Genomic DNA, 115,343 nt, shown 5'->3' on the forward strand with positions numbered 1-115,343 from the left:
AATTTGACTTCCCACAGTGAGGAATATCACCACTAATAAGAATAGCAAACTTATCCCTATGGATAATATTCCAACACCAGAGTGAAACGCAAAAAAGCTATTCAAGAAGAGATTTATGACAAAATAGGACAGCCCTCCACCGAGTAAACTCGCTATCATCCACATGATCAAATAACGTCTCATGAGTCCGAATGATAATTGCTCCTGACTAGCACCAAAAACCTTCCTTAGACTAAAATCCTTTAATCTTGAAGACATATTTAAGGAAACTAGCCCATAAAGCCCCATAGCAGAAAGCAAAACAGCTAATACAGCCGCAAATAAAAGTATCTTTTGTACACCCTTGGTGTCCTTTTGCTCTAGATCAAAGACATCAGCCTGAAGTAGTCCTTCAAAAATTTCTCTAGGGAAACTTTCTCTCCAGTTCTTTTTTACCAGATCCATAGCAGATACAGCGGTCCCGGGACTCATCTTTAAAGTGAGATAATTAAAAGTACTATCCTCACTAGCGCGAATAATGGTGGGGACGATGGGACGCTGAAAATAGACCGAATGAAAATCCTCGACGATGCCAATTATTCGATATTCTGAAGAATCTATCGAGAATGAGGCGTCCACTGGCCACGTCAATCCTAAATCTTCCATAAACTCATTGTTAACCAGAATTGCCTCCGTTCGATCACTGATTTTCTCGGGATCAGGAAGTCTACCCAGCTTCAATTTCATATCCAACACTGAGGAATAATTTGCCTCTGCTTCCAAATAGTCCACCGTATATTTTTGATCTTGAAAGACCACCTCACGTTCCGCTGGAAAGCTCCCTACATAACCATGACTCCCACTTATCTCCTCTACACTCGCCATGGACAGTAACTTGTCTTTTAGCGTAAAATATTCCTCCCGGTTGGGGACATTTACGATGATTTTATCTGTCTTATCATACCCCCAGTCACGGTTTCCATTGATATGATTTGTTTGCACAAAGGCCACCCCTGCCACTATGCCAATGATAGCTAAGACAAACTGAAAAGTAAGTAGAAAACTAGTGAGCATACTTTTACTACCTATCTTCTGATTCCCTTTTAGAATGCTGATCGGCTCAAATGAAGAGATAAATAAGGCTGGATATAAACCTGACACCAAAGTAATAAAGACCACCAACCCGATCAAAAATGTCCAAATATATGGGTTGTGAAGCAGATCTAGACTTAAGCTTTTGTTGGCAATTTGATTGAATCCTGGAAGGAGAATAAAGAAAGCTAAGCAACAACCAAGCACCACCGCCAAAAGGCAAACCAATAAATTCTCACTGAGAAATTGAGCGATCAATTGACCTCTCTTTCCTCCGATTACTTTTCTCACACCTATTTCCTTTAGGCGCCTAGAGGCCATGAGAATGGAAATATTGATATAATTAAAGACTGCAAGAATTAGGATAAATAAACTGATAGCCCCCAGTAGGATCTGTGGTCCCAAACCCAAAAAATCACGGACACCACGCTCTATTTTTCCTATCTGATAAACCAAGTCAGTGTATGGAAGCAAGTCTAAGCTTAGGTAAGGCTTGTCTGGATTGATTTGATTTTGATTTTCCTTTAGGCTGTGCAGCCCCGCTTTCAGCTGGCTTGGATCTACACCCTTCTCCAGATGGACAAAAGTCCAAAGCTCAGCATTCCAAGCTTCCTGAAGTGGCAATTCATCACGAGAGGAACCAGTACTTTCAAAATTGACCAAAAGATCAAAGTTGAACATGCCCATGTCATTGAGCTTCTGCAGAACACCTCCGACTTTATATTGGACCTCTTTACCCTCGATCACTAAAGACAGCTCCTGACCGATGGGAGATACATCTCCAAAGAGCTTTTCTGCTAATTCATATGTCAAAATCACCTGATTGGGCTCTTGAAGAGCACCGGCATACCCGTGCTCCATACGGAAGCTAAACATCTCCATAAACCCGGGATCTACATAGATGACCCGCTGATAATAGCTATCCGTTTTGTGGATCAAAACGGGAAAGCCCTGACGAACTCGAGTATGTGATTTGATCTGTGAAAACTCCTGAGAAAGCAATTCTGCAATTGGCTCAGCGACGGTCCCATAAGTCACTTTCCCATCTTCCTCTTCCACAGTGTAGGTGAGTTGATAGATCTCATCTTTGTTGGGCTGTAGCATTCCTTTAAACCAAATCTGCTCAATGAATAAGTAGGCGACCAAACTACAAGCAACTGCAAGTGAAAGCCCAAAAACAGAAATAAAAGTAGTCAGCTTTTGCTTGAGGATATTTCTCCATCCGATTTTCAAATAACTCTTAATCATAGCTCCTGGATTTGAGGGGTATTCGTTGGTTTTAATTCGTTTGATATTACTCCATCTAAAAAAACTGAGCACATGAATCCAAAAGCGAAACCTAGCATAGGCTAAACCACGATCTTCCAGATTCAAGTAAAAAATCTCGTACGCATCTCCTTGGATCTGCTCCAGTTTGGTGGGAGCACAATAAAACTCCAAAAACCTATCTGCCCATTTAGGAGGGAAATGCTTGAATTTAGTATCCATATGTGAAGTCTAGGGCAAGTGGCGGTAGTTGGTCATAGAGCTTATTTCTAAGCTCCTTTATTTCGGTGATAGCAGACCTTCCTGTGCCAGATAACTTAAAAAGTCGCTTGCGCCTTCCTCCCCTTTCTTCTGTGGCACCACCCATTTGAGAAGTCAAAAACCCCTTATCTTCTAATCGATTCAAAACCGTGTGAATTGCGCTGATATTGACCTTGCGGCCAGTTTGCCGTTTTATTTCCTCCAAAACAGAAACCCCATAAGCCTCCTGATCCAAGATCCCTACCGTAAGCAAAATAAGCTCTTCCAACTCCCCTAAATGGTATCCTTTCATCTGAAATTGATTTATTCTACAAATATGAATGAAATATATATCTTTTATGTTTGTAGAACAAATACATACTGTAAATTTTGCTCACTGGGAAATCAAAATTTCTGATTTGTTCTTAAGCTCGCTTGTACAACCCAAGCGCTTTCTAAAAAAGATCTAATAGCACAGATAATTTTCAGCAGAGCATTGTTAGAACTAACCAGAAAGCTATAGGAATTACTCCCTGTTGTCTACTGCTTGCTTTAATATCAGGAAGGGTTCAGGTTGGATCTTCAAAGGTCCTTGAAAAGGTTCACTCAAAAGAATCATAAAGAAAATTACAGAAGAGATGAAACCACTGTATAAACCAAGAAAAAGTAAATTGAATTTATCAGGCTTATATATCCCAAAAATTATCATCATAACAAAAAGTCCTGCCAAAAGGATGTAGAAGACATAATTTCCCCGATTATTTGATTGGTAGACTCTCACTTGCATGTTATCCGAGAGTCCGTCCAGATCAGAGTATAGGTCTTGAACCAAGTATTTCTGTTTTTCTGTCGTAGGGGTCAAGTCATGAATTCCCTGATAAATCTTGCGAAATTCCCGCATCGTAGCTGTAGCAAAAGGATTACCGTCCGCTATAATGTAATCCTCATCCACCATCAAATTAACGTACGAGAGAATATTCTGATTTACTTGAGAAGCCTCTGGAGTATTATATTCCTCCAAATCCATATACATATCTACTATCCGAGAAGCCTCTCCAACGAGGGAATCCTTGATTTGGTAATAAATTATCCGATCATTTGCGAAGGTGAAAGACAGTATTAGAGCCAAAAGTCCAGCTGAATTCCTAAAAAGTACTCGTCCCGCACGTTCGTGTTCTTTCTTTAGATGGGCTGCCATGAGCCTGTGAGACCAGTAGTAAATCAATAAACTTGTACTCACTGCAATGGACACAAATAGCATCATCCCAAGGATGAGTGGCACTTCAAAGAAAAATTTGAATAATTCCATATGTCTTGTTCTAAATTAACCCCGTTGCCCTCTTTGTAAGAACTATATTCATTAGAGAGTACTAGCTTGAATTTTAATAAAAAAAGGTAACACTCCAAACTGGAACTTATCGAATGATTTCTTTTTTCTGTTTTCAACCAGTTGATAAATGATTATGGTCAACTGGTTTACAATTCTTATAAGGTGGACGATCTGATTTGCGCTTGTTTCTTTTATGGATTAACTTACCTCAAATATTTATAACTGAGGGAATTAGCGATTGTCCACTTTAAATATCATTTCATATGAAAAGAAATTTACTCGTTGTGATTGGCTTGGGGCTTTTAATTTCTTCATGCTTTTCCCAAAAAGACTACGTGACGGAATATGATTACAATTACCAAGGCACTTTTAAAAATTACAAAACATTCGCATTCGTCAGACCTGATGTGGAAGACACCTTATTAGTCACACCTATCATGACATCGACCATTGGTGCCAGACTCGGATCCCAAGGCTTCCGAGAGTTCACAAATAATCCAGACATGCTGGTGAGCTATAAGATTTTTTTGGATTCAATCAGATATCGGGGTTATGTACAGCCAGAGTTGGATTATTGGCTTCAGCGCACTGGATATACTTACAGAGATGAAAATGGGGATTTGAAGAAAGAGCAAGAAAAAGATGAAACTTACAATCAAGTAAAATACAGTCAAAACAACGGAATGCTTGTTATTTATGTGATTGACAATAAGGGTGGAAATACCATTTGGCAAGGATATACAGCCGCTGCATTTGATCCCGGATCTCCTGATTTTCAGGCTGACTTAACTCGAGCGGCTTATCGAGTCATGAATGAGTTTAAAATTGTCAATAAAACCCAAGACTAAAAAAGGGAAGCTAATTAGCTTCCCTTTTCTCATTTTAAGCCCATTGGATTGAGCGTTCCAAGCGCATGTCGCATAATCACCTCTTGGAAATACAGGGTATAAATTGCTTGAGCCAGATCTCCTTTGGCACGTACCAATTGCTGATTGGCAGTTGACAAATCGACGAAATTCGAAAGTCCAAGTCTAAATCGCTCCGCTACTGCTAGTTGAGCCTCCTCAGCTGCCAAGACTTGGACTCGAGTGTTTTTCTCTTTGCGTATAGCCGCTTGATAGTTTTGATTTGCCAGGCGCACATCTTGGTAAATACTTCTGTCCAAAGACTTTTTCTGGAGTTCTTGATTCATCAAAGCTACCTTGGCTCTGCTCACATCCACTCTGGTTCGAAAATTATTAAAAATTGGAATTTGAAGATTTAAACCCAAGTTATTCTGTGGGTAGATCGTCAACAACTGCTCTTGGATAGAGCGATCGTCTAGAGAAGTAAAGAAGGTGGTGTAGTTGTAAAAGGCAGAAAGTCTCGGATAATACATTGCCTTAATGGCCTTCAAATCCTTACGCGTTGAATTCATCAACATATCTTGCTGCTGTATATCAGCACGGTTCTCTAGAGCTATTTCATAAAGCTCATCCACAGGCATTCCTTCGAAAATCAATGCGTCTATTTCTGGGCTCACTTGAGTCAAACCTGGAATTACCCCAGGCTCCAACTGAAGATATTCTCCTAGGTCCCAAAGATCATTTTCATATTGGATCTCAGCATCTACCACAGTGGATTCAACTCGAGCCACCTCAGATTGCTGATTGTATTGGTCTGAAAGGGTTCTCAAGCCTGCATCCACAAAACCCGTAATCTGCTCAAGTAGTTGTTGTTGATTATTGAGGTTTTCTTGAGCTATGCGCAAAAGCTCTTGATCTAAGAGCACTTGCAGATACAAACGTGCTACATCAAAGACAACCTGTTGAGCTGCTCTCTCCAGACCCATTTCTCCCGCCTCAAATGCCAGCTTTGCAGATTGAGTGTCAAATATTCTTCTACCCGAGTTAAAGACAGGCATGTCCACATTCAATCCTGAAGAAATAATCTCGTTGGTCACATTTGTAACCACAATTTCTCCTTCGATCTGTTGAAATTGCTGTCCAGACTGTCTTGCAAAAGTAGTCCCAAGATTAACCGCCGGAAAGTGAGAGGCGAAGGCAGATTGCTTCTCCTTCTTCAATACTTCCATTTGGTTGGATTGAATTTGATAATCCAGATTGGCGCCAAGAGCTATTTCTACAGCCTCTGAGAAATCCATTCGCAAGGTATCCTGAGCCCAAACTTGGCTACTGAAAATTCCTAGAAAGAGGAGGGCAAGGCAAAATCTATCCATGAATAATTTTCTCATCTGTCGTTACTTTTCCATCTACAAGATTGATCAGGCGTGTCCCGTAATCCGCATTTTCTCTGGCATGAGTGGCTTGAATAATGGTGGTCCCTTCCTTATGAAGTTCTTGAAAAACCTCCATAATTTCTTTGGCTTGGCCGGAGTGCAAATTCCCTGTAGGCTCATCAGCGAGCAAAACCTTAGGCTTGCCGGCAATCGCCCGCGCAATTCCTACCAATTGTTGCTGACCTCCAGAAAGCTGGGCGGGAAAAAGATCCTTTTTTGCCACCATATTGAATCGATCAAGCAATTCAGCGATGATGCTTTTACGCTCCGAAGAGGGCACTTTTCTATATAAAAGCGGAGTTTCGATGTTTTCAAAAACTGTCAATTCATCGATCAAGTGGTACGCCTGAAAAATGTAGCCAAACTCACTTTTATGCAAAGCAGATCGCTCCCGCTCTCGCATAGCTCGAATGCTCCGATCTCCGAAAAGGTAGTCGCCTTGATAATCTTCATCAAGTAGACCCAAAATATTGAGTAAGGTGGATTTTCCGGCTCCACTAGGCCCCATCAAGGTGATGAATTCTCCTTCATTAATTTGGAGGTTAATCCCCTTGAGGATGAAAATTCGTTGAAATCTCGATTCGATAAATTTATCGATCTCTTTTAGTTCTATCATTCTTTAGTATTCTATTTATTCACTTTTGAGAGTTTTGGAAGGGTTTAACTGGAAGACTTTCCAGGCCCGGTATCCAATCGTCAGGATCGCCAAGAGTAGTACTACACCTATTGACATGGCAAAAGGCCAGATGGTGATTTCCGTTCGGTTGGAAAAATCTTGAAGCCAAGAGTTGCCAAACCAAAGCCCGAAGCCTACGGCTAATGCCGCGGATATGACCAGTAATTTGAAAAAATCCGCTGCCAATACTTGGATTACGCTGGTTTGGGTGGCACCCAATACTTTCCGGATACTGATCTCGCGCGTTCTTCGTAAGGCCACATACGAAACGAGCCCAAACAAACCCATGCAAGCGATGAATATCGCAATCCCGGAAAACAAAGCGAAGATTTGACTGATTCGCTGTTCGGAGGCATACATTTGACCGTAAGCCGCATCCACGAATTCATAATTGAAAGGTCTATTAGCCACAGTCTCCTTCCATACAGATTCTAAGGCAGCCAGATGCTCGGCAGGGTTTCCTGTTGGTAATTTAACGAGCAATACATTGGCATTATCAGGGTCATTATAGATCACCAAAGGTCCCACTTCGTGGTGCAGGGAATTAAAATAAAAGTCTTTAACCACACCTTTGATCACTCCCATTCCAAAACCCAAATTCACATTTTTACCTATGGCCTCTTCAGCCGTCCAACCCATTTTTTTAATAGCAAACTCATTGAATAAAACCGGATGTACTGCCTCACTTTTCCTAGCCTCTTGTCGGGTAGGATCAGCTTCGGTAAAATTTTCACCTGCCAACAATTCCAAATCGAGAGTTTTTACAATATCACGATCCACAGAGTATCCAGTGATCATAAATTCCTCGGTATTATCCCCACCGGGAAAAATACTATAACCAGCCTGAATAAAAATTGGACTATCAGCTGCTCTAGCGACAGATCGGGCGGCACCCTTACGGATCATTTCATCCTTGATAGTGGAAATTCCATCGCGCATGCTATAGTGATAGCTAAGGGAAATCAAGCGTTCCTGATCATAGCCCAGATTCACATCTTGCATGTAGTTCAATTGAGATTGGACAATAAATGTGGCGATCAAAAGTCCCATGGAAATAAAGAATTGGAATACTACGAGGGATTTTCTTACCCAAGCCCCTCCTCCTATTTTCACGGTATTGCCCAAAGCTTTGATAGGCTCCATCCCAGAAAGAATCAATGAGGGATAAATCCCAGCCAAGAGCCCTACAAGTAAGAGCAATACTGCAAGGCCCCCAATCGCTTCAGGAGAAAGCAAGGTCCCTCCACCTATTGGAAAACCGCTAAAGCTCGAAAACTGAGGAGCCAAAAGGTAAATGCATAGAATACTCAAAAGCATCGCCGCGAAAGTCAAAAGCAAGGACTCAGAGACAAACTGTCCAAAAAGCTGAAAACGACCAGCTCCCATCACTTTTCTAAGGCCTACTTCCTTATTCCTCTCAGTTGCCTCAGCCGTAGCCAGATTCACATAGTTGATTACCCCAATTGCGATTAATAGAATGGCGACAATCCCGAAAATATATAAGTACTTGATGTCCGTGACAGGTTTGATATTATTGAGAGACTCATCCCCCAGATGAATATCCGTCACTGGCTGGAGAAAAAAGGCAGTTTTAAAGCCATATTCTTCCATATCCGCACCTAAGTACTTATCCTTCATGACATCCAACTTGGATTTAAAAATGTCCAGATCAGCGCCTTCTTTAAGCTTGACATAGGTATAATAGTTACTCGGCGACCATTCTGGGTTTTTGCCATGGCGATGCGTGAGAAATGAGGCTATAAAATCAAAATCGATATGGCTATTGCTCGGAAAATCCTCCATCACGCCAGAAATCAAATAATCCTGCCCATCCACCTTGAGGGTCTTTCCCTCAGCACTCAAGACCGATCCAAAATACCTCTCGGCAGTAGATTTCGTAAGCACTAGTTGATTGGGCTGACTCAGTACAGTCTTTGGGTTACCAGTAAGCATCTCAAAATCAAAGACCTCATAAAACCGTGAATCGGCGAGGGCAAATTTTTTCTCCTCCTGAGAATCTCCCGCATTATCAATCACAACAGATTGAAAAATACTCAAGTCAAAGATGAGTGTAGCGGACTCTGCTTCGTCAAACTCTTCTAAAACTGTCGGTACCAAAGAAGATGGCGTACTACTGTACAATTCATTTTCCCCCATAGATGCGAAACTCTGGGTGAATCTGTAAATCCGGTCCGAATCAGTGTACATTCTGTCATAGCTCCACTCATGTTTTATGTAGAGTGAAATCAAAATAAAACTGACAAGTGCCACAGTCAATCCTAGTAAATTGATCGCTGTGTAAAGCTTTCTCTTTCTTAGATTTCGAAAAGATATTTTTAGATAGTTTTTCCACATAGCCTTAAATAGTCTGATTGGTTTTGCTCGTCAAGCGAGATAGTTGGTTTAGCTTTCAAAATGACACAGACCATTACCCCACTTTTATGCCATAAAAAAAGCCCCAGAATAAGCTTCTGAGGCTATTTTTTATAGATTGGACCGTAATTTAGACGAACATTTTTGTTCGCTAGCGAACGATTTACCAAATCAGAACTCGTTATTCAAGATCCGTTCACTTATCAACTTGGCTCTGGTTCCTGAATTTTAAAATCTCCGAACCAAAGTCTTATCTCTTGATTCTTGTCTATTGGTTCTTTGGTCTTGCTCCTAAAATTTTCTGTATTTCGAATCCAAATACTTATTCGCTTCCTTCTCATCAAACTTTGCCTTTTTACTATTCCAGTGAAGTGTTTGGCCAGGGAATCTCCCTGCAATCACCCCGAGCAAAATAGTCTCAGTCAAGCGAGCTGAGTAGGAAAAAGGAGCAGTGGTTTCGCCTTTGCCCAAGCAAGCGTCGACAAACTGATGATAATGCTTCTTGCTTTCAGAGGCGTAGTCTTTAACTGGCTTTCCAAGGTTATATTTCTCAATGTCCATTTCCACATACTGACCATCTACGATTTTACGCGGCAATTGCTGGAAATGTGGTAAAAGCAATCTTCCTTTTTCTCCCAAAAACATCGCTCCCTGATCCGGCAGCTGTTCTCCATTTGGAAGTTTTAAATCTTCGTGCTCTGGTGGCGCTCCTGGACCATCATACCACACCCACTTGAGAGTTTCTGCAGTATACTTGGTCTGAGGAAATTCATAGGTCACCGTATTATTCACCGGATATCCAAAACCGTTTGGCTCGCGGCATTCATTGACAATTGTCCGTGGTACGTCAAGCTCCAAGGCATTGTACGGAGTATCAAAAATATGTACGCCCATATCTCCCAATGTCCCGCATCCGTAATCGACCAGTTGGCGCCAGTTTCCAGGATGATAAACATCCTTTTTATAAGGTCGCTCTGCTGAAGTTCCTAGCCAAAGGTTCCAATCTAAAGTTTCGGGTACCGGATCGCTCCCCACAGGAGGAGGCCCATCATATCCCCAGTTTTTGGGAGACCATGCGCGAACAGTATGAACTTTGCCGATAATCCCATCTTGAATGAGCAGTGTGGCTAGCTTGTAATCATAAAAGGAATGAACCTGAATCCCCATTTGAGTAACCAGATTCTTCTTGGCTGCCAATTTATTCATCGCCCGAGCTTCTGTCACATGATGCGTCAAAGGCTTCTGACAGTAGACCGGCTTATCCATCTTCATCGCCATCATAGATGCTGGAGCATGTGTATGGTCTGGAGTGGAAACGATCACGGCATCCACGTCCCCTTCCATTTCCTTTAGCATCACACGATAGTCGGAATACGTTTTTGCATTAGGGAACATCTTCTGGGCTGCCGCCAGGTTATTGCTATCTACATCACAAAGCGCTGTTACATCCACTAACTCGTGAGAAGAAATAGCCTTCAGGTCTTCCATTCCCATATTTCCTACTCCAATGTGCGCGGTTCTCAGCCTTCCGTTTGCTCTAGCCTGCGCCAAAAGCGAAGGCGCTATGGACAAACCTAAAAGGCCTAGCCCTGATTTTTTGATAAATTCTCTTCTGTCATTTGACAAGTGCTGCTGCTTCATCTGTTTGAATTTTATGATTGTTATTTCAATTCCTTGATTTGGATATTTCTAAAATAGAGGACATCTCCATGCCCTAAAAAACCAATATGCCCGGAGCTGCGCTCTAGACCTGGGTGTTCTTTTTTGTCCAGAGTACCTTCTTTGCTCGCCTCGAGATAATCTCCCTGAAGAATGGTTGTTCCATTGAGAATCACTTGGATTTTCGGATGATTTACGATTACCGTTTGTTTATTCCACTCACCCACCGGTTTCAAAAAACCACGTCTCGCAGGAATCACGCCATAGACGGATCCATGGTATTGATAATCCTGAAGCTCAGCATATTTTTTTGCTCGATTGTCTAAAATCTGTATCTCCTTACCTACATAGGCTGCATCTCCTTCGAGTGGCGCATGTATTCCCAGTCCATTATTCGCGCCTGGTGTTAGTTTGAATTCAAAATTGAGAATGAAATTACCGTACTCCTTTTCAGTGTAAAGATTTCCTCCACCATCGCCATCAGGATTGATCACAATCATCCCATTTTCTGCCCGATAGGAGTCTTTATTCCCAATCCATCCATCAAGATTTTTACCATTAAAGAGTTTCGTAAAACCTGTTTCTTGCGCAACAAGGCTACTCCCAGTCATTAAAAAGCCTAAAAATAAAATAAGATTGAATACTCGAAACATGGTCACGCGGATTAAAATACAACTTAAAAGCAGAGCAGGCTCTTCTGCAAGTTAACTTTTCATCCGAATATTCCTCTTTTTAACTTATTTAAAAATATGTATTACACCAATGGGGCTTCATTGATTTTTTCGATAAAGAAAGGTATCAAATTATCCAAAGTCTACTTTCGACTTTGGACTATGGATTCGGCCCCTTTAATTATTCGCTTTTCAACACCTTCGCAGGGTTATTAGAAGAAGCAACATAAGAGTGAACCCCTACAATCAGCAAACAAATCGCAAGTACCCCAAATCCGGAAAGTAGATATATGATGTAGGGCATATCGATTCGATTGTGGAATCCACCCAGCCAGTCATTCAAGAAATAATAGGCGGGATAAATTGCTAGCAAAAAGGATACTCCCACAAGGATCACGTATTCCCTCGAAATCAAGATTAAGATCTGCTGGAAGCTCGCCCCTAGTACTTTTCGAATGCTGATTTCCTTGGTGCGTTGGGCTATGGTAAATGATGAAAGTCCAAACAAGCCCATACAGGAAATCAAAATTGCCAATCCACAGGCAAAACCCAAGACGTTTCTGATTTTGATGTCTTCACGATAAAACTTGTCAATTTCTGCATCCAAAAAAGCGAAGGAAACCTGCTCTTCCGGATAGATGCTGGCATATATTCGTTCTAAGTTTTCTTTGGCTATGGACAAATTTTGGTCGCTCTGAAGCTTGACCGAAATGGTCTGAAAATAGGTTGGCTCTGTTTTCATCAACATTGGCCGAATGTCTTCGCGCAAGGTTCTTGAATGAAAATCATCAATCACTCCAATGATCCTAAACTGCTGGTCGGCATGCCGGACCTCCTGACCGATGGCTTCATTCGGTGTTGCAATTTCAGTGGTATTCAAGAAAGAGCGGTTAACCAAAATCTCATCACTAGATTTGATTTTGTCCGTACCGGCCAGAAGCGGAATCCCATTCACTCCCACAAATGCAGAGTCAACATTCATAACCTGAACAAAAAATTCGAAATCGGCAGAATCTCTGGCAATGGCCGCATCTGAAGTCCACAAACTTGTAGACGAAACCAAACTCCCACTCAAACTTGCACCTTTAACTGAGGATTCTTGGCTCAAACGCGATTGAAGGAGCAGCATATCATTTGGATCTGACATAAAAGGAAGTGAAGTATGAAGCACTGCCTCTTTGTCAAAACCAAGCGGCTGACTACTTACAAATCTCAATTGAGCCTGAAGGACCACCACCAAGATGATAAAGGCAATGGAGGTCGCAAATTGGAGCACGGTTAAATTTTTCCGAAGGAAAGCTCCCAGAGAAAATTTGCCTGCTTTTTGAAGCTCACCTTTAAGTGCCTGTTGCGCCTGATAGCCAGAGAGGACAAGGGCCGGATAAATCCCTGTCATCAACGCCAGTAAGACTGGAAATGCCAAATAGAACCCAAGATTCAAAATAGAAGTGTATTCTATTCTAAAGTTGGTTGGAAAATACGGTGCAAATAAAATATGTAACCCTTCCACCAAAATCATCCCAATGGCCGAGCTCAAAACCACCAATAGGAGGGTTTCGCTTAGAAACTGAAAAATCAGCTCACTTCTGCTTCCACCAATAGTTTTTCGAATCCCTACTTCTTTGGATCGATTGATCGCTTGGGCAGTTTCAAGATTAATGAAATTCAGCGCAGCTAAAATCAAAATTATAAATCCGATAAAGATCAGCCCATTGAGAAAAACTTTAGAGACTTGATCATTGGAATAATTCTGAGAAAAGTGCATTTCGCTAAGGGGTTCGGCGAAAAAACTTGTGGCGTATTCAGTTTCTTTTTCAAAATACTTGGAAACAACTGGTTTAAGATCCTCGCCTAGACTGTCTTTGGTTTTTCCTTCACTCGCCTTTACAAAGAGCTGGGAACTCGAATTCACACTGCCCCATAAATGAATGCCAAACCACTCTTTTTGCTCCTCAGTAGCAATAGAAGCAAAGGAAATAAAGTCTTGAAAGATAAAATCAGTGTTTTGTTTATAATCTTCAATCACGCCAGTAATCTGAGCTGGAAAACTATCTGTATCGACAAAAATCAATTCTCTCCCAAGCACGTCCTGAGGCTGGGAACCTGGAAAATATTTATGGAGACTAGTCTCGGAAATAACCGCTGTATTTGGCAACTCAAGAGCGGAAGCAGAATTTCCGGCAAGCCATTTTCTGGGGAAAATCTCAAAAAAACCAGGATCTGCGAAGGTCACCAGATCGGATCGGCCAAATGATTTTTGATTCTCAGGATCGGCCACCAAAGTTTGATAAAGCGTGTAGAGCCTACCCTTAGCCTCGATCCCACTCAGGTCTGTGTCGATCACCTCTCCAAGCGGTCCTGGAGTGCCAGAATTGGGATAATTCCCTCCTTCTCCCCAATCTGTCAAGGTTGTAATTCTAAAGATGCGGTCAGCATCTGGATGGAAGGTGTCAAAGCTATTCGAATAGTTGACCACATTGTAAATCAAAAAACAAATGGCAATCCCTATGGACAAGCCAAGAACATGAATCACCGACCTCATCTTATTTCGAGATAAGTTTCTGAAAGCGATTTTTAGATAGTTGGTCAACATAGAATAGCTCAGTTAATGTGCAAAAAGGTTTTGTAGACTATTTAAGTCCGCCATTTGATCACTTATTCATCATTTTTTAATAATGCGGCAGGGTTGATCAATACCGCTCTTAGCGTTTGAAAAGCCGAGGCTGACAAGAAAATCAAGCAAACCATAAAAGCCGGAAGGAGGTAAAACCACCAACCCAGCGAAACACTGATTGGAAATTCCTGCAGCCATCCAGAAAAAACAAAATATGACAAGGGAATACCCAAGAGGAAACAGGCCGAAAGCCAAATTCCATATTCACCTGAAATCAACCCTAATAGTTCTGCGCCAGTTGCTCCAAGAATCTTGCGAATGCTTATTTCTTTATTTTTTTGAAGTACAAATTGAGAAGTTACACCAAAAATACCCATGATGGCAACGACGATGGCTACCAAGCTAGCCAAACCGAAAATCTTGACGAATTGCTTTTCGCTTTTGTATTGCTTGTCAAAATGCTCGTCTATAAAATAGTATTCAAATGGAGATTGAGGAAAGTTCGTACGAAATACATCACCTACCTCGGCAATAAGTTCATCCGTTCTATCTGTTGGCTCGGTATCTAAAATGTAATAATTCAAATCTCCGGGCGAATAGGATAAAATCATGGGCTCTACTTTACTATTTACTCCTTCTTGGTAGTAATTTTCTACCACCCCAGCTATTCGAGCCAAACCATTCCCAGTTTGTAGCTGCTTACCAATTGCGGCATCAGCATCTTCAAATCCCAAGGCTTCTAAGGCGCGCTGATTAATAATTGCTTCTTCACCCTCAGCTTTTGGATTAAAGATTTTTCCCGCTAAAAAATCTAGATTAAATAACTCAAAATATTCCGTGCTCACATGAAGCAAACTAAACATAGCACCGTTTCTTTCTTTCCCCTCTATATGAATGGCATCCGACCTCCAGTACACCTCATTGCCAGGAATTTCATTAGCAGCTGCAATACCTTTGACTTGAGCAAGACTGCCGATGGTTGATTTCATTTTTTCTTGGTAATTACCACTGCCCTCCACAAAAAGCATTGGAGACCTCACGACAATCTTATCAGCTAATTCAATACCGAGATGCTGAGATCTCATAAATCCGAGTTGCTTGTAAATGGTCAGGACTCCCGAAATGATGACCAAGCAAAAAACTAATTGTAAGACCAAAAATGGACGCATCAAACCATGGTTTAATCTGATTTTGAGATTCCCTTTCAGCGATTTAGCTGGCGCATAAGAACTGACCAAAAGTGCAGGATAAAATCCAGAGGCAAGTGTACCACCAACCCATAAAGCCAATAACCAAGGCCAATAGGAACTGATGGCAAAAGAATCTGCGGATAGTCCAAGGTCCAGCGACTTATTGATCAAGCCACCAAAAGAAAATACGATCAACCATCCCAGCACAATCGCCATTAGATTGATCATCAAAGACTCAAAAAGGAATTGGATAATCAGTTGAGACCTAGATCCACCAGACACTTTCCTTACTCCTATTTCTCGCAGTCTATTGATAGCCTTCGTATTGGCAATATTGATGCTATTGAGGTAAACCATGAGCAAAACAAAAACCCCAATCCATATAAAGTACTTCAGGTTTTGGCCATCCACACCTTGCGTGTATTCTCCTGCATAGTCGAGATTGGTGTGAATGTCAGTTACCGGCTGAAGATCCAACTCCCATTTCGTATTGGTTTTCTTCAGTTGTTCACCATAGTGTCGCTGGAGGCTTTGGTTTACCGCTGACGTGACTAGGTTCAAATCTGCACTTTCATTTACTTTGAGAAAAGTATATTGATTTAGCCAATCAAATGACTGATCTATTTCGTCTCCGATGAAATGATTGAGAGTGGCATATGAAACAAGGATTTCTGGTCGGAGATGTCTATTCTCTGGAATATTTTCAAAAACTCCAGCTACTTGAAAATCTACCGTTCCATCAAAATTTGTACTGTTGATTTTCAGGGTTTTTCCGATTGGATCCACCTCTTGAAAAATTTTCTGAGCCGTAGACTCAGAAAGATATGCGGTAAGGGGTTCATTGATTTCTTGAAGAGTACCCGCCTTGAGATTTAAATCATAGAAGTCAAAATAATTTGCATCGGTTAAGAAAATCTGAAGCTCCCGAATGTAATCCTCATCAAATCCAGCGATTACTTCTCCCATAATTACAAATCGAGAAAAAGACTCAATATCAGAGACGTCTTGAGCTAAATGCATTCCCATCGCAGGTGAAGTCCTTGCACTTTTGCCCATTTCATCTCCACCAACAGAAGATGTCAGGTTTAGACGGTAGATTTGCTCGGATTGCGACAAGTCGCCGTCAAAACTGAGAGTGAATTTTAGATAAATCCCAATGAGCAGCACAGCCACAATTCCAATAGTCAATCCACCAATATTGGCTAAGGAATTCACCTTATTTGCAAGGAGTTGTCTTGAAAATATTTTAAGATAATTCTGTAGCATAATCAGTTGGTTAATACAGGTTTTTTTATCCTTTTTCGACTTTTCTTTCTTTCTCCCAAAGTTTTTACGGTGATCATCGGGAGCTGGACTAGTTCATTCAACCCCTTCAGGTTTGGGTATTTTACCCCTTTGAGAATTCACACTCACGGTCTAAATCCTCCTCGGACCTGTTCATTGCTCATTTCATCCTTCACACTTCAGCCTTTAGAATTCAGCCTTCCAAACACTACTCATCTTTCAGCGTCTTCACCGGATTCATTTGAGTAGCTTTTAAAGCCTGACCAGAAACAATCAGCCCAGTAAATACCACTCCTCCAAGTGCCAATAGCAGAAAACTCAACCAAGATGGCCACTCTTTCACTGCAAACTGTTCGATCCAGTTTTGCATCAAATACCAGCTCAGCGGTAAGGCAACCAAAACTCCAACTAGCGTGATAATCAGGAATTCTCGATTAAACATCCATGAAATACTCCAGCTCGAGGCCCCGAGAACTTTTCGGATCCCTATCTCCTTGGTACGACCTGCAATAGACAGAGCCACCATGGCAAACAGACCCATAGAAGCTATTAGAATTGCGATTGATGCTGCGATAAATACCATTTTTCCGAGTCTTTCGTCAGCTTGATACTGAGCTTGGATGGTCTCATCCATAAATTCAAAATTGAAGGCCTCGCCTGGGAAAATTTTCCTCCACTCTTCTTCTAAAAGAGCCTTAAAGGATTCAAGATCTGCCCCGTTTGATCTCACCAACACCTTGGGATTGGTGCTGGAGCGAATACTAAGGTTACTAATTCCACTAAATACAGGCAATGGAGCTTTGGCAATCAAAACTGGTTCAATGGGTTGATACAAGGAAGCGTGGTGAAAATCTTTTACCAAACCCACAATTTCATGGGGATCAAAACGAGTTCCTGGAATCATCTCTGCTGTAGGATCATCCCAATTGAAGGAATTTGCAAAAGCCTCATTGACAATAAATGCGCTACTATCCGAGCCAGCATCTATACTCAATTTTCGGCCCTGGAGTAGTTCCAAGCCCATCGTTTCGAAATAATCCCCTGCAACGAAATTGACCAGGAAATTAAACTGGGTTCCATCCTCCTGAGGAAAAGCCACCTGCCAATAGGCATCATCCCCGTACGTGGCCACGGAAATGGCCGCAGAAGCCACTTCAGATCTACTGACTAGAGCCTGTCTATAGATATCTGCCTTTTTGAAACTTTCATGAAGTGAAGTCACAAAACTAGTGGAAGGAACATCTGGTACTTCCACAATGATGACCTCGTCTTTGATAAATCCTAAGTCATAGGATGTTATAGCGTTCATCTGATTGACCATAATTAAGGTACTGGCCACCAGTACAAAGGAGATGAAAAACTGAAAAGCCACTAATCCTTTTCGAAGGCCTTGCTTGCCAAAATGAATCGATAGATTTCCTTTCAAAACTTTTATCGGACGAAGTCCTGAAAGGAAAAATGCAGGGTATGCTCCAGCAATTCCAGTTATGATCACAACCAAACTGAAAAGAATCAGCAACTGAAGAGGACCATATACCAAATCAAGTTCTTTTTGGAAAAGGTCATTAAAAGTGGGAAGCAAAAGCTCAGCGAGAATCACCCCGATCACAGCTGCAATAATGGTAGTAAGGAATGCCTCCATCAAGAATTGAAGTATCAATTGCCCAAAGTTGGCGCCCATAGTTTTTCTCACTCCCACTTCTTTGGCTCTGCTAGTCGCCCTTCCAATAGCCATGGTGGTGAAATTGATGCAGGCAATTAACAAAACGAGCGATGCAATTCCTGCCAAAATCCAGAGCAAAGATTTATTGGTAGTTTCTAAGCCCCCATTGCCAGCGCTCTGAGAAAAATGCATTCCCTCGATAGGCTCAAGCGTGAAATAAAATTCTCCTTCTACAAAATCATCGCCTAGGGCCTTTTTCATTACCGAATTCATGGATTCATGAATAGAAGTAACTTGATCAGGACTCCTTAATTTCGCAATGTTTGCTCCCCAAACACTAAACCAAGAAGTCCTACCTTCCTCGTCAGAGAAAAAATCCATGTTTTCTACCGGCATTAGCATTTCAAATTGAAGTGTTGAATTTGCAGGTATATTCTTCAATAGCCCGGTGACCTGATAATCAATAAATTCATACGCCATTTTCATTCGGATGGATTTCCCAATGGGATTGGCATCGCCAAAATATTTTTCAGAAGTTTCTTCTGTAATAACTACCTGATACTTATCTCGAAGCTGAGTAGTTCGATCGCCTTGCAAAAGCTCAAAACCAAATATTTCTAAAAAATCAGGGTTAACCATCCGAAAGGACTGGCTCTGAGTACTTTCATCTGGAAGAATAGATTGAACTCCCCCACTGATGTATTGTGTAATCGCCTCAATTTGAGAGAATTCTTGACGAAATGTGGATTCTACAATCATGGGAGAACTAAAACTCTCCTGCATTTCCCCGTCAACCAGCTCATGACTCTTGATTCTAAAAATCCGATCGCTATCTGAATGGAAATTATCGAAGCTCAGCTCAAACTGGACAAAAAAGAAAATTAGAATACTTACCCCAAGTCCAAGGGAAAGCCCAATCAAATTGATTCCTGTATGAAGCTTGTGCTTCAAGAGGTTTCTAACTGCGATTTTGAAATAGTTTTTAATCATGATTTATGGGAAATATGAGTGGGTTTATATCAATGCTCCGCTTTAGCTAGGGAGCGGCTTAACTTCTTATCTTCTTAATCAATTATTCATTTTTGATGCTATCCACAGGATTTGCTTGAGCCGTTCTTAAAGACTGAATAGAGACCGTGCTGTAGGCTAAGAATAAGGAGACTGCCCCGGATACTACAAAAAACCAAATGGAAAGTGGAATACTGTATGCAAACTGAGCCAACCAATCCTTCATAAGCCAATACCCAATCGGCAAGGCTATAGCCAAGGAAATACCAACAAGAATCAAAAATTCAGAGGAAAGCTTATTTACAATCCCAACGATCGAAGCTCCAAGAACCCTCCGGATTCCGATTTCTTTTCTTCTTGCTTCTGAAGTAAAGATCGACAAACCCAAAATCCCTAAACATGAAATCAAGAGCGTGAGAAATGCGAAGCTACCTAATAAGGAACTGGTTCTTGCTTGCTGCTCATATTGCATGGATATGGCTTCATCGATAAAGTTGTAATCAAAGGGAAGTCCTGGAATCACTTTTTTCCAAGTGCCATGGAGTTCCTCCAGCATTTTAGCATCAAAACCTGAAGAGGCTTTTACAATGAGATGGCGTGCACCATTAAATGCTGCATTTTCTACTGGTAGATAGACTGTTGGAGATATGGCATAGCGAAGATCTCGCGTGTGGTAATTTTCTACCACACCGACGATATTTCCTTTGTAATTAGAAAATAATTGACCGTTTTCCTCTGTGAAGACCCTGAGCGGGGAGCTGATCGCCTCCTCAGCAGATTTATTTAAAAATGGTAAAGCTGCCTCATTTACGATCATCGCCACATTATCAAGTGCAGCAAATTGTTCCCGCATCATATAGCTGGTACCACCGTCTGCACTTTCTTCAGCAAATTCCCTTCCTGCCCTCATTTCTACTCCTAGCATCTCGAAATAATCAAAATCAACGTATTGTACATTGATTGGCTGACTGAGATCGTCAGGCATACCCGGATAATCTACCGATGGATTCCAACCAGAATCCACCCCAGGTCTGTCACTGCTGAGTTTCACATCTTCTACTCCGGGAACCTTAGCAAGTTCCTGTTTTAATGTTTCGCTATTACTCAAAGCTAGGTTACCCATTTTTACAGCAATAAGACCATCTGATTCAAATCCCATGGAGGCATTGCTCATGTAGGTATGTTGGAAGTAAGCCACAGAAGCACAAAACACGAGTAGTGTCGAAAGAACGAATTGAAAGACCACTAAAGACTGTCTCAAACCGGATTTACTTCTTCCCAAGGTAGATTCCTTTAAGATCATTTCAGGTCTCAAACCCGAGAGATAAAATGCTGGGAAAATACCAGAAACCAAGGAGCTTACCAGCCAAATACCTAGAATCAAGCCTTGCAATTGCCAGTCACCAAGGACATCGATTGGGATAATCAGACCTATACTTCGCTCAATAGCAGGACTGATCATTACCACCAGCATAAGTCCGAATAAAATAGAGATCCCATTCACGAGGATAGATTCCATCAGAAATTGTCCGATCAATTGTCCTCTTTTGGCCCCATTTACCTTTCGGATGCCAATTTCCTTCATCCGCTTGATAGCTCTCGCCGTGGCCAAATTCACATAATTGATGCAGGCTAGCACAAGGACAAAAATGCCGATGGAAAGAAAAATCCAAAGTGTCTTTTCCGACATGGAAGGGGTCCATTCACCTCTGAAGTCTGCGGTGGTATGAATATCGGATATGGGTTGTAAATAATGGATGTAGTTTTTGGCTTCTTCAGGATCTCGGTAATTCTCATTAACACTCGGAATGGCCGCGCTGATAGCAGCAGCACTCTGATTTTCGGCTACTTTTACATACGTGTAAGTTTGGGGCCACCAAAAGCTCCCGAAGTCGGCAGTGACTGGAAAATTTTCAGTGGTTTTAAAGGAGACCATACTGGAGACAAAATCAAAATCCATGTGCGTATTCATCGGAGGATTTTTCAAGACTCCTTTCACTTCAAAATCGAGATCTCCAGTAAGAGTCAAAACCTCTCCCACTGGATTCCTTTCACCAAAGTATTTTTGAGCAATTTTTTCGGTAATTACCATTTGGTAAGGATTTTCAAAAACACCTTCCCAAGAGCCTGAAATCAGTTCAAATCCAAAAAGACTTTCAAATCCCTGATCAGCGAAAATGAATTTATCCTCCCTAAAACTATCTTCTGGATAGAGGCCTTCGGGTGCTTTGGCATAAGTAGAAATTTTGATAATACTCACCACCTCATCCAGCTGGTTTTCAAATTCACTTCTCAGCATTCTTGCCGCTGCACCACCTACCCAGGCCCATTGTTGATCATTTCTCACATCTTGGACCACCCGATACAATTTGTCCTGATCGGGATGAAATGAATCATAGGATCTTTCAAACTTGACAAAAGCTAACAAAATCAGAAAACATGCTAGTCCGATTGACAAGCCAAAGACATTGATCAAAGAGAACGTTTTTTGTCTGACTAAGCTTCTCCACGCGATTTTTAGATAGTTTTTTAGCATCACTTGCTTGATTTTACTTTATGCTTTTTAGTTTCTTTTTATTTCTTGCTTACTCTGATCAATTAGAACTGGAAAGGTTAATTTCTCTAGAAGTTATTTCTATTTGATTCAAATTTTCTCTCAAGCATTACTCAATTTGCAGCCTTCTGAATTCAGCCTTCAGACCTTACTTTCTATTCACTTTTAAGCGTTTTAGCCGGATTCACCAAAGCTGCTTTGATCGCCTGAGAACTCACCGTCAGCAATGCGATCAGTAGAGTAAGTCCGCCTGTCCAGAGGAATACACTCCAATTCAAAGTAGTCCTGTAAGCGAAAGTATTGAGCCAATCACTCATAAAATACCAGGTAACAGGAATCCCGATCACGACTGAAATAATCACCAATCGAGTAAATTCTGAAGAAATCAAGGCTACCAAGCTGCTCACTGTGGCTCCCATGACTTTACGAACAGAAATTTCTTTTTTCCTTAGCTCTGCGATAAAGGTGGCCAAGCCAAACAATCCCATGCACGAGATGACCACAGCTATACCTGTGAAAATTGAGGTCAATAACGCCGTTCTCTCTTGTGCCTTAAATTTCTGGGCATGTTGCTCATCCACAAATTGGTACTCAAAAGGTGCATCTGGGTTAAATTTGCTGAAGATGGATTCCATTGAAGCGAGCGCATTCTTAAGGTTTTCACCTTCAGAAACTCGAATATGTATGAAATTCAAATCTCTCTCCGGACCTATGACCACGATGGGCTTTACTTCATCAAAAGGAGAATCCATAATAAAATCTTTTACCATGCCCACCACGGTAAATTCATATCCATCATCCTGAATAATCTGCCCGATAGGGTCATCAAAGCCCATGATCTGCGCTGTGGTCTCATTTATCAAAACCGATAAGCTATCACTTGCATAGGTATAAATATCTATATCCCGACCTGCAATCAGTTCTAATCCAGCAGTCTCTACGAGAGCCGCATCTGTGCCCATACGACTGATACTTGGTTTAAAATCTTCATCCTTACCTTGCCACTTCATTTCATTGGTATCACTGTATATTTCCGTAAGTGGGGAAAACGTATAGCTCACTGAGCTTACAGCAGGTAATGCAAGTAGTTCATTTCGTAGTGCTGCCTTATTATTTCTTATGCTTTGGGTGACCGGGTGAAAAATCAGATTATCCTTATTCAGTCCTAAATCGCGATTTTGAACGAAATTCATCTGATCCCGCACGATCCAGACACTGGAAATCAGGATAACTACAACGGCAAATTGAAATACCACAAGTACTTCCCTTGGCTTAACACCAAATCCACGACGGCTATCCATTTTGGTCTTCAAAGCAATAGCTGGACGATACGCACTCATCAAAAATGCTGGATAGCTTCCTGCCAAAACACCGATCACAAGTACATAAAGGATAGAAATCCCCCAGAAAAATGGTTGGGTGAATGGATTGGCGAGGTCTTGCCCTAAGAGATCTTTAAACCAAGGAAAGAGCAAGGAAACAAGCAAAATGGCGAATAGATATGCGGAAATTGCAATCAAGGTGGACTCGGCTAGAAACTGACCAATCAGCATTCCTTTGCCTGCTCCGGCTATTTTTCGAATCCCCACTTCCTTGGAGCGGCGATCGCTTTGCGCAGTGCTTAGATTGACGAAATTGATCCCAGCGATAAACAGGACCAAAATCGATACAATCCCAAACATCTGAATCAATTCGATCTTCCCTCCTACAGACTGGCCATTTTCAAACTTAGAATACAGATGTAGGTCCTCGAAAGGAAAAAGGAAATCCGAAATATCATCGTATTCAGAGTTTTTGGCTGTGAATCCTTTGAACTTCTCATTGAAATTTTCAAGAGATGAACCTTCTTTCAGCATAGCAAAGGTGCGCATGGAATTATTGCCCCAGAAATCCCCTAACCAGCCCATTTGATCAAGTTTTTTCATAGAAAAGAAAGCCGTAAAGGGAAAGCTGGTGTTTTCAGGTAAGTCCTTGATGATCGCTTTCACCTCGAGATCCATTTGCTTTTCTACAGTGACAGTTTTGCCCATCGCTGATTCATCACCAAAAAGTTTTCTCGCGACAGATTCGGTCAGTACAATGCTTTCTGGCTCCTCCAGCGCTTGCACTGGATCACCTTCAATAGCCTCAAAACTGAACATTTTGAAAAAGCCTGGATCAGTAAAGGTACTTTCTTCATAAAAACTACTCTCCCCCACAGTCAAAAGCTGAGGATCCCATTCTGTAATTCGGGCCACTTCCTCTACTTCTGGATATTGATCAATTAGTGTTGGGGCATAAGGAGCCGGGGTATAATCCCAAGTGAATATTTCCCCCTGCATTTCAGCATTTCTCCAAACTGCATAAACTCTATCCGAATTTTCATGAAAGCGATCCACAGATAATTCAAATTGAACCCAAATGAGGATCAAAATCGATGCTGCCATTCCTATCCCTAGTCCAGCAATATTGATAAATGCGTAGCCTTTGCTTCTATTGATATTTCTCCAGGCGATTTTCAGATAGTTCTTTAGCATGGGTTGGAAGGTTAGAGTGTCAAGAGGGAAATTTTATAGCTATTCGAATTAAAGGTTTAATTCTGATTTTCTTTCTTTCAATAATGCGGCGACATTCAGCACATCTCCATTCTTGATGGTCTCATCCACTACCAAGAGCACATATTTTTTTCCACCTGCTTTGAATAAAATTTCCTGTCCGATTTTCAAATCAACTCCGCTTTTTGAAAATGGAGAAAGATTAGGATTCATCACGGATGGGATGAGTAAGGGTATAGATTTGCCAGTAGTGTTTTCAAGTGTAAATGTTCTGACCTCAGAATTTTCTCCAATTTTGACCGGTCTTGAATTTGATTCTGCAGCATCGACTTTGATTTTGATTGGGGCGTCTGCCTGATTACTGAGAATCAGTATATTTTCTCCTTCTAACATGACGGATTCACTTGCCATCATCCCCAAGCCAAATCCACGTACAAAACCACCATCATCCTGTTTCAGCACCGTCACTCCAACAGGCTTGCCAGATTTATTTTTAAGATCCACCATGGCCATCTCGTACTGTGGATAGCTCAGTTCGACTTTGTCTTGAGCTGCAATCTCGATCGTCATTTTTTGAGAAGAAGAGCAAGAGGAAACAAAAATTACGAGGAGGCAATAGAATACATTTTTCATTTTCATGTTGGTTTTAGTGTTTTCAAATAAGGGGCTACTCAAAATGTATTCTTCATAATTTGTTGGGCGCCAAGTATAATTCCACTTCTGTGCCATGAAAAAGTGGCTCAAAACGAAAAAAATGAAGGTTTTAAAAAAGAATTAGAATTCGTCTCGAACAAAAACGTCCGCTTGCGGGCAAAGAAGATTAACTTGCCTGAGGTAAATCCTTGATAATATTATCAAGTAGGATTGGAATTTAGATACTGAGCCTACGCATCACGAGCTCATCTATTTTGGAGCAAAGCTGCTTCGGATGCCGTGTTCTCCAAGCGATATCATTGAGCTTTCCACCCATTACGAGATAGTGGTCCACCCCATATTTACTCATTTCGGAGAGCACATGATCACGTGCATTGATCACTGCGATCCAACCTTCTTCCAATTCCTCTTGCCACTCCGCATAGTAATCATCTGAGTCTAGGTCTGTATGAAAGTTGAGTACATTTTCACAGATCAAAATATACTTATTGATACCCTCAGCGATCATTAGTTCGATGATATTTCGCTTGAGCGTCATGATATCATTATGCAAGAGGTCATTCCACTCCCCAAACATCTCGATCACTGCAAAACCCTGATTATAATCAGCATACAAGACTTTTAAAAAAAGTGTCTCACTGCCGATATTATCCCATTGGGGATGGATCAAAAAATTGTAAATCTGATCGGTGAAGTACACCTCACTATTCTGATAGCCAGCAAATGGAGAGCGTGGATCTTCTGAGGCAATGTATAGATTTCGCCAATTATAGTAAGGTTCGATTTCTTGCATCCAGTCCTAACAGAAATGTTACTTCAAAGTTACAGGATATCATGAATTTTATGGCTACAATCCTCAAGGTTGAATTCCATATTTCCTTTGCTCTTTGACTGGATAGAGGTTTTTTCCTATAAAACCACCCTATTTTTTCAATCTACTCTGCCTTGATACTGTTTACAGGATTAGCTTGAGCTGCATTAAAGGCAATACTACCCACAACTCCAGCCGTGAAAATCAATACCAAGGCCCCAACCCCGAAGAATATCAGAGGATTGATAGCGATACGATATGCGAAATTGGCGAGCCATGTACTTACAGCCAAATAACCCAAAGGAACGGCTAGTACGAAGGCAATCAAAACAAGCAGCATGTACTCTCGAGTAGAACTTTTGACGATAGAAAAAACAGAAGCACCCAGCACCTTTCGAATTCCAATTTCCTTGGTTCGAGCCACTGTCAAGAAAATAGTTACTCCAATAATTCCTAATGCAGCCGCAAAAATGGCTATCACATTAAAGTAAAAGACTAAAGTGGCGGTCTGCTTATCCTGCTCATAAAGCTGCTGAACATTGTCCTTTAGAAATTGAAGTTCTAATGGAAAGGACTCCTCCAATTTGGCGTATTCCCGCTCAATAGCCTGTAGTACTGCTACTTCTGAATTGGTATTGTAGCTTATGATACTCTGACCTCCCATTCTCACAGATTCTGAAAGTGTCAGAAAATAAGGGGCCACTTTTTCATGTAAGGAAAATAGGTGAATGTCTTCAAAAATTCCGGCTATCGTGAAGGGAAAACCCACTTGTCCACTTTCTTCATCCACATACTCAGGCTCGGTTACGATTTCCTTCCCGATCAATTCTTCTATATTAACACCAAGGAAAGCGGCTAGCTTTTCAGCTGCAGTACGATTAATCAGGGTGGTTCTGGACTTGGGTACTTCGCTTAATGAACTTTCGATTTCGTATGCCTCGAAAGCTTCGAAATCAAGATAAATTTCATTTGAATCATCAAAAATGGTCTCACTCCCCTCAATTTTATAAGTCCCTTGGTTAAATGGTTCTAAACCAAAACTACTCCCATTACCAACTTGGATCACACCGGGAATTTGCCTTAAACTTTGCTGAAACACGTCCAATTTATCAGGTGAGGTTTCCACGTAAACTATCCCGTCTCTTCGAAACCCAAGGTCCTTATTTTCAACAAAATTCATTTGCTGGGTGATAAATACAGAAACCGAACTGATTCCGATCAGAATCACAAATTGGCTGATAACCAAATATTTCCGAACCGTAAATTGCTGAAATGACTTCTCCTGGATACTTGATTTGAAAAGGCTTATCGTACCCTGCATTCCTAGATAAATCGCCGGAGATAATCCTGCCAACAAACCAACCAAAACAGCCAGACTAACTAAAATGAGTAAAACAGATGGCTCTAAAAAAATATTACTCGCGACCTCCACTCCCATCAAGTCATTAAAGGGTGAGATTAGAAAAGCGATTAAGATTCCTGTCAATGGAAGGGCTATCAAGGCCAGAAGAACTCCTTCAAAAAGAAATTGGGCGGCAATAGAGGAGTTTTGAGCCCCCATTGCTTTACGAACTCCAATGGACTTCCCCTCCTTTGATTTGATCGCTAGGGTCAGATTGGCATAATTGAAAATACTGATTATTAGGATAAAAAAAGCAAAAAAGGAAATCAGCAAGATGTATGTTTTATTTCCAGGCTGTTTCAGTTCGTAAAGGATATTTGACTCCAGATGTATGCTTTCGATGGGTTGCAAAAAATGACCTTTATAAAGCGGATCAGCAGCTAGTTGGGGATTAAACCCTGCAAAAGCTTCATTTACACCCTGATTGAGTACGTCAAGAGATACTCCCTGTGCACTCTGCACATAGATTCTACTTCCCCAGTAATCGAGGCGGTTTTCACTTAATGCTAAATTGAAATCGAAATGCGAGTTTTTGGGGACATCCTTTATTACTGCAGCAAGCACATAATCCTCATTGGCGATTTTAATGGCAGAATTGATGATAGACTCATCGTATCGATAGTTTGTGCCAAAGAGGTTTTCTGCCAGGGAATGAGTCAAAATCAATTTTTTACTTCCTGTAGCAAAGGCTTCCAACTCTCCTAAAATTGGTCGCCAAGTAAACATTTTGATAAAAGCAGCGGGCGTATTTGTGGTTAAAATACCTTCGGCACCTATCTCTTTTTGATCCGAGGTGATAAACTCAGTATAGGGCGAGGTGATAAATTGAGTGACTTCAGTGACCCCAGTGGCGGACTTTAAGATTTCTGCTTGGTCTAGTTGTGTCTGGGCCTCTGTGCCATTCCAGTTTGGGAATCCTATTACACTGTAGTCTTGAGAACGGTAGCTCCGTGCTAGTCGGTAGATATTTTCGGAGTCAGCATGAAATTGATCGTAGCTTTTTTCGAAAGACAAATATGAAATACCCACATAGGCCACAAAAAGACCTGCCATCAAACTCAGCAGGTTTAAAAGGGTAAAAGTTTTGTTTCTGGCAAAGCCTCGAAACGCAATTTTAAGATTATTTAGCCACATGGGACAGGAAATTAGGTTCGTTTCTTTTTACGCGTAAGCACAGGCAAATCACATCTGCTTCATCAGCTCCTTACTAGTTTTATCCACAAAAGTGATCGGAACAAACTTATCAGTCGGTGCGCCAATGTAATACACAGTCCAGTTGGGATCATGATTGCTGAGCATCTCGCTGATACAATCCGCTCGGTGTCCGCCTGGGTTTTCACATTCATCCCAGTAGAAAAGTTCGACCTTGTACTTCAGCGATTGCACCTCATTATTTACAATCACTTGGATTTCAATATCTTGCTTTCCAGCGACATTCGGAATAGGTATAGCAATATGGCTCATGATTTTGGGGGTTTAAGTTTTATTTTCTCGGTTGTCGGTTGTGGTTTGTAGATTATCGATTGGTTATGGAGATTTCATACTTCATACTTTAGCCTTCACACTTTTCATTTCAGTCTTCTTTGTTATTCACTTTTCAGACTTTTCACTGGATTAATCAAAGCTGCTTTAACACTTCTGAAACTTATGGTCATCAAGGCAATCATAAGGGTAATAATACCAGCTACTACAAAAAACCACCATTCCAAATTGATCCGAAAGGCAAATTCCTGCAGCCAATTTTCCATTAAATAATACCCTAGAGGAAATGCAATCAGAAATGAAATAAAAACTAGCTTAATAAAGTCTTTAGCAAGAAGGGTAACAATCTGACTTAATGATGAGCCTAAGACTTTTCGAATTCCTATTTCCTTGACCCGCTGCTCTGCGGTAAAAGTTACCAAACCAAAGAGCCCCAAACATGCTACAAAAATCGTAAGCAGGGATAAAGCGGTTAAAAACTCTCCCATTTTTGCCTCTTCTCTATAGGTTTCATTATACAATTCGTCGAGAAATGCATAATTGAAAGGCTGTCCAGGGTTAAAACCCAACCAGTTTTTTCCCATTTCATTCAATAATCCTGGAATATCCGATGGACTCGCCTTGACAATCAAACTGTAATAGGGATCAAATTTCATCATCAGGGGTGAAATTGGATCTCGAAGGGATTTGGCATTGAAGTCTTTTAGAACCCCAATCACGGTAAGCGATTGTCTACCACCTTCCAAATCCGACATTTGCTGCACTATTTGCCCAATAGGGTCCTCGGCTATTCCAAGCTCTCGGGCTGCTGTTTGATTGATAATGATGTTTGCATTCTCATTTCCCATTTCAGAAGAAAAATTCCTTCCCAATACGATTTCCATACCCATCGTGGGGATATAAGCCGCATCCACTCCATATTGTGTAATCCTGATCGGAAGCTCAGGATTTACATCAGAATACAGGTTTTGGACATTGTTATCTGATGGTCCTGCTGGTACAAATGCTGATTTACTGACCATGAGTACCCGAGGATCAGCCTCAATTCTAGATTTGAAAACGTCCAGATTTTCCTCAAGTAATCCTGCATCTCGGAGGATAATCAGTTGGTCCCGATCATAACCTATTTCAGCGTCTTGAATGAAATACATTTGCTGGTTGACTACAATTGTTCCGATAATCAAGGTCACTGAAACCGCAAATTGAAATATTACTAAACCACTTCGCAGACCAGAGCTGCCAGTTTTGCCGAAACGCTTTTTCAAGGAATCAATAGGCTTGAATTCTGATAGGAAAAACGCGGGATAACCTCCCGCAAGAATCGTGATCACAAGTACGAAAAAGCCTAATAAAGCTATATTTTCCAGACTTATCAAAGAGAGTAAGGATAGCGACTTGCCAGTAAAATCATTGAAGAATTGTAGAAATAAGCCTGCAAATATGAACCCAAGGACCAGGGCAAGGAGGATTGAAATAAAGGATTCTGAAAGAAACTGAAAAATCAGCTGAAACTTCTCAGAGCCCATCACCTTTCTAATGCCTATTTCCTTGGCCCTTTTCGATGCTCCAGCAGTAGAAAGATTCATGAAATTGATACATGCGATCAATAACATGAAGATTGCGATCGCTGAGTAAATCATGATAGTTTTCACATCACCCCCAGCCTCAAATTGACCAGGCCCATCAAATTGAGTGTCTAGGTGGATGCCTGTCAATGGCATCAGCTTGAAACGGATAAAATTCCCTTTTGCAAAGAATTCTTCAAAACTCATCCCAAGACCTTGCTTCATCTGACCTGACATGTACTTCTCTACAATCGATGGCAATTTTTCTTGTACGGACGCCACCTCGGCTGCTTCATTCAGTAGCAAATAGGTGGTATAACTACCAGAGAGCCAATTCTGATTTTTTGAATCTGCATTCCCGAGCATAGACACGAAAAGGTCAAAATGAAAATGGGAATTTGAAGGGACTTCGTCGATAATGCCCGTCACGGTATAATCGCCCATTAAAGTCATATCCTCCAAATAAAGGTTTTTATTCATGGGGTCCACATCACCAAAAATAAGCTTGGCTTGTGCTGATGTCAGGACAATAGAAAAAGGCTTGGAAAGAGCGGTCTTTGCATCGCCTTGAATAAATGGAAGCGTGAATATTTCGAAAAAATTAGGATCAACGTAGGCCGTGGTACCGCTTCGAATCGTTTTGTCTCCCACCGTAATGCGGGTGTTTTTCCGTGGATTATTAACCCGAACCGATGATTGTACTTCAGGAATTTCGGAAACTAATGTTTCACCCACAGGAGCCATCACAGTGGATTCATTCAAAACGACATCGCCTATCTTTCCTTCAAGATTTACACGAACTATACGGTCTGCAAATTCATTATATCGATCATAGCTCAATTCGTTAAACACAAATAGCACAATCAATAAACAGGTGCCTACGCCGATAGCCAAACCTGTAATATTGATAAAAGAAAGAGCTTTATTCCTCAGCATATTTCTCCAAGCGATCTTCAAATAATTCTGTAGCATTCGTGTTTCAGTTACATTTTCTTCTTTCTGTCCGACATTGGAGACTTTTCATTCTTTTTACTTCAAACTTGTGACTTTTCTTCCTACTCGCTTTTCAAACTCTTCACTGGATTCATCAATGCTGCTTTGACTGATTGAAAACTGATGGTAAACAAGGCGATCACTATGGAGATCAAGCCTGCCACCAAGAAAATCCACCAATGAATCGGCACTTGGTAAGCAAAGCTCTCTAGCCATTGATTCATCGCATACCAGGACACCGGGGTAGAAACGAGAATAGCAATCAATATAAGTTTGATAAAGTCCTTTGAAAGCAAGCCTACGATGTTACCCACATTGGCTCCCAACACTTTTCGGATTCCAATTTCTTTCGTTCGCTGCTCAGCGGTGTAGGTCGCGAGTCCCAACAAACCAAGACAAGCAATCAATATCGCAAGAATAGAAAAGGTGGTAAATATTTGTCTAAATCGTAAATCCGATTGGTATTGCTGATTGAAGTCCTCATCCAAAAAGCTGTAGATAAATGGGCGATGGGGCACCAATTCCTTCCAAACATTTTCCATACTTGCCAAAGTTTCGGGAAGGTTTTCTTGGGCAATTTTCACACTCACGTAGCGACTCGCAAATGCCTCAAAAGGTAAAGTCAGAGGTTCAACTTCTCGGTGAAGCGAGATGTAATTAAAATCCTTCACTACTCCAATCACCTGACCTGCTCTTCCCCATTGATCAAATTTCTTTCCTATGATATCTTCTGGATTGGAATAACCATATTGTCTAGCTGCTGCCTCATTGATCACCAAAGCAGAGGTAGAATCAGACGGGAACTCTCTAGAATAGGCCCTTCCAGCTACAAGTTCCAGCCCAAAGTGATCTATAAAATCAAGCCCGACTTGAAAAATTGGTTGCGCCTGTCCTACCATTTCTCCATCTGACATTTCTAAAGTGGTATAAGCATTAGGAAAATGACTTCCAGGCACACTTCGTGAAAAAGCAACTGAGCTAATGGCAGGGTTGGCTTCCAGCTCACTTTTCAAGGCTTCTGAAACGAGTGTTACTCTATAATCATAATTAAAATCAAGGATCACCATTTGCTCCTTATCAAAGCCCATATCCTTTTCTAAAAGATGCCCCATTTGATTGTAAACGATGATCGTTCCCGCAATCAAGGCAATAGAAAGACTAAACTGAAAGATTACCAATCCCTTTCGGAGATTCACTCCACGGGCATTCGATTTATTAATTCCTTTAAGAATCATCACAGGCCTAAACCCAGACAAAACCAAGGCCGGATAAGAACCTGCAAGTATTCCAATCAAAATAATAATCCCAATAAATGCAGGAATTGTATTCCAATTGATCAATTGATTGATTTCAAAAACCTTACCTGTCAAATCATTCATCCATGGCAGTGCCAGCATAATTAGGAAACCTCCGACAATAGCGGAGATCATGACAATAATCAAAGACTCTCCAAGAAATTGAAAAATGAGACTTCCACGATCAGCTCCAATAGATTTTCGAATCCCCACTTCCTTGGCTCTTTCCATAGATCGGGCCGTGGAAAGATTCATAAAATTGATTATGGCAATCAATAGGATGAATAGGCCAATGATAGAAAAGACATAAATATTGGTTAAAGAACCTGTTTCGCCGGGCTGACGCTGAGCCTCGGACCTAAGGTACACGTCGCTTAAGGGCTCTAATTTGATGGTATAATTATAGTCAGAATCAGTCTCTGGGTTTCTCCTTTCTATAAAATCTGGAACTTTGGCTTGAAAGGCTTCTTGGTCAAATTGTTCATTCACAAGAAGATAGGTGTAGGTATCCACATAGCCCCAAGAATCAAAAACTTCAGCTCTGGTCTGACGGAAGGTATTGAGCGAAATCAAAAGGTTAAACTTGAAATGTGAATTCGAAGGGAGATCTTCCATCACCCCAGTGACGGTCAAATCTCCGTCTTCGGAACGACCGGCAACCGCACTGGCTTTAATAGCTTGGCCGAGGGCAGGTTCCTCTCCGAAGTACTTTAGTGCCGTAGACTTCGTCAAGACTACACTATAAGGCGCCGCCAAAGCTGTCTTAGGATCTCCTTCTAGCAACTTCCAACTGAATACATCAAAAGCGGTAGAATCCATAAAAAGAACTCCCTCCTCTTGCTGAAGATTATCACCTTCCCCCAATAATAGATCCCCCCTACCTGAAAACTGAACTACCTTTTCGATTTCTGGAAAGTCCAACTTTAAAGCTGGTCCAACTGGGGCATTACCCCACACCCAAAACGGACTCGGTTCAGCCCCTTCTGTCGCATTGTCATTAGGAACAGACCCATGAATCACTCGATAAATTCTATCTCCATTTTCGTGATAGGAATCATAGGAAAGTTCGTCTTGTACAAACATAAAAATCAGGACACAACAAGCCATCCCCACTCCTAGACCCAATATATTGATCAGGGAATATGCCTTATTCTTCAGGAGATTCCTGTAGGCGATTTTGAAATAGTTTTTAAGCATGATTACAATATTGTTTTCTTGGTCTGCCTTATTTATGTCGTGTGAATGGCTTTTGATTTTAATATCGAAGCTTGCGTTAAAAGAACATTTTTAAACTCAGCTTCCTCGCCCCAAACTTCCCAATCTTTCTCTATCTCGAAAAATCCAGCGTCAGTCTTCCTCCGGAGCTTTGCATGACTAAAGCATACCCTCCGCCATTGAGCTGACCGGAGACTTTGTCGTCATCGATAGTTCCACTGAAATTTTTCAATTCTGTATTTACTCTTCCTCCTCTGAGGTCTAGGTCTAGTTCGGCAGTAGCAGGTACGGTCACGCTCACGCTTCCACCGCTACTTTTAAATTCCAAATCGTCCGTGATTTCATTGAGATTTGCCCGAATCGATCCTCCACTAGTATAGGCTCCTATACTTCCGTAGATTTCGTCAAGGCTTACACTTCCACCAGAAGTATATACTTCTAATTCACCTCGCATTTCGGAAACTTTCACAGATCCTCCACTAGTTCGGACCTCTACCTCACCTTCAAAATTGCTCAGAGTAAAGGAACCCCCGGAGGACTTCGTGGTCACTTGTCCTTTCACATCTGTGATGGTGATACTTCCGCCACTTGTGGCGATTTGGTGATCTCCATCCACTCCAGTCAGTGAAATAGAGCCCCCGCTGGTTTGGAAGCTAGTTTCTATCTCTCTAGGCACCTCTACTTCAAAGGCTATACTCACTTTCTGATCGCCCCAATTCCATCCCCAAGAAGTGTTTTTTGCACTCAGTCGTACTTCATTTTGATTTCCCTCGATTTCAATTTTGAAGTCCTCTAAAAACTCTTCCACCTCTTTATTGGGTGCAGTAACGAGGTCGCCACGATATCTTGCGTACATGCGTACCACGATTTCGTTGTCATTTGTTCCAATGACCTTGACCGAAGCACCAGAGGTTTCGGCGATCAATTCAGGAATACCACTTACCGGAAATATCTCCGTACGGTAGGCGCGATCAGACTGGGCCAAAGCTTGAGGCGCAAAAAGAATGGCGGCAAAGGCAAAGGCACAAAGAGTGGTAATTTTTTGTAAAGCTTGCATAGTCAGTTTTTTATCTCATTGAGAATATTCCACTTTTATGCCATAAGAAATCGGCCTTCAAGAGTCACATAGGCCATTTCAAAATTCCATTAAAAAAACTCGCGGACATTTTTGTTCGCTTTCGGTCGAAAGCAAAAAATGAATTACTCAATCCTCCTTGATGGTACAAGGCCAGACTTGTCAGAACAAGGCAATATTCCTTCGAACAGTATTTTTAGCAGATGGATGAAAAATCCATACTTTATTAAAAGCCAATCATAGCCTATATTGAAACTACGTATTGAATCTCAGTCTTATCAAAAAATAGTCGACTGGATAATTATTTAATCATTTTCTTCGGCCTTCTTTTTTGCTTTTTCCTGCTTCTTGAAGTATCCTCTAAAAAGAAAATTCGCTCTCATCGCTTCCATATTTTCGTTTAACTTAAACGTACTGGATTCTAAGTTTAGAAGAGTTTGATTGACTTGCTCACGGAATGTGGAATCATTTAAAATCAAACCTGCTGTTCCTTGCCCATCTTGAATATTCTCAAGTAGTTGGTTCATGCTTCGCATCATTTCGGCTGCCTCACCGCTTGTTATTTGCAATTGAAGGAGAGTTTTTTCAAAATTTGAATTCATTACACTATCCGTAAATAAATTATTCACTATGCCTTCTCCCTTTTCAAAAGAAGCAATTATGTTTTTTCCAGACTCGGTAATTTCAGCGGCATTGCTACCAGCTTGCTTAAATTCTCGAATGGCAAGATTCAGATCCGCCACTAATCCAGGCTCGCTCAACAGGCTCCAAAGCGCATCACTCTCATTTAATTTATCCGTTATTTGAGAGAGGTTGATCAAAGATTTTTCTAAATAATTCCCAGTTGAATTAAGCGTTTCGAGCATTTGATCCGTATCAATCTGTGGTGCGGCATATAATATATCTCCGGAAACAAGTGTCGGGGATTCTTCCTCTACAAGATTGATATGGAGTATTTTATTTCCCATTAGTCCGTCTGTATTAATCGTCGTCTTTGAATTGTTTTTGATGAAGGACTGCATGGATTTATGAATCAATAGTTCCACATGAATAATGGAATCATTAAGCATTTCGATTTTACTAACTGTACCTACATCCATCCCTTTGAAGCGGACATTATTGCCAGGCAATAGGCCATTGACATTTTGCATTTCTGCAATTACCCGAATCGAGGAACCAAAAATGTTTTGGTTTTTACCGATAAGGTAGAGTGAGAAAACCAGAAAAATCATACTTGCGAGCACTAATGCCCCAAGCTTGGTGTTCGCTATTTTTCGTTCTTTTTTCATTTTATCTGAAGAATTCACTCACCTTAGGGTCAGTGCTTTTCATTAAATTTTCGTATGTATCCGTGACATAATTTCTCCCTTCTATCAAAGAAATTACCCGATTAGAAGTCATTCTAATGCAATTCATATCGTGGGAAATGATGATAGCAGCGGCTTTGTACTTTTCTTGAATTGAAATCATCAACTCACTGATTTCTCGAGCTGTAATCGGATCAAGACCAGTAGTTGGTTCGTCATACAAAATTACCTTAGGTTTCAAAATCAGTGTTCGTGCCAATGCAATTCGTTTTCTCATCCCTCCTGATAATTCTGATGGCATCATATTCACAGTATGAGCAAGTCCAACATCCTCCAATGCTTCCATTACCGCCTCCTCTGCCTCATTTTCACGCTGTTCCTCTGACCAATGTCGTCTCAACGGAAACTCCAGATTCTCTCTGATGGTCATCGAATCATAAAGTGCGTTACTCTGAAAAAGAAAGCCAACATCTTTTCTTAGAAAATCCATTTCATCCTGATCTAATAAGCTAATATCTTGACCTAAAACCGTGATTTTTCCAGAATCTACGTCCATCAGCTTAATGATGCACTTAATCAATACGGACTTTCCAGACCCCGATTTTCCAAGAATCACCAGATTCTCACCCTCGCCCAAAGCCAAAGTAAAGTCTTTGAGCACATGGTTTTCACCAAAGGATTTGTTGAGCTTTTCAACCTCTATCATAGTTTTACTTGGCTCCATACCTCAAGTTAGTCCTAGTAAATCCGTAACCTGAACCGCAATCAAATCCAATATAAAAACCAATAAAGAGGCGACAATTACCGCCGTGGTAGCTGATCGACCAACTCCTTCTGTACCTTTTTTAGAATTATATCCTTTATAACATCCAACTATTCCAATAGCAAACCCAAAGAAAAAAGTCTTAACCAACGCAGGAATGAAATCACCAAAACTGAGAGCATCAAATGCTTGAAACCAGTATAGAGACCAGCTCACACTTCCTTTAAGATTCACACCTAAATATCCTCCATACAGTGCAATTGCAATTGCCAAGGTTGAAAGTACAGGCACCATTAAAGTAGAGGCCATCACCCGTGTAACTACTAAATATTTGAAAGGATTAGTACCGGATACTTCCATAGCGTCAATTTGCTCCGTAACCCGCATGGATCCCAACTCGGCTCCTATACCTGACCCGATTTTTCCAGCACATATCAAAGCAGTAATTACAGGAGAAATTTCCCGAACAAGAGATACTGAAACCATGGAAGGAAGAAGGGACTCTGCCCCAAATTCCAGAAGTGTTGGGCGAGACTGAATGGTCAACACCAACCCCATAATAAATGCTGTGATACTAACTAGTGTAAAACTCTTATACCCTATCCAAAAACATTGATTAATGAATTCATCATATTCTTGTCGGGGCTTAGAAATTTCACGGAAGAACCTTCCGGTAAACCTAGCTATTTCGCCTACTTCGTTGAAAAATGGTTTGTCAAGAGCTTTCAATCGTATAGTCAATGAGAATCAACTATAAATTGAACATTAGATCAATAAAATTCGGAGAGCAAAGTCATTCAAACTATTGATATTAATCAGGTTTAATTCAAATGAATCCTTCCAGTTTTTAATTGAATAGCCTTAGAATGGAACAAAAAAATGTGATTCCATTATAAGAAGAAGGTTTACCAAGAATAGATATAATCTTTCACGTAAGCCGACAGCAAGCATTTTCAGCCTTCAGACTTTCTTCCTACTCGCTTTTAATACTTTTAACAGGATCAGCCCAGGCAGCTTTTAGCGATTGCGAAAAGACCGTCAATGCGGCAATCAGCCCGGCAATCATACCCGCTACCAAGAACGTGGTCCATGAGATACCTATGTGAAAGGCGAAGTCCTCCAGCCAAGAATTCATGCCGAAATAGGATATGGGAATAGCAATCAGAAACCCTATCGCTACCAACTTCAGAAAATCTTTACCTAGAAGTAATAAAATACTTGAAGTCTCCGCTCCCATCACTTTGCGAATACCGATTTCTCTAGTTCGCTGAGCTGTAGCAAATGTCACCAGACCCAACAATCCCAAAATTGAGATCAGTACGGCAAGCCCTGAAAAGAAGGTGAAAATAATCTTCACGCGTTCTTCTGCAGCGTATTGCTCATCAAATCCAGCATCTACAAAGCGTGGTTCGAATGGGAAATTCGGACGTAGGGTCGCCCACTCTTCTCTCAAATAAGCTAAAGTTTCTTCTCGCTGAGCGGCATCGATTTTAATACTCATAAGGTTATTTCCGTTTTGGCCTATTTCAAAAACAATAGGTACTATCGGCTGATGCAAACTTTCAAAATGAAAATCCTTCATCACCCCAGTAATAAATCCTCTTTTGCTTCCATAAAAGAAACGCTTGCCAATTGCCTCTTCTGGACTGGTCCAACCGATCTCACGAACCGCGCTTTCATTTAGAACAAAGGCCTCAGTAGAGTCACTAGCCCGAAGCACATCAAAATCGCGGCCTGCAGCCAATTGAATTCCATAAGTTTTAAGGAAATCATGACCTACATCGATATCGGCAATTCGTATTTCCAACTGGTTCATTTCTCCGTCGATTTCAGCGGAAGCTCCTTGATTATCCAGCAAGCGACCCGAAGGCGCTCGACTTGACACGGTCACAGCCTGAATCCCAGGATGACTCTCCAATCGATCCTTAACCATCAACAGGTTTCGTTCTATAGCCGGACTGGTAGGTAATAGGACGATATCTTCCTTTTCAAAACCCAGGTCCTTACTCTGCATAAAGTTGAGCTGATTGATCACGACCAATACCGCCACAATCAATACGACAGAAACAGCGAATTGACCCACTACCAAAACAGATCGGAAGCGCTCATGACTTTTCCCGGCTTTGAACACTCCCTTCAAAACTCTACCAGGCTGAAATCCAGATAAGAAAAGAGCTGGATAGCTACCGGATATCAATCCTACAAAGACAATCAAACCTAAAATACCTATCAAAAACTGCGGGTTTTCGATGAAATTGAGGCTCAGCTGCTTTTCTGTGAAGTCTGAAAAAGTAGGTAAAAAGAAATACACTAAGATCAGAGCCAAACCCATGGAAATCGTGGTCAGGATAAAGGATTCACCCATAAACTGACGCACCAAGTGACTCCGATCCGCTCCCATTACTTTGCGAAGCCCCACTTCCATCGATCTCAAGGATGATCGCGCGGTGGAGAGATTCATGAAATTCACACAGGCAATCAATAGAATGAAAAGAGCGACAGCCAGGTAGATATAGACATAAGCGATATCACCGTTTGCCTCGATTTCTGTGTCGAGATTAGAGTATAAATGGATATCTGTCAGGGGCCAAAGATAAAGTTTGGTGCCCTCCGACATGGGTGTGCCCGCCCGAGTTTCTCCCATGGCCTTGTCAATCAAGGTTGGCAGTTTATCTTCAAAGGCCAGACGATCCACTCCCTCATTCAATAAAAGGTAGGTTGAGAAATTATTACCTCCAAAATTACTCATCATAGCCTCAGGCCCTCCATAAAACATGACCACAGGCTGCATAGAGGCTAAGAATGTCGGATGAAAATGTGAATTGTCCGGAAAGTCTTCAAAGACTCCACCGACAAGTGAAGTAAACTCAGCCCCACCGAGTCCAAGTCTCAACTCCTGACCGACTGCTGGCTCATCGCCAAAATATTTTTTTGCCGTGCTTTGAGAAACTAGTACTCCATTGACTTGCTGCAAGGTTTTTTCCGCGTCTCCTTCAATTACATTGATAGAAAAGATGTCCAAAATCTCGGGATCCGCGAAGGTAAAATGATCTTCTATAAACTTGTTCTCCTCATGCATCACCAGAGGATCAGACTCGAGCATCCGACCCGCTGCCTGCACTTGGTCCGGATAATCGGCTTGGATCAAGGGTGCAAATGGAGGTGCAACATGACCTAAGTGTAAGCTAACCTCTCCATCTGGATTGAACCAAGCCCGAGAGACTCGTACGATTCGATCAGCATTGGCATGCCAGCGATCATAACTCAGCTCATGCTGGATAAAAAGAAAAATCAAAATACTGACTGCCATCCCTACAGCCAGTCCAAATACATTGATAAACACGTAAAGCGGGTTCTTCTTCGCGTTTCGCAGTATGATTTTGAAATAGTTTTTTAGCATTGGTTTGTCGGTTCTCAGTTGTCGGTTCTCAGTTGTCGGTTGGCTCGGCTTCGCCTGTTGTAGGTTGTCGGTTTGCAGTTGCACTAGTTGCAAAGCAACCGGCGCTATTTGGGGTACTGCAGCCAGCTGTTTTGGAACAGCGAAATGTAGATTCGTATTTCCTAAATCCGACTTCGTAAATCCCGAATCGCTTTACTTCTTAATTACCTTACTGGAGCCTGAGCTAGAGATTTGCTGATTTTTAGGATCTCCTTTGATGTAAACATTACCTGATCCTGATGACCCTACTGTTAGATTCTCAGTCACGCCTATGTATGTACTACCTGAGCCAGACTTGCCCACTTTTACAGATTCTACAGTCAATTCAAGTCCTTTAAAATCTCCGGAGCCAGACTGTCCAATATTTGCGCTTTTGGCACTACCTCCCTCAATGACCACAACTCCTGAGCCGCTCATTCCTACATTAAGCTTCCCAGTCTCAAGCCTTCTCATCTCGATATTTCCTGAACCTGAATTTCCGATACTGAAATTTCTAGACTCGATGTCGGACTCCACATAGATACTTCCCGAACCGCTTCCACCGATAGACTCTAGCTCTCGCACAGTGACAAACACTTCAATATTTACATTTCTGTAGTTCCCTCTTTCAAGTTTGATTTTCAATTTATCTCCATCCACTTCAGTGATAACCTTGTTCAAATCAAAGCCTTTTGACTCGAGACGAACTTCGTCTTTATTACCAATTTTTACATGCACATCCCAAGAGCCTCCTGATTCGATTTGGGTGAATGATCCCGGGGTTCTGATTTCTGTGTCTTGCGCTTGTGCTGTCATTCCTAAGAAGAATAGGAAAATGATAATTGCCGTTGTGATTTTCGTTTTCATAATGGTTTTGGTTTTAATATTTCTTAAGTATTCAGAGATAGTGCCAAAGGTCTAATTGGCCTCAACTGGCGAAAATGAACGTTTTGACAAAGTAGGCTGTCCGAAAGGATAGAATTTTGACCGTAAGCGGACAAATACCGACTTGCTATTGATATTCGGTCTCGGGAGACCTAGACCGAGGGGATTGGCTTTGAAATCGAGAGTTGGCTTATCTTACTCACTTTTTAGATGATCGACGGGATTAGAGGCGGCAGTCTTGAAGCTTTGATAACTCACCGTAAGCCATGCAATCAGAATTGAAAGCAAGCCTGCACCGACAATTAATAACCAACCTATGTTTGTTCGGAAGGCGAAATTTTGAAGCCAATAGGCGTCCATGATATAATAAGCCAGAGGACCCGCGATCAAAAAAGCAATCAAAACCAATACTGTGAAATCTTTGCTCAGCAAGACCACCAATTGCGACAAAGTCGCACCTAGGGCTTTTCGGATACTGATTTCCTTAGCGCGCTGTTCTGTGGTAAATGCTGCCAAACCAAATAATCCCAAACAGGCAATACTGATAGCCAATACCGTAAAGACCAGGATTATATTTCCCATATTCTTTTCAGAGCGATAGAGCGAATCAAAATTTGAGTCCACAAAAGAATACTCAAACGCAGCTCCATCTGCATATTTTGCCCAGAGTTCCTCAATCAAGTCTACGCGGTCAGAAATATCCCCCGGATTTAGTCGAATCGCCATTTCTTGATAATTATCCGGTGCTATCCCCATGATCAGTGGTTCTATTTTTAGCTTTAGATTATCGTAGTTAAAGTCTTTAATCACGCCAATTACCTCCATCTCTTCATTTTCTTCTCCATCAAAAAAACCGGAAATCTTTTGCGTACCATCCAACTCCGTCCAACCTATTTGCTTAAAGGCACTTTCGTTGATCACGAGGGCCGAACTGTCGGAGGGGAAGTCTTTGGAGAAAAATCGTCCCTTCACCATCTCATAGCCCATTGCTTCCAGATGGTCAAAGTCTACCCAATTCACGGTAAAAAGGTAATCCTGCTCAGTATCCACCGCTCGATAGACAGAGGACCAGTCAATATTTGGAGGCAAATTATTGGCAAAAGATGCGGCTCGAAAACCAGTATTGGCCAGAAGCTCTTGTTTGAACGCCTCTGCATTATTCCCCAATGATCGCGTATGTAGAAGGTTGATTACATTTTCTTTATCCAAGCCCAGATTCACTTCTTGCATGTAGGTAAGTTGCTTATACACCACTAGGCTACTGATGATCAAGCTAATGGAAACAAAAAACTGAAAGACAACCAAGCCATTTCTGAAGCCGGATCTTTTGGCTCCTTTTCTGACTTTCCCCTTCAAAACCTCTGAGGGTGAAAACGAGGTGAGATAGAAGGCAGGGTACGAACCAGCCAATAGCCCTACAAAAAACAAGAAGGCAAAAAATCCCAAAAGTAACCAAGGATCCAAAAATACGGTCCAGCTTAAACTTTTGCCCGAGAGGGCATTGAACGGCTGTAAAGCAACCAAAATAAGTACCAAGGCAACGATACCTGAAAGGAAACTATAAATCATTGACTCCGCTAAGAATTGACCGATTAAGGGAATTCTGCTTGCTCCGATTGTCTTCCTCACTCCGACCTCTTTGGCTCGATTGGCTGATTTGGCTGTGGCCAAATTCATAAAATTGATACAGGCGATCAGAATGATAAAAATTGAGATGGCTCCGAAAATGTATAAGTACTGAATATTACCCGGTGTGGTGGGTTCTTCGGCAAGCTCTGAGTACAAATGGATATCCTCTACAGGCATAAATCCATAGCCTACATGATTTCCCTGGGCTCTAAGTTCATCCATGGAAAAACCGAGATATTGTTCAATCTCAGGCCCAAAATACTTTTCGATAAATCCATCCAGGGAAGCTTGCACATTGCTCATATCCACCTCAGGATAGGTTCGGAAGTAGGTGTACAGATTATTGCTAGACCAATTCTCATTTTTCAAATACTCCCAACTGTCACCCGACACGATCATGTCATAGGTAAGATGGGAGTTGGAAGGCGGATTGCGGATGACTCCGGTAATTTCTGAGGCGGTTTTGCCGGAACCACGCATTAGCACCTTCCCTATTGGATTTTCATCTCCAAAGTATTTTCTGGCATTATTGGCTGTAATTACAATTTTATTCGGACCATCCAGTACTGTTGCCGGATCACCTTCGAGCAACTCAAAACCAAAAAAGTCGAAGAAATTACTTTCAGCAACCAAGACATCTCCTTCGGTAAAGGTGAGTTCTTCATATTGCATAGGAACAGATTGCCAGAGTCCTATCCGTATGCTACTTTCTACCTCTGGAACCTCTTCAGTAAGAGCTAGCCCAATCGGAGCTCCCGTCATCGCCATATTGAATTCGTTACCATTCAGCTTTCCAGTAAAATCCACGCGATACAGATGTTCACTTTGTGGATGAAACTTGTCATAGCTCAGTTCGTCTGCAACGAAAACAACGATCAATACACTGGCAGCCATACCTAGGCTAAGTCCAAGAATATTGATCGTTGAATGGATTTTATTATTGCGAAGATTTCGAAAAGCAATTTTGAGGTAGTTTCTAAGCATGGTGGCTGGGGTTGGTTTAGTCTTCTACTTGATTAGATGCAGATTTAAGAGAGTAGGTTGCAAGGGCTAGTCCAAAAAATAAAATGCCCTAAGCAGAAGGCTGAGGGCATTTCTTCAAATTCGATCTTTGAAATTCTGTACGATTGGACAAAAAATCGGACAGTATTGAGGTTAATTGGAATTACTCATCCCGCATAGCATCAATGGGGTTTGACCAAGCCGCTTTCAGGGCTTGCGTGCCGACGGTGAAAAAGGCAATAAGCAAGGTGACTATTCCTCCTAGCGCAAATGTCCAAACTGAAAGTCCTGCTTGATAGGGAAAGTCTGCCTGCCAAGTTTTCATAGCATACCATGCTAGTGGAAAAGCAATGACAACAGATACCAAAACCAAAAGGACAAAATCCTTGGTAATCAACTGAATGACTACCCTGCTACTCGCTCCCAAAACTTTGCGAATGCCAATTTCTTTGGTTCGCTGCTCAACAGCATAGGCTGCCAGTCCAAACAACCCTAAACAGGAAATCAAAATGGATAAAACCCCTGCAATGGTAAAAGTCTTACTGAGCTGCTGATCTTCAGCATACTGAGCGGCAAATTGATCATCCATAAAATAATACTCGAAAGGGTTACCGGGAAAACTTTCTTCAAAAGTAGCTTGTAGAGTCGCCAAATTGGACTCCAAATTAAAAGGGTCTACGATCAAAGAAAAATAAGCCTGACCTTCATTTGGTAGAAGAATCATTGGAAGTATTTCCTCTTTGAGCGATAGGTGATGATAATCTTCGACCACCCCAGCGATTTCATAAATATCCTCACCCCATTTGATATCTTGCCCCGCTGCTGCCTGCGGGCTATCAAAGCCTAAAGTTCTGGCTGCTGATTCATTTACCATGAGTTTTCTACTGCCATACCATCCTTGCATGGTTTCATTAGGACTAAAGCTTCGGCCCGCCTTAATTTCAATTTCATAGATCTCCAAGAATTTTTCATCTATGATCCCCATGGCATAGCTTTGATCCCGATCTTCCGGGCGAGAAACCATAGGTGTAATCCCGGCAGCAGAAAAGTTATAAGACCTACCTGGGAGGACATTGGAGGAGGCAAGTCCTTGTACGAAGGAATAGTTTGATAAGCGATCTTTAAATGAAACCAATTTTTCCTGACTATTCTCTCCAAGCTCATTGGGTCCGTAAATGACCAACAATTGGTCCAGGTTCATTCCTAGATCTCTATTCTGCATATAGGAAAGTTGATCCCGAATAATCAAGGTGGAAATGATGATACCAATGGAAATGACAAATTGAAAAACTACTAGGGATTTTTGTACGAGCTGACCACCAGTCGGCTTAAAGTCAACATGAGATTTTTTATCAAATTTGCTAGCGAGGACAATCACATAAAGTCCTGATAACAGCGAACAAAACCCTATCAGCGCGACCATCAAAAGCCAAAAAATCGGAAGATTCAGTGCTCCTAACCAAATAGATTTACCCAACACTGCAACTACAAGGGTCTCCAGCAAGTATACCCCCAAAAATGCCAGAGTAGTAGAAAGTACGAGCAATAAGAGCGTTTCGACCATAAACTGTTGCCCTACCTGCCAAGAATTAGCCCCAAGCACCTTACGCATTTTGATTTCCTTCAGGCGAGTAAGGATGCTAGCAGCGGAAAGGTTTAAGTAATTCACATAAGCGATAGCCAAGATCAGGATTGCCATGGCGGCGAAAACCAAAACTGTGGCACGACTGCCGAAGGTGGGAAGTGGGTCATCAATGGATCGACCCAAATGCCACTCATTTAAGGGTTGAAGATGAATGGTAAGATCATTTTGCCCTGGAAATCTCTTGAAGAAAGTAGTCATCTGATCTGCGAGACCAGCGGATGCCACCCCTGGATTGGTCAGCACGTATAGATTTGTAAATCCAGAGTCCATTCCATCGGGATCAGCCCAATTATTTCCATTTCTATTCGCCTCATTTTGAAGAAAATGGATGGACAGAAAAATGGTTGAATTCAGATCTGAACGGAGAGGTATTTCATCTAACACTCCGGTGATAGTAAATTCGTTTTTACCGAATTGATTACTCAACAAAAAGCTTTTCCCCAAGGCATCACTTTCACCAAAGAGTTTTTCCGCCATTTGACTCGAAATTACTGCGGTTTGAGGGGCTGAAAGGTCAGCGTTACCTCTTCTAATTGGGAAGGAAAAAGTTTGGAAAAAATCCCCCTCCACAAAACTGATTGCAGCTTCTTTGAATGCAATATTTAGCTCTGGAATGGAAACAAGTCCATTCCCTATGTATCCTGCTGCTCGGCTGACATGATCGAGGTCAGCAAATTGATCTTCAAGGATATTGGCAAAGCCAGGTGGTAGAAAAACCTCCGCTTCCCCATTTCCTTCAATCACTGCAACTCTATAAATTCTATCCTTCTTGTCATGAAAATCATTGAAAGTCCACTCGGTAGCTACATAGGCAAAAAGCACCAAAAAAGTAAGTAGACCTAGGGTTAATCCCAACAGGTTCACCGCTGTGAAAACTCTTCTTTTCACTAAACTTCGAAGGGCAATTTTCAGATAGTTAAATAGCATGATACATGGTTCAAATTGGTTATTTGCTCCTGAGTTTTCAGCTGTGCCACTGAAAAGGACTTTAAAAGCGCTAAAAGCCAAAAGAAGAGGCTTGCTTTATGAGGAAGAATCTTTAGCTCTCCTTGATCAAGCCTTCCACTTCATGAAGAGCATTGGAGCATTCAGAGCTACGATAAAAGCAGAATAAAGCTTTTTGATCAATTCGATGAGCGATGCCAAGAGGCTGAATGAATACTCACATTCAAACCTCCTTACTTTCTTAGCTCCCAACTTACTAACTTCTCAGACATGAAACTGCTCACGGATATTCTCCGTCACCACTTTACCATCGAATAAGTTGATGATTCTATGCGCATAGTTGGCATCGTGAGGAGAGTGAGTTACCATCACGATAGTGGTTCCTTCATTATTCAATTCTTCCAAAAGTCGCATCACTTCTTCACCGTTAGTGGAGTCCAAATTACCTGTAGGCTCATCCGCAAGGATTACCGAAGGCTTGGCTACAATCGCTCTGGCAATGGCCACCCGTTGCTGCTGACCACCTGAAAGCTGCTGAGGGAAGTGATTTCTTCTGTGCATGATGTTCATCCGGCCCAAAACCTCCTCCACTCTGGTTTTACGTTCGGCAGCAGGGATTTTAAGATAAAGCAGTGGAAGCTCCACATTTTCAAACACAGTCAATTCATCAATAAGATTAAAGCTCTGGAAGACGAAACCAATGTTTCCTTTTCTCAAAGAGGATCGCTGTCTCTCAGAAAATTTCGCCACTTCATTATCGATGAAATGATATTCTCCTTCATCTGGGTTATCCAAAAGTCCTAAGATATTCAGCAAGGTGGATTTACCACATCCAGATGGACCCATGATGGCAACAAATTCCCCTTTTTTAATTTCGATTTGAATTCCATCAAGGGCAGTTGTTTCTACCTCCTCAGTGGTATACAATTTCCTAAGGTTTACGGTTTTGATTACGTTTTCCATTGTTATTGTTGTTTATAGTAGTTTTTTTATTTCTAATTCAATTCCAATACTTCATTCTTCCCAAAATTCTCATAGCCGCTGACGATGACTTTTTCACCTTCGACTAAACCTTCCAGCACTTCGTAGAACTCTGGATTTTTACGTCCCAATCTGATATTTCGCTTTTCAGCATTTCCATCAGCTGTGATCACAAATACCCAATTACCCCCGGTATCTTTGAAAAATCCTCCTGTAGAAAGCAGCAGGCTCTCTTCACTTTGCCCTAATTCAAGGCGGATTCGAACGCTTTGACCTCGGCGGATTCCAGAAGGACTTTCACCCGTGAATTTCATATCCACTTCAAATCGTCCATTGGTGATAGTTGGGTAGATTTTATAAATCTCAAGCTCATGGGTCTCTCCGCTCAAAGTGAAATTACCCCGAAGTCCTGCTCCAATTCTAGGAAGATACAATTCGTCGATAGGAACACGAACCTTAAATTCATCTAATACATCGATCTGCCCATATCTTTGGCCTGGATTGATAGCTTGTCCAATTTCGATTTGTTCCATGGCCAACTGACCAGAGATCGGGGCTCGAATGATCAGATTATTTAATATTTGGCCTACGCCGTTCAAAGAAGCCTGCATTCTATTTTCAGACTGTCGTAGCTGAGCCAATTGATACGATCTGGCAATAGAATCACTTTTGTAGGAAGCATAAGTCAGTTCCTTGCGCTTCAAATTATATTCATATTGCTCTCTGACCTCCTCAAACTCACGGTCTGAAACCAATTTCTTTTCATGCAATTCCTTAAAACGCTTGTACTGCGGCTCAAGTAGTGAGATCTGATAATCGATCTCTGCCAGTTGACCTTGCTGACTCAAATCGTTCTGATCTAGGAAAAGCCTAGTTTGGCGTAGATTATTGATTTGCTCATACAGCATGGTCTCCCGAGACATAACATCCAGCTGAAGGTTTGAATTGGTTAGTGAAAGAATCGTATCGCCACGATTGACCAGTGCTCCAGATTCACGAACCACTTCTGCCACCATACCTCCCTCGACCGCGTCTAGGAAAAAAGTCTGGGCAGGCTCTATCTGGCCTGAAACCAAAATATAATCTGTAAACTCACCTGTTTTCACTGTAGCTATGCTCAAGCGATCCTTTTCCACATTCATAGTGGACCGATGATCTGCAAAGCCGATCTGGTAAATAATCCCAAAAACTACAACCACTCCACCTACGATGTAAGCGATTCGTTTCGGGCTCCAAAATTTCTTTTCAATTTTTCTATCCATATTCTTTGTCCCATTGTGGGGCTGCCCTTGTATGCCAAAGGGTGTGCCATGAAAAAAAAGGGCGTAAAATGGATTTGAGGTCGATTTAGATGAATTCTTCTTTTTGACTCGCGAACATTTTTGTTCGCTAGCGAACGAATTGAATAAAAATGAACTAGATTGAGATACGGTGGAGTCAAGTCTACAATCAGAAAAAAAGGGCTCAAATAATCCCAAATCGGGCTTTTCTCTGAAAAACCATATTCCACCTCGTTTCGGTATGCTTTTGGAACAAGGAAAGAAAGATTACTAAGCCAACATTTTCACTTATAAATGACAGACAGGTAGATGAACGAACAAAGAATTGGAAAAATCCTCATCATAGATGATAATGAGGACCTATTAAAAGCCGCCAAGATCTTTTTGAAAAGACATTTTGCTCAAGTGGATACGGAGACCAACCCGGATCTTATTCCCATCCTTACCCATAATGAGCAATATGATGTGATTTTACTCGACATGAACTTTACCAAGGATGTCAGCTCCGGACAGGAAGGGTTCTATTGGTTAGATCGAATTCTGGAGTTGGATCCCTCTGCAGTGGTCGTTTTAATCACCGCATATGGCGATGTGAATCTTGCAGTTAAAGCCATTAAAGAAGGCGCCACTGACTTTGTCTTGAAGCCATGGGAAAATGAACGCCTGCTAGCGACGCTTAATACAGCTCTTCAGCTTCGCAGAAAAAAGCTTGAGGTAGACCTTTTGAAAGATCAAAAGGAAACCTTGCAGCAGGATATGGATAACAAGTTCAAGGACATTATTGGACAAAGTGACTCAATGCAGAAGGTTTTTGAAACCATAGAGCGAGTAGCCACCACCGATGCGAACGTCTTGATTTTAGGTGAAAATGGAACAGGGAAGGAACTGATTGCTAGAGCAATTCATAGACATTCACGTCGAAATAAAGAGGCCTTTGTTGGTGTAGATCTCGGTTCTATCACCCAGACGCTGTTTGAAAGTGAGCTTTTTGGTCATAAAAAAGGTGCATTTACTGATGCAAAAGACGATCGTGCCGGTCGCTTCGAACAAGCCCACAAGGGCACTTTATTCTTGGACGAAATAGGAAACTTACCTCTCGCCTTACAGGCAAAGTTACTTGCGGCGCTTCAAAACCGACAAGTGACCCGAGTGGGTGCCAATCGCCCGGTGGAAGTAAATATCCGCCTAATTTCTGCGACCAATATGCCGATTCACAACATGATCTATGACAATACATTCCGTCAAGATCTTCTCTATCGGATCAATACCATAGAAATCCAACTTCCTCCACTCCGAGAGCGGGTTGAGGATATCCCATTGCTCGCGGATCATTTCATTAGCTTTTATTCTAAAAAGTATAACAAAGACATACGAAAAGCCTCAGAGCCACTAGTCAAACGCATGAGCAAGTATCACTGGCCTGGAAATATCCGTGAGCTTCAACATAGCATTGAGCGTGCGGTGATCATGTCTAATCATAGCGTGCTGCAGCCTGAAGATCTTTTTTTACAAAAAATGCAACAACCTGAGCGCCAAGAAGAGTCCGTTAACCTCGAGCATTTGAATATTGAGGATGTAGAGCGGATTTTGATTCGAAAGGCTCTTCAAAAGCACAACGGACACATCACAAGAGCGGCAGAAGAGCTGGGATTGACTCGGTCCTCACTGTATCGCAGACTCGAGAAATATGGTTTATAAGCGATTTTACGTCGGTGTAGTGCTGCGAGTGATCGGCTTGGCAATAACCATGTTTTTTGCTATTTGGCTTTTTTACAGTCAAAACCTCCTACTCGCACCCGGGATTTTGGCCTTTATTCTCATTTTGCAAGTGATCGAGATGGTATACTTTGTCAATTCCATCAATCAGAAGTTGGCTAGATTCCTGGATTCTATCCGCTTCAATGACTTTTCAAGTTCATTCACTTCAGATAGTAAAAAAGGAGATTCCTTCAAGGCTGTAAATATTGCTTTCAATGAAGTAATGGATGTTTTTAAGCAGACCCGAGCTGAAAAGGAAGAGCAAATGCTTTTTCTTCAGGTCATCATTCAGCACATCAACTCGGGCATTATTTCTTTCAATTCACAAGGACAAATCGGGGTAATCAACAACTCAGCAAAACACCTACTTCAAATCCCACAGTTTCGAGATATCAAGGATCTGGGAAAGCTTTCGACTGAATTACTCAAAGAAGTCATTGAAATGAAGCCGGGGCAGCGGATTTCCAAAAAAATAAACGCAAGCCTCCATTTGATCATCCAATCCACCTCACTAAAAATGGGCGGAGAAAGCTGGACTCTGCTCTCCATGCAAAACATCAATGCTGAGCTTCAATCGAACGAGCTCGAAGCCTGGCAAAACCTCACCAAAGTTTTGCGCCATGAAATCATGAATTCGATCACTCCGATTTCCAGTCTGGTCGAGAGCCTGCGAACCATTTTGGAGGAGGATACCTACCTTCAGCGGGAAGGTATGCTGATCAAACGTGATGGGTTTCAGGATATGCAAGAAGGCCTTGACACCATCGCAAATCGAAGTCGTGGCTTGGTAAGTTTCGTAAATGCCTATCGAGACTACACCAATATTCCCCTTCCTAAACTGGAGAGTATTCCTGTTCATTCACTTTTCGAAAATGTCCTACGTCTGATGAAGGAGGATTTGAAATCAAATGAAGTCAAAGTAGAGATGTCAATTGAACCCGCGGATACTAGCATCCGATGTGATGTCGATCAGATCACCATGATTTTGATCAATTTGATCAAAAACGCCTCAGAAAGTCTAGTGAATCAAGCTGATCGAACGATATGGCTTTCCGCACAAAATCAGGGTGATTTGGGTACGGTGATCCAAGTTGAAGACCACGGGCCTGGAATCGTTCCCGAGGCCTTGGAGCGAATTTTTGTCCCCTTCTACACCACCAAAAAGACAGGTTCAGGCATTGGTTTAGCCATTTCCAGACAAATCATGAATCTACACAAGGGAAGCCTTCAGGTGAAGTCCACGCCTAATGAACAAACGATTTTTACATTGCATTTTAGGTAGTTGGAAAAACCAGGGTAAAAATCGAATAAATTAAAACTCAAACTTCGGCTCAAGCCAAATCGCCGTTAAAATCAAACCAAAAATCAATCCCCAGACCCAAAATGGGATTGTTTTTTCTGTGGTGATATTTTCCGGATTTGTGCTTTCCCAAGCCTTCGAGCGCATAAACTCTGCTCGTTGTTGATTGGCATAAATGGAGGGAAATTCCGAAGGAGAGTAAAAATAGGCCTCAATCGTCTCGTTTACTTTTTGCCAACCAGATTCACTTTTAAAGCCTTCCCAACTTGTTGAATTTGGATTGATCAGGGACTGAGATCGACGAAGGCCACTGGATTTGAGCTCTGAAATGCTGGTAGAATCAGTCCCGTTGTATGCCAAAGTATAAAATTCATTTTGAAACAATGGCGCTTCCAGCTTCCAATTTTCGTCAGAATCAGGCCTTAATTCACCCAAAATGCTATCCCAAACAGCACTATAGGCTAAAGAGTCTCCAGCTTGAGCCAAGCTGAATGTTTCCGCCAACAAACTCACCCCCACTTTCGAATTCCCTAGCTTTTGCACGGCAAAGGATTTTTCAAAAAGTGTGCGCTGTGTATTTCGGCTCACCATCTCAAAGGGTAAAGCCTCCATTTTATTTTCTAAGAGCCGATTCTCAGTGGGCCCCATAGATGAAATTTGAAACCCAGTCCCAAAAGCCTTATTCAAAGCTTCGACTTGTTTCACCGGTTCGGAAAGATTCAATAAGAGTACAGACGCCCCACGATCCAATTGCTTTTGAATTTCCCTGTTTTGAATTTGACTGGGGTCAATGACAAAAACATCCACCGAGTCCGCTGGCAGATTTTCAGTGCGTAATCCAGTGTTTTTTGAAAGCTGAATATCCTCTTGAACCTTCTCCCCTTTCCCACTTAAATATCTACCCAAAGTCCGAATTTCAGGTCCGGGAAATCCCGTTTGGAGTTGAACCCGAATGGGTGGATTGGGCAATACAAAAAATCGAAGCACCCCTATGGAATCTTCATCGACCACAATTTTCCATTCATTTCTCCCCAAAATATTCGCGGACTTTTCAATCTGAAAATTCGTTTGATCAGCGTCTACCGTATACTCACCAATTTCATTTCCAGCTTGGAAAAGCTTCATACCGGAGCCTGATTTTAAATCGATTCCTAGTTGAATTTTCTGAACCTCTCCCTGAGTCAGCACACCTTTCCAATTCAAATAATTAGGCTCTTTTCCTTCTGGAATGACCCAATCCAAAGAATTGGCACGAAGTGAATAAAGAAATTCCTTAGAAAACTCCCTTCCCAAAAGAACCAGTGAATTCTCATTGGATTCAAAATTCTCTGCCCTAACGGCTTTTTCAATACTGAGACTGTCCTTCCAAAAGTCAACTTCACTTTTTCCAAGATCCTCGGAAAAAACCAAAAGCGGCTTTTGGCTCGGCTGAGAAAGCCAAACTGGGTTTAAAATAAATGCCAACAAAGCCATCGTCAAAAGCGCATGAAGCATGTGCTTAATCGCCTTGCGTTTTGAATAAAGATCAGACTTTTGAATAAGAGCAATCAGAATTCCAAAGCCTATGACGATGACGATTCCAAAGACCCAAGCAAAAATCGGAGAAACGATCGGTTGTAATGCCATCAATTGAATTTTGCCCAAAATGCTTTTTGCAACTCTTTCTTAGCTAAAAAGGAAGCGTCCAATTGCTGATTCGTTGCCAATAAGGGGTGGAGCTTTTGATACAGTTCAGATAGACCCTCATCGGTGATGATGCCTGTGCTCAACTCTTGCAGATGCAGCAAAACAGACCAATCCGAAAGCCCTGAATATTGCATTCGTTCGGTCCAAAGTTGCCCCAGTTGCTGAATTTTTCGGATTTCTTCATCGCTGAGTTCTGCTTTTGGGAGCAATCCCAAAACCTCCGCTACCAAAGGCGCGATCTCTTTTTCTCGAGCGATTTGCTCCTTTCGGATAACCGACTCTAGCTTTTCCAATTCTCCTGAGAGTCGCTTTTCTTCCTCTTTGATTGGAGGCGGGTCGTATCCCGTCCGCTTTACATAAACTCTGGATTTTTGCTGAACTGTCTTGAGGTATTCCAAAGCCTTTTGCTGAAAAGGAAGAGCTTTCTCTGGTTCAAAAAGACGCAAATAAAGCTCGGATGACCACATCTGCTCCAAGGCCATTTTCAGCATGTTTTTGGTCGAGGCCTCATAAAAAGTATTCATTTCCTCGTCCTCATGGTTGTGAATATAGGAGTCCAAAATTCCACTAAGCCCTCCATCATCATCATGCTCATGGGACTCGTGAGCCTCCTCTTGCTCGACTGCAGGGGTTTGCTTTGCCAGCCCTTCTCCCTCATCTTCATGGTCGTGATCATGTCGGAATCCGGCCAGCAAATCTTCTGGATCACCTTCCTCAGGTTGAGCTCCACCAGCAGAATTTTCAAACTCCTCCCCTAAATATTGCCCATAGCGAAGACGTAGAAGCTTTTGGTCGTAGCCGATTTCATTGCTTGTCACATTAAAGGCTCGCTCCGCAATTGATTTTTTGGAGGTAATGAGCTTTTCAGTATCTATAATAATCTGTCGCTGACTTCGAAAATAATCGGGCATCACATGGATTGCCATCCCCATCAATTGCTCCTCGTTCATGCCTGTACTGTCTACGAAGTTTAGGAAGTAGGTATCCGATCTGGACAAATTCGCTTCAGGCCGCTTATTATCTATCGCTGCCCAATAATAGTATAACTCATCTCCTGGCTTGAAATCTAAAGCCTCTAAATCAAGGTTGACAGCTAGTTGGGCTGATTTAAAATTCTTCTTCCCAATCGGAATTCGGGTCTCTCTAAATTTCACATTTTCCCCAGAACCTCTGGCCAAAGTAGCAACCAAATACACCTCCCTCACCAAAAAATCATCACTCAGTTCTGCCTCCACTTTTTTATTACTTCCGTCTTGATGAAAATGATAGGCGTACAATTCCTTTTCGGTTGGCACAATGATCGGTGCCAAATCTTCAATCGCTTCAATCTTAAAAAAGGCTGATTCATAGACTTTTACATCATCTCGATAGGCCTGAATTGCATATATCCCGGAAGCATTCAGCTGATCAGCGAGGTTGAATTGATCTACATTTCTTTCGAAAGCCAGAGAATCCCCCAAAGAATTGAAAAGAAAAACCTGAAGATCAAGCACCGAAAACTGAATTTCCCAAGAAAGTCTAGATCCTTTCAGAGCAGAAACCTGAAGGGAATTTTGAGTGCTTTCTGGTATACCTGAATAGGATGGTGGGGTGATTTTCAGGGAAATAGATTCCAAGACCACCGTCTCCTCCGACAATGAATCGGGAAGGAAAATCAAATTTTCACGCTCCCGGAGAAGCTCCGCATTTTCTTTTTCAGGGATCAAAAGCGACACACCAAATGAAATCAAGGGAATAAGCAGCAGTAAAAAGAAGGGAGCAACTTTGCGAAAATCCAATCCTGCTGGCTGAGCTGCCACTTGCTTCTCCACCCGGGCTAACTGCAATTGTTCGGCAACATTCAACTCAGTTTTACTAAGCAATTCCAAACTAAACTCGAGACCCTTCACATGCTGATGCAAATGTGAAATGGCAGCTTTTCTGTGATTAGCAAATCCGTTCAGAATATAGAGTGAAGCGAAAGCAAACAGAATTCCGAAGAAAAGAGCCCAGAACATGGAAATCCCGAAGCTTAAGATTAGGCCAAATAAACTTAATCCGATCAGCAGTGATTTGAGCAGAATCATACCCAATATTTGCTTTTCTATTCGGGCGATATGGTTTTGAAGTGAATTCAAATGCCTTGTTTCATTGCGAAAAAACGCTCTATGCCTATAGTCCCCAAAAACAATAGAAAGAGCCATTCATTTGGATTGGCCTGCCCTGCTTCACGGCCTGCCGGTTTCACTAAGAATCTTGATTCTAATTGGCTAATTTCCAAAGGACTTGACTTGGGGACAATCCCTTGGTGAGCCAGAAAATTTTCTATAATAAACTCCGGTAATTGCCCATTTCGGATTAATTCTGAATCAGTAAATGTCAATGAATCTGGCAAAATGATTTGATTGGAGCTTTCGGAATCGGTGATGACATTAGAGACAAAATAAAGCTTCTCCGACTCCATTTTTGGCAATCTTTCATTTGAAAAAACTAGGGAAGCAGAATCCATTTGATCAGTAAATTGGAAGCGAATACCATAAACTTCCGAAATGGATTCCAAGGCAGCCTGGATAAATTCCTTTTCTAACTCCGAATTTTGGACCCAAACCTGAATGTCTTCAGACAAATCGTATTCAGCCATGTCTCCACCCTCCGTCGCAACCGAATCTAGTACTCCGGTCTCATTGATTTTGAAGTTTTGAGTTGACTGGGTTTTAATCAAAATAGATTTAGAAACAGGTGCAACTTGGCTCAGCTGTATAGTCGGAGAAACAGGTAGGCTGAAATATCTAGACGTCAATTCGGAAGCAGAATTTGGCACATAAAAAACCAATGAGTCCAAACCCCTTGGCAATTTATCCAAGGTAGTTTGAAGCTGAGAATTCGTATTCCATTCACTTTCAAACAGGGATTCTAAAGTGGTGATATTGCTTAAGGGATTGCCCGCCAAAATCACAGACTCATCCCGCTCCAAAGCCTGCTGAATTTCAAATCGAAACTCCTCCCAAAGTGGCTGATCACCATAAATGACATGGGCTACTTTCTTTTCTTTTTGTCCCGAACCAGATAAAACGGTGAGTTGGGCCAAAAGAAATACCAGCAAAACAAGGAGTAAAATCCGGAGGATCAGGACAAGCCAATTTTCCAAATTGAAGCCTTTCGAAACTCGGCTTTCCACCGTGGAAAGAAAGTCCATGGCTGCCCAAGCCACCGTCTGACCTCTTTTTCCATTCCAGAGGTGAATCAGAATTGGGATGCTTATTGCCAGCAATCCCCAAAGCGCTATGGGATTCAAAAAACTCATCCTAATTGTCGATCAGAAAGAAATCTGCTGATCACTTCAGCAATGGGTTCAATCAATGTCACAGAATAAAAATGAACCTGAGGTAGTTGAAATGCCATTTCAAGCTCATTTAAGTAAGTTGATATCGCTTCATTATAAGTTTTTCGTACGGTTTCCCCATCCAGATTAAGACGTCGATTTCCCTCCAAATCTTCAAACTCGAAATTCCCTTTCAGGTCAAAAGATCTTTCCTGCTCACCCAAAATCTGAAATAAGACAATCTCTTTTTTGGGATGCCGCATCTCCTCCACGATTTGAATCCACTCGGATTCCTTTTGCAAAAAATCTGAAACGAAGATGATTAACTCCTTTTTTCTGGATTTCAATTCAGGAAATTCTTGGGGACCTATTGGCCAAGAACCTTCCGCTTGATCTTGTTCCAAGCAGTAAATTATCCGCTGAAATGCCTTCGGTGAGGGAGCTACTTTTTGGAGTACTTTGCCATTTTGCAAGGTAAAAAAGGACAATGCATCTCCTTGCTGATTTCCCAAGTAAGCCAAAGAGGCAATCAGATTTTTGGCGTAATCCAATCGCTTGATGCCCTTTTCGGTATAGTTCATTGAGCCCGATAAATCCAGCATAATCCGGACATTCAAGTGACTTTCCGTTTGGGATTCCTTGATCATATGCTTTCCCGAGCGGGAAAAATACTTCCAATCAATTCGTTTGGGATCGTCTCCCGGTTCGTAATACCGATACTGCTCAAACTCCAACCCCACTCCGGCTTTTTTGCCCAAATGCACCCCATGTTTCAATTGCTCGGAGATAATTTTAGCTCCAAGCCTCAGGTTATTGAGTCGGATGATTTCGAGATTACTTGCTTGCATGGATTTCCTGCGCTTCCAGGATTTTTGATATAATTAGATCCGGATGGATATTCTCAGCTTCAGCGCGGAAATGCAACGAAAGCCGATGTCGCAATACCGGATAAGCCAAAAGCATTATGTCTTCTGGGATCACGGAATAGCGGCCTTTGACCAAGGCACGGGCTTTCGCACAGAGGATTAGGGCCTGTCCAGCACGAGTGCCTGCTCCCCACTCCACGTAATTCTTTACAGCCTCCACTTTAGTCTCAGCAGGTCTTGTGGACCGAATGAGCGCGTTGATCTGAGACAGCAAAGAGGAATCAATATGAACTTCTCTCGTCAACTGTTGAAGTTTTTTAATCTCTAGGCCAGTAAAAATCTGATGAGTTTCTGCTTTGTAAGTCCCTGTAGTTCGCTCCAAAACTTCCAGCTCTTCCTTTTCTGAAGGATAGCCCAATTTGATATAAAGGAGAAAACGGTCCAATTGTGCCTCGGGAAGCGGGTAGGTACCAGCTTGCTCGATCGGGTTTTGGGTGGCTATAATCAAAAACGGATCGGGTAATGGGTGAAGCTGACCTCCATAGGTCACCACTTTTTCCTGCATGGCTTCGAGTAGTGCAGCTTGGGTTTTCGGTGGAGTACGGTTGATTTCATCAGCTAAGACCAAGTTGGCGAAGATGGGTCCTCGATTAAATTGAAAGAATTTCTTCCCCGTTTCATGATCCTCTTCGAGGATTTCCGTCCCTAAAATATCTCCCGGCATCAGGTCTGGAGTAAACTGAATTCGCTTAAAATTGAGCTCCATCGCATCAGAAATGGACTTGACCATCAGGGTTTTGGCCAAACCTGGAACCCCTTCGAGCAGGCAATGTCCGGCCGCTAAAAGAGTGATAATAATCTCCTCGATCACTTCTTCCTGACCCACAATGGTCTTGGCGATCTCACGCTTTAGGTTGGGGATTTTATCCACCAGGGCTTGATACCTTTCTAGTTCTTTTGCTTCCAAAATCAGTATGTTAGTGCATAAACAATGATGTTTACGCCAAATTTGGTATTGTCTTCTTTGAGAAAACGCTTATTTCTAAAATCATAATCCCATTCGCAGCCATAATCCTTATTGCTGTACAGCACCCCGATTCTCCCGTTGATCACCACAGCTTTGAGATAGTCGTGGATGAGATCATCACCCCAACCATTTAGCTCGAATGATGTGGCCGGAGGGCCTTCTTCAAACTCGAAGAAAGCGGTATAAATCGGGTGGTTATTTGGGATTTTTTGAAGCGCGTTAGCGCCAAAGGTTCTGGCCATTTCGGCCTCAAAAGACTTTGCGAAGAGCCCGTCAATATCATGATTGCAATCATCCGCGAAGACAAAACCTCCATTCTCCACATAGGTCTTGAAGTTTTTTCGCTCCTCAGTGGAAAACTCCACAAGCTTATGTCCACTCAGATAGCAAAAGGGACTTTTGAAAATTTCTGAACTACTTAGTTCTACTATTTTCTCCTGTTGATCTAGTGGGATCGTGGTATACTCAATCAGAGAATGAATCAGGTTTGACGGCATCCGCTGATCCGTATCCCAATTTCCCGAGTTGTACTTAATCCGAGTGAAGAAGAAGTTATTCATGCGATTTTAAGTCTACGGACCACGGTCGACAGTCGACTGTGGCCCGTGGACATTTTTTAAACTGCGTCAGACAAACTCGTGAAGGTGAAGTCACGAATCTTCATCGCAGGAATCATATCCCCTCCCACTCTTTGCTGACGACCCAAGGCTTCTATATTGTTGAGCATAATAATCGGGCTTTCATTGAATCGGAAGTTTTTAACGGGGAATTTGATCTGACCGTTTTCGATGTAAAAGGTACCATCTCGGGTCAATCCAGTAAAGAGTAGGGTCTGTGGATCCACGCTTCGGATATACCAGAATCGAGTCACCAAAATGCCTCGTTCTGTACTTTTGATCAAATCTGCCAGACTCTGATCTCCACCTTCCATGATTACGCCACTCGGTCTTCCCACAGGTGCAACGCCTTGTTTTTCTGCCCAATAGCGAGAATAAAACATGTTTTTGACCACACCATTTTCTATCCAGGTGACTGGCTTTTGCGGATAGCCTTCATTATCCCAAGGTGCACCTGGAATCTGAGGGTGAGCTGGATCAGAATAGATATTTACTCGCTCGTCAAAAAACTTCTCTCCTACTCTGGTTCCACCACCTTTTTTACTCAAAAAGCTTCGGCCCTCATCGGCATTTCTTGCATCTAAACTACGAGTTAAAAGTCCTAATAAGTCTCCTGCAGCTGTTGGCTCTAGAATTACCGTGTATTTGCCCGGCTCAATTGCCTGAGCATTTACAGAGGCTTGCGCTTTTTGCATGGCAATGCTTGTTACCTCTTTTGAATTCAAAAGACTCACGTCATTGTAATCCCGAATAGCATAGCCAGAACCTGTACCATCTGCGGTACGAACAGTCACTGAAAAGTCAACTGATGTTCTTTTGTTGTAACCAAACATCCCTTTGCTATTTCCCATAGCAGCAAAACCAGAGAAGTCCTCCAAGTATCCTGCGGCACTAAGATTGGCCGCTCCGCTTGGATTTAGACTGTCTGCTGCAATTTGAGCTCGTTGATCTGGTGTGATGCCGTCGGTAGACTCCGAGAAAGTCTTGGATTCTGGATATTCTTGTGGCCCTAGCATCGGCATGTATTCCGGATTTTCCGGTGCTAGCTGAGCGATTTCTTCTGCTCGAGCAACTGCTTTGCGTAAGGATTCATCGTCCAACTCATTAATGCTGGATGATCCTGACTTTTTGCCATAAACTGAAGTTACATTCAATGAGATCTCATTTGTCTCACCACTTGTACTCACATTGTTTCGAGCATATCTGATATTACCGGTTCTCCCTCCAGAAATCACAACCTGAGTCTCGTCAGCTTTGGCATAGGAGAGCACCTTATCGATGATCGTTTTCGCTTCTTCTTGTGTTAAAATTGCCATAATTCTTCTGTTGGGGTTAAATATTTCGTCCAGTATTAATCACATTGACTGCATCAAAGCGAGTCGTACTGCTGCCATGGGATACAGCCGAGACTTGTGAAGGCTGACCTTTGCCATCGAAGAATGATCCAAAGAACTTGTAATCATCCTTATCGCAAATCTGGGAACAGGAATTCCAAAACTCCTGAGTATTGGACTGATAGGCTACATCTTCAAGCATGTTGGTAATTTCTCCGTTTTTGATTTCGTAGAAAAGCTGACCTCCAAACTGGAAATTGTAACGTTGCTGATCAATGGAATAAGAGCCTCTACCCAAAATGTAAATGCCTTTCTCCACATCCTTAACCATTTCGGCTACGCTCAACTTTTCAGTGCCTGGCTTTAGAGACACATTTGGCATTCGCTGGAACTGTACCGAAGACCAGTTATCTGCAAAGCAGCAACCGTGAGATTCGGGCTCATTGATGATTTTAGCTTGATCTCTGATTGCCTGATAATTGACCAAAACACCATTTTTGATCAAATCCCACTCCTTGCACTTTACTCCTTCGTCATCATAACCGGTGTTTCCGAGAGAAAGCGGCTGAGTCTTGTCTGCCACGATATTTACCTTGTCAGAACCGTATTTGAAGTCACCCGCTCTCCACTTATCCAAAGTAGCAAAACTGGTTCCTGCATAGTTTGCTTCATAACCCAAAACACGATCCAGTTCCAATGGATGACCTACAGATTCGTGAATGGTAAGACCCAAGTGATCAGGATCCAAGACCAAATCATATTTGCCCGGCGTTACTGACTTAGCAGTCAATTTTTCCTGCGCATGCTTTGCAGCATTTACAGCATCCTCCAGCATATCATAGGAGTTTCTATAGCTATTGAATCCTGCTGGATTCATCGCTTTATCCTTTTCTAGTCCATCGAGGTACTCGTAACCCATACCCATTGGTGCGCTAAGGGCTTGACGAGATCTAAACCCGCCTGAAGTCTTATTCACCGCGGTTACATTAAATGTTGGCCAAATTCTGTGAATGTCCTGATCAATGTAAGAGCCGTCTGTGGACGCAAAATACTTTTGCTCATTGATCATGAAAAGTGAAGAATTCACAAAGGCTGCACCAGTATCCATCGCCGCATTATTTACCCCGAGGAGCAAGTCAATTTTTTCCTTCACAGGAACTTCCAGCGCATTTTTCTGAATGGGCGTCTTCCAGGAGACTTCCCCTTGACCTTTAACTGGCGCAAGTTCAACCGGCTCTTTTTGTAGTTTGGAGTTTGCCTTAGCGATGGCTACGGCTGTTTCTGCACATTTCTTAATTCCATCAGGCGTCACATCAGAGGTAGCCGAGAATCCCCAGGTTCCGTTCGCAATCACTCGAATACCTACACCGAAGGATTCCGCATTGGTGATGTTTTGAACATTTTTCTCTCGGGTAAAGAGAAACTGCTGAAGGTAACGGCCAATTCTAACATCCGTGTACGTGGCTCCTTTAGCTTTGGCGGCATTCAGGGCTGTGTCTGCGAGAAGTTTCTTCGCTGCCACATCGATCCCTGGCTCGAGCAATTGCTCTGCTGTCACGGGATTGCTCATGGCGACCAGACCGGATGTAGCCAGAGCTCCCAAGCCTAAACTGGAAAGGTGGATAAAATCTCTTCTTTTCATATGATTGTTTTGTTGTTATGACCAAATCAAGTGTCCCAACCGTGTGTAGATAGGCATATCAATGGACTTTAGATAAATTTTGATAGTGGTTAATTTGGTGATAAGGATAAGATGAAAAGTAAGCTTCTCCTGCGAAACCTACAAATGAAAATATTTGTGCGGTAAAAAATGTAGGTTGTAACCACTCCACACCCATTTATTGAATAACTCAGGGTAAAAAGGATTTCAAGCTGTAAAACAACCTTGCGGTGTAAAAACTACGAATTATCATTTCAAAGCCTTTTTCAACCTCTCAATATCCCTCAATTCATTAAACACATTAATGGAAACGCGCAAAGATTGACCACGAACTGAGACGTAAACTTTCTGCTCATCCAGTCTTCCTTTGATTACTTTGGCATCCGTTCCACTGGGAAGTGGAAGCGCAAAAAGATGATTAGCAGCATATTCGCTCAAATCTAAACCTAAGCCCCTCGATTGCTGAAAATCAAGTAATTCTGTTTTAAGGCTATGCGCATAAGCCTGAACTCCAGCTGGCGTCCAAGCTATGAGTTGCTCAAGGGCTTTTTCAAGCATGGGTAATAAAATAAAGTAGCTCGTCTCCCCGACATTAAAACGGTTTGCACCCGGTAAAAACTCCTCTTGATAATTAGTGAGTTCAGAAAAAATATGCGAATTGGTTCTGTTCATCCAGGATTCCTCAAGTGGTTTCCCATCCTTGAATTTTTCACCAAAAAAGGATAACCCGAGTGAATAAGGACCCAACAGCCATTTGTAGCTCGCACAGATCAGTGCATCAATCCTACATCCCTTCACATCAATGTGCATAGCGCCTACCGACTGCGTACCATCGACAATAAAGCAGGCGCCTACTTCTTCACAACGTCTTCCAATCGCCTCCAGATCAAATTTCACCCCATTCATCCAGTGCACACTAGAAATCAAAACAACTCCCGTATCAGAGCTTATTGCTGTGAGTAATCGCTCATTCCATGATTCCCCCAGGCTTCCCGCCTTGGGATCTCCGTCCACAATCACCAATTCCCCTTCGTTTTCATCAGCCCACCTTTTTAGCGAAAAGTATCCACTCGGAAATTCATCTTTCACTGTGATAGCTTTTTTACCTGGACCTGGTTTCCAATTTGAGAGCGCTACCGCAAAACCATAGGACGTACTTGGTATCATAGCCACCTCTTTTGGTTCACATCCTATCATTTTGGAAAAAAGGCTCTTTACTTGATCCACGCAGGTAAAGAAATCCGCAGGTTGCATGGAAAATGGGTTTCGCATTTGACGAAGATCGATCAATGCTGCTTCCTCAGAAGACTTCAAAATTGGGCCACGATAGGCATTGTTCAAATATGAAACCTCTGGATCCAGACTGAATAGGTGCTTTTGGCAAGTGAGCATAAAAATTGGTTATGGGACTCTGATACAAACAGGATTAAACAAAACTCTTGGAGAGTTCATGCTTGAAATCTAAACCATTCATACAAGAAATGAAAAAACGGCAGGTCAAGTATTTATTTTTTGGCTTTTTGAATGTAGCTTAAGAAGAAAAAAAATGAACCCAAAAACTACTCAAGCTTATAACAGGCTTAAAGGTCTCCTTCACGGCGTTTTTTTGGACCGTAGGGTAAATCGAAATGAAATCATGGAACTGAGAGACTGGTGCTACGCCAATCAAGAGCTGGCAACTGATGGTCCATTCAAAGATTTTTTCCACGATATCAAGGCAATTTTAGACACCAATGTGGTGACTGCCGAGGAAATTCTAGACATGAACGTGATCCTTACAAAGTATCGCAAGCATTTTGTTCCGAAAGATCAGGCCGTGGCGGATATCAATTTTTTGAGAGGAATTTGCTACGGAATATTGGCTGATGGGGAGATCAATAAACATGAGGTGTATATGCTGAAAACTTGGCTTGAAGAAAATGCGCATTTGTGCATGGATGCTCCTTACAAAGATTTCTACGATATAATCTCCAAAGTACTAGAGGATGGAAAAGTAGATTATGAAGAGTCCAAGGCTCTTGAGAAGCTCTTCAAGGATTTTTTAAATCCGTAAAAAAGAAAAGGTCAGCGATAAAATCGCTGACCTTTTCTTCTGATTTGCATAAGGTTAAAATCTGAATAGAATCTCACCGCCAAAAGTCGATGGGTTTCCTAAGTGAGACGCACCAAAATTATATGCATAATCTACGTACGTTTCATCCAGAATATTTCTAGCCCAAAAATTCAACTCCCAAGTATCATTTGTCACTCCCACTTTTGCATTCAGCAGGCTAAAGGCATCTTGAGAAATGGTGTTTTCCAAATTAAAGAATTGCTCTCCAAACGATTGCCATTCTCCGCGGAAGAGCCATTTGATGGATTCATGGTTAAAGAATTTTGGGGTGTACTCTAGCGCAACAAATGAAGTGTAATTGGGTGTAAAAATCTGATTGTTTCCTGAATAATCAACGGTGCCGTCCTCACCCGGTAATTCAAGTTGATCATAGGTGGCATTGGTATAACCAAAATTCCAATCAAAAGTCAAATTCCTTCCGAGAAGAGTTGTAAACTCTGATTCGATTCCAAAACTCGTCACGTCACCTGCATTACTTGTAATCACGATGGCATCTGGCAAAATTAAGGCGGGTACCTGCACGTCAGAAATCCCTGAGTAGAATACCGCCACATTCCATCGAATCCTATGGTCATTGAAATAGTTTTTCACTCCTATCTCAAAGTTATTTGAAAACTCAGGGTCATAAGCAAATAATGGTGGCTGAGAAGGGTCAGAACCTATCTGTGTCAAACCTCCTGGTCGAAATCCTCTGCTATAACTCACAAACCAATTTTGATCCTCAGTCGAGGCAAAGGCAAGCGCGAGCTTCGGCGTGATGGCAGTGAAATCTGCAGTACCGGTGGTATCAGCCTGCGGAACCAAAGGATCTCCACCTCCAAGGTCTACTTCCTGGCCCACGGTCAATTCCTTTTCCTCATAGTCAAACCTCAGTCCTCCGGTTAGCGCCAGTTTTTCCGTAAGGCTGTAGGTAGCTTGGGCAAAAACAGCAGCACCAGATGATTTTTGAATATTAGTGTTGATGATAGTAATATTAGTACTTGGTGAACCGATCAATCCAGCATCTTCCCCAAAGAAGATTCCTTGGCGAGTAGGCGCATCTGAGATAAACCCGAAAAAGCCAACTTGCCAATCCAAACGATCGGCAGAAGCTCCCAGTCTGAATTCCTGAGTCCAAACCTTATTGGTATTCCAATCATTCCCGTAATTATTCACAATAGATACAGCATCCAATGGAGAAAAGTCTCCATCAATTGGATCCCGATAATATCTATAATTCGTCTGGAATGCTGTCTGTGAAAAGAAATTGAACTTTGGACCATTATTTCTGAAAACTACAGACGTATTGGTGGTATTGTCCACCATTGTAGTTGTCGCATTTTGACTTACCACAAAAGGATTTTCAATTGCAGAATCTGGATCTGGCGCAAGTGCAAAAGCACCATCATTTCTGTTATTAGTCACTTTAAAGTTTGCCGTAACATCCCAGTTTTTAGCAAAATAATACTGCAAACTTGCGTTGAAATTCGTGATTCTTTGGCTATCAAAATTTGAATCATAGAAGGTATTGGTATAAAAACCATTCATTCGTTCAGACAAAAATGTCGTATTGAAATAAAGCTTCTCAGGACTCAAAGGAGCTCGAATTCCTGCCGCAACTCTCGTCAGGCCATAATTCCCAGCGGTAATTTTGGCAAAACCAGACAGCTCTTCAGACCGTAGTTTGGTTTTGATATTGATTACGCCACCCATGGCATTTCTTCCATAGAGTGTACCTTGTGGGCCTCGGAGCACCTCAATACTTTCGATATCATTCAGGTTGAAGAAATAAGTGTCTAGGCCAAATTGATTCACGCCATCCACATAAGTTGCCACAGCTGGCTCATAAGACGTGGTGGTGATTCCTCGCAATGAAATTACATTTCTATTGTCGCCAGGATTGGCAAAGTAAAGGTTGGGAATCACTGACCGAAGCTCTCGGACATTCCAGATATTTTGACGATCAATTTGCTCTGCATCCAGAGCGGAAACTGAAAAGGGTACTTTTTGAAGGTCCTCGGGCTGTTTTTGGGCCGTGACTGTGACTTCTTGCAGTCGTCCCTCAGGAATGGTGTCATTTGATTGGGCATGGCTACTAGCTGTCAATCCTATGAAAAGGAATAGTGTTGCCCCAAAATGGGCGATAGGTTTGTTCATGGGTGAATTGTAAATTATCTACTGAATTGAATAGAATAAAGATTGAAGGTATTCCAGATGGACACATCCGAAGCAGCTTCAAAAATAAAGTAAATGTCTTGGACGCTGTCCGTTTTTTCGATTTGAATTATCTCTGGAAACCAATTTCCGGAAGCCCCTGAAGGTCGATCGGCTTGTGAAAGGGTTTTTGTTTTGCCGATTACTTTGCCATCTAAGGAGCCAATTCGGATTTCTATGGACCCTTTTGTACCTCCGGGATTTAGTAATAATTTCAATTGGTTTATTGAAGACAAATCAATTCCTGCAAATCTCACCCAACTCTTGTCTTCTGTAAATTTGACAAATTGATCCACATCCGTGTTGGCCTTTGCTGCACCTTTATATTCATTTCCTTGGACAGCTGGAAGTGTGGCATTCCGCAGTATGAATTGGGATTGAGTCCTGATCGGAGCAATTCCATTGGCTCCTCCATCAGTGTAACCTGCCTGAACCACATAGTATCCTTCCACATTATCTACTTCTGTGATAGGAAATTCACCTTTGAGAGGTAATCTTTCGTCACCATAGTTAGGGTCCTTTAGCGCCAAAATAAAGTCAACCATGGTTTCGATTTGGTCGTCGGCTAAGTGTGTGTGTCCTGGCATGACTCGCTCACCCCAGACTCCTCCTCCTCCATTTTTTATTTTATCAGTCAAATAGGCCTTCGCATCTGTTTGACCAGCATATTTTTCAGAGACATCGTTGTAGGTTGGTCCAACAGACGCATTGGCTATTGCATGGCAAGCTTTACACCCTGATTCATTAATGTATCGCTCTCCCACAGAAAGCTCCTCTTCTAGATGACCAATTTGGATAAGGTCAAACCCTCCAGCTAGATAATCAATAGAAAAATCAACCTTGCCAGGATCAACAGTACCATCCTCCATGTCCTCAACAAGGACCTCATATTTGATTTGATCCTTACCGAAATAAAAGCTTCGATTTCCTTCCCAATTGATTGCAACTGTTGGAGGCTGATTCCCTACTTGAATCACAACATTAGCCTTACTCTCTAATCCTTCCCGATCCGTAACGGTAAGCTCCACGGTGTATTCTCCTGGATCTTCAAAAGTATAGCTAGGATTAGCTTCAGCTGAATTGGCACCAGCAAGACCAAAGGTCCATTCATATTGTAATTGATCTTCTGGATCGAAATCCATACTTCCAACAGAGGAAAAATCAACTTTTAAAGGTGCTGCTCCTTTTTTGACAGAGGCATCTGCCACAGCTTTTGGCTTTCTATTGCCAGGCGCAAACTCGATCACATAGAGGCCTGAGTCATCATTTTGAGCTCTCCAGAACGTGCCATATTCCAAAAGGTACAGATCACCATTTGGCCCAAATTGCATATCAACTGGCTTATCAAAAACCGTGTTTGGCATAAAGCGCTCCATGGTGTCGTATTCGAAATTTTCAGTCAGCGATACGGTGAATATCCAGTTTCGCATCCAGTCATAGACGAATACCTTTCCGTCATAATATCCCGGAAACCGAACCTCACTATCCGCGTAATCATCTCGATAGTAAACTGGTCCAGCCATTGCGTTTCTACCACCCTCTCCAAGCATAGGAAATTCCTCTGACGCTCCGTAAGGATACCAAATCAAAGCTGGAGTGGCTGGAGGCAAAATTTCAATCCCGGTGTTATTTGGAGATGTGTTTTTAGGCGCCATTGGGTCAAACTCAAACAAGCTTTCTTGCTTCTCGAAATCGTACTTCCAGTACGGCTTGTTGTTTCCAACAAAATAAGGCCATCCAAAATAACCAGCTTTGGTAGCCAAATTGATTTCATCATGTCCTTTCGGACCTCTTCTCAAGCTGTCCTCTGAGGCATCTGGCCCCACTTCGCCCCAGAATAAATTTCCGTTTCGCTGGTCTATTCCAATTCGGTATGGATTACGATTTCCTTTGACGTAGATCTCAGGACGAGAAAGCGGGTCATCTGCTGGAAATAGATTGCCCTCCGGAATAGTATAAGTACCATCAGGCTGTGGAGTGATTCGGATGATCGAACCCCGAAGGTCATTTGAGTTACCGGATGAGCGTTGTGCATCTACATTTTCAGGACGTCCGGGTCGCTCATCAATTGGATTATAATTATCGGATTCAAAAGGTGTGGTATCATCTCCAAGAGAGACATAAAGATTTCCTTCTCCATCAAACTCTACCGATCCACCAGAATGACAGCAGCCTCTAAATACTGGTACTTCCAACATGACGATCTCGGTACTTTTGTCTAGAAGTCCCTCCACCACTGTAAACCTTGAAAGTCTATTGATAGAGGCACCTTTTAGCGGAGCGTAATACAAATAAAGCCACTGATTTTCTTCAAAATTAGGATCCTTGGCCATTCCCAACAAACCATCTTCACCATCTGGATAAACTTCCAATGAACCAATTTCTATAAGCTCTTTCGAATCCCTGATATACTTTTTTAAAAGCCCGTTTCTCTCGATAATAAGCACATCCCCATTTTGCAAAACCTCCAACTCCATAGGTTCATTTAGGCCTTCCACAAGAGCTATTTTGGTAAATCTCGTTTCTTCTGGCGCCACTGTGGCAAAAGGATCTCCTTTTTCTTCAGTCTGACAAGAGATCATTCCTAAAAATAAAACGGCAAATAATAATTTTTTCGGCATGGAAATCATGGGCTTAGTCAGGGTGAAATTAGAAATAATCATATCCAATTCTCTGATTTTTTTGATTGAGTACAGATTTGCTAGTCTTTCGGAAAATGCACCTTATCAATGGTCTTTGAGGCTTGTTATCCCAAGTTTTCGGTCGGCAAATTGACCGCATTTAACAAGTTTTAAAACAGAATTTCAACGAGAACTTGGCAGATTAGCTCCTTCTCTGAACAGATTTTAGCTTTTGCTTGTTTATGCAATCCAAAGGAGAATTTTAAATATGAACCAAAATAATATGCTTACGACAATTTTCAGCGCTGTATTCGCGCTTATGATGAGCGCATGCGCGAGCCCCAATCAAAGTGAAGAGGCTGAGGAGACTACGTTTCAACTAACCGACTTTCCCGCAAATACGGAGTTAGCCACCTTTGCTGGAGGCTGTTTCTGGTGTGTAGAGGCACCTTTCGAAGGAATTGATGGGGTGCTATCAGTAGTCAGTGGCTATGCCGGTGGCAAAGAGAAAAACCCAACATACAACCAAGTGGCTAGTGGCCAGACTTCGCACAGAGAATCTGTACAAATTGCCTTTGACCCTGAAGTAATCAGCTATGCCGAGCTTGTGGATATTTTCTGGCAAACTTTCGACCCAACAGACGTGGGTGGATCTTTTTACGACCGAGGGACGCAGTATGAATCTGCAATTTTCTATCATTCTTCACAACAAAAAAAGGTGGCTGAGGAATCCAAAAAAGCCCTTGACAAGTCTGGAAGATTTGATAAAAAAATCGCGACCCCTATCATCAAATTCACTAATTTTTATGAGGCAGAAGAATATCATCAGGATTACTATAAGAAGAACCCTACTGAATATTATGCATACAGAAATGGTTCGGGAAGAGATGCCTTCATAAAGAAGCATTGGCCTGAGCTCACTGCTGACAAATATCCAGCGATGAAGAAAAGTGAGTTAAAAGAAAAATTGACGCCTTTGCAATACGAAGTAACCATGGAAGATGCTACAGAATATGCCTTCCAAAATGAATACAATGGCAATAAGAAAGAAGGAATCTACGTGTGTATCGTTTCTGGAGCTCCCCTATTCAGCAGCAAAGACAAGTACGAGTCTGGATCCGGATGGCCTAGCTTTACCAAGCCAATCGATGCAAGAATTATCGACAAACCTGTCGATAAAACTTTAGGAATGACGCGAGTAGAAGTAAGAAGTAAATTAGGCAATAGCCATCTTGGCCATGTGTTCTATGATGGACCTGAACCGACCAACCTTCGTTATTGCATGAATTCAGCAGCGATGAAATTCATTCCTAAAGAGGAAATGGAAGCCCAAGGCTACGGAGATTATCTTTGGGTAGTCCAGTAAACATTGAAAGCCGGCTAAGCCGGCTTTTTTTATGCAAATACTTTTCTGAAAGTTAGATTGATGCGACCTCCATGAATCCGCTTCCGCTTTGGGATTTGATGTTCCCAAAAGTGCTGAGTCGAACCTTGCATCAGTAGTAAACTTCCTGAGGTGAGCTCGCAAGATACTTTTTGCTTCTTATCTGAATAATAGCGCATCTGAAATTCCCGACTCTGACCGAAGCTCACTGAAGCTATGGTGGGATTTTGCCCCAATTCAGGTTCATTGTCTCGATGCCAGCCCATAGAGTCCTGACCGTCTCGATAGTAATTCAGCAGGACATGTGTAAAGTCCGTCTGTGCAATATCTTGAACTCTTTCCCGAATATACATCAGCTCGGAAGTGAAAGGAAAAGGGATCATTTTAATCCCAGAGTATCCATACGGAATTGAAGAATCTCCATAAAGAGCAGTCAATCTCGGTTGCATGATTTCTTTTCCAAAAATTTTAATGGGCTCCTGCTTCCATTGGATATTATTTTGAAGCTTTTCAAAAAACAAATCTGAGTCCTTCGAAGAAATAAACTCAGGAAATAGGAAGGCCTCCCCATCAAAAGGTAATAGATTTTGAATTGGTTTTGAAAAAAGTGATTGCTGCATAGATTTAAAACTCACTATGAAATCATAAGTTTAATTTCCTATTTTTCGATTCTAAAAATTAATCAACCGCTATGAAGAAGTTTGCTTGGATCATGGGCATTGTGCTCCTTTTCGTTTTTGCAGGGATTTTTTGGTACAAATTTTACTTTGTTTTCGGCGAAGGCGTCAAAGCTGGAAGCTTGAACTATTTTGTGAAAAAGGGTGTGATTTTCAAAACTTACGAAGGCCGAATAGTGCAAGAGGGCTTCCAAAGTCCAAGCGCTGGAGAATTGCAAAGTAACGAGTTTCGATTCAGCGTGGTGGATGAAGAAGTCGCACTTCAACTCGAACGATCCTCAGGAAAGCATGTTGAGCTTCGCTATGAAGAATTTAACGGAATGCTCCCTTGGCGTGGCACTAGTAATTTCCTCGTCACCGAAGTACTCATGGTGAGAGAGTCTGCCAGCGCAACGAACAAGGAACTCCCTTACAGTCAATAATCAGGGTCTGGCCCAATAATCCACAACAAGAACTTGGTCCAGATGGGGACCGAGAATTTCTCCAAATTCCTTGTGACTTGGGTGAGGAAGATACTCATCTCTTGCTTGAGCCGTGTGAAAGGTAAGTGTAAAGGCATGAGTTAACCCTCGATTGAGCTCTTCTGGGCTTGAATTCACACCCCACTCAAAGGATATAATTCCTGGGATTTTATTTTTTAATTCTCGGAAAGCGTCGACTACCGTGTTGATTTCTTCCTCTGAAGTTTCCGCTTTAAAGGAGAAGAAAACAACGTGTCGTAATACTGAATCTGGTTTTTCCACGAGAAGTTCTGGGTCAAATGAGGATGAATTTAAGCTAGACTCATCAAATTTTTCTTCAAGAATCTGAATTTCACTCTTTTGTCCACATGCTACAAGAGAAATTATAATTATTATACAGGTGAATAACTGTTTCATTTATCTGTTCTTTTTTGCTGAAAATAGACATTCAAGATTTAGAAACCAATTAGCCATATATGATGAACAAAAATTACAAAAATGAAAGTAGCCTTCTTTAATACCAAGCCATACGAACAAAAGAGTTTTGAAGCCCAACTGGATGGATCCGGACATGATTTCACCTTTTTCGAAGCCAAACTAGATTTAGATACTGCTCCGCTCGCCAAAGGCTTCGATGCCATTTGTTCCTTTGTTAATGATCATTTAGACCAAGCCATTTTGGAAAAATTAAATGGTTTTGGAATCAACAAAGTAGTGCTTCGATGCGCGGGCTTTAATCAAATAGATCTGGAAGCCGCTAAAGTACTAGACTTCACAATCTGCCGTGTACCTGCCTATAGTCCAGAGGCCGTAGCTGAACATTCTTTTGCCTTGCTTCTCACCCTGAGCCGGAAAACACATAAGGCATTTAATCGAGTTCGTGACAACAATTTTTCCCTGGTTGGTCTCACAGGTTTCAATATTCATCAAAAAACCATCGGGGTCATCGGTACCGGTGCCATAGGAAAGGCATTCATTCGTATAGCTATGGGCTTTGGCTGTAGGATTTTGGCTTATGATCTCTACCCAGATCAAAAGATGAAGGACTTGGGGGTCTCGTACTTACCGCTCGAAGACGTACTCAATCAAAGCGATATTCTCTCCCTGCACTGCCCACTCACGGAAGATTCCTTCCATATGATCAATAAGAAAGCTCTTCAAAAAATGAAAGCCGGAGTAACCATCATCAATACCAGTCGAGGTGCTTTGATTAATACAAAGGATGCGATCTCCGGTCTGAAAAAAGGGAAAATTGGGTTTTTGGGGATAGATGTGTACGAGCAGGAAGAAAACTTATTCTTTCAAAATCTTTCTGAAGAAATCCTTCAGGATGAGCAGATCGCAAGGCTCATGACCTTTCCAAACGTACTGATCACGGGCCATCAAGCATTTCTCACCCATGAAGCATTGAGCGAAATTGCCCGAGTGACCTTACTCAACCTGGACCAAATAGAAGCCGGGATGGAACTGGATAATCAAGTCAAATTAGGCTAAAAAAAAAGCCAGAATCTCGAAAGATTCTGGCTTTACCTTGTGATATATATATTAAGATCTTACTTAACTACTTTTACATTCACTGCATTCACGCCTTTTTTGCCTTGTACAAGCTCATATTCTACCTTGTCGTTCTCACGGATATCATCCACAAGACCACTCATGTGTACGAAGATGTCTTCACTTGAGTCATCTGGAGTAATGAAACCAAAGCCTTTGGTCGTGTTAAAGAATTTTACTGTTCCTTCATTCATTTTTTCTACTATTTAATTGAAATTGATTTTTGTTTTTCTGGAAACTCCAGATGGGTTTTGATCACAATTAGTCTTTCTATTTTTGGATCATGTGATCTTGCCTGCTTAGATTTCAATACTGGAAACTGCTCAACAGACAGTTATTATTTTTATAGGCTATTCCTGTTCTTTCTTAGAGAAAGCCCGTTTTGTCGTTTATTTTTTAGGCCTTGACGGCTTCTAATTTTGGAGTCCTTCCTAATACATAGAGCATTCTAAAATGATCTAAAACCGCTGAAATGAAATGAGGCTTGGAATGGTAAGGTACATTAAATTCTTCAGCAGTAGCTTTGACGATTTTGGAGATTTCCAAATAGTGCACATGACAAATATCCGGAAACAAATGGTGTTCGACCTGAAAATTCAAACCACCGATAAACCAAAACAAGGCTTTATTCTTTGGAGCAAAATTACAAGTAGTAGCCAATTGGTGTAAGATCCGTTCTCCCTCCACAATTCCCAATTCATTGGGCTGAGGAAAGTCGACATCTTCTACAATATGAGCAATCTGGAAAACCATTGTAATAGTGAATCCAGTAACGAAATGCATCAAAATAAACCCAAGAATGATCATTCCAGCCGAAAATGGCGAGAAAATAATGGGCAGAGCTAGAGCAAATGTAAAATAGGCCACTTTGTAAGCGATAAGCTTCAAAACGGTTTGTTTATACTCCTGCTCACTTTTTACCAAGCCTTTTTTATAATATCTCTTCAGTCGGATAAAATCCTTAACTGTCACCCATGATAATGTAGAAAGTGAATAGAAGAACCAAGCGTACAGATGCTGATAGCGGTGTAACTTATTCTGTGGTGCATTTGGAGAAAATCTCAAAAAGAAAGGCGCATTAATATCATCATCATGGTCATCTATATTGGTATAGCTGTGATGAAGTACGTTGTGCTGAAGCTTCCAAACAATAGAACTCGCCCCTACCATATCTATGGTATGACCAATCCATTTATTCACTGATTTTTTGGAAGAATATGAACCGTGGTTTGCATCGTGCATTACGCCCATACCCACGCCGGCCATGCCAAAACCAGAAAGTATGAAGCACGCAAACATCTGCCAAGTGGTAGAGGCTACTCCGGTAATCACGAAGATGTAGGGAACAAGATAAAGCGAAACCAACAAGATAGTCTTTATGACCATGCCAGTATTGGCGTGTTTTGAGCGATTTGTGGACTTGAAATGTCCATAAACTCTCGATCTGAGGGTTTTCGAAAATTCAGAAAGTTCTGATTCCGAGAATCTTACAGTTTTAATAGGTATTCAATTTAAGTAATTAATAAGGTTCCTAGAGAAAAGGTGCATGCTTGAATTTTCATTTATTCTTCGGAAGAAATTCAATCAAGCAAGTAATAAAAAAGATGTAAACCTATCTAGATAAAAACCCTTACTATACTACTTTGGCACATAAATCAATCAAATTCCACTTTGGAATCGATCAAAGTACGTTTTACTTTGAGGAATTGATACAAAGGTGATGATAAATATATTCAAAACCTAATCAGGAAAATCCTTTAAAATCAGAACCGGAATAATCATAAAAATAAGTAAATCAATCCATTAAGTATTTTTATGATCAATTGATAGCCCCTGTTGGGAAAAGCCCATAACGTCACAACCCCTAAACTCTGATTGACTTACTGAGGATTGTTTTTGCCTACTGAAAATCCTAATTCAGGTAAATATCAAATATGAAATTCACGTGCCACAGCTCCACCTTATTGTATCGCTGATTTGGAGTAAGCCCTTCCGAATCCAAAGCTTCTTTATTCATCACAAGCAGATGAAAATTAGTCCTGGGGAGTCCTTTGGGTCTATATTTTAATCCGAAATTAATCTGTCGATAAGATGAGAAATTGTACTTGTTGGCCTGAGCATCTGAAGTGGATGGAATTTGGTGGATTCCAATTACCCCATAAATCTCCAGAGGAAAATCCTGCATAGTATAAGAGGCAAACCAAGTCGCTGCAGTCACAGATTCAAAACCTTCGTTCCTTTCTCTTGGAATAAAGGTAAAAAACGGATCTTTACCCCATTCTCTAGGACTGAGCCATCTCCCATCGCCTCCTACTCGAGTGAAGTTCATATGGGTTAGCCATTTGGAATTCCTCCAGCCAAATCGCGTGGACAGGTACCAATTTCGATCCTCAGGGCTTTTGTATGCGAGACTATCTAAAGAGTTGCCTCCATCACCTATCCCGTGTTGAAAACCAATTTGAGCTCCACTAATCCACTTGGCTTTTGAGCCCTTCATACTCCAATCCTTGTTCCATGAAAGATCCAAGGTGTTAGAGATATTTTGCACGTAAGTCTGAGAAAGAGACATCTTTCCTAGCTTATCTCTACTGTAGTCAACTTGATAAAGCCCCACAAAATCCGAATTTGTATTTCCAGAATACTTTGAGGCTTTGCCAAACACATCTCGGCCGACGGGAAATACACCAATACTCTCTCCCACACCGAGCCATCTAGAGGTACCGCGTACACTCATTCTATTGATCCACCATGCCTCGATTCTCCAATTTTCATTTGGAGCAAACCAACCCTGAACACCCTCTATACCTGTGGGAGACAGCCTTCCGTCCTGAGGATTGATCCAAGGAGTATTGATTCCAAACCTCCCCACTTTGACTCCCCATTTGTCTGAGTTATATCCTAGGTTGAGTATTTCTAATTTGCCAAAGAAACTATCACCGGGATTAAGGAGATCAAAAAGTCCGGTTTCGTAGCGATTGGATTGTCCACTTAGAGGATCTGGAGACCAAATATCCGAGCTCAATACATTAGCGAAGACACGATACCCGATTTGAAAATTCCAATTTTTCTGAAATGATATTTTAGTACCAAGATTTAGGCTGGTGCCCAAGGCATAGTCATCTTTGAAGTCAGACGGGTACGTAGAGCTCATCCAGAATGTCCTCAAATGGAAATCAGGCTTGATATCTACAGACTTCTCTTCTTGAGCATGGCTAGTCTGTAATACAAGGCCAAAGAAAATCAGAATCAAAAAACGCTTCATTTCCCTTCTTTGGCTGCTAGGATCCCTTGATAAGGACCAAACTTATGTTGTTCCTCTGTAAAAGGATCTGCATAAGGCCCAAAAGGATGATCCATGGGCTTTTTTGAAATATCTGGCCAATCCCCAGATAGGTTTTTACTCGGCCTTTCCAAGCTATTGACATAGGCTGCGACATCCCATGACTCTTCATCTGTCAGCATTGGATTCTCATATGTAGCACCAAAGGGCATATTTGCTTTCACGTATCCGGCAAACCGAGAGAGTCTGAATAAACCTGCTCCTTGATTGTAACTGTGATCTCCCCAAAGTGGTGGGTACACATAGCCTGTACCATCAAGTTTGGCGACGCCAGACCCATCTGCCATGTGACAACTTGCGCACTGACGATCATAAACTGTTTTCCCTTTGACGGGGTCTGCCGCACGATCCAGAAGCGGCACGGAATACAACCCTACCCCTTTGGGCTTTTCTCCCTTGGGAGTATCCTTTCCTAGCCATTCCATGTAAGCCACCATAGCCTTCATTTCTGGGCTGCTTAGTTCCAAGGCTTCTCCATTAAGACTGCGCTCAAAGCAATCGTTGATTCGCTTGGGAATATCTTCTAGTTCGCCAGAACGATTTCGGACTTTGGGATAATTAGCAGAAACACCTCCATAATTATTTCCCAACGGAACTCGTCCCGCGTCCAAGTGGCAATTTTGGCAATTAAGTCCATTAGAAATTTTTCGAACCTTACCATTCGGACCAAGATATTCCGCTGTATTGGCAATCAGTTCTTTGCCATATTTAATTTCATCCGCATTCAGCTCACTTTCCACCTCGCTCCAAGCTGGCGGTAGCCACATTCCCACTGGGTCCATCAATGAATTTGATGGAGCTTTAGCCATAGCTGGCTCACTCACCGCAGCGGTCATTTCTGCTTCAAATGAAGGTGCAACTCCACTAGTGGAAATGAAAATGGCAAATCCCAAAACGGCTACAAGAACCGTAGTGAGAACCAACAGTGCCACCATTGAAATAAGAAGCTGCAAAAAGGATTTTCCTTGCTTTTCCATAGTCTCTTTAATTATACAAAAATGCAGCTAAGCCACCGCAAGCGCTGTGATCAAAATCACATGAATAAAAAAATCTTTACCTCTTAGGCTAATTTTTCTAGGCCCAATGGCTAGAAAACACTCTCTTTTCCTTGACCTTTCCCTCCACAAAAAAATCTCCCTCGGATTCAAATAGTTCAAGGGTGACTTCGTCATTCAAGTGACATTCAGAAAGGTAATTTATACCACAAAACTTTGGTTCAAGACCAGCCTGAATAATCAAGTCTTCCGCCCATCGAATATAAATGGTATTGTTTACATGCCGATTAAGATCAAGATCTGAGGGCTTCACTTGGATATGAATCTGATTTTTGATCTCTCCTTGTGCTTGTACCTTTTCTGGTTCCCACATGGGTTTGAGTTCAGGATCGAACAATTCCTTTGGCAATACTGATTCAGGACGCTGAGGTCTCTTGCTCACAGAATCTAACAACAGCCAACTGCTCATGCCTGTGACCAAGGGATTTCCATCAAGATCGGTGAGCAGGAATTCTCGAAATGCAAAAATTTTATTCACCCCCCTGCCAGCAGTGTAGATTTTCATCGTTTCCCCCCATGCGGGTCTTTTTTCTGCTTTTATTGCTAATCGAGCCAATGCCCACATTTGATGATTTTCTGATAAATTCGTCCCAAATCCAGCAGAATTAGCATGTCTCCAGGCAATTTCTTGAAACCAATCTGCAAGTGCATAGGTGCTGATTTTCCCTTCAGGGCTTACCTGAAATGAGTGAACTTCAGCTTCCATTCCAAATTGGAAATCTTGACCATTTACCTTCATGCTTTTGCTGGTTTTACATCAAAAATCTCTTTGCGATAGCTCGCTAAAATCATAATCCCTAGTCCATTTAGAGCAATCAAAGCAAAGGACACTTTCAAATTAAACAAGTCTGCAATAAAGCCGATCAGCGGTGGTCCCAAGAGAAAACCAAAAAACGCAATGGTGGAAACAATGGCCAAAGCAACACCTGGAGAATATATTTTACTTCGGCCGGCAATGCTGTAAGAGAGGGGAACAATTGCCGCCACGCCAAACCCTACCATTAAAAAGGCTAATGTCGCTACCCAGTAATAGGGCATTAGAACCGCAAGAATCAAACCTGAAAAAATCAAAAGGCCACTGAATCTAATAATTTGAACTTTACCAAATCTCGCTGTCAATCGATCTGAAAGAAATCTTCCAGACGCCATGGCGCCCATAAATACCACATAGCCAGTCGCTACCAATGTCGGGTCCGCCAACACAACTTTTTTGAAATACACACCGCTCCAGTCAAACATACAACCCTCGCACATCATGCCAAGGAAGGAGATCAAACCAACCCGTAAGAGTAGGTCATCAGGTTTTTTCAAAACCAAGCCCCCACCACTCGGCGCTTTAGCCTCTTTCACAACAAAAGGTCTTGCCAAAAAGATAATGAAGAATGAAAGGATAGTAATGAACAGGAAATGTGTGCTAGGAGATAATGTTAGAAAAATCATGGCCGCACCAATACCTGCACCCACAAAACCTGCTGAGCTCCATAAACCATGAAAACTAGCCAAAATACTTCTTCCGTAGTCATCTTCCAGCGCCAGAGCCTGTGTATTGACCGCGATATTCATCACATTTCCCAGGAGTCCAAACAGAACCAAAACCAATGCAATGGCCCAAGTAGTCGGGCTCAAACCCACGAGAGGCAAAGCAATGGCATACAATGCCCCGCCCCAGATGATTACGACACGACTACCGTACTTATGCACGAGCCATCCAGCAATTGGCAAGCCCAGAACCGACCCTATAGGCAAGCAGAGAAGTAAGGTCCCTAATTGACCTTCTGACAAGTCAAACTTTGATTGAATCTCAGGAATTCTGGAGGCCCAACTGGCAAAACAAAGGCCGAGAAAAAAAAATAGACTACCGAGAGCAATTCGGCGCTTTTTTAAGGGATTCATGAAAATGATAGGTCTTTAAGCGACGAAATTTACTAAGATTAAAAGAAAATCAAATATCACAGAGATTAAAGAAAACTATTTGCCTCCGCTCGTGTTCCTCTACCAAAGGTAACGCATGGAATTTGTAATTGTAGGGTCGATCCTGGTCGTCATCATTCTTATGATCCGCTTCATTATCAAGCGCGTTTTTGAATAAAAAAACCGATCTAGTTATTTAGATCGGCCTTCATTATTTTTTGTTTTTCCTTAATTCGGAAGCTTTGGAGCTAATTTACCATAAACCCAAGTACCTGCGAGAGCACTGATTAGCGTCACCAATACTACAGAGTATCCGCTTCCAATCTGAGCAAACAAAGGGCCTGGACAAGCACCCGTAATCGCCCAACCTAGGCCGAAGATAAATCCACCAATAATCTGTCCCTTACGGAACTCCTTGTTGGGAATAAATATTTTCTCGCCTTTGATCGTCTTGATTCCAAACCGCTTAATTACTTGAATTGAAATAATCCCAGTAACCACGGCAGATCCAATTACTCCGTACATGTGAAAGGATTGAAATCTGAACATCTCCTGAATTCTGTACCAAGAAATGATCTCAGCTTTCACAAAAATGACTCCGAAAAGCACCCCGAGAATGAGGTATTTCAATAGCTCCAAATTTCGCTCTTCTCGGATCTGAGAATTAGGCGCATCGCATACAATATTATCTTTTTCTAAAACCTTCATCTTTTCTTAATTAAAACCCAACCCAATTCATTAATGGACCCAATAATACGTGGGTCATGAAAATTCCTCCAAGCATGAAGAAAATAGTCGCTACGACAGACTGCCATTGAAGGGAACTAATACCCATAATCGCATGCCCAGAAGTACATCCTCCTGCGTATCGTGTTCCAAATCCAACTAAAAACCCACCAATCACGAAGAATAGCAGTCCTTTGGCTGTAAATAGATTTTCCCAAGTGAAAATATCTGTGGGCATCAATCCTGAAAAGTTGGTAATTCCTAGGCCCTCAAGATCACTCATCGTACTTTCCGCGATGATTATTTCATTCGGGTTTGACAGGAGCTGAGTGGCCAATAAACCACCGATTCCTATTCCCAATACAAAGGCAAGGTTCCAAAGTTCCTTCTTCCAATTGTAAGTGAAAAAAGGGATTCCAGCAGGTACACAAGCCGCACAAATGTGACGAAGTGAAGAAGACACTCCGAAAGTTTTATTCCCCAAGATCAATAGCGCAGGTACGGTCAGTCCAATCATCGGACCTGCCACATACCATGGCCAGGGTTGAGAAATCCATTCAATAATTCCGTTCATTTTCTATTTATTTTAAAACCTATAATCTAAGATCAAACTGTAGTTGATCATATTTACTTTATTAATCATATTTTCTAAAGACACTTCCTGATTCGCAGTTGCCTTTTTGCCAACCACTAAAAGCTGGAAGTCTAAGCCTTTGAAGAATCCTCCAAACCGGTAATCTGCAAGCGCTGAAAACTGGTAATAATCTGGTATTCCATATTTATTGAGCCGAAGATTATCCTGGTCTGGATTATTCACATAGGATGCTCCTAGACCAATTTTTAGCTTTTCTTGGATAAGATTTTGATCGAATCGTACCATTTTCACATCCACTCCACCCAATCCTTCAAAACGCTCACGTGGTAAACTCACAAAGAACTCCTCTCGTCCCCATTCTCGAGGGAACAAAAACCTTCCCTGGTCTGAAATATTCAGATAGTTTAGCGTCAGTTGGCTATTTACCCATTTCAAACCTCCTTGCAAGCCAAAACCATTAGACTTTTCATCGGGAAGGATGTAAGCTTTTTCTGGATTTTCATTCCCCCCATTACCCACAGCGCTTTCATAAAAACCCTGAACTCCCCAAAGAACTTGAGGACCTGAATTGGTAGGCAATTGGCCTTTGGCCTGAATCATAGAAAGTCCAAAGACTCCCTGTGCCAGATAATTCCAAGATTCAATTTTCAAACGATCAGATGTAAAATCTAATCCTACAGTAGCGATTCCTTCTGAATCGATATGATGTTTATAATCTTCTGATGAGCCCAATGGATTTCTTCCTGTGTTGTATAAGCCAAAAGACTCTTCAACAGAAAGCCATTCTAAAGACCCTCGAGAAATGACGTGGGAAAACCAAGCCGCCTTCACTCCAAACCTTCCTGGCTTAAATCCAACTGAAACCCCGCTGAATAGGTTCGGCCGCATTCTGTTATCTGAGGCGTTCAGCAGCAGACTATTGAAATGATGCCTTCCTACCCAAATACTCAAGGATTCTTTTTCATAACTGATGAAAAACTCCTCGAGTCGATCCAAATGTGCACGATTGGATGGATGCTGGAGATCATAAAGCAATATTTCATAGCGGTTTGGGCTTTGAGTAGTCGGATCCAGCTTAATGACATTATTTTCAAAATGTCTAAACACAAAGAATCCACTAAAACCTACTCCCAATCCTTTCCATCTTGGGGAGAAATATCCCAAGCCAGCTCCGGAACCCCAAGTGCTATAGTCTAAAAGACTTCCTTGGTTTTGCGTAGCCATGAAATATGACCGCAAGTGAAACTCAAACTCACCACTTTGCAATACTTTTCCGAACAACGTTTTGTCCGAATCACTTGTTAGATGCTCCGTTTCTCCATGCTGAGAATAGGCCTTTTCAGATAAGACCAAACCCGCCACGAGCAAAACAAAGTTGACAACTCTTCTTATCATAGTGATGTGACTTTAGTCACATTGGTAATCCTCAAACTAAAAATGGCAAACCTTTCGGCCTGCCATTTTCAGTATGAAAACTTCTATTTTTCTTAGAGTAAGGTAGTAGGACAAACGTAATCCGATACCTCAAACTTCTCAGACTCCTTGATAGCCTTGAATCCACCATCCACATCGATCAAGTTGTCATACCCTCTCGCTCTGAGAATGGAATTGAAGACCATAGATCTGTATCCACCAGCACAATGTACATAGTAGGTCTTGTCCTTGTTCACTTTGAGCATGCTATCATTAATGTAATCCAATGGGGCATTTTCAGCTCCGATCACATGCTCAGACATGAATTCGCTATTTTTTCTTACATCCAGAATATTGATTTCTGAATTCTTGGCTTTTCTGTCGGCAAGCTCCTGTGCGGAAATCGACTCAATATGATCTGTTTCTTTTCCCGCAGCTTTCCAAGCAGCAATTCCGCCCTTGAGATATCCCAAAGCATAGTCATAACCCACTCTAGCCAGCCTCGTGATTACTTCTTCTTCTCTTCCTTCGTCAGTAATCACAAGGATTTCTTGCTTCAAATCCGGAATCATCGCGCCTACCCATACGGCAAAGCTTCCATCGATTCCAATATTTACAGAGTTTGGTACAAATTCCTTGGCAAATACCTGTGGGGCTCTTGTATCCAAAATCAAAGCTCCAGTTTCATTAGCTGCAGCTTCAAAAGCTTCTGGACTTAGTGGATTTACCCCTCTTTCCAATACATCATCAATGCTATCGTAGCCTTCGATATTCATCATCACATTTTGAGGGAAATATGCTGGAGGAGGTGTTAATCCCGTGATTACTTCTTTGATAAATTGCTCTTTGGTCATCTCCTGAAGCGCGTAATTGGTCTTCTTTTGATTTCCTAGCGTATCAGATGTCTCCTTGCTCATATTTTTACCACAAGCCGAGCCTGCACCGTGTGCTGGATAGACGATCAAATCGTCTGGAAGAGGCATGATTTTATTTCTCAAAGAATCATAAAGGTGCGCTGCAAGTTTGTCCTGAGTCAAATCAGCTACAACCTTTTGAGCCAAATCAGGTCTTCCTACATCACCAATGAACAAGGTATCACCGGTAAAGATCGCTTCAGGCTTACCTTCTTCATTGTAAAGCAAATAACATGAGCTCTCCATCGTGTGTCCTGGTGTGTGAATCACCTTCACTTTTGCCTTACCAATCTGAAATTCCTGTCCGTCTGTTGCTACAATGGCATCAAATCCCATTTTCATTCCGGTAGGACCATATACAATATCTGCACCCGTCTTAGCAGCGAGATCTTTATGACCAGAAACAAAATCTGCATGGAAGTGTGTTTCGAAAACATACTTAATCTTTGCATTTCTGCGCTCTGCTTTTTCGATATAAGGCTGCACTTCTCTTAATGGATCGATCACTGCGGCTTCGCCATCAGACTCGATATAATAGGCTCCTTGGGCCAAACATCCGGTGTAAATTTGTTCGATTTTCATATTGTTAGTTTTTTCTAATTTCTTCAACAAAAATAAAATACATAAAGTAAGGCATCTATGACAATTGTCACATTATGGCTTTAGGCATGCTGAGCAATATTTTCTTCTATTACCCGAGAAAGTTGATGTGCCGGTACCACTCCCGATTCTCTCCAAAGGATCTTGCCTTTGTGAAACAGAATCAATGTGGGTACACCGCGAACTTGAAACTTGCTAGCGGCCATCTGATTTCTATCAACATCCACCTTGACGATTTTCACTTTCTCTCCCAACGCTTTTGCAGTATCCTCCAAGATAGGCTGCATCATTTTACAGGGACCACACCATGTGGCAAAAAAATCCACCAATACGGGTTGGTCTCCGTCGATTAGTTGCTGAAAGCTTTTTGGTTGCTCTTTCATAATTTTTCTGAATTTCTATGTGAACAAAAGTACGGCGCGAATAGGTTCGGATCAGTAACGAATGTCACAGATAAAAAACAAGGCTCACTTATTTAAAAAGTGCTAAAAAACCCTCCTTTGGTTTTTATTTTTTTATTTTCGCCCTTCCAATCTACGAGACGAAATGCTGAATTTTAAGCGAATAAATAATATCACCGGCTGGGTGGTTTTTGTCCTGGCCACCTTAGTATATATCATTACGGTAGAAGACACTGCTAGTTTCTGGGATCCAGGAGAGTTTATCGCTGTATCTTACAAGCTGTCTGTACCTCACCCTCCTGGAGCTCCATTTTTCCTTTTGGTCTATCGGATGTTTAGCTTTCTCGCACTGGGAGACACGCTTGAAATAGCGTATTGGATGAATATTGGTAGTGCACTATTCTCTGGATTTACCATTCTCTTTCTCTTCTGGTCCATTACCCTATTTGGTCAGCGACTCTTTGGTATTAAGCCAAATGAAGAAAGCAAAGGACAGACTATCGCGCTTATGGGGGCTGGGATCGTCGGGTCGCTTTGTTACACCTTTTCGGATAGTTTTTGGTTTTCAGCTGTTGAATCGGAAGTGTATGCCATGTCCTCCTTTTTTACCGCCATCGTCATTTGGGCAGTCTTAAAGTGGGATGTGATTACAGATCCGAGGAAAGAAAACCGTTGGCTTATTTTTATTGCCTATTTGGTAGGTCTTTCGATTGGTGTTCACTTGCTAAACTTGGTGGCACTGCCTGCTTTAGCCTTGATTTATTACTTCAAAAAGACCGACAAACCAAACCTCAAAGGCTCAATCATAGCCTTTATTTTGGGTGGGGTTACTTTGGTCATTATAAATAATCTGATTATCCCAGGACTACCGAGCTTGGCTGGAAATATGGAGATTTTCTTCGTGAATAGCCTTGGATTGCCTTTTGGGTCTGGAATCATTTTCTTTTCAATAGCCTTTTTTACAGCACTTTACTTCGCCTTCCGATACTCGATGAAGCGAGAAACTGCTACTCTCAATACCATTTTACTTTCTCTAGTCTTTATCCTAATCGGGTATAGCAGTTATGCCTTGATCGTAGTCAGAGCAAATCAAGACCCAGTGATCAATGAAAATGCACCGAAAGATATCATTAGCTATGTGTCTTATCTCAAGCGGGAGCAGTATGGCTATAGACCCTTGCTCCATGGTCAATATTTCACAGCAAAGCTTGTGGACCAAGTAGAAGGATCTCCGATATACCTGAAAGGGGATGACAAATACGAGATCGTAGACTATGAACTGGTGAATACTTATGACCCTACCAAAACAACGATTTTCCCCAGGGTCTATTCCACTCAAGAAAATCATAAGCGGATTTACCGCCAAAAATTAGGACTGCGAGAAGGCCAAGATCCGACTTTCGGAGACAATATCTACTTTATGTTTTCCCATCAGCTAGGGCAAATGTATTTCCGCTATTTTATGTGGAATTTCTCAGGTAGAGAGTCAGATTTCAGCGATGCACCTTGGATTGGACTGACGGATGCTTTCAGCGATAAATTCCCAGATTACATCAAAGAAAACAAGGGGCATAATAATTACTTTATGTTACCCTTAATCTTAGGCTTGGTTGGCTTTTTCTTTCAATACAAAAAAGACTCAAAATCCTTCTACGTCAACTTAATGCTCTTCTTGATGATGGGAGCAGTACTGGTGGTCTACTTGAATTCCCCACCAGTGGAGCCAAGAGAGCGGGATTATATCTATGTGGGTAGCTTCTATGCTTTCGCTATTTGGATAGGAATGGGTGTTTTGGCCATTGCTCATGGAATAGCTAAAATGAATAAAAACCTAGCCACAGCAGGCATCATAGCCACTTTGATCACCCTTCCTGTAGCCGGACTCATGGGAGTGCAAAACTGGGATGATCACAATCGAGATGGCCGCTACTTCTCGGTGGATTCTGCACGAAATTTCTTGGCTTCGTGCGCGCCAAATGCCATACTTTTCACCGGCGGAGATAATGACACCTTCCCACTTTGGTATGTTCAGGAGGTAGAAGGATTCCGTACGGACGTACGAGTGATAGTGCTCTCCTATTTTGATACGGATTGGTATGTGGAGCAGATGACCCGACCTGTAAATGAGTCTGAGGCTTTGCCATTTTCACTGACCAAAGAAAACTTTCAAAAAGGAACCAATGACGTATTGTATGTCACTGGGCAAGATGAAGAGAATTCAGCAATCTCGGTGAGAGCTTATTTATCCCTAATCAGGTCTAATGACCCAAGGCTAAACATGAAAACTGGAGGTAAAAGTGTCATCAACATGGTTCCTTCCAAAAATTTGATTTTGGATGTAGATAGCAGCTTTGTTTACAATGATGAAATTGTTCCTTCACAGTTTAAAAGCCTATTCACGGATCAGATGAACCTTCAAGTGAAAGGACAATACCTTACAAAGGGAAGCTTAATGCTGATAGACCTGATTACAAACAATAATTGGGACAGACCGATCTATTTTAACAATACTTCTTTGGCTACCATTGGGCTTAATCTATCGGACCATGTCGTGATGGAAGGACTTACGTATCGACTTCTTCCTATCCGCAAACCAAATTTCGTACGTGAAGAATTGGTGAACACCGATATTGCCTACAAGCATTTCATGGAAGATTTCCAGTTTAGAAACCTAGACAATCCAGATGCATACTATGATGAGGAGTACAGACGATTTGTATCTAATCATAGAAGTTCGATTAACACCGTGGCAATCGCCCTGCTGGAAGAAAATGAAATGGATAAAGCGCGAGAATTGTTAAACTATGGCCTTGAAGTCATGCCAAATGAGGCGATCCCGTACGATCTTTCCAGCGGTCAGTCTGTTCCTCTGTTTTTTGAGGTCGGAGAAGAGGACAAAGCCCTTGAGATCATCGATGTGGTGGGCAATAGATCACTCGACATGATAGAGTTCTACGATAGTGAAAATCGTGATTACGATCGAGAAATACTGATTTCTATAGAAATGATTCGATACTTTATTCCTCTTTTGAGGGAGCGTGGCTATGACGAAATCGCTGAAGAATTTAAGCGAAGACTAGAAAGCTATTTAGGCCCTCAAGACCTAGGAGATGACATCGATTTGAGATAAAGGAAAAGGGGTTGAGAAATCAACCCCTTATTTTTTCTTGTGCAGAATATAAAAGAGATCCAAACCCTTTGCTGGATCGTCAACTACGAGATAGTCCTCGTGTGAAATATCCACCACGCTTTTACCTTGCTCCTTGTGTAGCTTGTTTCGGTTCAGTCGATTCAAGATTTCATAAGGCATTCTGAGTACTGCTGCAGGAAGCTTATGCTGCAAATCAAAAATATCGAAGCGCATAATCTTCTGCACTGAAGCTCTATTGGCCTCATGGTAAGCCCATACCTTTTCGTTACCGCCAATTCCTTTTGATTCGACTGTATCAAAAATTTCTTTTGCCAATCTGGTCAATTGACTAGGGGTATACTCTCGAATATGCCAAGGATTTCTAGAAAGGGTGTGATTAATGTTTGGAGTGGAGATAATGGCCTTCCCGCCCGGCTTCAGCACTCGATAGATTTCCTGTAAAAAAAGGCGATCATTTTCGATATGCTCGATCACCTGAAAGCTGACCACGGTGTCGAAAGATGCATCTGCTACCGTCTTGAAAGGAGGAATTACAGCTTGCTCGAAGCGAATGTCAGGATATTTCTCACGAAGATTCGTGATCACTTCTCCAATCTTATCAAGACCTAAATAGGATTTCGCCAAGGGCAAAAGTGTCTCCACTCCCCTACCTTCTCCGCAGCCCAACTCTAAGAGCTCACCAGAAATCCAAGGACGTGCTGCGATATAAGCTTTGAGCAATCTTTGGTGGATTGGGTTGTCACTGATCAACTTGTCAGAGGCAATTTCCGTTGTATAGGTAGCCATATAAAATTTTACTATTTTGGCAAAAATAAGGTTAATTTCGTAAACCCTACTCACCCAATGAATCGAAGTAAACTTCTGTTATTCGTATTACTTTTTATCTTTTTTGGCTTCCAGCCAAATGCATTTGCGCAAAGAAGTTTGGAATCTCTCGATCAATCCCTTCGCTATTCAAGATATGCCAGAGTTGGGCTGAAAATCATCCCAATCCAAACAGATGACTCCAAGTTTACTTTGCACATGCAGATCGAGAAGATTGAGGAAAATCCAAGTCTGACCACATTCAATATGAGTTATGCGATCTTGGACTCCTACACGGAAAATATTCCCGAAGATCGGATTGTTATTTTAGGTGCAAATGATCTCAATATGGACACCGAAAGGCATTGGGTATTCCAAAAAGAAGTAGAAATAGATCCGACCAAAGAAACTCAAATAGCCTTGTTAAGCGTACTGGATACACGTCAAGGGGATGAATACTTCTATCATATCGATCTGAAAAGCTCCTATGTCTACGAGCATGCTAAGGTGGGTGCATTTTACGCCAATGGGGTGGCCTTCGATCAAAATTACATCAACCAAGGACAATCCTTAATCTTTGATTCCTTTGACGGGCCAGGTATTCATGCTTTTTACTACCCCCTTAAGTTTCCAGTACCCTACCCTCCCATGGAAACTAGGCCAGCCAATGTTCCTAAAGAACTGGAAGTGATCGATAAGGGTGATTTTCTGGAAAATGTACCAAAAAGTCTAGATGATTTGGGATACTATTTTTTCCAAACTGATACCAGCGATCTAGGTGGTCTCATGATCAAGACCACGCATGATGCCTTCCCTAAAGTAAAGGATTGGGATGAAATGGTGGATATCGTGACCTACATTTCCACCCGCAGAGAGCATGAGGAACTCCTTCAAGCGGAAGATAAAAAGAAGGCGCTAGATGAGTATTGGATTGGTATGACTCGAAATCCTGATACCGCGAAGGAGGTAATTCGTGAATATTTTCGGCAGATCGAATTTGCGAATCTTTTGTTTACAGACTTCAAAGAAGGCTGGAAAACGGACAAAGGAATGGTCTATATAGTGATGGGCCCTCCGAATGAAGTTAATTTTTCTCAGGACCGAGAAGTATGGACTTATGGAGGAATGGGCGAATCTTCCAAAATTAAATTTACCTTTGCGCGAATTAAAAACGTATTGACCCCACACTATTACACGCTGAACCGCTCGAGGGCCTATCAGCCCGTATGGTTTAAAAGTATATCTCAATGGAGAAGCGGAAGGATGGCTTTCTAATAGAAAAAGGAGCGCAGGAAAAAGATTACATTTTTGGTACAAGAGTGGTCATGGAGGCTATTCATGCAGGTAAGGACTTGGATAAAGTTCTGATCCAGAAAGAAGTCAATAATGACTTGATCAAAGAATTGATCAAACTTTGTAAAGAGCACCAAATCCCAGTAGTACGTGTACCAGATGGGAAACTGAATCGCATCACGCGAAAAAATCACCAAGGTGTGATTGCTCAAATGTCAGCCATTTCCTATGCATCACTGGATCATGTGATCGAAAATTGCTTTTCCAGCGGTCAATCTCCCCTAATTTTGATCCTCGACCGAATTACGGATGTGCGGAATTTTGGAGCCATCGTCCGAACGGCAGAATGTGCGGGTGTCCATGCTATCGTCATCCCAGAAAAAGGGAGTGCCCAAATTAATGCCGACGCGATCAAAACCTCTGTTGGCGCGCTTAATTTTCTCCCCATCGTGCGAGTAAAAAATCTATTCTTCCTTTGCAGGGATTTACAAAAATCAGGACTCCAGCTGGTAGCCATTACCGAAAAGACCGATTCTCTCATGTACGAGGCAAACTTTGCAGATCCAGTAGCATTAATCATGGGATCTGAAGAAGATGGTATTTCACCAGATTTGATGAATATCGCCGACCTCAAAGTGAAGATTCCTATGCAGGGTCAAATAGAAAGTTTGAACGTTTCCGTTTCTGCCGGCGTGGCGATTTATGAAGCCCTACGTCAGCGAACAATCGCTTCTTAAATAAATTTGACTCCTTTTTTCTTAGCATCAGCCACGAATTGGCGGATTTCACTTTCCGAATCAATAGGGCAGATTAGAAGAACATTGTCTTCTTCATTCACCAAGTAGTTTTCCAGACCTCTCACTACCACCAATCGGTCAGAATCGGTCTTGATAAAACTGGTTTTGGTATCGTAAAGTAAGGCGTTCGCTTCAACCACGTTTTTATTTTCATCTTGCTCTCGGATTTCATACAAACTAGTCCAAGAACCCAAATCAGACCAACCAAAGTCACTTGGTATGACATATACGTCTTCTGATTTTTCCATGACGCCGTAGTCTATAGAGATACTCTTGACCTGGGTATATGCTTTTTGAATAAAATCAAGCTCCGTTTTAGTATTGAACTGCGGAAGGCCTTCTTCAAAAACCTCAGCCAGATCCTGCAAATGAAGCCGCAAGGCATTAATTAAGCTTTCGGCCTTCCAAACGAAAATGCCAGAATTCCAGACAAAATCACCGCTTTCCAGGAAGGTTTTCGCTAGAGCGGCATTAGGCTTTTCGGTGAAGGTTTTTACTTTAAATGCTTCCTCCCCATCCCTATCGATATACTGAATGTAGCCATAGCCAGTTTCTGGACGATCCGGAGTAATCCCGATAGTCACAAGGCGATCTGGCTTCTGTGCAACCCGAAGCGCCAAATTCATAGTTTCAATAAATTTTTCTCCCTCGAGGACCAAATGATCTGCAGGCGTGATAATCAAATCTGCTTCAGGGTCTTGCGAAAAAATCTTATACGTAGCGTAGGCGATGCAAGTCGCAGTATTTTTTCTGGACGGCTCACTAAGGATTTGATGATCTTCGAGTTCAGGAAGCTGCTCTTTGACCTGATCGATATATTTGGAATAGGTGATAATTAGAAATTGCTCAGGATCTGCAATGTCAGAAAAGCGATCAAAAGTCATTTGCAAAAGGGTGCGGCCGTTACCCAAAACGTCCAAAAATTGCTTCGGCTTATGTCTTCTGCTATAGGGCCAAAAGCGGGATCCTATGCCGCCAGCCATGATTACTATGTAGGGTTTATTGCTCATGGTTTTTTAAACTATTCCTTCTTTCATTAAATCATGAATATGGATAAATCCCACCAGTTTTTCACCCTCAATGGCTACCAGCTGTGTAATATTATTGTTTTTCATCAAGTTTAAGGCTCTAATCGCATACTCATCCACTGAGATAGACTTTGGACTTGGTGTCATCACTTCCTTGGCTCGGATAGCCTGCACATCAAGCGTCTTTTCCAGCATTCTTCGTAAGTCTCCATCCGTAATAATACCAACTACCTTTCCACTGTCATCTACCACAGAAGTGGCTCCGAGTCGTTTTGAAGAGATCTCCACGATTACGTCCTTCAGTCCTGCCGTTTCTAGTACTTTGGGTGGATCAGTCTTTGGAAGTAAGTCTCCTACTTTGAGATAAAGTTGCTTGCCCAGTGAGCCTCCTGGATGATATTTAGCAAAATCATCCGAAGTGAATCCTTTCGCTTCCAAAAGACAAACTGCCAGTGCATCCCCCAAGGCTAAATGGGCCGTAGTGCTGGTGGTAGGTGCCAAATTATGTGGACAGGCTTCCTCCCCTATACTTGCGTTCAAGACAAAATCTGCCTGCTCTGCCAAGTAACTCTGGGTATTGCTGACCAAAGCCACCAATTTAGACCCCAGTTTTTTTAGAAGAGGTACTAGCACTTTAATCTCCGGAGTATTCCCACTTTTTGATATGCAAATTACCACATCGTCTTGTTGAACCATCCCAAGATCACCGTGGATAGCATCTGCTGCATGCATAAAAATGGCTGGTGTCCCAGTAGAATTTAGGGTGGCTACGATTTTGTTTGCGATAATGGCGCTTTTGCCGATGCCAGTTACCACCACACGCCCTTTAGAAGCAAGAATCGCTTCCACGCAGTCAACGAAACCTTGGTCAACAAATCCAGCGATTTGCCGGATAGCCTCGGATTCATTAAGAAGTACGCGAGTGGCTGTTTTTATAATATTTTTAGCTAAATTCAATTCTATCTGCTTTACGCTTTTGGATACGCAAAGTTAAAGAAACAAATGGATCATTCCAGCCAGCAGATTTTATCACCTTAAACCCCTTTCTTGTGGAGGAAAATGTAAAATCAGAGTTAAAAAAGATTTTTGGTTTTAGCCAATTCAGAGGAAATCAAGAATTCATTGTTGATAATCTTCTCAATAGAAAGAATACCTTCGTGATCATGCCCACCGGGGCAGGCAAATCTCTTTGCTATCAGTTACCGGCTGTGGTATCTGAGGGGACAGCGATTGTGATCTCACCCTTGATTGCCTTGATGAAAAATCAAGTGGATCAGCTCAATGCTATAGGTGTGAACGCACATTTCCTCAATTCTACCCTTAACAAGACCGAAGCCAAAAAAGTAAAAGCCCAAGTACTCTCTGGGGATACCAAACTACTCTATGTAGCGCCCGAATCGCTCACGAAAGAAGAGAATATCAATTTTCTCAAGTCTGCCAAATTGAGCTTTGTTGCAATCGATGAAGCCCATTGTATCTCAGAATGGGGCCATGACTTCAGGCCTGAATACCGCAAAATCAAGTCAATTGTAGCCCAGATTGCTCCTACTCTTCCTATCATCGCGCTGACAGCCACTGCTACTCCAAAAGTGCAACAGGATATTCAACGTAATCTGCAAATGGAAGAAGCAGATCTATTTAAATCTTCCTTTAACAGAACCAACCTTTTTTACGAAGTAAAACCTAAGGTCAAAAACTCAACAAAAAAGAACCTTATCCGATTTATCAAGGGCCACAAGGGTAAATCGGGTATCATTTACTGTCTAAGTAGAAAAAAAGTAGAAGAGATCGCGGATTTTCTCAAGGTCAATCAAATCAATGCCGCTCCGTACCATGCAGGTCTAGAACCAGCAGTTCGAATGAAAAATCAGGATGACTTCTTGAATGAAGACTTAGAGGTCATCGTAGCCACCATCGCTTTCGGAATGGGGATTGACAAGCCTGATGTGCGATTTGTCATCCACTATGATGTGCCCAAGTCACTTGAAGGCTACTATCAAGAGACAGGAAGAGCCGGCAGGGATGGTTTGGAAGGCCACTGTTTGATGTTTTACAGCTACAATGACATCATCAAGCTAGACAAGTTTAATAAGGACAAACCAGTCACCGAAAGAGAGAATGCCAAGGTGCTTTTACAGGAGATGGCAGCCTATGCGGAGACATCAGTTTGCCGCCGAAAATTTATTCTAAATTATTTTGGCGAACAGATGGAAAATGATTGCGGATACTGCGATAATTGTAAACGCGATCGAGTCACCTTTGAGGGAATGGATCTGCTCATCACAGCCCTAGAGGCGGTAGTGCAATGCAATCAGCGCTTTGGTCTCGCCCATTTAGTTAAAGTAATTTTGGGTGAGGAAAATGAATACATTTCCAGCTATCAGCACGATCAATTGGATGTGTATGGAAAAGGAAAAGATCAAGATGAAAAGATTTGGACCTCTGTATTGAGACAAGCCATGATTCGTGGTTTCATCGAAAAGGATATTGAAAATTATGGAGTGCTAAAGCTAACGGAGGCTGGAAAGGAATTTTTGGAGGATCCATTCTCTGTAGCTCTTTATGAAGATCAAGATTTTGAAAAAATGGAAGAAGAAGAAGAATCTGCAGAAGCCGAAGGTAATTCCAACCTTGCTTACGACGAGGATCTCTTTGAATTGCTCAAGGCAGAACGAAAGAAGGTAGCCAAAGCCAAAGGCCTGCCGCCTTATGTGATTTTCCAAGATCCATCTTTGGAAGAAATGGCAACCCTGTACCCTACCACTCGGGAAGAATTGGCCCAAATAAATGGAGTGGGTATGGGAAAAGTCGCTAAATTCGGAGCAACGTTTCTGAAAATCATTTCCCAATACGTGGATGAAAATGAAATCGAGACGGCTTCAGACGTCATTGTCAAAACCTCAGGTAGTAGATCTAAGATCAAAATATCTATTATTCAGCAGATTGACAGAAAAATTGACCTAGAAGAAATCGCTGATAATTTGAATATCTCGCTTGCTGAATTACTTCAGGAAATAGAGCAAATCATCTACAGCGGAACCAAATTAAATATCGACTACTACATTCATCATATCATGGATGAAGAAAGAGAAGAAATTCTCCATGATTATTTTATGTCTGCAGATAGCGATCAAATTCAAACTGCATTAGACGAATTGGAAGATGAGGATTTCGCCGAAGACGAACTTCGGGTATACCGCATCAAATTCATTTCGGATCATGCCAATTAAGTGAAACTACATTAATGAATATACTTTTATTGGGGAGCGGAGGCAGAGAGCACGCTTTTGCTTGGAAAATTGTACAAAGCCCATCATGTGAAAAACTCTATGTGGTACCAGGAAATGCTGGTACGGCTGAAATAGCCGAAAACGTGGAGCTCTCTATTACGGACTTTCCTGCAATCGCCGAAATGATTGTCAACAAGTCTATCGACTTAGTAGTTGTAGGTCCGGAAGAACCCTTGGTTAAAGGCTTAGTGGATTATCTGAAAAATAATCCGAAGACGTCTCACACCCCCGCCGTGGGTCCATCCCAGCTCGGGGCGACTCTGGAAGGAAGCAAGGATTTTTCCAAGCGCTTCATGCAGCGCAATGGTATACCAACAGCCGCCTACGAAACCTTCACCTCGGATCAAATAGATCTAGGTCTGGCCTATCTCGAAAAACAAAGCTTACCCATCGTATTGAAGGCAGACGGTTTGGCTGCCGGAAAAGGGGTTTTGATTTGTGAAACACTCGCCCATGCCAAGGAAAGTCTAAAGGATATGCTCCTGGATAAGAAATTTGGGGATGCCTCGAGCAAAGTAGTCATTGAAGAGTTTTTATCAGGAATTGAATTGTCAGTTTTTGTAGCAACTGATGGAAAGGATTATAAGATTTTACCCGAGGCTAAAGATTATAAGCGAATTGGTGAAGGGGACACAGGCTTGAATACCGGAGGTATGGGGGCTGTGAGTCCTGTGATTTTTGCCGATGAGGCTTTTATGAAAAAAGTCGAAGAGAAAGTCGTTAAGCCTACTGTAGAAGGCTTAGCCAAAGAAAATATTCCCTATAAAGGCTTTCTTTTCATTGGTCTGATGAACACGGATGGAGATCCAAAAGTAATTGAATACAACGTGCGAATGGGTGATCCGGAAACTGAGGCTGTTTTACCAAGAATAGAAAGTGATTTCTTAGATCTTCTGAAAGGAATCGGAGAAGGCTCCTTGGGTAAATATGAGTTGAAGGTTTCTCCAAAATTCGCAACTACTGTGGTAATGGTCAGTGGTGGATATCCAGAAAGCTATCAGAAGGGTTACCCTATTTCTCTTTCGGAGGAAAACACTGATTCAGTACTATTTCATGCCGGAACCAGCAGAAACGACAAAGGTGAGCTCATCAACACCGGTGGTCGAGTATTGGCAATTACCGGATTGGGTGATTCTCTGGATTCAGCCCTTAAAAACGCCTTTAACCGTGTAGAAAAGACCCATTGGGAAAAGGCCTACTATCGAAAAGACATTGGGAAAGATGTCTTAGAATTATATAAATAAACCTAAAAATTCAGAGTTAAGGCTCTGTAGCTATATATATGTCTGGATGTACTACGTGCTCCACAAGCGGAGGAGGAGGATGCCAAAAAAATGGCACCTGTGGAACTAGTGATTGCAATAAAATGAACAGTTTCGATTGGCTTTCCCATATGGGAATTCCAGAGATCGATAAGTTTGATATTGTCGAGGTGAAGTTCAAAGGAGGTCGTAAAGACTACTTTAGAAATGTGGATCGAATTGCCCTACACACCGGAGATCCAGTAGTAGTCGCTTCCCAAAGCGGCCATCATATCGGCTATGTCTCCCTTCAAGGCGAACTGGTACGCTTGCAAATGCAAAAGCGCAAGATCAGAGATAATGATGATATCCTTAAAATCTACCGAATCGCTGGTGAACGGGATTTAGAAAAATGGGAAGAAGCCAAGAATCGTGAATTGCCTTCACTATACAGAAGCCGGCAAATTATACAGGAGCTAGGGCTGAAAATGAAGCTCTCCGACATTGAATATCAAGCCGATAATTCTAAAGCCACCTTTTATTATTCTGCCGATGACCGGGTAGATTTCCGAGAACTCATTCGGCATTTGGCGGGAGAGTTTCATATCCGTGTGGAAATGAAGCAAATCAGCCTAAGACAAGAAGCTGGAAGACTAGGTGGAATCGGAGTATGTGGTCGCGAGCTTTGCTGCTCTACCTGGTTGGTGGATTTCAAAAACGTAAGTACCTCTGCCGCAAGATATCAGAACCTTTCACTGAATCCTGGAAAACTCAGTGGGCAATGTGGGAGACTTAAATGCTGCTTAAATTATGAGCTCGACACCTATCTAGAGGCCATCAAGGACATTCCCAAGGTTGAAAAGCCTCTGATCACCGAAGCTGGCCCAGCCAAACTTCAAAAAACCGATATCTTCCGCAAGCTGATGTGGTTTAGTGTTAATAATGACAACGACTGGCAAAGTATTACTTGTGAGCGGGTAAGTGAAATTTTAGAAATTAATGCAAAAGGAGGTAAAGTATTCAACCTTCAGGTAAACAACGCGGATGAAATCGAAGACCTTGCAGCCAAATCCACTTTAGAGCTAGAGGCGCTGGATCGAAAATTTGCAAAAAAACGTAAGCCTAGAAATAAGAACAACGCTAGAAATAGGAAGCCTAATACGGCGAAAAATCCCAACGAAGATGCTGCTGTTCTAAAGACTAGCCCGCAGGGCGAAACTGAAAAGCCCCAAAGTAAACGCCGAAATAAGAACCGAAGAAAGCCAAAACCTGCTCAAAATAGTCCTCAGACCAACAAACCACAGCAAGAGAAACCTGCTGCTCAGGCTCCAAAGGCCTCAGGAAATAAGAGTAAAAGAAAATTTCCCCCAAGACGGAATCAAGATTCAAATAACAACAACTCTTCAAATGACTAAAATGAGGTCTTGGCTGGTTTTATTTTCGGTGATTGGTCTTTTTTCATGCGATGGAAACAGGCTTTATGAGGATTTCCAACCTGTGGCAGACCAATCTTGGGCACAAACAGATACCGTTACATTTGACCTAAGCACCTTAAAAAATGAAGGAACTGAGCATTTATTGGGATTGAGATTTACAGATGAATATCCCTTCACCAATGCTTACATGAAATTCATTGGCAAAGACAGTTTAGGTCAGGTTATCCAAGAACAATTGGTCAATGTCATTCTTTTTGACCCAAAGTCAGGAAAGCCTTTAGGCAAAGGTTTTGGAAACACTCATACGACTTACGACACCCTTCAGTTTCGCCCTGAAGCGGAAATCAAAACCATTCATGTGCTCCAATACATGAGAGAAAAAGAGCTCGAGGGTGTGGAGGCTATTGGGTATAAAGTCCTGAAATAATTACCTCAGAGGACTTTTTCGAAGCAAATACTATTGGCTACCCCCACATAGGGCTCGTAGTTTGGAATTTCTTGGTACCCCAACTTACGGTAAAGTGATACGGCCTCTTTTTGTCTCCTTCCCGTTTCTAGGATACAGCTTTTAGCCCCAGTTTCTTTGGCCCAAAGCTCCAATGCACCTACCACTTGGCTGGCCACTCCCCTGCCTCTAAACTCAGGCTCAGTATACATTCGCTTGATTTCCATTTTTTCAGAAAACACAGGCTTGAGTGCCCCGCAACCTACCGCACGATCCTCATCAAAAACTAGGATCACATGCTCCAGAAATTCAATTTTATTGAATTGGGAATAAAAAACAGTTTCCTCTCCGTCGATCTTTGCGAGATAGGAATCAAGTTTTGCAACCAGCTGCCGAAAATCAGTATTGTCTGTAGTAGTGCGTAGGATTTTCATGGCCCTTCTACCCCTTTCTCATTTTTTTGTAGGCATTGATCAGACCGTTTGTAGACCCATCATGACTACTCACCTCTTCATCACCAGAAAGCTCAGGAAGGATCTTTTTGGCTAAAACTTTGCCTAGCTCCACGCCCCACTGATCAAAGCTGAAAATGTTCCAAATGACCCCTTGCACGAATATTTTATGCTCATACAGTGCTATCAACATCCCAAGACTACGAGGAGTGAGCTTTTTGATCAAAATAGAATTTGTGGGTCTATTCCCTTCAAACACCTTATGGGGTAATACCTTTTCGATCTCAGCTTCAGACATCCCGCTGGCTTTCAATTCGCTGAGTACCTCTTGTTCAGATTTTCCTTTGGCCAAGGCTTCTGTTTGAGCGAAGAAATTGGAAAGAAGTTTTTCATGATGATCTCCTATCGGATTTTGCGAAATAGCTGGTGCAATAAAATCACAAGGAATCAAGTGCGTGCCTTGATGGATCAACTGATAAAATGCGTGCTGACCATTAGTACCAGGCTCCCCCCAGATGATAGGGCCAGTGGTGTAATTCACTTTTTCGCCGCTTCTGCTCACATATTTGCCATTGCTCTCCATATTTCCTTGTTGGAAATAAGCTGCAAAGCGATGCATATATTGGTTGTAGGGTAAAATTGCTTCTGATGAAGCGCCAAGGAAATTCGTATTCCAAATACCAATTAAAGCTAAAATCACTGGCATATTTCGATCAAACATCGAGTGCCTGAAATGCTCGTCCATGGCAAAAGCGCCACCCAGTAGCTTTTCGAAATTTTCAAAACCAATAGCACAAGCGATGGGCAGACCAATGGCTGACCAAAGGGAATATCGACCACCTACCCAGTCCCAAAAGGCGAACATATTTTTTGGATCAATGCCAAACTCAGTCACGGCCTCAGCATTGGTAGACAAAGCCACAAAGTGTTTTGCTACTGCCGCTTGATCCTTTGCTTGAGTCAAAAACCAATCTCTTGCAGAGTGGGCATTGGTCATAGTCTCCTGCGTGGTAAAAGTCTTTGAAGCAATGAAAAAAAGTGTGGTTTCGGGATCACATTTGGCCAAAGCCTCTGCTAGATGAGTTCCGTCAACATTCGATACAAAATGAATTTCTAAATTTCTATTTTGGTAAGCCTTTAAGGCTTCGGTCACCATCACGGGACCTAAGTCAGATCCGCCGATACCTATATTCACCAAGGATTTGATAGGCTTCCCGGTATAGCCCAGCCATTTTTGCTGGTAAATCTGATCGGCGAAGGACTTCATCTGATTTAGAACAGCCTTTATCTCAGGCATGACATCCTCCCCTTCAAAATACACTGCATGCCCACTTTGGTTCCTTAGGGCTGTATGTAATACCGCTCGATTCTCAGTTTCATTGATACGCTTACCAGCAAACATGGATTCTATTGCCGCATGAAGCTCTGTCTCTTCAGCTAAATCCCGAAGTGCTTTTAAAATGTCATCATTTACTCGATTTTTGGAAAAATCAAGGAGCATATCTTCCAAAGTCAGAGAATATCGTTCAAATCGCTCATTTTCTTCCAACAAATCTGTAATCCGGAGATCCTTGTAAGTGGAGGCAAGTTGGGTAAGTCTAGACCAGGCGTCGGTCTTTGAAGGGTTAATGGAGTACATTAGGTTTAACTTAAAAAGGTTTGAGTACAAAAATAGGATTAATCTAGTCTTTGAAAAGGCAGATGATAGATTGATGTAGATTTTTCTATTAGTTTCATCCTTCCAATTCGAAGTACTTACAATCCAGCTAAAACAGGTGAAAGAAAAAGAGATATATGACTTTCTGATTGAAGAATTTGAAGCTGAGAGTTCTAGGCTCGAAAAGCTAGACGGCTATGCCAATATGAACTTTTCTTTCTTGGCTTTAGGAGAAAAATATATCCTCAAAACGTACCCTTTTGAAGAACAACTGTTCCAGTTGCTTAAAGCTGAGACCGAAATTTTAGTCCATCTGAGTGGAAAAGCCAATGATAGCTATCCAGTGGCTATCCCATTTAAGGATGGCTCTTTAATCCAGACCAAAGAATTGGATGGTAACAAGACCATTTTTAGAGTACTGAGTTATCTTCCTGGGGATTTCATGGGAGACGCTTTTCCTAGTCAAAAATTATACGGCTCTCTCGGTAAAGCGCTGGCAGAAATGAATCTGCAGCTAAAGAAGCATACGAATCTGGTAATCAAGGGAAAACAAAGTCCTTGGGATCTACAATACTTTGGTTTGAATAAATCATTAGCCTCTTTGATCCCCATTCCTCATGACCGGAAAGTGGTTGATTATTTTTTCCTTCAATTTGAAGAAAATATTGGCTCAAAGCTCCCAAACCTACGAAGACAAGTAATTCATGGGGATGCCAATGAATGGAATATCTTGGTGGAAGGAGATGAGGTTAGTGCTTTCATAGACTTTGGTGATAGTTGTTTTTCACCTTTGATCAATGAGGTAGCCATTGCACTCACCTATGTGATCTACGATAAAGAAAATCCATTGTATTGGGTTTCTGATTTTCTAAAAAGCTACCACCAAGTCTTTCCCTTGCTGGTGGAAGAGCTGGAATTACTGTATTATTTGATCGCTGCAAGGCTTTGTACGAGCGTTTGCCAATCGGCAAAATCAAAACTCGCAAATCCAGAAAATGCTTATGCAACCGTCAGTGAAAAATCTGCTTGGCAGACACTACACCGATGGATTCGTATCAGCCCACTTCATGCAGAAATTAAATTTAAAGAGCTCTTAGGCTTCCCTATTTCGAAAAGTAAAGATGAAGAGGCTGCGCTAAAAGATAGACATCAGTTTATCAGTCCCTTGCTTTCCGTAAGCTATAAAAAGCCGCTATCCTTGTCCGGGTCTGCATTTCAATATATGTATGATACTCATGGAAACACCATTCTTGACGCCTACAATAATATCCCACATGTAGGACATTGTCACCCAAAAGTGGTCCAAGCTGGACAGCGACAAATGGCTAAGCTAAATACGAATACAAGGTATTTGTATGATTTGCTACCACGATATGCGGAAAAGCTTTTAGGGAAATTTCCGAAACATCTAAACCGAGTCTTTTTTGTCAATTCCGGATCAGCAGCCAGTGATTTGGCTATACGAATAGCTGCTGCATACAGTGGAAATAGAAATGTGATGGTGATGGAGCATGGGTATCATGGAAATACTCAAATCTCCATTGACATCAGCGACTATAAGTTTTCTAATAAAAAAGGCCAAGGCCAAGCTTCAAATATCCTGAAATCCAGTATCCCGGATTTGTATCGAGGAAAATATCAAAACCCCGAAACAGCTGGATGGAGCTATGCTCAAGAAGCTATAGCCCAACTTAAGGGGTTTGAAAAGCCGATTGGTGCTTTCGTCTCTGAGCCTATCGTGGGTTGTGGAGGTCAGGTGCCATTGGCTCCTGGATATCTGAAAGCGCTCTACCCTGCCATTCGTGCCCAAGGTGGTATTTGTATCAGTGACGAGGTGCAGACTGGATTTGGACGTGTGGGCGAGTATTTCTGGGGATATGAAGCCCAGGAAGTCATTCCAGACATGGTCATTTTAGGCAAACCAATGGGGAATGGACATCCTATCGGGGCTGTGATCACTACTCAGGAAGTGGCAGAGGCCTTTGAAAAAGGAGTGGAATTTTTTAGCTCCTTTGGAGGAAATCCTGTTTCCTGTGCAATCGGTATTTCTGTTTTGGAGGTGATTGAAGAGGAAGGGTTGCAGCAGAATGCACTGGAAGTTGGCGAATTTTACAAAAAAGCCTTAAATGAGCTCAAAAATGACTTTTCATGCATTGGCGATGTGCGAGGATCAGGACTATTTCTCGGCGTGGAATTGGTCAAACCTGATTCAAATGATCCTGACACGGCCTTAGCATCCTTGGTTAAAAACGAACTTCGAAATCAAAACATTCTGATCAGTACGGATGGTCCATACGATAATGTGTTAAAAACAAAGCCTCCACTTTGTTTTTCCAAGTCAAACGCAGACCAAGTGTTCGATGCTATTACTACTATTCTTCAAAAAGTCGAGTTTCACTCGTAATCTTTACACATTAAACCACAAAAAAAGGGAGTCAAATCGATTCCCTTTAATTTGAAGTCTTTTAATTTCCTTCCTTTTCTGCTTCTTTCGCTTGTCTTTTGAAGCCTTTCCTAAACGGCCAAGTGTAAGGCAAAGCCTCCAAACCCTTATTTAAGTTGTAAGTAGCCGAATCAGTATTAATCATGAAACTTTTTAAATCTTCTGCAAATTCAGGGTCATTCAAGAGCACTCCCATTGCATTGTCACTCGAGTTGAATTTATCGGTAATGGCCTTAAGCTCCTCAGTCATTTGCTCAGAGTTTTTAGCGGTTGCCTGAAGTGTATTCAATGTTTCTCTTACTTGGTCAGCCATCAGCGTATCAGTTACCAAGTCATTGAAGAGATTACCTTCTTGGTTGAGTTTAGCCGTAAACTTATTCAACTCAGCCAGCATTTTGTTGCTATTCGTAGAGGCTACTGCAAGATTGTTTAGTATGCTTCGGAAGTTTTCAGCCAGCAAAGAGTCGGTCATCACAGCACCTACGATGCCTTCACCATCGGCCAACTTGCTCGTCAACACCTTCAAATCCGCAGTAATATCCACTAGATTTTCATTATTGGTCTGCAATGTCTCCATCATCTGATCTGTATCCAATGGCATCACAGACTCAAGTCTATCACCATTCTCCACAGGTGGTGCCATGGTAGTACCACCATAAATCACAATGATTTTGTTACCTATCAAACCATCAGAACTCAAAGTGGCTTTAGAGTCCTTTCGGATAAACTCCACTACTTCCTCCTCCACATTCATAATAATTTCTACTTGGGAGTCTCCGTAAAAGTTGATTTTCTTCACGGTTCCAATCTTCACCCCAGAAAACCAAATGTTGTTTCCAGTCTGAAGACCTCCGATATCATCAAAAACGGTTCTTAGCTCAATGGCTTTTACAAACTTCTTTTGCTGACCACCTAGTGTAAGGATACCAGTGACCAAAATTGCAATGCCTAGGAATACAAAAATCCCTACAATGACAGATCTTTTATTTTCAGCTTTCATGAATTTATGAAATTATAATCGTAGAATGATTTGACACGCTGATCATCAGCATGGGCAAAAACCTCATCAAATGAACCCACGGCCTTAAATTGACCGTCTAGCAAAACTGCCTGCCTGTCTCCAGTCATTTTTGCACAGGTCAAATCGTGAGTAATCACAATTGAAGAGGTATTATACTGCTCTCTGACCTGAATGATCAGATTGTTAATATCGATACAAGTAATCGGATCCAAACCCGCTGTTGGCTCATCATAAAGCATGATTTCAGGTTCTAAGATCAAGGTACGAGCCACACCGATTCGCTTTTTCTGACCTCCAGACAATTCAGAAGGCATTTGATCGATAGATTGAGGAAGGCCCACGCTATCCAGCAAACTTTCGATTTTGTAGTTTATTTCTTTTTTGGTCAGGTTTTTAACATTCCTCACTAGAGGAAATTCCATGTTTTCCCGCACAGTCATACTATCGTAAAGCGCGGAGTTTTGAAATGAAAAGCCAATTTTCAAACGTAAGGCGTTTAATTGCCTCACACCCAATTGAGCCACATCCTGTCCCAAAACCATCATCGAACCTGAATCTTGCTTGAGAAGGCCCACCATGATTTTGATCAAAACAGATTTACCTGACCCAGATTTCCCTAGCACAACAAGGTTTTCCCCTTTGTGCAGGTCCAAATCAACGCCTTGGAGTACTTTTAAGTCTCCAAATGATTTTTTCAATCCTCGTATTTCGACTACTTTTTCTTCCATAGCTTACCAGGTTCGAATCGCGTTTACAATCTGAAGGGCCAAGAGCTCCTCTATAAATATCAAAAACATAGAAATTACAACCGCGGAATTTGCCGCGCGACCTACACCCTCGGTTCCTTTGGAAGAGTTGTAGCCTTTATAGCAGCCCACAATTCCGATGGTAAACCCAAATAAAATCGATTTAAGGACGGAGGAGAAAATATCTAGGAAGGTAATAGACTCAAAGACTTGAACAAAAAAGGTGGACATACTCACCAGTTCTTTAGAATTCACACTCAAAAATGATCCCATTAATGCAACAAAGTCTGTGTACATCACTAGCATGGGAATCATAAATGTGGTTGCCAAGACTCTAGATACCACCAGAAATTTAAATGGATTGGTGGCCGATACCTCCATGGCATCAATCTGCTCTGTTACTTTCATGGAGCCGATTTCTGCGCCTATACTTGACCCCACTTTTCCCGCAGCTATCAGCGCAGTAACCAAAGGTCCCATGGCTCTCACTACCGCGATAGATATCAAAGATGGAAGCCAAGAGGCCGCACCAAATTCTTCCAGAGAAGGTCTAGATTGATTGGTAAATACAATCCCCACGATAAAGCCCGTAAGGGAAATAAGTGGGAGAGATTCTACTCCGATTCTATAACATTGCTGCACCACTTCCCTGAATTCATAAGGAGGTAAAAACACCTCTTTAAAAAATCGAAGAACAAAGCGATAAGCATCCGCAAGACCCCTGAAAAAATTGTCGATTTTCTTGGAAAGGAAAGGTTTTTTTTCGTCTGTTTCTTCAGCCATTAGCTTGATTTGAAGATGTGAAAATAAGCAAAAATTTCGTAGGTCTAAACCGATTTGTGATGACTGCCGAAATCCTTAAAATCATTCAACAGCTAATTTTCATTATTCGTGCCAAAGGTACCAATATGACTTTCCAGATCGAAACGATCAACAACAAAGCTTCATTAAAAAGTGTGAAAAATTGAGGGCGAAAAAATCCATTCATTCTAAGAATCTCGACAAGAAAAAGGACTCAACTTTAGCAAGACTAATTTTTAATTTTCAAAAAAACTACTCCTCGTTTCACACTAGTCCACCCATAGACACTAAATGGCTTTCGCTCAAAAAAAAGTAAACAGAGCCTTTCGATTTTAGCTGAAAGAACGGCTGAATGTTAAACCTGAAATTTCTCTCAAATTACTGGACCAAATTATCAGAATTATAGATTTAGATTAATCTAATTTATTTAGACTAGACTAATTACGAGGACCCTAAAATAGTCTTAAACAATTTTAAATCAGATATTTAATAAAATACATATAAAGTGATTTCTACTAAGATAATTTGAATTAATTGAATCTGGTCTGAGCCCATAAAAATTAGCCTCTAGCAAAAAAAAAGTCTAAAAAGTAAGCCAAACCCTGCTAGTTTGTCTCAAAAAAAAGAAGCTCGGAAGGTTGATCTCTCTTCCCTCCTACTCTATGATTGGTTCATGAAACCTTCGAATTCTTCTCCCATTTCATCCATTGAAGGGGCAGCCTGATCACTGCCTGCCAAAGGAAAATCTTTATGGAATTAGAAAGATTTATTCCTACAAGATTACGATGAATAAGTGGCAAAATTGAAGCCAAAAATGAATTGTAAATTTTATTCGGGAAGTCCGATTTTTTTATCACTTCTTCAAAAAATTAATTTCTAAGCTTACCCTTGTCTTTCTCTGAACGGTTTGCAGAAGAATGTTTTTTCTTAACTTTTGCTCTACAAACAAAATTCAGCACCATGAAAAAAATCATCCTTCCGCTCCTTCTTTTCATCTGTATTTCCACTGCTACTTTTGCCCAAGATAAATACGACCCTCAGCTTGCCGAAGAACTTGGAGCAGATGAATATGGAATGAAAAAATATATTGTTGCATTTCTCTATCGAGGCAACAAAGTTGCCGAGTATTCGGAAGAGGAAAGAGCCAAGTTTCAAGAAGGTCACATGGCGAATATTGGCAGACTTGCCCAAGAGGGAAAAATGGTTTTGGCGGGCCCATTTTTTGGGAATGAGGAATTGCGAGGTTTGTTCTTCTTTGATGTGGAAAGCATAGAAGAGGCAGAAGCTTTGACCAATACCGATCCGGCTATTCAAGCAGGAATTCTGAAAATGGACCTGAAGGAATGGTATGGTTCGGCAACCTTGGGAATGCTAATGGAAATGCACGAAAAGGTGGCTAAGGTCATCATGTAATCAGCGATCACAAATTTCCTTGTATGCACAGAACCTACACTTTTCTAATTCTGTAGTCTGATCAAAAGGTACCTTTGGATCGAAAATTTCCTCAAGGAGATGACGAAGCTCATTTTCAAATTCATCTCTAATCTGTAGATAATCCTCAATCTCTTCCTTTTCCATGATCAAAAAAGGACTGAATTTGGGATCATAAATCTCCTTAACATTGAAAATGGCAGGTTTGAGCGGAATTTGATTGGACGGATAAGCATATTGATAAAAGAAGGCGTACAACATGGTCTGCATAGCCGCCTTGTTTCGTTTTTTATCCTCTCTATCAAAAAGGGATATAATTGAAGGGACTTTCTTTTCATCCTTTCCTGTTTTGTAATCAATCAGGCGGATCACCCCGTCTTTCTGATCCACTCGGTCTATGAAGCCTCCGAGACGAACTTCCTGAGCACCATTGGGCGTATCAATCGTCAAGCCAGATTTGTACTCCCCTTCAAGTGTTAAGACCCTGAAATCACCGTTCTTTTGATCATAGTCTAAAATAGCTTTCAGATACTTCCTGAATATCGATCGAGCGATTAGTAATTGACCACTTAAATTACTCTCATCGAGCTTTTCAAGTTTGTAAAAATCGGCTATTGCTGCATCCACAGCCGCTGGAATCCCCAATTTCAATCTATCGATGGCCTGGGGAGTGACATCCAAATATCCTGTTTTCGGATCCACTTTATATAGTAGCTCAATGGCTTTATGCAGCATGGTACCAAAGGTCATCGGATCAATTTCCGTGACTACCTCTTCTTTTTCCTTTAATCCTGCGATGTATCGGAAATAAAATCGAAGTCTACAGTCCAAATAGGAATTCAAAGCAGAGGCTGAAAATTGCTGCTGGTATCCTTCTTCTGAATCATTTTTGTAATAGGTTGCCAGTTTCTTGAGAACCTCCTCGGTTTTTTCAACTCGAATCTCCTTGGATCTCGTAAGATCCACCGGCACCAAAACAGGTTCTGGCTTCGAAGTACCAAGCTCTACTTGCATTTGCTGCATAAATCTACTCATCTCCCCTGCCTTACCTTGATCAGAAGCCGTGGTATAAATTAAATGCACTTCCTCAGCCTGATGCAGCAATCGGTAAAAGGTGTAGGCATAAATAGCGTCATTTTGCTCCTGCACAGGTAATCCGAAGGCCCTACGCAGATTAAAAGGAATCATGGAATTGATTCCACTACCTGGAGGAAAACTCCCTTCATTCACATCACAGATGATCACACGGCGAAAGTCAAGATTTCGAGACTCGAGAACCCCCATAAATTGCAATCCTGCGAGTGGCTCCCCGTCAAATGGTAATTTGATCTCCCGAAATATCTGCCTAAACAGCTTTAAGTAAAAATCAGCAGTCACCTTACCGGGCGAATTACTTTTGAAAATCTCTCGGATTCGAGTCAATTGCTTAAAAGCCTGATAGAGGTAACTTCGCTGAATGGGATCTTCATCCAAGTCGGTAGCCAAACTTTGCATTATCTCACCCAGATACTCGAATAAGGATTCTGCCGAGACCTTTTGAAAAACCAGCTCAAACATCGGACCTCCTAGCACTAAACGATCCTTTGCTACCTCCACGATATTGGTTTTTTTAATCTCGAGGAGAAGATTAGCTACAAAACCCTGTTCATTGGACTTCCAATAGGGAAAGGTCAAAAGATCCGTCACTGGTTTATGATAAAAAGACACCTTCCCTTCCCGTTCTTTTACATAGCGCTGCAGGTCGAGTATTGCATCTAAAAAGGTGAAAATAGGCGCATTTCGAATAGGATAACCCATGGTTACATTGAGCTGATCGATGCCTTCTGGTACCGCGTGCAAAGCCGGGAAAAGTAATTGCTCATCAGGAAGAATGACCACCGTCTCATCTAATGCCTCGTTTGGATTAAGGTCTTCCAAAATCTTCCCTACCAAATTGGCTTGATTGATTTTCAAAGGGATAGAATAGGACTTGATTTTACTCGCTTTGTTTCTGATTTGATCTGGGATGACTTCTGGAAATGTGGGACCAAGTACCTTGTCTTTTTGATATTGTCTGAAAAACAAACCTGCTTCTTGTCTTTCATCATTCAAATAATATTGATCAATATCCCAGTAAATCTCTGCCTCAAACTCTTTGATGAAATGCTTGATGAGCTTTTCTTCAGTCAGGGTAAACGCATTGAATCCCAGAAAAATATGTTGCTTTTTGGGCCTTTGAGTTTCTTCAAGTTGCTCTACCACTTGACGGTAGATTTTCCCAGTGTATGCCATACCAGAAACCTCTAAATTGGCTTGGAACTTTGTATACAATTGCTCCAAAATTTGCCAGAAACGCAGAAATTTCTCTTTTTCTTCAAGCCTTTGCTGGCTAAAAGATTTCCAGAACTGGGAGATCAAAGCCACCTGCTCAGCACTCAAATAGCTCAAATCAGATTCCAATTCCTTGATATCAGCCAAATTACGATAGACCAATTTGGCGTCAGCCAGGAACTGGTCCATATCATTGAAATCCTTCAAAATCAGCTCACCCCAGAAATAAAACCGATCAAAGTCTTCTGGATCAGGTTGCAAGGATTCGTAAACACGGTACAATTCAAAAATCAGGGTTAAGTCATCTGCCGGACTTTGTCCTGCCAGTTCATAAAACACCTGCTCAATGGTTTTGACCTCAGGCATCCAAGTGGGCTTATCTATCAGCGAACCCAAATGCTGGGTAAAGAACAAGCCAGCCCGTCGGTTTGGAAGAACCACCACGAGTTCCTCCATATTTTTGCCAGACGCAAGTATTTCAGCCGCGGTATTCTTTAAGAAACTATTCATGAACGGAGATTATTTCAGTTGGATCCAAATAGCATACATAGCCCTTGACCGGTAGTTGAGTTAAGTTACGAGTCAAATCCATGTATTCCTTTACTTGTTTTTGATGGACATCTTTCTTTTCCCCGGTTTTGAAATCAATAACCAATGCCTCGTTTGGACCGATCAAAATTCGATCAGGTCTTTTTTGTTTGCCTCCCGGCAATAGAATCCCCTGCTCTGCCATCACCTGAAAATCGGATTGGTACCATTGCACAAACTCTGGAGTCAAAAAAAGATTTTCCAACTGAGTTTTAACTTGTACTGCAGTCTCTTCATCCAGCCTACCCTCGAAAGTCATTTGCTGCAGCAAATTCATGGCATGCTCTCCAGTTTTTGCTTCTTCTAAAATTTCGTGAACCAAAAGGCCTAATTTCCGCTGAGCTCGAGCAGAAACTCCATTTTCAGAAAAATCCCAAGCGTATTCTCGGGTCTTCAATTTTCCTGACCAAGCAACAGATTCCCACCTAATAGCCATAGCAAGGTTATTTTGAGTAACTCTTGCTGATTTAAGATTTGAGGTTTCCCCCCAATCAAAGACCAAAGCTTCTTGATCCCAATATTTTTTTGACTCTAATTCAATACTCGTAAAACCTGTACTAAATAGCTGATAAAGAAGATTTCCTGTTCGCTTTAAAGAAACTTTTCCAGCTTTGGTCTGGGTGAAATCTGCAAAGCCAAAAATCTGCTCCTCCGCCCGGGTAAATGCAACATAAAGCATATTCAAACTGTCCAGGTAAGCCAATCTAACCTCCTTTTGATACAAATCCTGGAAAGCGGAGTCTTGAAGGATACTGGTATGGGTAAGAGGTAAAACGGTCTTCAACTGTTCTGATACATCATATTCACTCCAAAGAATAGGAGCCTGTGTTTTATCTGCTACCATCTGCCAGTCCAAGTAAGGCATGATCACCACTTTAAACTGCAACCCCTTGGCCTTGTGAATCGTCAAAATCCGCATGGCATCATGGTCCTCTGGAATCTTGACGGTTCGTTTCTGATGATTGAGCTCCCACCAGTCCAAAAATCCTTGTAAGTCCGCTCTGTTCTTTTTCACAAAATCGAATGCCGCTTCTTTAATCCCGGAAACATAGGCCAAATCAATTTCCGCATCGAGCAAATCTGAAAAACTCAAAATCTCTTCAATAAGCTCCATTAAGGGCATTTGAAGCCAAGTTTTTAGATTTTTATTTAGCTCTATTTGTTTGACTTTAAGTTCGGAAGGCAAAGAGTTTTTTTCGAATAACTCATGCGAATAGCTGATTCCATGGATTAGCGAATAGTAATACCAAAAGGTTTTCAGAGGGACATTATCTGCAGGGTTGGCCAGATATTGCAACAAAGCCACAACCGCCTTCACTGCTGCCGATTTGGAGACAAAAAGTGAATCCTCCGAAAGTACATCGAAACGGTAGTTGGATTCAGGATGATCTTGGCCATAACTCATCAATTTATCAGCTATGTCCGCCCCTTGATCATTTTTTCGGACCAGAAAGGCGATGTCTCGCAGCGCATAGCCCTGATCTTGTAACTGCATCACCAGACCCGGTAACTTGTCCAAAACCGTGTCATCACTTTCCTCTTCATCCTCCTCTTCGGCGGCATAGGAGGTGCGAGACTCCTTTTGCTTAAATTCTAACCTAATTCTCCCCTTAAAGTCCAATAGACGCTTTTTCTTGGGGACTTGCTGCGCGACATCCTCATAAGCATCTCCCAATAAATTCTCTGAATCAGTCGAATATTCAGTCTCCATGGCCCCCTGCATCAACTCAGGAAATACCCCAAACAATGCATTATTAAAGTCAATAACCTTAGGGAGGCTTCTAAAATTGGTTTCCAATTTTTTGACTTGATGATAGGCTTCTTGAATCTGTTCTTGAACTTCGTTCAAAAGTAATTCTAATCTTCCCCCTCTCCAACGATAAATCGACTGCTTCACATCACCCACGATGAGATTTGTATTCATACTTCCAAGTGAGTTTACAAGCAAAGGCTTGAAGCTAGACCATTGAAATTCAGAGGTATCCTGAAATTCGTCAATTAAGAAATGTTGATATTGATTGCCAATTTTTTCATAAATAAATGGAGCTTCATTGTCTGAAGTGATTCCTTTCAAGAAATCATTTACATCAGAAATCAGCAAAATCCCCTCCTCCTCCTTAAGGTCACGTAATTCATTGAGCAGATTGCTAAAAACCCCGAAAGCATTCAGGTTTTTCGACAAGGCCTGTATTGTATTCCATCTCGTAAGTAGGGGAGGTAATTTAAAAATCAGGGCAATTAGACCTTCATTTGCCGCTTGTTCGATAGCAGCGGCATGAATACTGGTCTTAGTAAACCAATTTTGAGCATCTGGAAGGTTTTGCTTCATTGGCTCTGTAAGTGCTGGAATAGGCTTGTTTGAATCCGTGCCTACCTGACCAAATCGTTTGGCAAAAGAATTATTCCCGCCCTTGAAATCAATCCATTCCAAACCAAATCGTAAGCGAATCTCCTCTGCCTCCTTTTTGATCGCCTCTGCCTCTTGCAAAATCAGTGCGCGATCCAGTTGTACTTTCTTTCGAAAATCAGCCAAAAATCCCTCCTTGCCGATTGTTTGATTGAAAAGGGCTTGGTGTACCTTGAATTTTTCCTGAAAAATCTCTGTGCCTAGGCCCTTGATACCATTTCGTATATCCCAGCTTTTCCCATCTTCGATCTGCTCCTCGGCATATGCCACCAGCCAGTTTAGCAGAGACTTATCTTCCGCTACCTTTTCTACGATTCGATCCACGAGGCGCTCCAAAACCGCACTTTGATCCAATTCCAACTCGAATTTTGCCTGCAAATCCATTTCTCTAGCAAAGGATCGGATCACTCGTTGGAAAAAGGAATCAATCGTACTTACGGCAAAATATCCATAACCATGCAGGATATCCAACAAGGTTTCCCGACTGCGTTTTTGGAGTTCATCCGCATCACAATTCAAAGCGATCATCAGCTGCTCATCCAGAAATTCCTCTGGCCGAATCTCGCGACTCAAGCGTGCCAAAACCTCCAGAATCCGCTCCTTCATCTCTTGGGTGGCTTTATTGGTAAAAGTTACCGCTAGAATTTGCTTAAAAGTATGGCTCGAACGAAGAGCCAGCTTTAGGTATTCCAATGTCAAGGTGTAAGTTTTACCCGACCCCGCAGATGATTTGTAAATAATAAAAGGTTTTTGCTCCATCAGTCAAAAAATGAATAACCGAAGATAAGGAGGTGGTTTAAATTCCTGGCCATTCCAAAAGTAGATTGACAAAAAATGTCAGATTTAACGCCGTGAATCTTCATCAGATTCCGCTCAAATGTTTCTATTTGGTTTTAGAGATTTTCTCAGACAAATTGAAAATAAAAATCTACCGTGAGAATAGCACTTCTTCTTTTCTTTACCCTCATCCTTGTATTGCCAACTCAAGCAAATGACGGCTACAAGCTTTGGCTAGATTATCAGCCAATTGAGAATTCTACCTTAAAGGACGAGGTAGGAGAACTCATGAATGGTATCTACCTTTTTGACCAGGGGCCTACATTCGAAATCATCCAAAGCGAACTTTCTTTGGCAAGTGAAAAGATGCTTGGAGCATCGATAGACTTTAAGAAAATCAATAGGGAAAAATCACTTCTATGGATAGGTACACGAGAACAGCTATTGCCTTTCCTTTCTGCATCCCTGGAAAGCGAAATAAAGAATTTGGGAGAAGAAGGGTATTGGATGGGAATGATCGAAAGCGACGGAGCAAAGCACTTTACCATCGTGGGGAATCAGCCCGTTGGAACTCTCTACGGAGTCTTTAATTTTCTACAAAACATCCAAAAAGGAACTTTTGATAAAAATACATTAATATCTGATTATCCGAAGGTTAAAATTCGTATGCTCAACCATTGGGATAATCTTGACAGAACCGTAGAACGAGGCTATGCAGGCTTCTCAATTTGGGACTGGCACAAGCTTCCTGAGTACATAGATCCTAAATACAAAGACTATGCACGAGCCAATGCATCCATAGGAATCAATGCGGTTTCCCTTACGAATGTAAATGCAAACGCTCTTGTCCTGACGACGGATTTCATGAAAAAGGTGAAGGTACTTGCTGACCTTTTCAGACCCTATGGAATTAAAGTTTATCTGACTGCAAGATTTTCTGCACCAATGGAAATCGGAGGGTTGGAAACCGCCGACCCTTTGGACCCAGAAGTACAAAGTTTTTGGCAAAAGAAAACGGATGAAATCTATTCATTCATCCCGGATTTTGGTGGATACCTAGTCAAAGCAAATTCGGAGGGACAACCAGGGCCTCATGAGTTTGGAAGAGATCATTCACAAGGCGCAAACATGCTTGCAGAGGCGCTTGCTCCCCATGGAGGTTTGTTAATCTGGCGAGCATTTGTGTATTCGCATGAGGTGGACGAAGATCGTCACAAACAAGCCAACCTCGAATTTATCCCACTAGATGGGAATTTCCGTGATAATGTTATTCTCCAAGTGAAAAATGGAGCGATTGATTTTCAGCCTCGAGAGCCTTTTCACCCACTATTTGGGGCAATGAAGGAGACCCAAGTTGGCATGGAGTTTCAGATCACCCAAGAATATCTAGGACAGGCCACCCAGCTTGTGTTTTTGGCTCCAATGTGGGAAGAAGTGCTAAAATCCAAAACCTTTCGACCCACAGCAAACTCCACCGTTTCAGAGATAATTCAAACTCCTGTCTCCCCTCGGCAAGTCACTTTGATGGCTGGAGTATCCAATATTGGAAATGAAAGAAACTGGACCGGACATCTATTTGCCCAAGCCAATTGGTTTGCTTTTGGAAAGCAAGCTTGGAATCCAGAGATCAATTCAGATCAAATAAGTGAAGATTGGATTAAATTGACTTTTGGTCAAACTCAAGAGTTAGTATCCAAAATCAACCAGATAATGCTCCCCTCCCACGAGGCTGCGGTAAACTATATGACTCCACTAGGTCTGCACCACATTATGGGAAGAGGTCACCATTACGGCCCAGGGCCTTGGGTCACTGGAGGAAGAGCGGACTGGACATCACTTTACTACCATCGCGCTGATAGCTTGGGAATCGGCTTTGACCGAACTAGTTCTGGGAGCAATGCACTGTCTCAATATGCTCCTGAAATCGCTAATAATTGGTCAAATACTTCTCAAATCCCAGAGAAGTACCTGCTATGGTTTCATCATGTGCCCTGGGATTTCAAGATGAAATCTGGAAAAACACTATGGAAAGAAATCGCATTACATTACGATCAGGGTGTAAAAAGCGTAGCTGAAATGCAAAATATTTGGGCAAGTTTAGAAAATGACCTTGATGCAGAAAGATGGGATCACGTCAATCAATTGCTTGCAGTTCAAAGAACTGAAGCAGAATGGTGGAGAAATGCCTGTTTGCTTTATTTTCAGACTTTTTCCCAGCGACCATTTCCCGCAGAAATTGAACAGCCAGCCGGAGATTTGGACTATTTCAAAAGCTTGAGTTTTCCATTTGCGCCAGGAATTAGACCTAGCTGGTAAATGTTCAAACCCTTTCTACAATCCAATTCAAAATGACTTCTTTGACTTCATCCCGGTCAGTGTCGTTAATCAGTTCGTGATATCCGCCAGGAAAAGTCTTTAAGGTTTTATCAGATGAAATTGCTTTATCAACTAAGATTTCAGAGCCTTTCGGATTTGTGAGTCCATCTGCCGATCCATGAATGATCAAAAGCGGAAGATCAAACTGATTAGCTTTATCCTGAATCATTCGCATCATACTCAGGAGTTCATTGCCAGTGCGTGCAGGAATCGGATCTGTATAGTTCAGAGGATCATTCAAATATTTGTCTACTTCCTCTGGAATTCTTGAAATTTTGCTCGCATCTAATTTTAAGGCCTTAAACCTGGGGAAATATTTACTCATCAATCCACCTATTGCGATCAGGAATTTTGATGTTCCTTCGGCCTCTTTAATCGCTGGTGAGCTAAGGATTATTCCTCTTGCCTCAGGCTTATAATCCAAAACGTATGACGCCACCAATCCCCCACCCATGCTGTGGCCATAAATGAAAGCAGGTACACCTTGCACATAACTTTTTACTTTGCCAAAAAGGGTATCAATATCTTTCAAGTAATCTCGATATGATTCAAAAAAGGCGTCAGGCTTATCATCAGCAGATTTT

General features: G+C 41.8%; 82 protein-coding genes (2 of these 82 cut by a window edge). 18 read left to right on the forward strand and 64 right to left on the reverse strand.

Features of this window, described 5'->3' with window-relative positions:
* The 3 genes from ACFOSV_RS16175 to ACFOSV_RS16185 form a co-directional block, all read right to left on the reverse strand.
* Positions 1-2,559: the 5' portion of an FtsX-like permease family protein gene (locus tag ACFOSV_RS16175; RefSeq protein ID WP_377907083.1), read on the reverse strand. The gene continues 48 nt to the left of window position 1, outside the view; only the first 2,559 of its 2,607 coding nucleotides appear in the window; its start codon is at positions 2,557-2,559; the stop codon falls past the left edge of the window.
* Positions 2,549-2,890 carry a PadR family transcriptional regulator gene (locus tag ACFOSV_RS16180; RefSeq protein ID WP_377907085.1) on the reverse strand — a complete coding sequence of 114 codons (342 nt, stop codon included), beginning with the start codon at positions 2,888-2,890 and terminating at the stop codon, positions 2,549-2,551. The genes ACFOSV_RS16175 and ACFOSV_RS16180 overlap by 11 nt, the downstream gene beginning before the upstream one ends.
* A 213-nt stretch (positions 2,891-3,103) precedes the next feature.
* Positions 3,104-3,886, reverse strand: a complete 783-nt coding sequence (locus ACFOSV_RS16185) for a bestrophin-like domain (RefSeq protein WP_377907086.1) — start codon at positions 3,884-3,886, stop codon at positions 3,104-3,106.
* 284 nt (positions 3,887-4,170) lie between these two features.
* Between ACFOSV_RS16185 and ACFOSV_RS16190 the strand changes: the two genes are divergently transcribed.
* Entirely contained in the window at positions 4,171-4,755 is a 585-nt protein-coding gene (locus ACFOSV_RS16190) for a DUF4136 domain-containing protein (protein WP_377907087.1), read from the forward strand.
* A gap of 29 nt (positions 4,756-4,784) precedes the next feature.
* Here ACFOSV_RS16190 and ACFOSV_RS16195 read toward each other — a convergent pair whose 3' ends face one another.
* From ACFOSV_RS16195 to ACFOSV_RS16320, 26 genes are all read right to left on the reverse strand, one after another.
* On the reverse strand, positions 4,785-6,140 hold the full coding sequence (locus tag ACFOSV_RS16195) for a TolC family protein (RefSeq protein ID WP_377907088.1): 1,356 nt from the start codon (positions 6,138-6,140) through the stop codon (positions 4,785-4,787).
* The gene (locus ACFOSV_RS16200) at positions 6,118-6,801 is read right to left on the reverse strand and encodes an ABC transporter ATP-binding protein (protein WP_377907089.1); all 684 of its coding nucleotides are present in this window, start codon (positions 6,799-6,801) and stop codon (positions 6,118-6,120) included. Before ACFOSV_RS16200 ends, ACFOSV_RS16195 begins: the two co-directional genes overlap by 23 nt.
* Before the next feature lie 15 nt (positions 6,802-6,816).
* A complete protein-coding gene (locus ACFOSV_RS16205) occupies positions 6,817-9,216 on the reverse strand; it encodes an FtsX-like permease family protein (protein ID WP_377907090.1) in 2,400 nt (799 codons plus the stop codon).
* Positions 9,217-9,525: 309 nt separating this feature from the next.
* Positions 9,526-10,875 (reverse strand): Gfo/Idh/MocA family protein, encoded by a 1,350-nt coding sequence (locus ACFOSV_RS16210; protein ID WP_377907091.1) that lies wholly within the window; start codon positions 10,873-10,875, stop codon positions 9,526-9,528.
* Between the two features lie 20 nt (positions 10,876-10,895).
* Positions 10,896-11,546, reverse strand: coding sequence for a 3-keto-disaccharide hydrolase (locus tag ACFOSV_RS16215; protein ID WP_377907092.1), 651 nt, complete (start codon positions 11,544-11,546; stop codon positions 10,896-10,898).
* 199 nt (positions 11,547-11,745) lie between these two features.
* A complete protein-coding gene (locus tag ACFOSV_RS16220; RefSeq protein ID WP_377907093.1) occupies positions 11,746-14,157 on the reverse strand; it encodes an ABC transporter permease in 2,412 nt (803 codons plus the stop codon).
* Positions 14,158-14,219: 62 nt separating this feature from the next.
* A complete protein-coding gene (locus tag ACFOSV_RS16225; RefSeq protein ID WP_377907094.1) occupies positions 14,220-16,634 on the reverse strand; it encodes an ABC transporter permease in 2,415 nt (804 codons plus the stop codon).
* A gap of 226 nt (positions 16,635-16,860) precedes the next feature.
* Entirely contained in the window at positions 16,861-19,305 is a 2,445-nt protein-coding gene (locus ACFOSV_RS16230; RefSeq protein WP_377907095.1) for an ABC transporter permease, read from the reverse strand.
* A gap of 82 nt (positions 19,306-19,387) precedes the next feature.
* Positions 19,388-21,859, reverse strand: coding sequence for an ABC transporter permease (locus ACFOSV_RS16235; RefSeq protein ID WP_377907096.1), 2,472 nt, complete (start codon positions 21,857-21,859; stop codon positions 19,388-19,390).
* A gap of 173 nt (positions 21,860-22,032) precedes the next feature.
* Positions 22,033-24,393, reverse strand: a complete 2,361-nt coding sequence (locus tag ACFOSV_RS16240; protein ID WP_377907097.1) for an ABC transporter permease — start codon at positions 24,391-24,393, stop codon at positions 22,033-22,035.
* A 48-nt stretch (positions 24,394-24,441) separates the two neighbouring features.
* The gene (locus ACFOSV_RS16245; protein WP_377907098.1) at positions 24,442-25,044 is read right to left on the reverse strand and encodes a hypothetical protein; all 603 of its coding nucleotides are present in this window, start codon (positions 25,042-25,044) and stop codon (positions 24,442-24,444) included.
* Between the two features lie 238 nt (positions 25,045-25,282).
* Positions 25,283-25,858 carry a hypothetical protein gene (locus tag ACFOSV_RS16250; protein WP_377907099.1) on the reverse strand — a complete coding sequence of 192 codons (576 nt, stop codon included), beginning with the start codon at positions 25,856-25,858 and terminating at the stop codon, positions 25,283-25,285.
* Positions 25,859-26,000: 142 nt separating this feature from the next.
* On the reverse strand, positions 26,001-28,412 hold the full coding sequence (locus ACFOSV_RS16255; protein WP_377907100.1) for an FtsX-like permease family protein: 2,412 nt from the start codon (positions 28,410-28,412) through the stop codon (positions 26,001-26,003).
* 48 nt (positions 28,413-28,460) lie between these two features.
* Positions 28,461-28,742, reverse strand: a complete 282-nt coding sequence (locus ACFOSV_RS16260) for a hypothetical protein (protein ID WP_377907101.1) — start codon at positions 28,740-28,742, stop codon at positions 28,461-28,463.
* A 122-nt stretch (positions 28,743-28,864) separates the two neighbouring features.
* Entirely contained in the window at positions 28,865-31,297 is a 2,433-nt protein-coding gene (locus ACFOSV_RS16265; protein WP_377907102.1) for an ABC transporter permease, read from the reverse strand.
* 83 nt (positions 31,298-31,380) lie between these two features.
* Entirely contained in the window at positions 31,381-33,810 is a 2,430-nt protein-coding gene (locus ACFOSV_RS16270; protein ID WP_377907103.1) for an ABC transporter permease, read from the reverse strand.
* A 130-nt stretch (positions 33,811-33,940) separates the two neighbouring features.
* Positions 33,941-34,885 (reverse strand): DUF4097 family beta strand repeat-containing protein, encoded by a 945-nt coding sequence (locus ACFOSV_RS16275; protein ID WP_377907104.1) that lies wholly within the window; start codon positions 34,883-34,885, stop codon positions 33,941-33,943.
* Positions 34,886-35,208: 323 nt separating this feature from the next.
* Entirely contained in the window at positions 35,209-36,192 is a 984-nt protein-coding gene (locus ACFOSV_RS16280) for an MlaD family protein (protein ID WP_377907105.1), read from the reverse strand.
* Position 36,193: 1 nt separating this feature from the next.
* Complete coding sequence (locus ACFOSV_RS16285) at positions 36,194-36,916, reverse strand: ABC transporter ATP-binding protein (protein ID WP_377907106.1); 723 nt, start codon at positions 36,914-36,916, stop codon at positions 36,194-36,196.
* A gap of 21 nt (positions 36,917-36,937) precedes the next feature.
* On the reverse strand, positions 36,938-37,702 hold the full coding sequence (locus ACFOSV_RS16290) for an MlaE family ABC transporter permease (RefSeq protein WP_377907107.1): 765 nt from the start codon (positions 37,700-37,702) through the stop codon (positions 36,938-36,940).
* 244 nt (positions 37,703-37,946) lie between these two features.
* Positions 37,947-40,373: an FtsX-like permease family protein gene (locus tag ACFOSV_RS16295; protein ID WP_377907108.1), complete on the reverse strand. Its 2,427-nt coding sequence runs from the start codon at positions 40,371-40,373 to the stop codon at positions 37,947-37,949.
* 192 nt (positions 40,374-40,565) lie between these two features.
* Entirely contained in the window at positions 40,566-41,258 is a 693-nt protein-coding gene (locus tag ACFOSV_RS16300; protein WP_377907109.1) for a head GIN domain-containing protein, read from the reverse strand.
* Between the two features lie 213 nt (positions 41,259-41,471).
* Positions 41,472-43,889: an ABC transporter permease gene (locus ACFOSV_RS16305; protein ID WP_377907110.1), complete on the reverse strand. Its 2,418-nt coding sequence runs from the start codon at positions 43,887-43,889 to the stop codon at positions 41,472-41,474.
* 181 nt (positions 43,890-44,070) lie between these two features.
* Positions 44,071-46,479 (reverse strand): ABC transporter permease, encoded by a 2,409-nt coding sequence (locus ACFOSV_RS16310; protein WP_377907111.1) that lies wholly within the window; start codon positions 46,477-46,479, stop codon positions 44,071-44,073.
* 282 nt (positions 46,480-46,761) lie between these two features.
* A complete protein-coding gene (locus tag ACFOSV_RS16315) occupies positions 46,762-47,460 on the reverse strand; it encodes an ABC transporter ATP-binding protein (RefSeq protein ID WP_377907112.1) in 699 nt (232 codons plus the stop codon).
* Between the two features lie 32 nt (positions 47,461-47,492).
* Complete coding sequence (locus ACFOSV_RS16320; protein WP_377907113.1) at positions 47,493-48,740, reverse strand: efflux RND transporter periplasmic adaptor subunit; 1,248 nt, start codon at positions 48,738-48,740, stop codon at positions 47,493-47,495.
* 327 nt (positions 48,741-49,067) lie between these two features.
* Between ACFOSV_RS16320 and ACFOSV_RS16325 the strand changes: the two genes are divergently transcribed.
* Together ACFOSV_RS16325 and ACFOSV_RS16330 are read left to right on the forward strand one after the other, a co-directional pair.
* Positions 49,068-50,456: a sigma-54-dependent transcriptional regulator gene (locus tag ACFOSV_RS16325; RefSeq protein WP_377907114.1), complete on the forward strand. Its 1,389-nt coding sequence runs from the start codon at positions 49,068-49,070 to the stop codon at positions 50,454-50,456.
* A complete protein-coding gene (locus tag ACFOSV_RS16330; RefSeq protein ID WP_377907115.1) occupies positions 50,446-51,798 on the forward strand; it encodes a sensor histidine kinase in 1,353 nt (450 codons plus the stop codon). The genes ACFOSV_RS16325 and ACFOSV_RS16330 overlap by 11 nt, the downstream gene beginning before the upstream one ends.
* 30 nt (positions 51,799-51,828) lie before the next feature.
* On the opposite strand, the gene ACFOSV_RS16335 is transcribed toward ACFOSV_RS16330, so the two are convergent.
* The 9 genes from ACFOSV_RS16335 to ACFOSV_RS16375 form a co-directional block, all read right to left on the reverse strand.
* The gene (locus ACFOSV_RS16335) at positions 51,829-53,442 is read right to left on the reverse strand and encodes a hypothetical protein (RefSeq protein ID WP_377907116.1); all 1,614 of its coding nucleotides are present in this window, start codon (positions 53,440-53,442) and stop codon (positions 51,829-51,831) included.
* Complete coding sequence (locus ACFOSV_RS16340) at positions 53,442-55,619, reverse strand: hypothetical protein (protein ID WP_377907117.1); 2,178 nt, start codon at positions 55,617-55,619, stop codon at positions 53,442-53,444. The genes ACFOSV_RS16335 and ACFOSV_RS16340 overlap by 1 nt, the downstream gene beginning before the upstream one ends.
* A complete protein-coding gene (locus tag ACFOSV_RS16345) occupies positions 55,616-56,785 on the reverse strand; it encodes a BatA domain-containing protein (RefSeq protein ID WP_377907118.1) in 1,170 nt (389 codons plus the stop codon). Before ACFOSV_RS16345 ends, ACFOSV_RS16340 begins: the two co-directional genes overlap by 4 nt.
* Positions 56,782-57,651: a DUF58 domain-containing protein gene (locus ACFOSV_RS16350; RefSeq protein ID WP_377907119.1), complete on the reverse strand. Its 870-nt coding sequence runs from the start codon at positions 57,649-57,651 to the stop codon at positions 56,782-56,784. Before ACFOSV_RS16350 ends, ACFOSV_RS16345 begins: the two co-directional genes overlap by 4 nt.
* Positions 57,638-58,636 (reverse strand): AAA family ATPase, encoded by a 999-nt coding sequence (locus ACFOSV_RS16355; RefSeq protein WP_377907120.1) that lies wholly within the window; start codon positions 58,634-58,636, stop codon positions 57,638-57,640. Before ACFOSV_RS16355 ends, ACFOSV_RS16350 begins: the two co-directional genes overlap by 14 nt.
* A 2-nt stretch (positions 58,637-58,638) precedes the next feature.
* On the reverse strand, positions 58,639-59,256 hold the full coding sequence (locus ACFOSV_RS16360) for a DUF4159 domain-containing protein (RefSeq protein WP_377907121.1): 618 nt from the start codon (positions 59,254-59,256) through the stop codon (positions 58,639-58,641).
* Positions 59,257-59,312: 56 nt separating this feature from the next.
* Entirely contained in the window at positions 59,313-60,629 is a 1,317-nt protein-coding gene (locus ACFOSV_RS16365) for a TldD/PmbA family protein (RefSeq protein WP_377907122.1), read from the reverse strand.
* Positions 60,630-60,645: 16 nt separating this feature from the next.
* On the reverse strand, positions 60,646-62,289 hold the full coding sequence (locus ACFOSV_RS16370) for a TldD/PmbA family protein (protein ID WP_377907123.1): 1,644 nt from the start codon (positions 62,287-62,289) through the stop codon (positions 60,646-60,648).
* Between the two features lie 267 nt (positions 62,290-62,556).
* Complete coding sequence (locus ACFOSV_RS16375; RefSeq protein ID WP_377907124.1) at positions 62,557-63,699, reverse strand: aminotransferase class V-fold PLP-dependent enzyme; 1,143 nt, start codon at positions 63,697-63,699, stop codon at positions 62,557-62,559.
* 154 nt (positions 63,700-63,853) lie between these two features.
* Here ACFOSV_RS16375 and ACFOSV_RS16380 point away from each other — a divergent pair, with 154 nt between their 5' ends.
* The gene (locus ACFOSV_RS16380; protein ID WP_377907125.1) at positions 63,854-64,360 is read left to right on the forward strand and encodes a hypothetical protein; all 507 of its coding nucleotides are present in this window, start codon (positions 63,854-63,856) and stop codon (positions 64,358-64,360) included.
* 54 nt (positions 64,361-64,414) lie between these two features.
* On the opposite strand, the gene ACFOSV_RS16385 is transcribed toward ACFOSV_RS16380, so the two are convergent.
* Together ACFOSV_RS16385 and ACFOSV_RS16390 are read right to left on the reverse strand one after the other, a co-directional pair.
* On the reverse strand, positions 64,415-66,556 hold the full coding sequence (locus tag ACFOSV_RS16385) for a TonB-dependent receptor (RefSeq protein WP_377907126.1): 2,142 nt from the start codon (positions 66,554-66,556) through the stop codon (positions 64,415-64,417).
* Positions 66,557-66,570: 14 nt separating this feature from the next.
* On the reverse strand, positions 66,571-69,234 hold the full coding sequence (locus ACFOSV_RS16390) for a PQQ-dependent sugar dehydrogenase (RefSeq protein WP_377907127.1): 2,664 nt from the start codon (positions 69,232-69,234) through the stop codon (positions 66,571-66,573).
* Positions 69,235-69,517: 283 nt separating this feature from the next.
* Here ACFOSV_RS16390 and msrA point away from each other — a divergent pair, with 283 nt between their 5' ends.
* The gene (msrA, locus tag ACFOSV_RS16395; protein ID WP_377907128.1) at positions 69,518-70,600 is read left to right on the forward strand and encodes a peptide-methionine (S)-S-oxide reductase MsrA; all 1,083 of its coding nucleotides are present in this window, start codon (positions 69,518-69,520) and stop codon (positions 70,598-70,600) included.
* A gap of 29 nt (positions 70,601-70,629) precedes the next feature.
* Here the strand turns inward: msrA and ACFOSV_RS16400 are convergent, their stop codons facing one another.
* The gene (locus ACFOSV_RS16400) at positions 70,630-71,238 is read right to left on the reverse strand and encodes an alpha-ketoglutarate-dependent dioxygenase AlkB family protein (RefSeq protein WP_377907129.1); all 609 of its coding nucleotides are present in this window, start codon (positions 71,236-71,238) and stop codon (positions 70,630-70,632) included.
* 71 nt (positions 71,239-71,309) lie between these two features.
* Here ACFOSV_RS16400 and ACFOSV_RS16405 point away from each other — a divergent pair, with 71 nt between their 5' ends.
* A complete protein-coding gene (locus ACFOSV_RS16405) occupies positions 71,310-71,717 on the forward strand; it encodes a hypothetical protein (protein ID WP_377907130.1) in 408 nt (135 codons plus the stop codon).
* On the opposite strand, the gene ACFOSV_RS16410 is transcribed toward ACFOSV_RS16405, so the two are convergent.
* The gene (locus tag ACFOSV_RS16410) at positions 71,718-72,173 is read right to left on the reverse strand and encodes a Dabb family protein (RefSeq protein ID WP_377907131.1); all 456 of its coding nucleotides are present in this window, start codon (positions 72,171-72,173) and stop codon (positions 71,718-71,720) included.
* An 81-nt stretch (positions 72,174-72,254) separates the two neighbouring features.
* Between ACFOSV_RS16410 and ACFOSV_RS16415 the strand changes: the two genes are divergently transcribed.
* Positions 72,255-73,250, forward strand: a complete 996-nt coding sequence (locus ACFOSV_RS16415; RefSeq protein WP_377907132.1) for a 2-hydroxyacid dehydrogenase — start codon at positions 72,255-72,257, stop codon at positions 73,248-73,250.
* A gap of 59 nt (positions 73,251-73,309) precedes the next feature.
* Here the strand turns inward: ACFOSV_RS16415 and ACFOSV_RS16420 are convergent, their stop codons facing one another.
* From ACFOSV_RS16420 to trxA, 11 genes are all read right to left on the reverse strand, one after another.
* The gene (locus ACFOSV_RS16420) at positions 73,310-73,504 is read right to left on the reverse strand and encodes a cold-shock protein (RefSeq protein ID WP_377907133.1); all 195 of its coding nucleotides are present in this window, start codon (positions 73,502-73,504) and stop codon (positions 73,310-73,312) included.
* A 202-nt stretch (positions 73,505-73,706) separates the two neighbouring features.
* Positions 73,707-74,696 carry a fatty acid desaturase family protein gene (locus tag ACFOSV_RS16425; RefSeq protein ID WP_377907134.1) on the reverse strand — a complete coding sequence of 330 codons (990 nt, stop codon included), beginning with the start codon at positions 74,694-74,696 and terminating at the stop codon, positions 73,707-73,709.
* A 526-nt stretch (positions 74,697-75,222) separates the two neighbouring features.
* The gene (locus ACFOSV_RS16430) at positions 75,223-76,572 is read right to left on the reverse strand and encodes a hypothetical protein (protein ID WP_377907135.1); all 1,350 of its coding nucleotides are present in this window, start codon (positions 76,570-76,572) and stop codon (positions 75,223-75,225) included.
* A complete protein-coding gene (locus ACFOSV_RS16435; RefSeq protein WP_377907136.1) occupies positions 76,569-77,627 on the reverse strand; it encodes a c-type cytochrome in 1,059 nt (352 codons plus the stop codon). Before ACFOSV_RS16435 ends, ACFOSV_RS16430 begins: the two co-directional genes overlap by 4 nt.
* Positions 77,628-77,724: 97 nt before the next feature.
* A complete protein-coding gene (locus ACFOSV_RS16440) occupies positions 77,725-78,444 on the reverse strand; it encodes an acyl-[acyl-carrier-protein] thioesterase (RefSeq protein WP_377907137.1) in 720 nt (239 codons plus the stop codon).
* Positions 78,441-79,598, reverse strand: a complete 1,158-nt coding sequence (locus ACFOSV_RS16445) for an MFS transporter (protein ID WP_377907138.1) — start codon at positions 79,596-79,598, stop codon at positions 78,441-78,443. Before ACFOSV_RS16445 ends, ACFOSV_RS16440 begins: the two co-directional genes overlap by 4 nt.
* A 246-nt stretch (positions 79,599-79,844) precedes the next feature.
* Entirely contained in the window at positions 79,845-80,324 is a 480-nt protein-coding gene (locus tag ACFOSV_RS16450) for a DUF6691 family protein (protein ID WP_377907139.1), read from the reverse strand.
* A gap of 10 nt (positions 80,325-80,334) precedes the next feature.
* The gene (locus ACFOSV_RS16455; protein ID WP_377907140.1) at positions 80,335-80,916 is read right to left on the reverse strand and encodes a YeeE/YedE family protein; all 582 of its coding nucleotides are present in this window, start codon (positions 80,914-80,916) and stop codon (positions 80,335-80,337) included.
* A 12-nt stretch (positions 80,917-80,928) separates the two neighbouring features.
* Complete coding sequence (locus ACFOSV_RS16460; RefSeq protein ID WP_377907141.1) at positions 80,929-82,332, reverse strand: hypothetical protein; 1,404 nt, start codon at positions 82,330-82,332, stop codon at positions 80,929-80,931.
* Positions 82,333-82,424: 92 nt separating this feature from the next.
* Positions 82,425-83,846 (reverse strand): MBL fold metallo-hydrolase, encoded by a 1,422-nt coding sequence (locus ACFOSV_RS16465; RefSeq protein ID WP_377907142.1) that lies wholly within the window; start codon positions 83,844-83,846, stop codon positions 82,425-82,427.
* Positions 83,847-83,926: 80 nt separating this feature from the next.
* A complete protein-coding gene (gene trxA, locus ACFOSV_RS16470) occupies positions 83,927-84,247 on the reverse strand; it encodes a thioredoxin (protein WP_377907143.1) in 321 nt (106 codons plus the stop codon).
* A 163-nt stretch (positions 84,248-84,410) separates the two neighbouring features.
* Between trxA and ACFOSV_RS16475 the strand changes: the two genes are divergently transcribed.
* Entirely contained in the window at positions 84,411-87,395 is a 2,985-nt protein-coding gene (locus tag ACFOSV_RS16475) for a protein O-mannosyl-transferase family (RefSeq protein WP_377907144.1), read from the forward strand.
* A gap of 27 nt (positions 87,396-87,422) precedes the next feature.
* On the opposite strand, the gene ACFOSV_RS16480 is transcribed toward ACFOSV_RS16475, so the two are convergent.
* The gene (locus tag ACFOSV_RS16480; RefSeq protein ID WP_377907145.1) at positions 87,423-88,202 is read right to left on the reverse strand and encodes a class I SAM-dependent methyltransferase; all 780 of its coding nucleotides are present in this window, start codon (positions 88,200-88,202) and stop codon (positions 87,423-87,425) included.
* A 57-nt stretch (positions 88,203-88,259) separates the two neighbouring features.
* Between ACFOSV_RS16480 and ACFOSV_RS16485 the strand changes: the two genes are divergently transcribed.
* Entirely contained in the window at positions 88,260-89,495 is a 1,236-nt protein-coding gene (locus ACFOSV_RS16485) for a GWxTD domain-containing protein (RefSeq protein ID WP_377907146.1), read from the forward strand.
* A complete protein-coding gene (rlmB, locus tag ACFOSV_RS16490) occupies positions 89,468-90,250 on the forward strand; it encodes a 23S rRNA (guanosine(2251)-2'-O)-methyltransferase RlmB (RefSeq protein ID WP_377907147.1) in 783 nt (260 codons plus the stop codon). The genes ACFOSV_RS16485 and rlmB overlap by 28 nt, the downstream gene beginning before the upstream one ends.
* Here rlmB and ACFOSV_RS16495 read toward each other — a convergent pair.
* Together ACFOSV_RS16495 and ACFOSV_RS16500 are read right to left on the reverse strand one after the other, a co-directional pair.
* A complete protein-coding gene (locus ACFOSV_RS16495; protein WP_377907148.1) occupies positions 90,247-91,320 on the reverse strand; it encodes a mannose-1-phosphate guanylyltransferase in 1,074 nt (357 codons plus the stop codon). The genes rlmB and ACFOSV_RS16495 overlap by 4 nt on opposite strands.
* Before the next feature lie 6 nt (positions 91,321-91,326).
* Positions 91,327-92,295, reverse strand: a complete 969-nt coding sequence (locus tag ACFOSV_RS16500) for a KpsF/GutQ family sugar-phosphate isomerase (RefSeq protein WP_377907149.1) — start codon at positions 92,293-92,295, stop codon at positions 91,327-91,329.
* 92 nt (positions 92,296-92,387) lie between these two features.
* On the opposite strand from ACFOSV_RS16500, the gene recQ reads away from it, so the two are divergent.
* The 4 genes from recQ to ACFOSV_RS16520 all read left to right on the forward strand — a co-directional run bounded on the left by recQ (position 92,388) and on the right by ACFOSV_RS16520 (position 97,732).
* Complete coding sequence (gene recQ, locus ACFOSV_RS16505) at positions 92,388-94,568, forward strand: DNA helicase RecQ (RefSeq protein WP_377907150.1); 2,181 nt, start codon at positions 92,388-92,390, stop codon at positions 94,566-94,568.
* A gap of 14 nt (positions 94,569-94,582) precedes the next feature.
* Positions 94,583-95,872: a phosphoribosylamine--glycine ligase gene (gene purD, locus ACFOSV_RS16510; protein WP_377907151.1), complete on the forward strand. Its 1,290-nt coding sequence runs from the start codon at positions 94,583-94,585 to the stop codon at positions 95,870-95,872.
* A 122-nt stretch (positions 95,873-95,994) separates the two neighbouring features.
* Positions 95,995-97,284 carry a PSP1 domain-containing protein gene (ricT, locus tag ACFOSV_RS16515; RefSeq protein ID WP_377907152.1) on the forward strand — a complete coding sequence of 430 codons (1,290 nt, stop codon included), beginning with the start codon at positions 95,995-95,997 and terminating at the stop codon, positions 97,282-97,284.
* Entirely contained in the window at positions 97,277-97,732 is a 456-nt protein-coding gene (locus tag ACFOSV_RS16520) for a gliding motility lipoprotein GldH (RefSeq protein ID WP_377907153.1), read from the forward strand. Before ricT ends, ACFOSV_RS16520 begins: the two co-directional genes overlap by 8 nt.
* A 5-nt stretch (positions 97,733-97,737) precedes the next feature.
* Here ACFOSV_RS16520 and ACFOSV_RS16525 read toward each other — a convergent pair whose 3' ends face one another.
* Together ACFOSV_RS16525 and pgi are read right to left on the reverse strand one after the other, a co-directional pair.
* Complete coding sequence (locus tag ACFOSV_RS16525) at positions 97,738-98,184, reverse strand: GNAT family N-acetyltransferase (protein WP_377907154.1); 447 nt, start codon at positions 98,182-98,184, stop codon at positions 97,738-97,740.
* Positions 98,185-98,191: 7 nt separating this feature from the next.
* Complete coding sequence (pgi, locus tag ACFOSV_RS16530) at positions 98,192-99,841, reverse strand: glucose-6-phosphate isomerase (RefSeq protein ID WP_377907155.1); 1,650 nt, start codon at positions 99,839-99,841, stop codon at positions 98,192-98,194.
* A 136-nt stretch (positions 99,842-99,977) separates the two neighbouring features.
* Here pgi and ACFOSV_RS16535 point away from each other — a divergent pair, with 136 nt between their 5' ends.
* Positions 99,978-102,263: an aminotransferase class III-fold pyridoxal phosphate-dependent enzyme gene (locus ACFOSV_RS16535; RefSeq protein ID WP_377907156.1), complete on the forward strand. Its 2,286-nt coding sequence runs from the start codon at positions 99,978-99,980 to the stop codon at positions 102,261-102,263.
* Positions 102,264-102,324: 61 nt separating this feature from the next.
* Here ACFOSV_RS16535 and ACFOSV_RS16540 read toward each other — a convergent pair whose 3' ends face one another.
* The 3 genes from ACFOSV_RS16540 to ACFOSV_RS16550 are packed head-to-tail and all read right to left on the reverse strand — an operon-like array spanning position 102,325 to position 104,852.
* Positions 102,325-103,302, reverse strand: coding sequence for an MlaD family protein (locus ACFOSV_RS16540; RefSeq protein WP_377907157.1), 978 nt, complete (start codon positions 103,300-103,302; stop codon positions 102,325-102,327).
* Positions 103,299-104,051 carry an ABC transporter ATP-binding protein gene (locus ACFOSV_RS16545; RefSeq protein ID WP_377907158.1) on the reverse strand — a complete coding sequence of 251 codons (753 nt, stop codon included), beginning with the start codon at positions 104,049-104,051 and terminating at the stop codon, positions 103,299-103,301. The genes ACFOSV_RS16540 and ACFOSV_RS16545 overlap by 4 nt, the downstream gene beginning before the upstream one ends.
* A 3-nt stretch (positions 104,052-104,054) precedes the next feature.
* On the reverse strand, positions 104,055-104,852 hold the full coding sequence (locus tag ACFOSV_RS16550) for an MlaE family ABC transporter permease (protein WP_377907159.1): 798 nt from the start codon (positions 104,850-104,852) through the stop codon (positions 104,055-104,057).
* A gap of 59 nt (positions 104,853-104,911) precedes the next feature.
* Here ACFOSV_RS16550 and ACFOSV_RS16555 point away from each other — a divergent pair, with 59 nt between their 5' ends.
* Both ACFOSV_RS16555 and ACFOSV_RS16560 read left to right on the forward strand, forming a co-directional pair.
* Complete coding sequence (locus ACFOSV_RS16555; RefSeq protein WP_377907160.1) at positions 104,912-105,037, forward strand: hypothetical protein; 126 nt, start codon at positions 104,912-104,914, stop codon at positions 105,035-105,037.
* Positions 105,038-105,830: 793 nt separating this feature from the next.
* Positions 105,831-106,283, forward strand: a complete 453-nt coding sequence (locus tag ACFOSV_RS16560; protein ID WP_377907161.1) for a YciI family protein — start codon at positions 105,831-105,833, stop codon at positions 106,281-106,283.
* Here the strand turns inward: ACFOSV_RS16560 and ACFOSV_RS16565 are convergent, their stop codons facing one another.
* Positions 106,284-109,121, reverse strand: a complete 2,838-nt coding sequence (locus tag ACFOSV_RS16565) for a PD-(D/E)XK nuclease family protein (RefSeq protein ID WP_377907162.1) — start codon at positions 109,119-109,121, stop codon at positions 106,284-106,286.
* Positions 109,114-112,365, reverse strand: coding sequence for a UvrD-helicase domain-containing protein (locus ACFOSV_RS16570; RefSeq protein ID WP_377907163.1), 3,252 nt, complete (start codon positions 112,363-112,365; stop codon positions 109,114-109,116). The genes ACFOSV_RS16565 and ACFOSV_RS16570 overlap by 8 nt, the downstream gene beginning before the upstream one ends.
* Positions 112,366-112,539: 174 nt before the next feature.
* On the opposite strand from ACFOSV_RS16570, the gene ACFOSV_RS16575 reads away from it, so the two are divergent.
* On the forward strand, positions 112,540-114,699 hold the full coding sequence (locus ACFOSV_RS16575; protein WP_377907164.1) for an alpha-glucuronidase family glycosyl hydrolase: 2,160 nt from the start codon (positions 112,540-112,542) through the stop codon (positions 114,697-114,699).
* A gap of 4 nt (positions 114,700-114,703) precedes the next feature.
* On the opposite strand, the gene ACFOSV_RS16580 is transcribed toward ACFOSV_RS16575, so the two are convergent.
* Positions 114,704-115,343, reverse strand: partial view of an alpha/beta hydrolase gene (locus ACFOSV_RS16580; RefSeq protein WP_377907165.1) — the 3' portion only. Its footprint extends 197 nt past the window's final position; 640 of the gene's 837 nt are visible here — the last part of the coding sequence; its start codon lies off the right edge, out of view; it ends in the stop codon at positions 114,704-114,706.

Origin of the sequence: Algoriphagus namhaensis, from assembly GCF_042649705.1 — a bacterium.
Taxonomy (GTDB): domain Bacteria; phylum Bacteroidota; class Bacteroidia; order Cytophagales; family Cyclobacteriaceae; genus Algoriphagus; species Algoriphagus namhaensis.

Excerpts from the sequence above, each read along its gene's own strand:
- ACFOSV_RS16180 (WP_377907085.1), bottom strand. The coding sequence starts at position 2,890 with ATGAAAGGATACCATTTAGGGGAGTTGGAAGAGCTTATTTTGCTTACG.
- ACFOSV_RS16185 (WP_377907086.1), bottom strand. The coding sequence starts at position 3,886 with ATGGAATTATTCAAATTTTTCTTTGAAGTGCCACTCATCCTTGGGATG.
- ACFOSV_RS16190 (WP_377907087.1), top strand. The coding sequence starts at position 4,171 with ATGAAAAGAAATTTACTCGTTGTGATTGGCTTGGGGCTTTTAATTTCT.
- ACFOSV_RS16195 (WP_377907088.1), bottom strand. The coding sequence starts at position 6,140 with ATGAGAAAATTATTCATGGATAGATTTTGCCTTGCCCTCCTCTTTCTA.
- ACFOSV_RS16200 (WP_377907089.1), bottom strand. The coding sequence starts at position 6,801 with ATGATAGAACTAAAAGAGATCGATAAATTTATCGAATCGAGATTTCAA.
- ACFOSV_RS16205 (WP_377907090.1), bottom strand. The coding sequence starts at position 9,216 with ATGTGGAAAAACTATCTAAAAATATCTTTTCGAAATCTAAGAAAGAGA.
- ACFOSV_RS16210 (WP_377907091.1), bottom strand. The coding sequence starts at position 10,875 with ATGAAGCAGCAGCACTTGTCAAATGACAGAAGAGAATTTATCAAAAAA.
- ACFOSV_RS16215 (WP_377907092.1), bottom strand. The coding sequence starts at position 11,546 with ATGTTTCGAGTATTCAATCTTATTTTATTTTTAGGCTTTTTAATGACT.
- ACFOSV_RS16220 (WP_377907093.1), bottom strand. The coding sequence starts at position 14,157 with ATGTTGACCAACTATCTAAAAATCGCTTTCAGAAACTTATCTCGAAAT.
- ACFOSV_RS16225 (WP_377907094.1), bottom strand. The coding sequence starts at position 16,634 with ATGCTACAGAATTATCTTAAAATATTTTCAAGACAACTCCTTGCAAAT.
- ACFOSV_RS16230 (WP_377907095.1), bottom strand. The coding sequence starts at position 19,305 with ATGATTAAAAACTATTTCAAAATCGCAGTTAGAAACCTCTTGAAGCAC.
- ACFOSV_RS16235 (WP_377907096.1), bottom strand. The coding sequence starts at position 21,859 with ATGCTAAAAAACTATCTAAAAATCGCGTGGAGAAGCTTAGTCAGACAA.
- ACFOSV_RS16240 (WP_377907097.1), bottom strand. The coding sequence starts at position 24,393 with ATGCTAAAGAACTATCTGAAAATCGCCTGGAGAAATATCAATAGAAGC.
- ACFOSV_RS16245 (WP_377907098.1), bottom strand. The coding sequence starts at position 25,044 with ATGAAAAATGTATTCTATTGCCTCCTCGTAATTTTTGTTTCCTCTTGC.
- ACFOSV_RS16250 (WP_377907099.1), bottom strand. The coding sequence starts at position 25,858 with ATGCAAGAAATCGAACCTTACTATAATTGGCGAAATCTATACATTGCC.
- ACFOSV_RS16255 (WP_377907100.1), bottom strand. The coding sequence starts at position 28,412 with ATGTGGCTAAATAATCTTAAAATTGCGTTTCGAGGCTTTGCCAGAAAC.
- ACFOSV_RS16260 (WP_377907101.1), bottom strand. The coding sequence starts at position 28,742 with ATGAGCCATATTGCTATACCTATTCCGAATGTCGCTGGAAAGCAAGAT.
- ACFOSV_RS16265 (WP_377907102.1), bottom strand. The coding sequence starts at position 31,297 with ATGCTACAGAATTATTTGAAGATCGCTTGGAGAAATATGCTGAGGAAT.
- ACFOSV_RS16270 (WP_377907103.1), bottom strand. The coding sequence starts at position 33,810 with ATGCTTAAAAACTATTTCAAAATCGCCTACAGGAATCTCCTGAAGAAT.
- ACFOSV_RS16275 (WP_377907104.1), bottom strand. The coding sequence starts at position 34,885 with ATGCAAGCTTTACAAAAAATTACCACTCTTTGTGCCTTTGCCTTTGCC.
- ACFOSV_RS16280 (WP_377907105.1), bottom strand. The coding sequence starts at position 36,192 with ATGAAAAAAGAACGAAAAATAGCGAACACCAAGCTTGGGGCATTAGTG.
- ACFOSV_RS16285 (WP_377907106.1), bottom strand. The coding sequence starts at position 36,916 with ATGATAGAGGTTGAAAAGCTCAACAAATCCTTTGGTGAAAACCATGTG.
- ACFOSV_RS16295 (WP_377907108.1), bottom strand. The coding sequence starts at position 40,373 with ATGCTAAAAAACTATTTCAAAATCATACTGCGAAACGCGAAGAAGAAC.
- ACFOSV_RS16300 (WP_377907109.1), bottom strand. The coding sequence starts at position 41,258 with ATGAAAACGAAAATCACAACGGCAATTATCATTTTCCTATTCTTCTTA.
- ACFOSV_RS16305 (WP_377907110.1), bottom strand. The coding sequence starts at position 43,889 with ATGCTTAGAAACTACCTCAAAATTGCTTTTCGAAATCTTCGCAATAAT.
- ACFOSV_RS16310 (WP_377907111.1), bottom strand. The coding sequence starts at position 46,479 with ATGCTATTTAACTATCTGAAAATTGCCCTTCGAAGTTTAGTGAAAAGA.
- ACFOSV_RS16315 (WP_377907112.1), bottom strand. The coding sequence starts at position 47,460 with ATGGAAAACGTAATCAAAACCGTAAACCTTAGGAAATTGTATACCACT.
- ACFOSV_RS16320 (WP_377907113.1), bottom strand. The coding sequence starts at position 48,740 with ATGGATAGAAAAATTGAAAAGAAATTTTGGAGCCCGAAACGAATCGCT.
- ACFOSV_RS16325 (WP_377907114.1), top strand. The coding sequence starts at position 49,068 with ATGAACGAACAAAGAATTGGAAAAATCCTCATCATAGATGATAATGAG.
- ACFOSV_RS16330 (WP_377907115.1), top strand. The coding sequence starts at position 50,446 with ATGGTTTATAAGCGATTTTACGTCGGTGTAGTGCTGCGAGTGATCGGC.
- ACFOSV_RS16335 (WP_377907116.1), bottom strand. The coding sequence starts at position 53,442 with ATGGCATTACAACCGATCGTTTCTCCGATTTTTGCTTGGGTCTTTGGA.
- ACFOSV_RS16345 (WP_377907118.1), bottom strand. The coding sequence starts at position 56,785 with ATGAGTTTTTTGAATCCCATAGCGCTTTGGGGATTGCTGGCAATAAGC.
- ACFOSV_RS16350 (WP_377907119.1), bottom strand. The coding sequence starts at position 57,651 with ATGCAAGCAAGTAATCTCGAAATCATCCGACTCAATAACCTGAGGCTT.
- ACFOSV_RS16360 (WP_377907121.1), bottom strand. The coding sequence starts at position 59,256 with ATGAATAACTTCTTCTTCACTCGGATTAAGTACAACTCGGGAAATTGG.
- ACFOSV_RS16365 (WP_377907122.1), bottom strand. The coding sequence starts at position 60,629 with ATGGCAATTTTAACACAAGAAGAAGCGAAAACGATCATCGATAAGGTG.
- ACFOSV_RS16370 (WP_377907123.1), bottom strand. The coding sequence starts at position 62,289 with ATGAAAAGAAGAGATTTTATCCACCTTTCCAGTTTAGGCTTGGGAGCT.
- ACFOSV_RS16375 (WP_377907124.1), bottom strand. The coding sequence starts at position 63,699 with ATGCTCACTTGCCAAAAGCACCTATTCAGTCTGGATCCAGAGGTTTCA.
- ACFOSV_RS16380 (WP_377907125.1), top strand. The coding sequence starts at position 63,854 with ATGAACCCAAAAACTACTCAAGCTTATAACAGGCTTAAAGGTCTCCTT.
- ACFOSV_RS16385 (WP_377907126.1), bottom strand. The coding sequence starts at position 66,556 with ATGAACAAACCTATCGCCCATTTTGGGGCAACACTATTCCTTTTCATA.
- ACFOSV_RS16390 (WP_377907127.1), bottom strand. The coding sequence starts at position 69,234 with ATGCCGAAAAAATTATTATTTGCCGTTTTATTTTTAGGAATGATCTCT.
- msrA (WP_377907128.1), top strand. The coding sequence starts at position 69,518 with ATGCTTACGACAATTTTCAGCGCTGTATTCGCGCTTATGATGAGCGCA.
- ACFOSV_RS16400 (WP_377907129.1), bottom strand. The coding sequence starts at position 71,238 with ATGCAGCAATCACTTTTTTCAAAACCAATTCAAAATCTATTACCTTTT.
- ACFOSV_RS16405 (WP_377907130.1), top strand. The coding sequence starts at position 71,310 with ATGAAGAAGTTTGCTTGGATCATGGGCATTGTGCTCCTTTTCGTTTTT.
- ACFOSV_RS16410 (WP_377907131.1), bottom strand. The coding sequence starts at position 72,173 with ATGAAACAGTTATTCACCTGTATAATAATTATAATTTCTCTTGTAGCA.
- ACFOSV_RS16415 (WP_377907132.1), top strand. The coding sequence starts at position 72,255 with ATGAAAGTAGCCTTCTTTAATACCAAGCCATACGAACAAAAGAGTTTT.
- ACFOSV_RS16420 (WP_377907133.1), bottom strand. The coding sequence starts at position 73,504 with ATGAATGAAGGAACAGTAAAATTCTTTAACACGACCAAAGGCTTTGGT.
- ACFOSV_RS16425 (WP_377907134.1), bottom strand. The coding sequence starts at position 74,696 with ATGGTCATAAAGACTATCTTGTTGGTTTCGCTTTATCTTGTTCCCTAC.
- ACFOSV_RS16430 (WP_377907135.1), bottom strand. The coding sequence starts at position 76,572 with ATGAAGCGTTTTTTGATTCTGATTTTCTTTGGCCTTGTATTACAGACT.
- ACFOSV_RS16435 (WP_377907136.1), bottom strand. The coding sequence starts at position 77,627 with ATGGAAAAGCAAGGAAAATCCTTTTTGCAGCTTCTTATTTCAATGGTG.
- ACFOSV_RS16440 (WP_377907137.1), bottom strand. The coding sequence starts at position 78,444 with ATGAAGGTAAATGGTCAAGATTTCCAATTTGGAATGGAAGCTGAAGTT.
- ACFOSV_RS16445 (WP_377907138.1), bottom strand. The coding sequence starts at position 79,598 with ATGAATCCCTTAAAAAAGCGCCGAATTGCTCTCGGTAGTCTATTTTTT.
- ACFOSV_RS16450 (WP_377907139.1), bottom strand. The coding sequence starts at position 80,324 with ATGAAGGTTTTAGAAAAAGATAATATTGTATGCGATGCGCCTAATTCT.
- ACFOSV_RS16455 (WP_377907140.1), bottom strand. The coding sequence starts at position 80,916 with ATGAACGGAATTATTGAATGGATTTCTCAACCCTGGCCATGGTATGTG.
- ACFOSV_RS16460 (WP_377907141.1), bottom strand. The coding sequence starts at position 82,332 with ATGATAAGAAGAGTTGTCAACTTTGTTTTGCTCGTGGCGGGTTTGGTC.
- ACFOSV_RS16465 (WP_377907142.1), bottom strand. The coding sequence starts at position 83,846 with ATGAAAATCGAACAAATTTACACCGGATGTTTGGCCCAAGGAGCCTAT.
- trxA (WP_377907143.1), bottom strand. The coding sequence starts at position 84,247 with ATGAAAGAGCAACCAAAAAGCTTTCAGCAACTAATCGACGGAGACCAA.
- ACFOSV_RS16475 (WP_377907144.1), top strand. The coding sequence starts at position 84,411 with ATGCTGAATTTTAAGCGAATAAATAATATCACCGGCTGGGTGGTTTTT.
- ACFOSV_RS16480 (WP_377907145.1), bottom strand. The coding sequence starts at position 88,202 with ATGGCTACCTATACAACGGAAATTGCCTCTGACAAGTTGATCAGTGAC.
- ACFOSV_RS16485 (WP_377907146.1), top strand. The coding sequence starts at position 88,260 with ATGAATCGAAGTAAACTTCTGTTATTCGTATTACTTTTTATCTTTTTT.
- rlmB (WP_377907147.1), top strand. The coding sequence starts at position 89,468 with ATGGAGAAGCGGAAGGATGGCTTTCTAATAGAAAAAGGAGCGCAGGAA.
- ACFOSV_RS16495 (WP_377907148.1), bottom strand. The coding sequence starts at position 91,320 with ATGAGCAATAAACCCTACATAGTAATCATGGCTGGCGGCATAGGATCC.
- purD (WP_377907151.1), top strand. The coding sequence starts at position 94,583 with ATGAATATACTTTTATTGGGGAGCGGAGGCAGAGAGCACGCTTTTGCT.
- ricT (WP_377907152.1), top strand. The coding sequence starts at position 95,995 with ATGAACAGTTTCGATTGGCTTTCCCATATGGGAATTCCAGAGATCGAT.
- ACFOSV_RS16520 (WP_377907153.1), top strand. The coding sequence starts at position 97,277 with ATGACTAAAATGAGGTCTTGGCTGGTTTTATTTTCGGTGATTGGTCTT.
- ACFOSV_RS16525 (WP_377907154.1), bottom strand. The coding sequence starts at position 98,184 with ATGAAAATCCTACGCACTACTACAGACAATACTGATTTTCGGCAGCTG.
- pgi (WP_377907155.1), bottom strand. The coding sequence starts at position 99,841 with ATGTACTCCATTAACCCTTCAAAGACCGACGCCTGGTCTAGACTTACC.
- ACFOSV_RS16540 (WP_377907157.1), bottom strand. The coding sequence starts at position 103,302 with ATGAAAGCTGAAAATAAAAGATCTGTCATTGTAGGGATTTTTGTATTC.
- ACFOSV_RS16545 (WP_377907158.1), bottom strand. The coding sequence starts at position 104,051 with ATGGAAGAAAAAGTAGTCGAAATACGAGGATTGAAAAAATCATTTGGA.
- ACFOSV_RS16550 (WP_377907159.1), bottom strand. The coding sequence starts at position 104,852 with ATGGCTGAAGAAACAGACGAAAAAAAACCTTTCCTTTCCAAGAAAATC.
- ACFOSV_RS16555 (WP_377907160.1), top strand. The coding sequence starts at position 104,912 with ATGACTGCCGAAATCCTTAAAATCATTCAACAGCTAATTTTCATTATT.
- ACFOSV_RS16560 (WP_377907161.1), top strand. The coding sequence starts at position 105,831 with ATGAAAAAAATCATCCTTCCGCTCCTTCTTTTCATCTGTATTTCCACT.
- ACFOSV_RS16565 (WP_377907162.1), bottom strand. The coding sequence starts at position 109,121 with ATGAATAGTTTCTTAAAGAATACCGCGGCTGAAATACTTGCGTCTGGC.
- ACFOSV_RS16570 (WP_377907163.1), bottom strand. The coding sequence starts at position 112,365 with ATGGAGCAAAAACCTTTTATTATTTACAAATCATCTGCGGGGTCGGGT.